This is a genomic window from Streptomyces sp. NPDC058880 (assembly GCF_042742535.1).
Classification (GTDB): Bacteria; Actinomycetota; Actinomycetes; order Streptomycetales; family Streptomycetaceae; genus Streptomyces.
Window position 1 is genome coordinate 55290 of record NZ_JBHYMC010000005.1, and the last position, 115343, is coordinate 170632.

A 115343-nucleotide genomic window follows, 5' to 3' on the forward strand; every position below is an offset into this window, starting at 1 on the left:
AGGATGAAGCCGGCGATCAGGGTGGGGATCGCGGAGAAGGCCATGGTGACGGCGATCGCCACGATCAGCTTGGTCATGATGATCGTCGGGCGCTTCACCGGCTTGGCCAGCAGGTAGACGATGGAACCGTCGTCGATCTCGGGACCGATGGCGCCGGTACCGGCGATCACCCCGATCAGCGGGACCATGGTGGCGAGCGCGAAACCCCCGAGCAGGTCAGCTGCGACCTTGTCGTCCAGCCCCGTGAAGGCGCGGACGGCGATGGAGATGACGATCAGCAGGGCGGGAAGGGCGAAGAGGATCAGCGCGCGGCGCCGACCGAGCAGGGCCCGGTAGGTGAGCCGGGCAACGGTGGGGTCGTACATGGGTGCCAGCTCCTTTCAGGCCGTGACGAGGTAGGAGAAGACCGACTCGAGGGACTCGTCCGAGGGCGAGACCGTCAGCAGCCGAATGCCGTGCTGTCGGGCCACCTGGGGCAGCAGCTCGGTGAACCGGCCGAAGTCGACGGCCTGGATGCGCAGCGCGCCCTCCTTCAGGTCGACCTCGATGCCGGCCGTGGAGGGATCGGCGATCAGGGCCGCGGCGAGGGACCGGTCGTCGGAGGAGCGGACGAGGTAGCGGTGCGGGCGGTCCGTCATCAGGCGGCGGATCTTGCGGAAGTCGCCGGAGGCTGCGTGCCGTCCGGCCACGACCACCTCGATGTGCGAAGCGAGCTGCTCGACCTCCTCCAGGATGTGGGAGGAGAACAGAACGGTGCGTCCTTCGTCGCCCATGCGCCGCAGCAGGTCCATCAGCTGCATCCGCTGACGAGGGTCCATGCCGTTGAACGGCTCGTCCAGGAGCAGCACGGACGGGTCGTGGACGAGAGCGGACGCCATCTTCACGCGCTGGCGCATGCCCTTGGAGTAGGTGGAGATCTTGCGGTCCTGCGCGTACTCCATCTCGACGGTGGCGAGCGCGCGCTGCGCCGCCGCGTCGTCGAGGCCGTGGAGCTCGGCGTTGGCCACGACGAACTCACGGCCGGTGAGGAAGTCGTACATCGCCTCGCGCTCGGGGACGACGCCCACCTGCCGGTAGATCTGTTCGTTGCGCCAGATCGGGGCGCCGTCGAGGGTGACGGTGCCCGTGGAGGGGGCGAGGAAGCCGCCCATCATGTTGATGAGCGTGGACTTGCCCGCGCCGTTGGGGCCCAGCAGTCCCGTGACGCCGGGGCCGACGCGCATGGTCACGTCGTTGACGGCGACGACGTTCCCGAACCAGCGGGAGGTGTGGTCGATGTCGATGGTGGTCACAGCCCGGCCTTCCGGTAGCGGGCCATCAGGGCGGCGTAGGAGCCGGCGATCAGGCCGAGGGCGACGAGCAGGTAGACGAAGCCGATGCCGGCCGAGGGGCCCTCACCGCCGGGGAAGGCGGAGCTGGCGCCGAGGAACGCGGTCTGCACGCCGTCGACCAGGGTGATCGGTGAGAACAGGCCCAGCCAGTCGATGGCTGCCGTGTTCCCGGTGCTGTAGGCGATGCCCTGCACCGCGGTGACCGCACCGTAGGGAATCAGGAGCACCGCGATGATCGCTGCGACACCGAAACCGCGGCGTGGGGTGAGCGCGGCCATCACCAGGCCGATCCCGGAGAAGAGCAGCGACAGCAGCAGAACCGACACGAGTCCTTGCCCGAATCCCTTGGTCTGGTCGGTGAAATCGAACTTCGCCAGCAGCGCGCCGATCCACATGATCAGCAGTGGCGTCGCGGTGAGGATGAACATGGCCGAGGCCATGGCCGCGTACTTGGCCACGACGTAGTCGACGCGCTCGATGGGCCGCGAGAAGTAGAGCGGGACCGTCTTGAAGCGCAGGTCGCGCGAGACGGACTGCGGCGCCTGGGAGGCAAGGTAGAGGCCGATGACCACCTGCGTGGTCAGGGCGTACGTCGTGTACTTGATCGGCAGGTCGGTGGAGCCGGGCACCGCGATGGCCACCGCGACGATGATCAGCGCGGGGACGCACATCACCGCGAAGAGCAGCATCGGGAGAACCTTGGACTTGGCCGACCGGCCGAGGCCGTAGGCGCCGCGCAGGGACTGCGAGAACAGCGACGTGCGGGCGTAGGCGCGGCCGAGCCGGGGTCCGTCGTAGGACCGGTAGCCGATGTTGTGGATCTGCGTCGACGTCTCAGGCGCCATCGGAACCGGCTCCCTTCTGCTGAGCGGTGTACACGGGCTGGTCGTTGTCGCGGAAGACCTCCGCGATGTGGTGGCGGCGCTGTTCCATGCGGACCAGGCCGACGCCCAGCTCGGCGACGGTGTCGCGAATGGTGTCGTAGGTCTGCTCGCCGGTGGCCTCGACGAGGAGGATGTGGCCGGCCCCGGGCAGACCCTGCTCCGCGCCGGCGTGCAGGGTCAGGCCCGCCTCGGTCAGCGCCTTGCGCAGGGCGGTGGTGCCGTCCGGGTGGAGGTCGGAGTCGGTGACCTCGACCGCGAGGGTCGTGGTGGTCTGGGTGAAGTCGCTGGTGGAGCTGGAGCGCAGCAGTGTGCCCCCGTCGACGACCACGACGTGGTCGCAGGTCCTCTCCAGCTCGCCGAGGAGGTGGGAGGTGACCAGGACGGAGATGCCGAAGTCGGTGTAGACCCGGCGGATCAGGCCGAGCATCTCGTCGCGGCCGACCGGGTCCAGGCCGTTGGTCGGCTCGTCGAGGAGGACCAGCTGGGGGTCGTGGACGAGAGCCTGGGCGAGCTTGACGCGCTGCTTCATGCCGGTGGAGTAGCCGCCGATGGGGCGGTACCGCTCCTCGTACAGTCCGACGTGGCGCAGGGTGTCGGCGGTGCGCTCGCGAGCCGCGGTCGGCGGCAGGCCGGACATGCGCGCCATGTGGACGACGAACTCGGTGGCCGAGACGTCGGGTGGCAGGCAGTCGTGCTCGGGCATGTACCCGACGCGTTCACGGATGGCGCTGCCATGCGTATTGACGTCGAGGCCGAGCACGGTGGCGCTGCCCTCGGTGGCGGGGGACAGTCCCAGCAGGATCTTGATCAGCGTGGACTTGCCGGCTCCGTTGGCGCCCACGAGCCCGGTCACGCCGGGGCCGATGTCCAGGGAGAGCCGGTCGAGGGCGGTCACTCGGGGGTACCGCTTGCTCAGGCTTTCAGTCGCGATGACAGTCACGGATCCGACGTTAGTGGCGGGGCTGTCGTAAGGCGTCAGACCTGGAGCTGGATCCCGTCTCCGCCTTCAGGCGTACACGCCCGTACGGGAGGTTGATATGGACCGGACAACTTTGTCCACAGGTCCGTGCACGCCCCTTGACGCGATCTCCGGGCATTGTCACATTCATCAGTGTCAACTTACGGGCATACGGCTACACGGATGGACGGGCTGACATGGCTGGGGACACCAGGCAACGCACCGCGCGGCACTCCGGACGGCTCTCCGCCGACCTGAGCGGGTTCAGGGAGGTGCAGTGCCTCGCCTACGAGTGCGCCGAGGCCGTCGCGGCCCAGCTGCGGCCCGGAGTGACCGAGCGCGAGGCCGCGCGCATGCAGCGCGAGTGGCTGCGCGACCGCGGGGTACGGGACTGGTTCCACCTGCCGTTCGCCTGGTTCGGGGACCGTACCGCCTTCGCCGGCTTCCGGATCCCGCTGCAGTTCTTCCCGACGAACCGGCGGCTGGAGCCGGGGATGCCGTTCATCCTCGACATGGCGCCGGTCCACAAGGGCTTCTCGGCGGACATCGGATACTCGGGCAGCCTCGGCCTCAATCCGGTGCAGGACCGGCTCATGTCCGATCTGCGGGCGCACCGGGCGCTCATCCTGGAGCAGGTGCGCGAGCGCCGCTCCCTGCGGGAGATCTACGAGGACGTCGAGCGGCTGATGAACCGGCAGGGGTACGCCAACCGCCACCGCGCCTACCCCTTCGGCGTGATCGCCCACAAGATCGACCGGGTCGAGCAGCGGCGCTGGTCGCCGACGCTGTTCGGGTTCGGCGCCCAGTCCCTCAAGGGACTGGCCGGTGACGCGCTGCACGGACACCGTGAGGGCTGGTCCCCGCTATGGAGCCCCTACCGCTTCTCCGACCATCCGCCGCAGCCCGGCCTGTGGGCGGTGGAACCACATCTGGGCTTCCGGGGCACCGGCGCGAAGTTCGAGGAGATCCTCGTGGTCACCGACTCGCGGGACCCGCAGGAGAGCGCGTTCTGGCTCGACGACGATCTGCCGCACGTGCGGCGCTGGGCCGAGGAGGAGAAGGCAGCATGAGCGGCATGAGCGGCATGAGCCGAACAGGAGCGGGGGAGCTCCCGCGTGCGCGGGAGCGCTGGGTGCGCAGCGGCGGGGTCGAACTGTGCGTAGTCGAACTCGGCGAGAAGGGCCGCCCGACCGTGCTGCTGGTGCACGGCTACCCGGACAGCAAGGAGGTCTGGACCGAGGTCGCCGAGCGGCTCGCGACCCGCTTCCACGTCGTGCTCTACGACGTACGCGGCCATGGCCGCTCCACCGCGCCGGAGCCGCTGCGCGGGGGCTTCACCCTGGAGAAGCTGACCGACGACTTCCTGGCGGTGGCGGACGCGGTCAGTCCGGACCGGCCGGTGCACCTCGTCGGCCACGACTGGGGTTCGGTGCAGGGCTGGGAGTTCGCGACGGTCGGCCGTACGGAGGGGCGGATCGCCTCCTTCACCTCGATGTCGGGTCCCTCCCTGGACCACTTCGGACACTGGATCAAGAAGCGCATGTCGCGGCCGACTCCGCGGGCGGCGGCGCAGCTCCTCGGGCAGGGCGCCAAGTCCTGGTACGTCTACCTGCTGCACACGCCCGTGCTGCCGGAGCTCGCCTGGCGCGGGCCGCTCGGCAAGAGGTGGCCCGGGATGCTGCAGCGCGTCGAGAAGGTCCCGGCCGGCTCCTACCCGACGGCCTCGTTGTCCTCGGACGCGGCGCACGGTGCCTGGCTCTACCGCGACAACGTGCGCCCGAGGCTGCGCCGGCCGCGCTCGGACGCCTACGCCCACGTACCGGTCCAGCTGATCACCCCGACCGGGGACGCGTTCCTGTCCGAGCGGCTCTACGACGGCCTGGAGCGCTGGGCACCGGACCTGCTGCGGCGGACCCTGCCCGCCAAGCACTGGATTCCGCGGACCAGGCCCGACCAACTGGCCTCCTGGATCGCGGAGTTCGTCACGGCCCGGGAGGAGCCGGCCGCGCGGGCACCCGAGCGGAGGGCTCCGGCCCGGTACGCCGACCGCTTCGGCGGCCAGTTGGTCCTGGTCACCGGAGCGGCCAGCGGCATCGGCCGGGCCACCGCCTTCGCCTTCGCCGAGGCGGGAGCACGCGTGGTGGCGGTGGACCGGGACGCGGAGGGCGCGGCACGCACGGCCGACATGGCCCGCCTCGTCGGTGCCTCCGACGCCTGGGCGGAGTGTGTGGACGTGGGCGACGAGCAGGCGATGGAGAAGCTGGCGGCGAAGGTCGCCGCCGAGTACGGAATCGTCGATGTCCTGGTCAACAACGCCGGGATCGGCCTGTCCGGGGCCTTCCTCGACACCACGGCCGAGGACTGGAAGAAGGTCCTGGACGTCAACCTGTGGGGGGTCATCCACGGGTGCCGGATCTTCGGGAAGCAGATGGCGGAGCGCGGTCAGGGCGGGCACATCGTCAACACCGCCTCGGCCGCTGCCTATCTGCCCTCCCGCACCCTGCCCGCCTACAGCACCTCGAAGGCCGCGGTGCTGATGCTGTCGGAGTGCCTGCGCGCGGAGCTCGCCCCGAAGTCCATCGGCGTCTCCGCGATCTGCCCCGGCATCGTCAACACCAACATCACCGCCACCTCGCGCTTCGCCGGGGTGGACGAGGCCGAGGAGAAGCGCCGCCAGGAACGCTCCTCGCGGCTCTACGGCCTGCGCAACTTCCCACCGGAGAAGGTCGCCGAGGCGATCCTGGGGGCCGTGGTCCGCAACGAGGCGGTCGTGCCGGTCACACCCGAGTCGAAGGGCGCCCTGTGGATGTCCCGCTTCGCCCCGCGCACCCTGCGGCGCATCGCACGGCTGGAGCCCCGGCTGTGAGCGCGGGCCGGAGAGAGCCCGGCACGGCCATACCCCGCTCCCGCCGGCGGTCGTACCATCCCTCGCAGGAGGGCTCGCTGCGCAGGGCGGTCGAGTGCCTTGCGGCTTCACCTGCCGCACGGGCCGCGGCCGGCGCGCTCCGCACGGCCGGCCGAGCCACGACGTCGTAGGGAGCCGGGTTTGTCCGATCAGGCGGTGGCCGAGTACCGGATCGAGGATCTGGCACACCACAGTGGAGCGACAGTGCGCACCATCCGCGCGTACCAGGACCGCGGTCTGCTGCCCAAGCCTGAGCGGCGGGGCCGTTCCAACGTCTACCGGGACACGCACCTGGCGCGGCTGCGCCAGATCGCCGACCTCCTGGACCGCGGCTACACCCTGGCCTCCATCAAGGAGCTGTTGGAGGCCTGGGACGCGGGGCGCGGGCTGGGGGGCGTACTGGGGCTGGTCGCCGAGGTACACGGGCCGTGGACCGACGAGGAGGCGGCCCGCATCAGCCGGGACGAGCTGAACGAACGGTTCGGCGGCTTGCCGGACGACGAGGCGGTGAGCGAGGCCTGCGAACTGGGCGTGCTGGAGCGGATCCCCGGGCGCCCGGACCAGTTCCTGGTGCCGTCCCCGCAGGAGCTGGCGGTGGCGGCCGAGCTGTACGCGGCCGGGGTGCCGCTCGCGGCGATCACCGGACACCTCCGAGAACTGCGGGGCCAGGTGGAGCACATCGCGTCGCGGTTCCTGGAGTTCACCACCGAGCACGTCTTCGCGCGCTACCTCGGGCAGGTGCCTCCCACCGACGCGGACGCCGCGGAGGCGGCGACGATGGTACGGCGGCTGCGGCCGCTGGCCCAGCAGACCGTGGATGCGGAGCTGGCCCGCGCAATGCGACTCTTCGCGACCCGGCACCTCCAGCGGCACCTAGGAGCGGCCGGGACGTCGCAGCCGACGGGACCGTCGCCGGTGGCGCTACCGGCCGGGACGGTGCGGGCGGTGCAGGAGCTGGTCGGCGCCGACCACGTGGCGGAGTTCGTGCGGGCAGCGACGGAGCGGGAGCTCCAGGCCCGCACGATGAACGATCTGGCACGCCGGGGTGGCCGGTAGCCGGGCCCGTGGCGGGGCGGAACGGACGGGGTGACCCGTGGCGTCCGAGACGGATCTGTCCACTGCTTCCACAGGTCGACAGCTTCCACAGGGCGGATCACGCGTTTGTCGTCAAAACCCACCCAAACACCTGTGGACAAGTCCACTTTTCCTGTGGGCAACCGCGACCGCGGCTCAACCGATCGCCTGGTACTCGGCCCTATCGGGGCCGACGCCTTCCGCCGGCCCGGTCCCGGGCAGCACGGCCGGCAGGACCGTCCCGCTGCCCGGCGTCGGCTCGGTCCCGCAGGCTTCGGAGTCCCCAGATGCGGCCGCGTCCTCCGCCCGGATTCCGTAGAGGAAGGCCGCCATGGCCAGGCCGAGGACCCCGCCGAGCAACTGGGCGGCGACGAAGCCGGGCAGCGATCCGGGCGATATGCCGGTGAAGGAATCACTGAAGCTGCGCCCAATGGTGCCGGCGGGGTTGGCGAAGGAGCCGGAAGAGGTGAACCAGATCGCAGCCGCGAGGTACGCGGCGACCGCGGCCGGGAGGAGCCTGGGGCGCCCGATGTGCCCCAGCCCCTGGATCACGAGGACGAGGCCGGCGGTGGCGATCACCTCGCCCACGAGGAGGTGACCTCCGTCGAGCACCTGGGTGGCGAAGGTGCCCGGGACCCGTCCGAACATGGCCTCCGCGAGAACAGCGCCGCCGATGGCTCCGACGGTCTGGGCCGCGACATAGACGAGTACCTCGCGGCCGCCGAGCCCATCACCGCCGCTGCGGCGGGCCCACCAGGAGACGAGGGTGACCACCGGGTTGAGATGGGCGCCGGACAGCGGCCCGAAAAGGGTGACGATCAGCCCGAGGCCGATGGCCGACGCGAACGAGTTGGCGATCAGGGCGACACCGGCGTCGGAGCTGAGCTCCGCGGCCTTGAGCCCGGAGCCGATCACGACCATGAGCAGGCCGGCGGTCCCGATCAGCTCGGCAGCCGCGCGGCGTGGCAGAGAGGTGTGGACTGGCATGAGGTCTCCCCCGGAGCAGAAGTAGTAATGGAAAATATATTCCGCATCTCGGAATGAGAATAGACGCCCGTCGGCCGTCCGCAGGCCCACGGCAGCCGAAAAACCCTGCCGGAGGACGTGGGGGACGGGCACGCTGGGGTTCATGGACGAAAGACGCACCGTGAAGGTGTCCAAGTACCTCTCGAAACATCTGCGACACCAGCCGGAACGGATCGGCCTGGTGCTGGACCCGCACGGCTGGGTGGAGATCGACGACCTGCTGAGCGGCGCAGCGGCGCACGGCTTCCACCTCAGCCGCGCGGAGCTCGACCACGTCGTGGCCACCAACGACAAGCGGCGGTTCGCCGTCGACGGCACCCGCATCCGAGCCAGCCAGGGGCACACCGTGACCGTGGACCTGGACCTTCCGGAGGCCGAACCGCCCGCGTACCTCTACCACGGCACCGTGGCCGCGGCACTCGACCCGATCCGCTCCGAAGGCCTGCGCCCGATGGACCGCCACCACGTGCACCTGTCCCCCGACCGGGAGACGGCGACCCGGGTCGGCGCGCGCCGCGGCCGACCCGTCGTCCTCAGCGTGGACGCCGCGGCGATGCGTGCGGCCGGGCACGTCTTCCGAGTCAGCGCCAACGGGGTGTGGCTGGTGGACGCTGTGCCTCCGCAGTTCCTGCGCCTCCCGTAGCCCTGTGGGCTGCCCTGCGCCGGCGCCGGAAATCGCGCGGAGATTGTCGGACCATCCCCCTAATGTGTCTCCCACTCCGGGATCAGTGAGGGGGGGACCTCGCGATCGCCGAACCATCCACACATGCACGCGAGGTGACGCCCCATGACGTCCACACCCACGCCGGCCCCCACATCCACACCCGTGTCCGCCGCCCACAGCTTCCAGGTCGACCTGCGTGGTCTGGTGGACCTCCTCTCCCACCACCTTTACTCCAGCCCGCGCGTCTACGTCCGCGAGCTCCTGCAGAACGCGGTGGACGCGGTCACCGCACGCCAGGCGATCGACCCGGAGGCACCGGTCCGCATCCGGCTGACGGCTTCCGGCGGCCGGGTGACCATCGAAGACAGCGGGATCGGCCTGACCGCCGCCGAGGCCCATTCGTTCCTCGCCACCATCGGCCGCAGCTCCAAGCGGGGCGGCGAGGACAGGTTCCCCGAGCAGGCCCTGGAAGCCACCCGAGGAGACTTCCTCGGCCAGTTCGGCATCGGACTGCTCGCGTGCTTCGTCGTGGCCCGCCAGATCCGCGTGGTCACCCGCTCCGCCCGCGACCCCCGAGCCGCCCCCGTGGAATGGCTGGCCGCGGACGACGGCTCCTACACGGTGCGCGAACTGCCCCACGCGGCCCGCCCCGAGCCCGGCACCACCGTCGTCCTGGAAGCCCGGCCGGGTGCGGCGGAATGGATCCTCCCAGCCAAGGTCGAGGAACTGGCCCGCGACTACGGCTCCCTGCTCCCCTACGACATCACCTTCGACGACGGTCAGGGCGGCGAGCCGCGACCCGTCACCGACCGGCCCGCCGTCTGGGAGCGCGCGTTCCCCACCCCCGCCGCCCGCCGCGTCGCCCTGGCCGGACACTGCGCCGAACTCTTCGATTTCACACCCCTCGACAGCATCGACCTCGACCTGCCGGTCGCCGGCGTGCGCGGGGTCGCGTACGTCCTGCCGGACCCGACCAGCCCCGCCCACCGGGCCGGACACCGCGTCCACCTCAAAGGCATGCTGCTGACCCATCGGGCCGACAACCTGCTGCCGGACTGGGCGTTCTTCGTCCGCGCCGTCATCGACACGGACACGCTGCGGCCGACCGCCTCCCGGGAGAACCTCTACGACGACGAGACCCTCTCCGCCGTACGGGAAGCCCTCGGCGCCCGCATCCGCGGCTGGCTCGCCGAGCTCGCGGCCGGCGACCCCGAGCGCCTGGCCTCGTTCCTCCAGGTCCACCACCTCGGTGTGAAGTCCATGGCCCGGCACGACCCCGAGCTGCTGGGACTGATGCTGCCCTGGCTGCCGTTCGAGACCAGCGCAGGTTCGATGAGCCTGCAGGAGTTCGCGGCCGCCCACACCGACATCCACTTCACACGCACCGTCGAGGAGTTCCGCCAGATCGCGCCGATCGCCGCGGCCCACGGCCTCGGCGTCATCAACGCCGGCTACACCTACGACGCGGACCTGCTCGCCCTGCTGCCCTCCGTACGGCCGGAGCTCAAGGTGACCGAACTGGACGCGGGAGCCGTCACCGAACGGCTCGACCAGGTGCCCACCGCGGACGAGCTGGCCTTGGCGCCCTTCCTCGCCACCGCGCGCACCCGCCTCGCATCCCAGCACTGCGACGTGGCGCTGCGCGCCTTCCAGCCCGTCACCGTGCCCGCGCTCTACCTCGACGACCGCCAGGCCCGCCAGGAACGCGACCGCACCGCCGCGCTGGAGAGCGCCGACTCCCTGTGGAGTGGCATCCTCGGGTCGCTGCGTGGATCCGCGCCCCGCGCGCGCCTGGTCCTCAACCACAACAACCCGCTGATCCGGCGGATCTCCGGCCTGCAGGACGAGGCGCTGACCGGCACCGCCGTCGAATCGCTGTACGGACAGGCCCTGCTGATGTCCCAGCGGCCGCTGCGCCCCGCCGACTCCGCGCTGCTCAACCGGGCCTTCCTCGGGCTCCTGGAGTGGGCGACGCACTCATCCGCGAACCCCACCGATGCCCGTGACGGCGAGGAGGACCCGAAGTGACGACGCTGACGCACGAGGAGATCGTGCGAGGACTGGCGGAGAACCGCGAGGCGCCCAACGGCGCGGCGCGCAACGCGCATGCCGAGGCGCTGGCCGGCGCGGCCGAGGCCTGCGGTAACCGCCCCCTGTTCCGCGAGGCCCTGAACAACCTGATCAACGCCTACCTCTACAGCTCCGAGTCACCGAAGATCCTTGTCCCCTTCGCGCGGCTGCTCCAGGAGTACGACAAGGACCCGGCGGCCTTCTGCGAATGGGAAACCCACTCGCTGTTCTGGCAGTTCAAGTGGGTGGCCACGGCCATCGCCGACTCGCCCGACATACCCCTGGAGTCGGCGACCGGATGGCTGGAGGAGATGGACCGCCGCTACCGGATCGCCGGATACAGCGAGCGCCCGGTACGCGACGCCGAACTGTGGCTGGCCCATGCCACGGGCGACGACGAGCGTGCGGAGCGCGCCTTCCGGAGCTGGCTGGCGGCGGAGCGGGACGACATGAGCGACTGCCAGGCCTGCGAGCTCGGGGACCAGGGCCACTACGCCATCCTGCAGGGCGACGACACCGAGGCCCTGGAGCTGTGGCGGCCGGTCCTCACGGGCGAGCTGATCTGCGCCGAGGAACCGCACCGCGTCCTCGCCAGCTCGCTCCTCCCGCTACTTCGGCTCGGCCGGACCGACGAGGCACGCTCCAACCACCTGCGCGGCTACCGCCTGGCCCGCGGCAACGACAGCCTCCTGCCGTCGGTCGGCGAACACATCGAGTTCTGCGCGCTGACCGGCAACACCTCGCGCGGCCTGGAGATCCTGGCCGAACACGCCTCTCACGTGGCGCCCCTCGCCAACCTCGACGACCGGCTGTCCTTCCACGGCGGCATCCTCGTCCTGCTGCACCGCCTGCGGGAACTGGGGCACGGAGACCTCCCGGCGGTCTCCTACGAAGGCACCCCCCGCACCGTCTCCGGGCTGTACGAGGTGTTGTACGCGGGCTGCCTCGACATCGCCGGGCAGTTCGACGCGCGCAACGGCACCACCCGGGTTTCGGAACGGTTCCTCGCGCGGGTCGTCCGGGAACCGCTGGCGGTGGACCTGCCGCTGGGTGTGCGCAGCACAGGACTGCCCCGGCCCGCCGACACCTCCGTCATGTCCGTCCCCGGCCCCGCCGCACCCGGGACGGCCGTCGCAGCGTCCATCGGGTTCGCCGAGCTGGTGGAGCGGGCCCGTGATGCCCGGGACCTGGGCCATCCGGGCGCGGACGCGCTGTGGGCGGAGGTGGCCCTACGACTGGACGCACAGCCAGGGGCGGATCCGCTGGTACGCGCCGACCTCGCGGACCAGCGGGCCCTGGCCGCCGCCCGGGGCGGGGCACCAGAGGCGGGCGAACTCCTGGCCGCCATCCGGGACGAGTACCGGGCGCTCGGCCGGGCGGAACGGGCCGCCCTCGCGGAGCTGCGGATCGCGGGCGCGGCCGCTCAGTCCGGCGCCGCACCCGACGAGGTCCGCGAACTGCTGCGGACCTCCCGGCGATCCGCCGAGGCACTGGACCACGCCGAGCCGCGGCGAGCGCGGCGGATCGCCCTCGCCGAGCTCTCCACGCTCCGTCTGGAGTCGTACCTGCGCACGGTGGAGTCCGCCGACCCGGGCGGGCACCACGACCACGATCACGGCCAAGTCCACTCCCACCATGGGGTTGAGGAGCACGGTCACGCTGAGCTCGCCGCCGACCTGACCGCCTTCATCGCCGCCCACCTAGAGACGGCGCCGGACCTGGTGGCGGAGGCCGAGGAGATGCTGGGCCGGGTAGCCCTGGCGCAGGGCGGCCCGGAACGGGCTCTGCCCCTGCTGGCGGCGAGCGCTGCCCGGGCGATCGAGGCAGGGCGCCCCTGGCAGGCGGTGGACCCGCTGGTGCTGCGGGCCGGAGTGCTGATGTCGCTCGACCACACCGAGGAGGCCGAGCAGGCGGCACGGTCGGGCCTGGAGCATGCCGCCGAGCTGACCGATGCCGAGGCGCAGGGCGTGGTACGGCTGACCCTCGCGGACATCCTCCTGCGGCGGGACGGGGACCGGGCGGCGGCGGAGGCGGCGGCACTCGCGCTCACCGCTGCCCACTGGTTCGACCGGGCCGGCCTGGGGGCGGACGGCGGGGCGCAGGCCCGACTGCTCCTGGCCAGGGCGTACGCACGCGACGAACGTACCGCCGAGGCCGCCGAGGTACTGCAGTCGGCCCTGCCGGACCTGCTGGAACACGGCGACGGGCAGACCGTGTTCGCACGCGAGTTCCTGGGCGACCTGCTGCGCCGGCTGGGCGAGCTCCGCCCGGCGGCCGAGCAGTACCTTCTGGCGGCGGAGGTGGCCAAGGACTGGGAGGACCCCCGGCCGCAGGCGAGCCTCGCCCAGTCGGCCGCCGACGCCCTGGACGACGCAGGACTGGCCGAGGAGGCGGTCGCCGCCTACGAACGGGCCCTGGAACTGCACCGCAGGACGGGCGCGGACCCTGTCGCCGAGGTGCGGGTGCTGCGCTCCCTGGCCTGGCTGGGGCTGCGCGAGGCGATCTCCGCCACAACGGTGGACCGCGCCCGGGGCCGTATGGGGGAAGCCGCGGCAGTACTGCAGCAGGCGCTCACCGCCGATCCCGGAGATTGCGTCCTGCGGTCCGAACTCGCCCAGACCTGGCACCAGCTGGCGCAGGTGCTCGACCGGTACGCCGCCACCGCCGGGGAGACCGACGGAGCCGAGGACGGCGACGACGGCGACGACGGCGACGGCGACGGCGACGGCGAGAACGCGGGTGGGCCCGGGTCCGCGTCGCCGAGCCCGGCACAGGTCGACGCACTGCGTCTGGAGCAGATCGAGCTGTGGGACCGAGCCGGCCGGACCTACGCCGAACTGGGCCCCGAGTACCTGCGGGAGCAGTTCCAGTGCTTGAACAACGCGGCCTGGACGGAACAGGAGCGCGACGACGCGGAAGCGGGTGAGGCCCGCGTCACCGCGCTGATCAACGAGGCACGCGCCCTTCCTGAGGACCAGGTGCCGGACTGGCTCCTGCCCTCCGCCGAGCGGCTGCTGGCACAGCTGAACGGCCGGGACGCATAACAGCCCCGTGTCCGGCTCCGGTCGTCGCCGCTCCGCCCGGGAACGGCGACGACCGGAGGATCAGCCATCGAGCTGCGGGAGGGCCTCGGTGGCGATCTTCTCGAAGACCGCCTCGTCCGCTGCGAAGGGGGAGTCGGGGATCGGTGCGTGCACCACCAGCTCCGTGAAGCCCAGCTCGCGGTGTCGGCCCGCGAAGTCGACGAACGCGTCCACCGACTCCAGCACGGTGTTGGCCTCGGGCGTAAAGCCGGTCAGCAGGATCTTCTCCATGGGCTCGGGGGCCCGGCCGATCTCCACGAAGGCCTTTTCGAGCCGTTCGATCTGCCCGCGCAGGGCCTCCAGCGACTGCTCGGGCGTGCCGTTCTCGAAGAGCTTCGGATCGCCCGTGGTCACCCATGCCTGCCCGTGCCGGGCGGCGAGCCGCAGACCGCGCGGACCGGTCGCGGCGACCGCGAACGGCAGCCGCGGCCCCTGCACACAACCAGGGACGTTGCGGGCCTCCTCGGCGGAATAGAAGGCGCCCTCATGGGTCACGGAACCTTCCGTCAGCAGCCGGTCCAGCAGCGGCACAAACTCGGCGAAGCGATCGGCGCGCTCACGCGGGGACCATGCCTCCTGCCCCAGGGCCGTGGCGTCGAACCCGTTGCCACCGGCGCCGATGCCCAGCGTGATCCGGCCGCCCGACACATCGTCCAAGGTGATGAGGTCCTTGGCGAGGGTCACCGGATGGCGGAAGTTCGGCGAGGTGACGAGCGTGCCCAGGCGCATCCGCTCGGTGACGGCGGCTGCTGCGGTCAGCGTGGGCACGGCACCGAACCAGGGGCCGTCGCGGAAGGTCCGCCACGACAGGTGGTCGTAGGTGTAGGCGGTGTGGAAACCGAGCTGCTCGGCCCGCAGCCACTGATCCCGGCCCCCCTCATGCCATCGACGTACCGGAAGGATCACCGTGCTCAGACGCAGACTCATGCATCGAGCCTACGGTGGTGGCGAGGTTTCACGTGAAACATCGCCCCCCGATACGTTTCACGTGAAACATCGGCCGGGCCACAGCCTGGCTCGATCATGGTCCGCCCCTCCCGCCCCATGGGCGAAGATGGAGCGGTGACCTCGGCTTCTCAGCGCCCGGACGGGCCAACCCCCATGCCTCGGCTCATCGCCACCGACCTCGACGGCACCCTGCTGCGCGATGACCAGTCCGTCTCGCCTCGTACCGTCGCGGCACTCGCAGCCGCCGAGGCGGCGGGGATCGAGGTCTTCTTCGTCACCGGCCGCCCGGCCCGGTGGATGGACGTGGTCGCCGACCATGTCCACGGCCACGGTCTCGCGATCTGCGCCAATGGCGCGGCGGTGGTCGACCTGCATGCTGGACGCGAGTTCGTACAGGTCAGGGCCCTCCCGAGGATGGCCGCGCTCTCCGTCGTGGAAGCCCTGCGCGAGGCGGCACCCGGCACGTCCTTCGCGGTCGAATTGACCGCCGGCATCAACTACGAGCCGGGATACCCGCCCTTCTTCAAGGATCCGGGCGCCCGACTCGCGACCGCTGAGGAACTGCTCCACGAGCACGCGGACGAAAGCGCCGCACCCGTCCTCAAGCTGCTGGCACACCACTCCGAGATCACCCCGGACGAGTTCCTCGCACTGGCGCGCTCCGCCGCCGGGGCATTCGCGTCGATCACCCGCTCCAGCCCCACCTCCCTCCTGGAGGTCAGCGGCCACGGCGTGTCCAAGGCGAGCACCCTGGCACTGTGCTGCGCCGAGCGGGGCATCTCCCCCTCCGAGGTCGTCGCCTTTGGGGACATGCCGAACGACGTGGAAATGCTCAGCTGGGCCGGCACCTCCTACGCGATGGGCAACGCCCACCCCGATGTGATCGCGGCCGCATCCGGCCGTACGGTCGCCAACAACGAGGACGGGGTCGCCCTCGTCATCGAGCGGATCCTGGCCGAGCGCCTCGCGCGACACCTGGGTTAGGCAACGCAGCTACTGGAGCGGGGCCTCCCACACCAGGGTGGTCCCACCGCCGTCCTCCCCAATGCCCGGCCCGTAGGAGCTCGTACCGCCGAGCGACTCCGCCCTGCGCCGCAGGTTGCGCAGACCGCTGCGGCGGCCGCTCGCGGGGATGCCCACCCCGTCATCGGCGACCTCCAGCCTGACTCCGGGCCTGCCGTCGGGCAAGGTGACGGTGCAGTCCAGGACCACCTCGATGCGGGAGGCGTCGGCGTGCCGGAAGGCATTGGACAGCGCCTCCCGCAGCGCGGCGATGAGGTTCTTGCCGACCAGCTCGCCGACGACCGTGTCGACCGCCCCGAGGAAGCGGTGCGCAGGCTTGAAGCCCAGTGGAACGGCCGCCATGTTGATCTCCCTCAGGACGCGGGTGCGCAGCCCGGACGGGGCTTCCACAGGCCCCTGCTGGAGGGCGAAGATCGCCGTACGGATCTCCTGGATCGTCACGTCCAGCTCGTCCACGGCCTTGCCCACTCCGCTGCGAACTTCGGGGACGATCGACCGGCGCTGGGCGCCCTCCAGCATCATCCCGGTGGCGAACAGCCGCTGGATGACCAGATCGTGCAGGTCGCGGGCAATCCGGTCACGGTCCTCGAAAACCGCGAGCCGCTCCCGGTCGCGTTGTGCCTCGGCCATCATCAGCGCGAGCGCCGCCTGCGAGGCGAACTGAGTGGCCAGGGTCCGCTCGGCCTCGCTGAAGGGCCGCTTGCCTCGGGCTCGGGGCGTGACCAGCGCGCCCAGCACCCGCCCGCCGCTGTGCAGGGGCAGCATCATGCAGGGGCCGTACTGGCGGGTGAGCCGGCTGATCATACGAGGATCCGCCGAGGCGTCGTCCGTGAAGACCGGCTCGCCGCGCAGCAGATGGTCGACCACGGGGCTCTCGCCCGGGAGCACGACGCCGAGCGAGGTGGCCGGGTTCTCCGCCGATACGGCGACGATCTCCATCCCGCCGTCCTCGGCCGGCAGCAGGACGATCCCGGCGTCGGAGTCCGCCAGCCGGCGGGCCTGTTCGGCCACCACCGAGAGCGCGTCGTCGGCGTCCCCGCCGGAGAGGAGGGCCGTGGTGACGGCGACCGAGCCGTCGATCCAGCGCTCGCGCTGGGTGGCAGCCTCGTACAGCCGGGCATTGCCGATGGCGATACCCGCTTCGGTGGCCAGCACCCGGACCATGTCCACGTCGTAGTCGTTGAACTCGACGCCGCCGTTCTTCTCGGCGAGGTACAGGTTGCCGAAGATCTTCCCCTGCACCCGGATCGGGACGCCGAGGAAGGTCTTCATGGGCGGATGGTGCGCCGGGAAGCCGGCCGAGCGCGGGTCCTGCGTCAGGTCGGCGAGCCGTACGGTGTCGGAGTGCGAGATCAACGCTCCGAGCAGGCCCCGCTTCCCGTCCGGACGGTGTCCGATCTTCCGGGACACCTCCGCGCTGATCCCGTGGGTGACGAAGTCCGAGAGCCCGCGGCCCTCCGTATCGACGACGCCGATCGCCGCATACCGTGCGTCCGCGAGCTCGGCCGCGGTCTCACAGATGCGGTCGAGCGTGGAGTGCAGCTCCAGGCCGGTACCGACCGACCGCATGGCCTCCAGTAGCTGCGGTACCCGCACCGTGAGCTCGGTGGACAGTCCGTGCAGGCTTCTGGTGGCCTCGGTGGCGGCGGCCAGGGGGTCCGGTGTCCCCCGTGAGGAATCCGGCAGGGGATCCGGCGGCTCCTGCGACGGCTGCGCTGACATGCCCTTGAGAGTAGTTAGTCCCCATTAGAGGGGAAAGTTGGCCAAAGTCCCGTCCATGGCCCGCTCCCTCTCCAGCATCCGGCGCAGCGGCCCCTCGACCGCGGCCAGCTCCGCGTACCCGCCGCGCTGCACCACCTCGCCGCCGTCCAGCACGAGCACCTCGTCGACCGTCTCCAGGCCGGCCAGCCGGTGCGTGATCAGCACGGTGGTGCGGCCCTCCGTCGCCGCCAGCAGGTCCGCGGTCAAGGCGTCCGCCGTGGCCAGGTCCAGGTGCTCGGCCGGCTCGTCGAGCACCAGTACGGGAAAGTCCGCAAGCAGCGCCCGGGCCAAGGCCAGGCGTTGGCGCTGGCCGCCGGAGATCCGCTCACCGTGCTCGCCGACCAGCGTGTCCAGCCCGTCCGGCAGTCCCTCCGCCCACTCCAGCAGCCGGGCCGCGGCCAGTGCCTCCCGCAGTTGCTCCTCACTCGCCGCGGTGCGGGCCAGCCGAAGGTTCTCCCGGATCGAGCTGTCGAAGAGGTGCGCGTCCTGGGCACAGAGGCCGACGAGCGCCCGTACATCGTCGCCGTCGAGGGTGCGCGCGTCGGCGCCGCCCAGGCTGTAGGAGCCCTCGGCCGGGTCCAGGAAGCGGAGCATGACCTGGGCCAGTGTGGTCTTGCCGGAGCCCGAGGGGCCGACGACCGCGATGCGGCGGCCTGCTTCCAGGGTGAGGTCCAACCCCCGCAGCGCGTCGCGCTCCTGCCCCGGGTGGCGGGCGGAGAGCCCGGCGAGCCTGACCGGGAAGGGCGAGGCGGGAGCCGCGGCAGGCTGCGCCGGCTCAGCGACGGGCACGGGAGTGTCGATGACCTCGTAGACCCGTTCGGCGCTCCGGCGCACCCGCTGGCGGTACTGGACGGCGAGGGGGAGTCCGGTCACCGCCTCGAAGGCGGCGAGGGGCGTCAGCACCGCGACGGCCATGGCCACCCCGGACAGCCGTCCGTCGTGGACCGCGGTCGCGGCGACGGCCGCGGCGGCCACCACCGTGAGCCCGCAGACCAGGGCGGACAGGCCGCCGCCCAGCCCGCCCGCGGCAGCGCCCCGCGCGGCGATGCGCGTCAGCACGCCGTCGCTCTCCCGCACCCGGCCCTTTCGGTCCGCCAGCGCCCCGGCCACGGTGAGTTCCGCGGTGCCGGTCAGTAGATCGGCCACCCGGGTGGCGAGCTCGCCGCGTGCCGGCGCGAGCCTGCGCTCAGCACGACGGGCGCACGCACCGCTGACCAACGGCACCCCGACTCCCGCAGCGAGGAGGCCGACGGCGAGCACGGCTCCCGCCTCGGGCAGCAGCCAGGTGGTGAACGCGACGGAGCCGGTTCCGACGAGTACGGCGGTGCCGACCGGCAGCAGCCAGCGCAACCAGTAGTCCTGCAGCGCGTCGGCGTCAGCGACCAGCCGGGCCAGCAGGTCCCCGCGCCGGTGTTCGCGCAGCCCGGCGGGCGCGATGCGCTCCAGCCGGCGGTACACCGACACCCTGAGGTCGGCGAGCATCCGCAGGACGGCGTCGTGCGAGACGAGCCGTTCGGCGTACCGGAAGACAGCACGGCCCATTCCGAAGGCGCGGGTCGCGGTGACGGCCACCATCAGGTAGAGGACGGGGGGCTGTTCGGAGGCCCTTGAGATCAGCCAGCCCGACACGGCCATCAGGCCGACGCTGCAGCCGACGGCCAGCGCCCCGAGCAGCAGCCCCAGTCTGAACCGGCCCTGCCATGCCCGAGCCACCGCCCGCACCCGGCGCAGCGGATCGGCTTCCCCCGCATCGGACGAGGTCCCGCCGGGCCGCACTCGCTCGGGAGCGGCCCCGAGGATCCACTCCCCGGCGTCGGGGCCAAGCCCACCGGAGGCCGGCTCCTCGCCGGCCACCGCGGGCCGTGCGGTGCGGGGGAGCGGGCTCGATCCGTCGGGGAGGGAACCGGACGTCATGCGGACCACCCGGTCCGCTACGGCGAGCAGGGCCGGCCGGTGCACGACCAGCAGTACCGTCCGCCCCTCGGAGAGCCGCCGGACCGCGTCCACGATGCCGGCCTCGGTCTCGCCGTCCAGCGCCGCCGTCGGCTCATCCAGCAGCAGCACCGGCCGGTCCGCCAGGAAAGCCCGAGCCAGCGCCAGCCGCTGCCGCTGCCCGGCGGACAGACCCGCGCCGCCCTCACCCAGCAGGGTCTCGGCACCGCGCGGCAGGGCGGAGACGAACTCCCAGGCCCCGGCGTCCTTCAGGGCGGCGGTCACCTCGCTGTCACGGGCCCCGGAGCGGGCCAGCCGTACGTTCTCGGCGACGGTCCCGGCGAAGAGGTGCGGACGTTGGGGCACCCAGGCGATCCGCTGCCGCCAGTGCTCAGGCGACAGCTCAGCCAGGTCCACCCCCGCGATCCGCACCCGTCCGGCGGTCGGCTGCACGAACCCCAGCAGCACCTGGAGCAGCGTGGACTTGCCGGCCCCGCTCGGGCCGGTGAGGGCCACGCACTCGCCCGGTCCGACGGCCAGCGAAACGGGCCGCGGCGAGTCCTCGTCACGACCCTCGTAGCGAACGGCGAGCCCGTCGATCTCGATCCGCAGGGGAGCGCCGTCCGGCAGCTCCGCCGTACCGACCCGGCCGGTGGCGGGGGTCTCCAGGACCTCGAAGATCTCCTCGGCGGCCGCCAGCCCCTCTGCGGCCGCGTGGTACTGGGCTCCTACCTGTCGCAGCGGCAGGTAGGCCTCGGGCGCCAGGATCAGGATGACCAGGCCGGTATAGAGGTCGAGTTCGCCGTGGACCAGTCGCATGCCGATCGTCACGGCCACCAGCGCGACCGACAAGGTCGCCAGCAGTTCCAGTGCGAAGGACGACAGGAAGGCAATGCGCAACGTCCGCATCGTCGCCCGCCGGTAGTCGTCGGTGATCTTGCGGATCGACTCGGCCTGAGCCTTGGCGCGGCCGAAGACCTTCAGGGTCGGAAGGCCGGCCACCACGTCGAGGAAGTGACCCGACAGCCGCGACAGGAGCCGCCACTGGCGGTCCATCCGGGTCTGGGTGGCCATGCCGATGAGGACCATGAACACCGGGATGAGGGGGAGCGTGACCACGATGATGGCCGCCGACACCCAGTCCGCGGTGATGATGCGGGCGAGCACCGCGACCGGCACCACGACCGCGAGCCCCAACTGGGGCAGATAGCGGGAGAAGTAGTCGTCGAGCGCGTCCACGCCCCGGGTGGCCAGCGACACCAGCGATCCGGTGCGCTGCCCGCCCGGGCGCCCGGGCCCGAGCTCCGCGGCCCGGTCCAGCAGCCGGCGCCTCAGCTCCGACTTGACCGCCGCACTGGCACGGTGCGCGGCCAGCTCCGTGAGCCATGCGATCAGAGCGCGACCCAGCGCCACCGCCGCGAGGAGCAGGAGCGGCACCCTGAGTGCCGCGCCGTCGAGGCCCCGTTCGAAGGCTCCGACCACGATCTCGGCGATGAGCATCGCCTGACCGACGACCAGCCCCGCCCCGGCCAGCCCCAGGGCCACCACCGCCCCCAGGAAGAGGCGGGTGGAACGGGCGTACCGGAGCAGGCGCGGGTCGATCGGTTTCACGTGAAACATCCTCCGGGGGAGGGCCGGTCGGGCCGGCGGGTCAGGTGGCGCGAGGACGCGGACGCGTCCACCGGCCTGCGCTCAGTGCGCGTCGGCGATGTGCTGCGTCCCGATCCGCTTGCGGAACACCCAGTACGTCCAGCCCTGGTAGAGCAGCACGAGCGGGGTGGCCACGGCGGCACACCAGGTCATGATCTTCAGCGTGTACGGGCTGGACGATGCGTTGGCGACCGTAAGGCTCCAGGCCGGATCGAGCGAGGAGGGCATCACGTTCGGGAAGAGCGTCAGGAAGAGCATCGCGACGGCGGCCGCGATGGTGATCCCGGACAAGGCGAACGACCAGCCCTCGCGGCCCGCCAGGTTGGAGCCGAGCGCGCCGAGCAGGGCAAGCACCGCCACGGCCATCGCGATCAGGCTCTTCACGTCGCCGAGCGAGACCTGCGTCCAGAGGAGGAAGGCCAGAGCCAGCACGGCGGTGACGAGACCCAGCACGGTCGCCGTCCTGCGCGCCCGGTCCCGGATGTCGCCGACGGTCTTGAGCGAGGCGAAGACCGCGCCGTGGAAGGTGAACAGCGTGAGGGTCACCAGACCGCCGAGGAGCGAGTAGACGTTGAGCAGGTCGAGGAAGCTGCCGACGTACTCCTTGTTCTCGTCGATCTTCACTCCCCGCACGATGTTGGCGAAGGCCACACCCCACAGGAAGGCGGGAATCAGCGACGTCCAGAAGATCGCGTGTTCCCAGTTGGTCTGCCAGCGCTCTTCGGGGCGCTTGTGCCGGTACTCGAAGGCCACACCGCGGATGATCAGACAGACCAGGATGAGCAGCAGAGGTAGGTAGAAGCCGGAGAAGAGGGTGGCGTACCAGTCGGGAAAGGCGGCGAAGGTCGCGCCGCCCGCCGTGAGCAGCCACACTTCGTTGCCGTCCCACACCGGGCCGATCGTGTTGATCAGGACCCGCTTCTCCGTACGGTCGCGGGCGAGCAGCTTGGTCAGTACGCCGATACCGAAGTCGAAGCCCTCCAGGAAGAAGTAGCCGATCCACAGAACGGCGATCAGCACGAACCAGACGTCGTGGAGCTCCATGGTGCGTTCTCCTCAGCCTCAGTACGAGAAGGCCATCGGCCGGTCGGGGTTCTTGTCGTCCCCGCCGATCTTGGCGGGCGGGTTGAGGTCGGCCTCAGTGAGCTCGGGCGGGCCGAGCTTGACGTACTTGACCAGGAGCCTGACCTCGATCACGGCCAGCACCGCATAGAGCAGGGTGAAGCCGATCATCGAGGTGAGCACCTCGGCCTGGGAGACGTGCGGCGAGACCGCGTCGCGGGTGCGCAGGACTCCGTAGACCACCCACGGCTGGCGGCCCATCTCGGTGAAGATCCAGCCCCAGGAGCTGGCGATGAGCGGGAAGCCCGTGGTCCACAGGGCGACGATCCAGTAGAGGTTGCCGATTCTGGGGCTCAGCGCCTTCTTGAAGAGCACCAGGTTCGGAACCTCGTCCTCCCCGGTGCGCAGACCGGGCGGCAGCAGGAACTTCTTGCGGGTCAGCCAGAGTCCCAGCACACCCACGCCGAGCGAGGCCATACCGAAGCCGATCATCCAGCGGAAGCCCCAGTAGGCGACCGGGATGTTGGGCCGGTAGTCGCCGGGCCCGAACTTCTCCTGCTCGGCCTTGTTGACGTCGTTGATGCCCGGGACGAACGAGGTGAAGTCGTCGTTGGCCAGGAAGGACAGCAGGCCCGGGATCTCGATGGCCACCTTGTTGTGGCCCTTTTCGACGTCGCCGTAGGCGAAGACGGAGAAGGGCGCGGGCGCCTCACCGTCCCAGAGGGCCTCGGCGGCGGCCATCTTCATGGGCTGCTGCTTGAACATGACCTTGCCGAGCAGGTCACCGCTGATCGCGGTGCCCAGGCCGGCGATGATCAGGACGACGAGTCCCAGACGCAGCGAGCTGCGCATCACGGGGATGTGCTTCTTGCGCGCTAGGTGGTAGGCGGAGATGCCGGCCATGAACGCGCCGCCGACGAGGAAGGCGGCCGTGATGGTGTGGAAGAACTGGGTGAGCGCGGTGTTCTGGGTGAGCACCAGCCAGAAATCGGTGAGCTCCGCCCGACCTCGTTCCTCGTTGATCCGGAAGCCGACCGGGTGCTGCATCCAGGAGTTCGCCGCCAGGATGAAGTAGGCGGACAGGACGGTGCCGATGGACACCATCCAGATGCAGGCCAGGTGGATCTTCTTGGGCAGCTTGTCCCAGCCGAAGATCCACAGTCCGATGAAGGTGGACTCGAAGAAGAAGGCGATCAACGCCTCGAAGGCGAGGGGGGCACCGAAGATGTCACCCACGAACCGCGAGTAGTCGGACCAGTTCATACCGAACTGGAACTCCTGGACGATGCCGGTGACGACACCCATCGCGATATTGATCAAGAAGAGCTTTCCCCAGAACTTGGCGGCTCTGAGGTACTTCTCCTTCTCGGTGCGCACCCAAGCGGTCTGCAGGCCGGCCGTGAGCGCGGCGAGCGAGATCGTCAAGGGCACGAAGAGGAAGTGATAGACGGTGGTGATGCCGAACTGCCATCGCGCCAGGGTTTCTGGCGCCAGAGCCAGGTCCACGTCCTCGTCTCCTTCGCATCGCCGTGGTCACAGGGGAAGCCCGCCTCCCAAGCACGCCCATTCCGGGAGGAAGCAGACACGCTTGTGAACGCGTTCACATTCACAAGCATTATGACGCACACCTTTCGGCCAGCTTCACCTGGGGTACCCCTCTAGCCAATCCATTCAACAGATTGTTGAATTCGGCTCATGCAGATTCGAATCTCCTGGCCTGCCGGCCAGCTCACCGCAACCCTCGACGAGACCCCGACCGGCAAGGCGCTCGCCGAGGCTCTCCCGATCTCCGCCTCCGCGCATACGTGGGGCGAGGAGGTCTACTTCGACACAGGCGTCTCCGTGGCTCTGGAAGACGACGCCCAGCAGGTCGTCGAGCCCGGCACCGTCGCGTTCTGGACCGAGGGCGACGCCCTGGCGCTGCCTTACGGTCCGACGCCCATCTCACGCGGAGGCGAGAGTCGCCTGGCGAGTCCGTGCAACGTGCTCGGCTCGTTCGACGGCGACCCCCGCCTGCTGTCCACCGTTCGCGATGGCGATCCCATCCGCGTGGAACTCGCCTGAGAAGAGCCCAGTGCTCCCCGGGCCTAGAGCTCCTTGAAGAACTCCCCCGCCGTGTGCAGGAAGAGGTCGTTCGCCTCGGGCTCGCCGATCGTGACCCGCAGGCCCTCGCCCGCGAAGGGCCGGACCACCACACCGGCCTTCTCGCAGGCGGCCGCGAAGTCCGCGGTCCGCTCACCGAGGCGCAGCCACACGAAGTTCGCCTGCGTGTCCGGCACGGTCCAGCCCTGCGCCAGCAGCGTCTCGTGGACCCGCGCCCGCTCGCCCACCAGTGCCCCGACCCGGCCCATCAACTCGTCCTCGGCGCGCAGCGAGGCCACCGCCGCGTCCTGGGCGAGCTGGCTGACCCCGAAGGGCACCGCCGTCTTGCGCAGCGCCGCCGCCACCCGCTCGTGCGCGACCGCGAAGCCGACCCGCAGGCCGGCGAGGCCGTATGCCTTGGAGAACGTACGCAGGACCGCGACATTGGGGCGGTCGCGGTACAGCTCGATGCCGTCCGGGACGTCGGCGTCGCGCACGAACTCGCGGTACGCCTCGTCCAGGACCACCAGGACGTCCGAGGGCACCCGGTCCAGGAACCGCTCCAGCTCGGCCCGGCGCACTGCGGTGCCCGTGGGGTTGTTCGGATTGCAAACGAAGATCAGCCGGGTCCGCTCGGTGATCGCCGCGGCCATGGCGTCCAGGTCGTGCACGTCGCCCTCGGTGAGGGGCACCTGCACCGAGGTCGCGCCCGAGATCTGCGTGATGATCGGGTACGCCTCGAAGGAGCGCCAGGCGTACATGACCTCGTCACCCGGGCCCGCCGTGGACTGGATCAGCGACTGGGCCACGCCCACCGAGCCGGTGCCCGTGGCCACGTGCTCGACCGGCACGCCGAACCGCTCGGCGATCTCGTTCAGCAGGCCGGTGCATGCCATGTCCGGGTACCGGTTGAAGGCCCCGGCCGCCGTGACGGCGCTCTCCAGCACCCCCGGCAGCGGCGGGTACGGGTTCTCGTTGGAGGACAGCTTGTACGCGACGGGCCCGCCCGCGGCAGCCGGCTTGCCGGGCTTGTATGTCGGAATGCCGTCCAGCTCGGCGCGCAGCTTCGGGCTGTTCTCGCTCACCGCAGGTCCTCCTCGACCGTCCCGTACGACGTCGCCGTCGACTCAATACTGCTCACCTTATGAGGATTCCGCCCTTCCGAGAATGGGGGCGCCTGGAATGAGGGGGAGCGCACGCATATATGCGTGCGCCGGTGGCCTGCGCCGTGGCGCGCATCCCTCGTGCAGGTGAGTTGCGATCGGGCCGCAACCGCATCGGTTTGGCATGCTCGGACCCGCCGACAGGCTCCACCATCAACCCACGCCATGAAATGCCTTTATTTCCAAGGTCATTGAGGGTGTCTAACCATGCAGAAACGTGCCTGTCAACGCGTGCATATGCACCCGGCCCGCGCCCCCCGCCGAGCCCTACTATCGGCTCGCCATGACAGCAGCAGGGAAGCACCAGGTGAGCCGGACCGAGACCACCCGGCGGGCCGCCGGCCGACAGGGCCGGGCCGGCATCAGGGACGTGGCCGCCGCGGCCGGCGTCTCCATCACGACCGTCTCCGACGCGCTCAATGGCAAGGGACGGCTGCCCGACGCCACCCGTCGCCACGTTCGCGAGGTCGCCGACCGGCTGGGCTACCGCCCGTCGGCCGCAGCCCGCACCCTCCGTACCGGCAAGTCCGGCCTCATCGGCCTGACCGTGACGACCTACGGGGATGAACCTTTCACCTTCACCGAGTTCGCCTACTTCGCCGAGATGGCCAGGGCCGCCACCTCGGCGGCGCTCGCCCGCGGCTACGCCCTCGTCATCCTGCCCGCCACCTCGCGCCACGATGTCTGGTCCAACGTCGCCCTCGACGGCACCGTCGTCATCGACCCCTCCGACCACGATCCCGTCGTCTCCGAGCTGGTCCGCCAGGGCCTCCCCGTGGTCTCCGACGGCCGGCCCGCCGGATCCCTGCCCGTCACCGCCTGGGTCGACAACGACCACGAGGCCGCCGTGCTCGGCCTCCTCGACCACCTCGCCGCCGCCGGCGCCCGCCGGATCGGCCTGCTGACCGGCACCACCACCGACACCTACACCCGCCTGTCCACCACCGCGTACCTCAATTGGTGCGAGCGCGTCGGCCAGGACCCGGTCTACGAGTCCTACCCCGCCCACGACCCGTGCGCGGGCGCCGTCGCCGCCGACCGGCTGCTCGCCCGCCCGGACCGCCCCGACGCGGTCTACGGGCTCTTCGACCCCAACGGCACCGACCTGCTCGCCGCCGCCCGCCGCTACGGCCTGCGCGTCCCCGAGGACCTGCTGCTCGTCTGCTGCAGCGAGTCCACTGTGTACGCCAACACCGAACCGCCCATCACCACCCTGTCCCTCAAGCCGCGCCGCATCGGCACCGCCGTCGTCCAGCTGCTCATCGACGCGATCGAGGGCGTGGACACCGGACGTCCGGTCGAACAGGTGGTCCCGACCGAGCTGATCATCCGTACCTCGTCGCAGCGCAGGCAGCCCCGAAGGACCGTCAGCCCGCCCCGATCTCCGGCCCAGGACTGACCGGCAGACCGTCCGGTCGGCCTGATCGGCGGTCGGTCCAGGATTTCAGCAACGGCAATATCGGGCAAAAACGGTAGGAACGATACGCTCCGCAAAGGATTCACCACCCCTGGTGCGTCACACAGCGCGAGCCGCATTCCTATGATGGGCGCACGACATCACGGACCCTCCTCCCAGGAGGTCAGGAGGGTCCGCAGGTGTACGGCAGCGCGACGGTGGTGGAGGGGTCGATGACTCAGGGGGCCGGTCAGGGACCCGCGATGCGGACGGAGACGCTGCGGGACTTCCGGGTGCCAGTCACCGAACCCGCCGCCCCGTACGCCGTATCCACCGGTCTGCCGAACGAGGCTCCCGTGTACGGCGAGTACCCCGCGTACTACGAGGACGGCGCACGATCCTCCGTGCCCCCGCAGCCCGGCCACCCGCCGCAGCCGCCCACACCCCCGGCGCCCCCGGTCCGGCACCACGAGCCGCACCACGACCCGCGCCGCGAGGAGCCCCCGCACGGGGACCCGCAGGGCCACGCGCACGCGGATGCCGAACCGGTGCACGCGACGGGCCGGGGCCCCGACGAGGACGACCTCGAGGGCTACACCCCGACCTACCGGGACCTCCCCGTCATCGGCCGCGGCACGCTCGGCGGCCCCGGCGACACCGTCCAGGTCCAGTACGTCCCGCAGGACACCGCCGGCCCCGGCCCGCTGTACGTCGTGGGCGACGTACACGGCTACCTCGACGAACTCGTCGCCGAGCTGCACGCCCAGGGGCTGATCGACGCGGAGGGCAGCTGGTCCGCGGGCAACGCACGGCTCTGGTTCCTCGGCGACTTCACCGACCGCGGCCCGGACGGCATCGGCGTCATCGACCTCGTGATGCGGCTGTCCGCCGAGGCGGCCGCCGCCGGCGGCTACTGCAAGGCCCTGATGGGCAATCACGAGCTGCTGCTCATCGGCGCCAAGCGGTTCGGCGACACCCCCGTCGTGTCCGGCGCCGGCACCGCCACCTTCCAGGCCGCCTGGCTGCTCAACGGCGGCCAGCGCAGCGACATGGAGCGCCTGCAGGACGTGCACATCCAGTGGATGTCGCGGCTGGACGCGGCCGTGCTGGAGGAGGACCACCTGCTGCTGCACTCCGACACCACGGCCTACCTGGACTACGGCGACTCCATCGAGGACGTCAACGACACCATCCACGAGCTCCTCAACCGGGGCGACGTGGACATCACCTGGGACCTCTTCCGGAAGTTCACCAAGCGCTTCGCCTTCCGCGACGAGGAGACCGGCCCCCAGGCCGTCCGCGAACTGCTCGACACCTACGGCGGCAGCCGGGTGGTGCACGGCCACAGCCCCATCCCCTACCTGCTCGGCGAAGTGGGCACCGAGGACGGCGACGACACCCGGGGACCCGAGGCCGTGGACGGCCCGCACGTGTACGCGGACGGGCTCGCCATCGCGATGGACGGCGGGGTGACGATGGCGGGCAAGCTGCTCGTCGTACGGTTTCCGCTGAGCGACTGAGAGCTTACGCAGAGGGGTATTTCCGGAAAGCCCCTGTCACGGCGTGGTGTGGGCGCTCTACCATCGCACTATCCGTAGCAGGCTCTCCTCCGTTTCGGCCGGCACCCGGGTCTACGCGGGGAAACCGGCTTCTACGGAGCATCGGGGGATGCACATGACCAGCGCTCCGCACCTGCTGACCGAAGACCGACCGGAGTTCGACCGGCTCATCGACGAGGCACTGCGCGCCGCCGGCGAACGGCCCGAGCTCGCCGCACTCGGCGAGCGGCTGAACGCCGAACAGCTGCGCACCATGGCCCAGGGCGCCAGCGCCCTGCTGGCGGCCGCGGCAGCCGCCGAGTACGTCCACTACGTGAAGGTCCGCGAGGAACGCCGCGACGAGGCGCTCTCCGCGCCCGGCGCGGCGGGGGACGAGAACGACGACCGGAGCAGCGGCGGCGCGGGCGTCAGCGCCGTGGTCGCGGTCCTCGCACCGGTCCTGGCGGGCACCGCGATGCTGATCTTCCTGCTCGTCGGCTACATCCTGAAGATGATCGAGCCCGAACCGGCCTTCGCCCGGACCATGCTGACGGCCGGCTGGCTCTTCGGGGCGCTCACCGCGGTGGCCCTGCTCTGCGCCGTGATCGGGCTGCTGGTCACAGCCGTCCGCAACAGTGCCACCGAGGTGCCGGCGGACGAGACCGAGGCGATACCCGACGAGGTGGCGCGGGCCCGTGAGGCATGGCGGCACGCCCTGCTGGAGCGCGGCATCATTCCGTTCCTGCGGGACGCGCTGGCCGATCCGAGTGCGGTCCCGGGCTTCCCGACCCCCCGCACGCCGGGGGCCGGGCGCATCCCCAGCCTGGGGTACACCCGGCCCGACTTCTCCAGTCCGGGACCCTCGTCGCGGGAGTCCCCGCCCGGCTACACACCGCCGGACTTCACCAGCCCGGACTTCGGGGGCCCCGAGCACCGGCCGGAGTAGGCACTCCGGCCGGCCCGGCGGCCTACTTCAGCGTCTTCGGCAGGTGGTTGGGGTCCATCGGGCGCACCGGCTCGGCGATGGCGCGCACCGGCGTCGGCCCGTCGCCCGGCATGGGCTGCGGGTCCGCCGCGGTCCACTCCCCGTCGCACGTGAGCGTGTCGGGGGTGCCCGGGACCACGTCGCAGAACGTGTCCCAGATCGTGCCCGTCTCGGTGATCACCTCGATCTCCAGCCGGTTGGCCTGGTGGGAGATGGAGACCCCGCAGGCGTTATCCGGGTAGTTGCCCTCCTCGTTGGTGGTGAGGTCGTACCAGATCCAGGGGCCCACCGTGACGCCCTGGACCTCGCGGACACCCGCGTACGTGATGCCGTCGGGAGTGAGGGCCGCCTTGAACTCGCGGTCGTTGTTGTCCCGGACGGCATCGACGTCCACGCAGGCGCCGGCACCGGTCGCGCCCGTGGCGCCCGTGGCGCCGGTGGCGCCGGTGGCGCCGGTCGCACCCGTGGCACCCGTGGCACCCGGCGCGCCGTCGGCTCCGTCCTCTCCCGGATCGCCCTTCGGCCCCTGTGGGCCGCGCGGACCCGTGGGCCCCGTGGGACCGGTCGGGCCCCGCTGCCCGTCGCACTTGTCGCCGCCGCCGCGCGGGCCGGCCTGGGTGTCCACCGTCCTCGGATCGTGGTTCCGGCTCTTCTGCGTCGTGCAGTCTCCCCCGCCGGTCGGAGTCGCCGGCCGGACCGTAGCGGCCGACTGCACACTCTGTGCGGTGGCGAACGCAGGGCTGGCGATGCCCACCACCACCAGGGCGAGCGACGCCAGCGTGCCTCCCTTCACCACGGCACTTCGCCGGGCCACCGGGCCGAGGGGTGACCTGGTCCTGTTCACGGGGCTCATATAAGCCGCTCCTTCTGGAAACCGAGTCGAACGATGTGCGATCGGCCCGGATGGGCCGCCTCGCCCATAGTGGGTAAATCGGACCGGGCGCGCCGATCGCCTCGCTCTGCAGTCATCTCATCGGACCAGCGACAGAGCCCCAATGGCGGCGCGCACCGTGGCTTCCTTGCACCCCCCCTGCCCCGGTCCCTACCGTCGCCTCACGGTCGTCTTCACCACCACCGTGGACGGGATCCTTGAAAGCAAAAGTCTGTCTGAACATGATCGTGAAGAACGAGGCCGCGGTGATCAGGCGCTGTCTCGAATCCGTGCGCCCATTGATCGACACCTGGGTGATCGTCGACACCGGTTCGACGGACGGAACCCAGGAGATCATCCGTGAATTCCTCGCCGACCTCCCGGGCACCCTGTACGAACGGCCCTGGAAGGGATTCGACGGCAGCCGCAGCGAGGCGATCGACCTGGCCCGCTCCCACGCGGACTACCTGCTCTTCGTGGACGCGGACGACGTGATCGAGGTGGATCCCGGATTCCAGATGCCTGAGCTCACTTCCGATTCGTACGGCATCGCGGTGCACCACCAGCCCGTCATCCACTGGCGCCCCGCTCTGGTCACCACCCGGCTGCCCTGGACATACGTCGGTGTCCTGCACGAGTACCTCGACTGCGCGGACCCGTTCACCCGCGGAGTCCTGGAGGGCTTCCACATCCGCGTCATCGGCGGCGGAGCCCGGCAGGGCGAGGGGGGCGACCGGGAGAAGTACCTCCGCGACGCCGGAATCCTGGAGAAGGGCCTCCTGGAGGAACCGGAAAACGCCCGCTACGCCTTCTACCTCGCCCAGAGCTGGCGCGACGCGGGCGAGCCGGAGAAGTCCCTCGCCGCATACGACCGACGGGCGGCCATGGGCGGCTTCGCCGAGGAGGCGTTCTGCGCACGGCTCTACGCGGCACGGCTCGCGGCAGGTCTCCGGCGCCCGCCGGCCGAGGTGACGGACCGCTACCTCCGCGCCCACGAGAGCCGGCCCGGCCGGGCCGAGGCGCTCGGCGACCTGGCCCGCCTGTGCCGTCTGGACGGCCGCTTCGAGCTGGCGTACCTGTTCGCCCGTCAGGCGGCGCGGATCCCGCGCCCCGAGGACATCCTGTTCGTCGAGTTCGACTGGTACGAGTGGCGTGCACTCGACGAGCTCGCGGTCGCCGCCTACTGGGTCGGCGCGTACGAGGAGTCGCTGGAGTGCTGCGAACGCCTCCTGCGGGAGGACGGGCTCCCGGAGAGCCAGCGGGAACGGGTGCTCGAGAACCGCGCGTTCGCCCTGGCCAAGCTGGGTCCGGAGTACCGGGCGGCGGCCTGACGGCGCGGACCCGCGACTCCCCCCATGGGTCGCGGGTCCGCGCCGCATCCGGTACCTGACGGCCGGTCTCAGTCGGCCAGCGGGAGGTAGACGCGGTTGCCCGAGGCCGCGAACTCGGCGGACTTCTCCGCCATGCCGGCCTGGATCTCCTCCGCCTTCAGGTCCCCGCCGTGCTCGCGGCGGATGTCCTGCGAGATCTTCATCGAGCAGAACTTCGGACCGCACATGGAGCAGAAGTGCGCGGTCTTGGCCGGTTCGGCGGGAAGGGTCTCGTCGTGGAACTCACGCGCCGTGTCCGGGTCCAGGGCCAGGTTGAACTGGTCCTCCCAGCGGAACTCGAACCGCGCGTCGGACAGGGCGTCGTCCCACTCCTGGGCACCCGGGTGTCCCTTGGCGAGGTCGGCGGCGTGCGCCGAGATCTTGTACGTGATCACGCCGGTCTTGACGTCGTCCCGGTTGGGCAGGCCCAGGTGCTCCTTGGGCGTGACGTAGCAGAGCATCGCCGTACCCCACCAGGCGATCATCGCGGCGCCGATGCCCGAGGTGATGTGGTCGTACGCGGGCGCCACGTCCGTGGTGAGCGGGCCGAGCGTGTAGAAGGGCGCCTCCTCGCAGATCTCCTGCTGGAGGTCGATGTTCTCCTTGATCTTGTGCATCGGGACATGGCCCGGACCCTCGATCATCGTCTGCACGTTGTGGCGCTTGGCGATGGTGTTGAGCTCGCCCAGCGTCTTGAGCTCCGCGAACTGCGCCGCGTCGTTGGCGTCCGCGATGGACCCCGGGCGCAGGCCGTCACCCAGCGAGTACGTGACGTCGTACGTCGCCAGGATCTCGCAGAGCTCCTCGAAGTTCGTGTAGAGGAAGTTCTCCTTGTGGTGCGCGAGGCACCATGCGGCCATGATCGAGCCGCCGCGCGAGACGATGCCGGTCTTGCGGCGGGCGGTCAGCGGCACGTACGGGAGCAGCACGCCGGCGTGGACCGTCATGTAGTCGACGCCCTGCTCGGCCTGCTCGATGACCGTGTCCTTATAGATCTCCCAGGTCAGCTCCTCGGCACGGCCGTCGACCTTCTCGAGTGCCTGGTAGAGCGGCACGGTGCCGATCGGCACGGGGGAGTTGCGCAGGACCCACTCGCGGGTGGTGTGGATGTTGCGGCCCGTCGAGAGGTCCATGACCGTGTCGGCGCCCCAGCGGGTCGCCCAGGTCATCTTCTCCACCTCCTCCTCGATCGAGGAGGTGACGGCGGAGTTGCCGATGTTGGCGTTGACCTTCACCAGGAACTTCTTGCCGATGATCATCGGCTCGATCTCCGGGTGGTTCACGTTCGCGGGGAGCACCGCGCGACCTGCCGCGATCTCCTCACGGACGACCTCGGCGGAGACGTTCTCGCGGATCGCGACGTACTCCATCTCCGGGGTGACCTCGCCCCGGCGGGCGTACGCGAGCTGCGTGACGGCGGCCCCGTCGCGGCCCCGGCGGGGCTGGCGGGGGCGGCCCGGGAAGACCGCGTCGAGGTTCTTGAGGCCGCCGCGCGGCGAGGTGTGCTTGATGCCGTCGTCTTCGGGGCGGACCGGGCGTCCGGCGTACTCCTCGGTGTCGCCGCGGCCGATGATCCAGTTCTCGCGCAGCGGCGCGAGGCCCCGTCGCACATCGGTCTCGATCTGCGGGTCGGTGTACGGACCGGACGTGTCGTAGAGCGTCACGTCCTTGCCGTTGGTGAGGTGGACCTGGCGGACCGGCACCCGGATGTCGGGGCGGGAGCCCGCCACGTAGCCCTTGTGCCAGCCCGGCTTGCGCTCGGTCGAGCCGTCGGCGTCCTGGCTGACGGCAGGCGTGCGTGCGTCCTGAATGGTCATGAGACCTGATCTCCCTACGCCGGCATTACCCGGTAACAGGTTCGGCGGTCGACGCAGCCTCTTCCCCTACGCATCCGTGCCCGCGTACGGTGATCAGCGCCCTCTCAGCCCGGTGCTCCGAGCTCCCGCGTTGTGCAAAGTAGCCCCCACGCTAGCGTCATCCATGGCGTGCTGAACAGTGGGCCCCCCTCATCTCTTGCGATGATCTGCTGGTGACGTCCTCGCCGCAGCCCCCCACCGAGCCCACCGAGACCGGCAGCCACTCCGGCCACGCGCACGCCGGACACGGGCACTCCTCCGGCCATTCCCACAGCCACGGTCACGGACCGGCCGCCCCCGTCTCGAAGCACCTGCGCAAGGTCATCGCGGCGGTGCTGATCCCCTTTGCCGTCGCCGTGTTCGCCGGTCTGGCGGTCCTCTGGCCGGGCGGCGCCCCGGACCACGAGCGGACCGGGGTGGGCTTCGACCGGCAGACCCAGCAGGCCAAGGTCGTCTCACTGGAACGCGTCGACTGCGCGTCCGTGAACGCCGGGCAGGTGCCGCCGACCGGCGAGGTGTCGACCCCGACGGGGCGCGAGGCCCGGGCCGCGCAGACCGGAGAGTGCAAGAAGGCCACCGTCGAGGTCGGGAGCGGCCCGGACCGGGGACGCACCTTCGTGGAGATCGTCCAGCCGGGCGCACCACGGCAGCTCGCGGATGGCCAGGAGGTGGTGGTCGCGTACGCCCCCGACGCGCCGCGCGACCTCCAGTACTCGGTGATCGACGTGAACCGCAAGCTTCCGCTGGCGGCACTGGCCGGCATCTTCGCGCTCTCGGTCGTCCTCGTCGGCCGGATGCGCGGGCTCTTCGCGCTGATCGCACTCGTCGTCAGCTTCGGCGTGCTGACGCTCTTCATCCTCCCCGCCATCCTCCAGGGATCGAACCCGCTGGTGGTCGCGGTGGTCGGGGCGAGCGCCATCATGCTGATCGCGCTCTACATGTGCCACGGCCTGACCGCACGCACCTCCGTGGCGGTCCTGGGGACGCTCGTGTCGTTGCTGCTGATCGGCCTGCTGGGTTCGGTGTTCATCGACTGGGCGTTCCTCAGCGGGAACACCGACGACAACACCGGTCTGATCCACGGTCTGTACCCGGACATCGACATGAGCGGTCTGCTGCTCGCCGGGATCATCATCGGATCGCTGGGCGTCCTCGACGACGTGACGGTCACCCAGACCTCGGCGGTCTGGGAACTGCACCAGGCCGACCCGTCGATGGGCCCCCGGGCCCTGTATCGGGCCGCCATCCGGATCGGCCGCGACCACATCGCGTCGGTGGTCAACACCCTGGTACTGGCCTACGCGGGCGCCGCGCTCCCCTTGCTCCTGCTGTTCTCGATCGCCAACAGCAGCATGGGAGCGGTGGCGAACAGCGAACTGGTCGCGGTGGAGATCGTACGGACCCTCGTCGGCTCGATCGGTCTCGTGGCCTCGGTGCCCGTGACGACGGCACTCGCGGCGCTGGTCGTGTCAGCCGACCGGCCGGAATCCCCGGACGCCGCACCGGGCTCGGGGCCGGCACGCGGCGGCCGGGGCCGGCGGCGCAAGCGCTGAACGGTGGTTCGGCCCGAGGGATGAGCGGGCCGGGACCGCGCTTCGGCCCGAAGGGTGAGCGGGCAAGGACCACTCATCGGCGCGCGGGAGCGAGCGGACCCGGACTGCGGTTCAGCCCGCGTTCTGCTCGTTCTGCTCGTTCTGCCGCGACTCGGCCAGGATTCTGCCGAGTGCCTCGTCCAGGTGTTCCTCGAAGTCGCCCGTGTTCCGTTCCTGTCCGAGCGGCACGAGCCGGTCGGTGCGGTCGAGGAACGCGACGAGCGGTGCCGCGCTGGCCCGGAACAGGGCACGGTCGCCGCCGACCTGAAGCCGGATGTGGACGTCGGACAGCTCCTCGGGGCAGGTGGGGGCGATATGCACATCGCCGTCACCACACGGCTTGTTGATGCCGTCGAGGAGCAGCTCCCGGCCGAACGCCCAGGTCACGGGCGCGTCTCCGGGAAGGTGGAAGGTCAGGCGGACTGCGTAGGGATCACGGGCGTCGTACCGGAGTTCCACCGGGATCCGGAACGAGAGCTCCTCGGAAACGAGGAAACTCATCATGACCTCTGCCTGTACCGACTCGCGCATTGCCTACCCCGCTGTAGTGGAAGTGGCCAGGAATGACCCCCCAGGACCCTCTTGACAAGAGTGGTGGAAGCGCGAGCAGATCACAAGGAGTGAGTTTTCAGATACTGATAGAGAACGAGAGGGTGCTCAACAGCGCGCCTACTTCACTCCGTAGTCGATCGACTACATACAGCAATCGATCTTCCTGGTGCAGGGGCAAGGAAATGGCCATCGTCGCGGCCGTATCGCCGGCCGTGATGGGGATCGCGGCACAGACTGTGCCCAGGGCATATTCTTGACGCTCGATTACAGGCTGCATTCGCCCGAGGGCCCCGATCCGGTTCTCCAAGGCATGCAGATCGCGCACGGTATAAGGAGTGATGGCCTCTACCGGATGGCGGTCGTAATAGTCCCTGCGCGCACTCTCGTCGAGCTGGCCGAGCAGGCACTGCCCGATGGCGTGCGCGAATCCGGTGGCGCGGAAGTCGGCCCACTCCTCGCACGCCGGACGGCCCGGGGTGTCCGAGACCCCCACCACCTCGATTTCACCCTCGCGGTAGACCGCGAAGTAGACGGGCGCCCCCACCGCGTCGCGGAAGTGAGCGAGCGAGTCGAGGATCATGGTGCGACGTTTCTGCTGGAGTCCGCCGCCGGCCAGTCGCCCTGCCGCCGCGCCCAGTACGAAGACTCCGCTCTCCCTGCGCAGATAGCCCTCGTGCGTCAGAGTGCGCAGCAGGTGGTAGGCGGTGGGAAGCGGAAGCCCGGCCTCACGCGCCAGTTGCTTCGCCGGGGCTCCCTCGCGGTGGGATCCCGCCGCTTCGAGCAGCCTCAGCGCCCTCTGTACCGAACCGATCAGTGTCGGCACACCCGCATTGTGGACCGGAGACAAGCTCACCCCCAGGCGTGGCGGCGGGCCTTCAGAGGTGGACCGCCCCGCGGGGGCCGCCCCCGCTGATGCCGGGTCCTGGGGCAGCGCTCGGCAGGTAGTCGGCGTCACCACAGGTCAGGCGGTGCCACGGGCTCCAAGTGCCCAGGGAACGGCACAGTTCGCGACTCTATCCACCCTTTCCAGGGCTCTGGGTGGTTTGGGGTGTCCGGTTCCCTCAGGCGGGTTAACGAGGGAACCGCCCCGGCCCGTCACCTACCACTCGCCGGAGGAGGACTTCGAACGGCCTCCGCCGAGCTTCTTCACCACGAAGATCAGACCGCCGACGAGGCCGACGAAGAGCAGCAGCTTGAAGGCGAACGAGATCAGCGCGCCCAGGACGCTGGTGATGACACCACCGAAGACAAACACCGCCAGCAGCGGAACGGCCACCCACTTCACCCACCAGGGCGTGCCTGCAAATATCTCCCGGATCCCACTCATGTCCTCGACCTCTTCCTGGTTGCTGGTCGTCCCGTCTGCGACGTGCTGCTGTCGATGCTAGGAGCCCGCGGGATCCGATCGGGGCCCGCGAGCCCCCGGAGTCCCCTGATCCTCCCCTTAGGGGGATCAGGGGCCCGACCCTCACCCGGGAGTGGGCTCAGCCCTCCGGCGGCGAGAACACCACCATCACCTTCAGGTCCTCGGTGATGTGGTGGAACTTGTGCGGTACGCCCGCCGGGACGTAGACGACGCTGCCGCGCGCCACGGTGGTGGTCTCTTCGCCGACCGTGATCGAGGCCCTCCCGCTCACCACGAAGTACACCTCGTCCTGACCGTGCGGCTGCTGCGGATCGGTCTGGCCGGCGTCGAGCGCGTACAGCCCGACCGACATGTTCCGCTCGCGCAGGAACTGCAGATAGGCGCCGTCGTTGGCGGACCGTTCCGCTTCGAGCTCGTCAAGCCGGAAGGCTTTCATCGTCGTTGTGCCCCTTGTACTCGATCGTTCCCTCGCATCCGCTGCTCTGCGGATGTCCCACCGGGATCTTCTCTGCCACGATCAGACACATGACGAATTTCGTAGTCAAGACGCTCGCCAACGCGGCAGCCCTGGCCGTGGCCATCTGGCTGGTCGCCGGCATCACCCTGGACGACGGCAGCACGCTGGGCCGCCGGACGCTGACCCTGATCCTGGTCGCCCTGCTCTTCGGCCTGGTCAACCTCATCGTCAAGCCCGTGGTGAAGCTGCTGTCACTGCCGCTGTTCATCCTCACGCTCGGCCTGTTCACCTTGGTCGTGAACGCGCTGATGCTGCTGCTGACCTCGTGGCTGGCCGATCAGTTCGACCTCAGCTTCCACGTGGACAACTTCTGGTCGGCGCTCATCGGCGGCCTGATCATCTCCATCGTCTCCTGGGCCGCGAACCTGGTCCTTCCCGACAACGACTGAGCGGGCTGCGCATGTACTGCGTCTGCTTCGTCTGCACGGGCAACATATGCCGCTCCCCCATGGCCGAGTCCGTCTTCCGCGCCCATGTGGAACGGGCCGGACTCGATGCCCTCGTCGAAGTGGACAGCGGCGGGACCGGCGGCTGGCACGAGGGCGACGGCGCCGACCCGCGCGCCGTCTCCGTCCTGGAGGCCGCCGGCTACGCCCACGACCACCGGGCCCGCCAGTTCCATCCCTCCTGGTTCTCCCGGCTGGACCTCGTCGTCGCGCTCGACTCCGGGCACCTGCGGGACCTGAGGGCGCTCGCACCCACGCCTCGGGACGCCGCCAAGGTCCAGCTGCTGCGCTCCTACGATCCGGCCGCCCCGGCCGGGGTGCACGACGTACCGGACCCCTACTACGGGCCGCTCGACGGGTTCGAGGAGTGCCTGGCACTGGTCGAGGCTGCGAGCCCCGGTCTGCTGGACGCCGTACGCCGGGTCATGAAGGAGCACACCACGTGAACGAATACGCCCACCGAGGCCCGGGCGGGCCGATCGGCGACGGCACCCGTGCCGTGCGCGCCGGCCTGCCCGAGGCCGTCAAGAACGAACCACCCCTGCCGGGGCCGGTCTTCGCCGCCCACTTCCACCTCCCGGGCGACGTCGAAGGCCCGTATGCCTACGGCCGCGACACCAATCCGACCTGGACCCTGCTGGAACGGGCGATCGGGGAGCTGGAAGCCCCCGGCCAGGAGGTGCACACCGTCGTCTTCGCCTCCGGCATGGCAGCGGTCTCCGCCGTCCTCCTCTCGCAGACGCGAACGGGCGACGTGGTCGTCCTGCCCGACGACGGCTACCAGGCACTGCCCCTGCTGCGTGAGCAGCTGGAGGCGTACGGGATCCACGTGCGCACCGCACCCACCGGAGCAGACGCCCAGCTCAGCGCCCTCGACGGGGCCCGGATGCTGTGGATCGAGACGCCGTCCAACCCAGGGCTCGACGTGTGCGACGTACGGCGCCTCGCACGGGCCGCGCACGCCGGCGGAACCCTGGTCGCCGTGGACAACACCCTCGCCACTCCGCTCGGGCAGCGGCCCCTGGAGCTCGGGGCGGACTTCTCCGTGGCGAGCGGCACCAAGGGCCTCACCGGCCACGGCGACCTGCTGCTCGGGTACGTCGTGTGCCGCGACCGGGAACTCGCGGCCCGTGTCCGGGGATGGCGCAAGATCGTCGGTGCGATCCCCGGCCCCATGGAGGCCTGGCTCGCCCATCGCTCACTGGCCACGATCCAGCTGCGCGCGCAGCGCCAGTGGGCCAACGCACTGGCCCTCGCGGAGGCGCTGGTCGACCGCCGGGACGTGAGCGGGGTGCGCTACCCGGGGCTGACCACGGACCCCTCCCACACGACGGCCGCCCGCCAGATGCGGGGATTCGGCTCGGTGGTCTCCTTCACCCTGCCCGACCGGGCACACGCGGAGCGGTTCATGTCCGCGCTACGCCTGGTCGAGGACGCCACGAGTTTCGGCGGCGTGCGGTCCACCGCCGAGCGGCGCGGACGGTGGGGCGGCGATGCGGTGCCCGAGGGCTTCATCCGCTTCTCCGCGGGGGCCGAGGACACCGAGGACCTGGTCGCGGATGTGCTGCGTGCACTCGACCACGCCCTCGATCCGGCCGGTCACGACCGCTGATCACAGTCTCTGCCCAGGACGTGAAAGGCGGTCCGAGCCTCCCCCCTAGTGGCTCGGACCGCCCCGGGTTCCGCTAGCGAAGAACCACGCGACAAGGCTAGTTGACTGTGCGTCAGAGTCCAATCACGGTAGCGACAGGGGCCTATCTGCATATTTATAGTTGTAGGCCCCTCCGAGAGGTGTCGCGATGGATCTGGCCCTGCTGCGCACCTTCGTCACCGTGCACCGGGCGGGCTCGTTCACACGCGCCGCCGCTCTCCTCGGGCTGTCCCAGCCCGCTGTGACCTCGCAGATCCGCACCCTGGAGCGCCAGTTGGGCCGGCCGCTCTTCCACCGTCGGGCCCGCGGGGTCACCCCCACGGCCGTCGGGGACGAACTCGCCCACAAGGCCGCCCCGCACCTCGACGCCCTGCTCCGAATCACCGAGGCCGAGCGGGAGGACGCGGGCGCGATCCGGTCCCTCCACGTCGCCGGTCCGCCCGAGTTCCTGTCCCTGCGGGTGCTACCCGCCCTCGCGCCCCTCGTCGGCCAGGGCCACACTCTGCGCGCCACCCTGCAGAGCGATGCCGAAACCGTCCTCGACGGACTCGCCGCCGGCCACCACGACCTCGTCGTCACCACCGCCCACCCTCGCGGCGGGCCCTTCACCTCCACCGCCCTCTGCGACGAGGAGCACGTCCTGGTCGGCGCGCCCTACTGGGCCGCCCTCGTCGACACGGACCGGCTACGATACGACGGTCCCGCGGCCCTGGAAGGCATCCCTCTCGTCGAGGTGCACGAGACTCTGCCGCTCGTCACCCGGTACTGGAGCGCCGTCTTCGACACCCTGCCGGACGCCAGGTCGCTCTCCGCGACCGTGGTCGCACCCGACCTGCGCGCCGTACTGGAATGCATCCTCGCGGGCGCGGGGCTCGCCGTGCTGCCCCGCTACCTGTGCCAGGAGGCCCTCGACAGCGGCCGGATCACGGCCGTGGCGGAGCCTGCCGTACCCCCGCTGCGCACGTGGTTCCTCGTCCTGCGAACGGGAAGCCCCGCCCTGGCCCACCTGGCGCGGGCCCGCGCTCGGCTGCTGGACGCCGCCGCACACTGGTGAGCCCCCGGTTTCCGCCCGCGGCGCGTTTCAGAAGCGGAGCGGTGGGCCACTCTTCTCCCATGACCGAACGTCCCGTGGTCAAACGCACCGCTCGCGCGATCCTGCTCGACGGTGACGACCTGATCCTCATCAAGCGCACCAAGCCCGGCGTCGACCCGTACTGGGTCACCCCCGGCGGGGGAGTGGAATCATCGGACGCCTCCGTCGTCGACGCCCTCCACCGGGAGGTCCACGAAGAACTCGGCGCGAAGATCACCGATGTCGTGCCCTGCTTCGTCGACACCGTCGAGCACATCACCGGCGGCGGGGTGACCGGCGTGAAGGTGCAGCACTTCTTCGTCTGCCGTCTCGAATCGATGGACCCGAGCCTCCGGCACGGACCCGAAGTCGACGAACCCGCGGGCGAGTACGAGATCGTCCGTGTGCCCTTCAGCCGGGTGGGCATCGCCGCGGTCCATCTGGTCCCCCTGTCCCTGCGGCACTACCTGGACGGCAACATCGAAGGCGTACGCGCCATGCACGCACCCGACCTGGGCTGAGGCCCGTCCGGGGCCGGCCGGCTGGCGCCCCTCCCCGAGCGGCCGTGGCCGGCGGTCACCCGGCGATGCCCGCCAGTTCCTCGACGGCGTCGTGCCGGATCCGCTCGCCGGGAATGCCGATGCGCAGGAGCTCGTCGACCCCGCTGCGGATCATCGCGGGCGGGCCCGAGACGAACGCGTCGTACGAGCTCCACGGCCCGTTCTCGCCCACGGCCTGCGGCAGCTGTCCGGCCAGCCCGTCTCCGACCACCGGCCGGACCGACAGCCACGGGTGCGAGCGCTGCAGCCCCAACAGCGTGTCCTTGTCGTACAGGCCGCTGTCGCTGCGCGCCCCGAAGAACACCTCCACCGGCCGCCGCTCGCCGTGTACGGCCACATCCTCGATCAGTGCCTTGATCGGCGCGATGCCGGTGCCCCCGCCCAGGCAGAGCATCCCGTTGTCCGTGGTGTGGTCCACCACCATCGACCCGGCCGGCGGTCCCAGGCGCAGGACGTCCCCGGGGCGTGCGTGGCGCACCAGCGCGTTGGAGACCCAGCCCGCGGGGACGGCCTTGACGTGGAAGGAGAGCAGCCCGTCGGCCCGGGGGGCCGAGGCGAAGGAGTAGTGGCGCCACACACGCGGCCACCAAGGGGTCTCCAGGCTCGCGTACTGGCCGGCCAGGAAGGCGTAGGGCTGGTCGGGGCGGACGGTCAGCACGGCGATGTCCGGGGTGCGCAGTTCGTGCGAGACCACCTCCGCGTGCCACCACGCGGGGGCCTTGGCCTCGTCCTCCGCCGCGGCATCGATCATGATCTGGGAGATGGCCGTGTACGCCCGCACCCAGGCGGCCTCGGTCTCGGGCCCCCAGCTCAACGTCGCGAACCGGGCGAGCGCCCCGACGAGGGCTTCGCCGACCGCGGGGTAGTGACCGGGCATGGTGCCGTACTTGCGGTGCCCGGTGCCGAGTCGGCAGAGGTAGGGAGCGAGCACCTCAGGATGGTCGATGTGCTCGGCGGCGGTCAGCAGCGCCTTCAGCAACCGGTCGCGCTGCGTGTCCATGGCCGCCGGGAACATGCCCCGCACTTCCGGGTGCCCGGTGAAGACCAGGGCGTAGAAGTACGAGGTCACTTTGTCGGCGACCGGGGCGATCTCCGCAAGGGTCCGGCGGATGAGTACGGCATCCGGTGAGGGCTCGGCCGCACCGTCCTCGGACGGTATCCGGGCCGCTTCGCGTCTGGCCGATCTGGTGGGCGGAGCGTCCATGCGGTGCCTCGCTTCGAGCATCTCGGTCGGATTGCACACGCCACGGTCATGAATCCGTGGTTCCCGGTTTCACAGCGTGCCAGCCGACTCGGAGGCCTGCGGGGAAACGCAGAAAATCCGCGATTCGAACCCACTTTCCTCCTAAGATGCGTCAACTCCCGGGCGTGCCAAAGCCACCAGCTGGTATACCTCCCGCAGATCCCGCCCTTCATAGACATGGGTCGCACGAGCGGCCAGATGCGGCCGCGCGTTGACCGCCACCGAAACGGACACCGCCTCGAAGAGGTGGATGTCGGTCCCGGAGTCCCCGTACGCCACGCAGTCGCCCCGCGTCACGCCGAACTGCGCGCACAGCCGGTCGGCCACCATGACCTTGCCTTCGGGCGTCAGAATCCCGGCCTCCTCCACGGGCCGGGTGAACGGCACTTCCGGGAAGACCGACCCATGGGCGGCATCCGCGCCCCACTCCAGCAGAAGTTCCACGAAGAACGACGGCGAAAGGGAGACCACCGCGCAGTACTCTCCGCGCTGCCGGATCTCCTGCCAGACATCCCGGATCCCGGCGAGCCAGGGAGCCCCGTCGAACGCCGCCCTGACGTGCTCCGGCGTCAGCTCGGCCCACAGCGCGTGCACGGCAACCGAGAACTGGTGGGGCCCGATCTCGCGCGCGGAGAAGGCCCGCTCCAGCATGGCGATCTCGGCACTCACACCCAGCTGACGGGAGATCTCCACGGGAGCCGCCGAGCCGTACATCAGCGTTCCATCGAGGTCGAAGAGGTGCAGGCGCGTCATAGGCATCGAGGCTAGTGGGTTCGTTTCACGTGAAACACCGCGTTTCACGTGAAACGTCGCCCGGTGCAGGATTCCCGGTCGTCAGGTTTCACGTGAAACATCGTCCCCAAATCCTCTGGACGACTCCCAGCTCATGATCCAGTCTGGCCCGGTGACACCACCACACATCACCGATCTGCCGATCCGGGCGCTGCACGTGGACGATCTCCACCGTTGCGCCGACCTGTCCGAAGATCGTGGCTGGCTCCGCGAAGACCACAAGTGGGGACTGCTTCTGGCGGCAGGCAACGGCTACGGCGTCGACGCCCCAGACGGCCAGGGCCTCGCCGCCGCCTGCGTCGTCACCCGGTACGGCAGTCTCGCCTCAGGCCCCGGACTCGCTGCCATCGGCATGGTTCTCGTGGCCGACCGCTACGCCCGTCAAGGCCTGGGGCGCGCCTTGATGACCCATGTCTGCAACAACGTGCTCAAGGGCGTTCCCCTCACCCTCCACGCCACCCCCTATGGACGCCCGCTGTACGAGGAGCTGGGATTCAAAACCACAGGCCGCGCCGAGATGCTGGTGGGGACCTTCCGGGAGGAAGAAAGCTCTGACACACAGAGCACCACTCGGATCCGGCGAGCGGTCGCGGAAGACCTCGCGCACATCCTGCGCCTGGACGCCGAGGTCTTCGGCGCCGACCGCACACACATGATCACGCGGCTCCCGGCCTTCGCCGACCAACTGCTCGTCGCCGAGGACTCCCGCGCGGAGGGCGCACTCACGGGATACGCCGCGGCCTGGCCCAACATGCACACCCATGTCATCGGCCCGCTGATCGCCCGAGACACCGACACCGCCAAGTCCTTGGTCGCCGGGCTTGCCAGAGGCACGGACCGCCCGCTGCGCACCGATGTCGACGTGCGGCACGAGGAGCTCCTCGCCTGGCTCAAGGAACGCGGCCTGGAATCCGTCGCCTTCAACGCCGTCATGGCCCGGAACCTCGCCGACCTCCCCGGCGACTGGACCCGCCGTTGGGCACCGCTGACCGTGGCCGCGGGCTGAGAAAGGACCCCCTATCGTGACCGACACCCCCGAACCGGCGATCCGGCCCGCCACCGAAGCCGATCTGCCCGCCATCGTCGCCATGCTGGCCGATGACCCGCTCGGCGCCACCCGCGAGTCCCCGGAGGACCTCACCCCCTACCGGACGGCCCTGAAGCGCCTTTCCGACGACCCCAACCAGCACGTGGTCGTCGCCGTACGGGACGACCGCGTCGTGGGCACCCTCCAGCTGACGGTCGTGCCCGGCCTCTCACGCAAGGGAGCCACCCGCGCCATCATCGAAGGCGTCCGCGTCCACGCGGACGAGCGCGGCAGTGGACTGGGCACGCGGTTCATCGAGTGGGCGATCGAGAAGTCCCGTGCCGAGCAGTGCACGCTCGTACAGCTCACGTCGGACGCGACCCGGACCGACGCCCACCGCTTCTACGAACGGCTCGGGTTCACCGCCTCGCACCTCGGGTTCAAGCTCCAGCTCTGAAGGCCGCGCCGTAGGCCGGGCCCACAGGTCGACGGTCCGGCCTACGAACGGGAGGATGAGTCCTCGTCTCCCGCCTGGCCGTCTGGGTGGGCGAGGCCCGGGTCACCCCGCGCTTGCGAACTCCACTGGAACGTGAATTCGTCGCCTGAGGCAGGTCACCGCGCTGTCAGCCGACGCCGCGCCAACCCTGCGGGTCGACCCCGCCGGGCACCGGGGCGGCGGGGTCGTAGGGCTCCCTCGTGAACACGAAGGAGGCCAGATCGAGGTGGCTGACCGAGCCGTCCTCGCGGCGCACCGCCCGCAGCGTCTCGCCTGCGTAGTACCCGGACAAGCCGGTCCAGGTGCCGTCTGGCTCGGACCGGAACAGGGCCGTACGGCCCGTCACCCCGACCGGCCCCAGTTCCAGCGAACCGTCCGCAATCAACCGCACCACGTGTGCCGCGGTTCCCCAGTACCAGGGGCCGCACAACTCGAGGGGCACCTGATCGGCTTCCCGGAAGGGCCGCCACGGCCGCGGGAACGGGGGCTCGGCATCCGCCACGATCCCGACGAGATCGGCGGCGACGGCCGCGGCCGGCAGCCCCGACGTGCAGTTGGCCAGCACCACCGCCGCCACGTCGTCTGCCTCGCTCAGCCACAGCCCCGCGACGAACCCGGGCAGCGAGCCGCTGTGTCCCACGAGCCTGCGCGCGCCCTGGGCCATCAACTGCATCCCGAGCCCGTAGCCGAGATCGGCGAACCCGGGCTCGGGGGGCGCCGCCGGCCGGCGCATCTCCTGTACGGACTCCGCGCCGAGCACCCGCTCGTCACCGTGCAGCAGGAAGCCGGCGAATCGCGCGAGATCCCGCGTCGTGGACCATAGCTGACCCGCCGCGGCCATCAGCCCCAGGTCCTCAAGCGGTTCCGGCATCATCACGTCGGCCCACGGGTGCACGGCCCAGCCGCCCGCGTGCGGGGCCTGAGGCAGTCCGCTCGTACGATCCAGGCCGAGGGGCTCCAGCACCTCGGCCCGCAGCACCTCTTCCCAGGGCCTGCCCCGCAGCGCCTCCACCAGCGAACCCAGCAGGGTGTAACCGGGGTTGGAGTAGTGGTGCCTGCTGCCCGGGGTGAGCTTGAAGGGCTCCTCACCCAGCACGTCGGCGAGTTCGGGCCGCAGCGCGCCGGGGGTCCGCTCCCACCACTCGCCGGGGGTCTCCGCGGCCAGCCCGCCGGTGTGGGCCAGCAGCTGGGCGATGGTCACCCGGCCGACGGAGGTCCCCGGGAGGTGCTTCTCCAGCGGGTCCTCGAGCCTGAGCAGCCCTTCGTCCCGAAGGCGCATGACGAGAACGGCCGTGAAGGTCTTGCTGATCGACCCGATCCGGTACTGGACGTTCCCGTCCGGGCCGTGCCCCGCGACGGAGGTCCGGGAGCCCTCCCAGACCACCTCCCCACCACGCAGTACGGCCGCCACGACGGACGGTGCTCGCCCCGCGCTCTGGGCGACGGCGATCCGGTGCCTCAGCGCACGCCGGGTGGCGGGGAGCAGTTCACAGTCCTCGGCAAGCTCATCCATGATCGGATGCTACGTGTTGGCCATGTCCACGAAGCGCGAATAGTGGCCCTGGAAGGCCACCGTGATCGTCGCGGTGGGGCCGTTACGGTGCTTGGCCACGATCAGGTCGGCCTCACCGGCGCGAGGGGACTCCTTCTCGTAGGCGTCTTCGCGATGCAGCAGGATCACCATGTCGGCGTCCTGCTCGATGGAACCCGACTCACGCAGGTCGGAGACCATCGGCTTCTTGTCGGTCCGCTGCTCCGGACCACGGTTCAGCTGGGAGAGCGCGATCACCGGGACCTCAAGCTCCTTCGCCAGCAGCTTCAGGTTTCGGGACATGTCCGAGACCTCCTGCTGACGGCTCTCGGGACGGCGCGAGCCGCCCGACTGCATCAGCTGGAGGTAGTCGATGACCACGAGTGAGAGATCGTTGCGCTGCTTGAGCCGACGGCACTTGGCCCGGATCTCCATCATCGACAGGTTGGGGGAGTCGTCGATGTACAGGGGGGCGGCCGAGACGTCCGGCATCCGGCGGGCCAGCCGGGTCCAGTCATCGTCCGTCATCGTGCCCGAACGCATGTGGTGCAGCGCGACTCTGGCCTCCGCCGACAGGAGGCGCATGGCGATCTCGTTGCGCCCCATTTCGAGCGAGAAGATCACGCTGGGCAGGTTGCTCTTGATGGAGCAGGCCCGGGCAAAGTCCAGCGCGAGGGTGGACTTGCCCATGGCCGGACGTGCGGCGATGACGATCATCTGGCCGGGGTGCAGGCCGTTGGTCAGGGAGTCCAGGTCGGTGAAACCGGTGGGCACCCCCGACATCTGGCCGCTGCGCGAGCCGATGGCCTCGATCTCGTCGAGCGCGCCCTCCATGATGTCGCCGAGCGGCAGGTAGTCCTCGGAGGTCCGCTGCTCGGTGACTGCGTAGATCTCGGCCTGGGCACTGTTGACAATCTCATCGACATCACCGTCGGCCGCGTAGCCCATCTGCGTGATCTTCGTCCCGGCGGCAACGAGGCGGCGCAGGACGGCCCGCTCGTGGACGATTTCCGCGTAGTACTCGGCGTTCGCCGCCGTCGGCACGGACTGGACCAGCGTGTGCAGGTAGGAGGCCCCGCCCACCTTGCTGATCTCGCCCCGCCGGGTGAGCTCGGCGCCCACAGTGATCGGGTCGGCCGGCTCTCCCTTGGCGTACAGGTCGAGGATGGCCTGGTAGATCGTCTCGTGCGAGGGCCGGTAGAAGTCGTGGCCCTTGAGGACCTCGACGACATCGGCGATGGCGTCCTTGGAGAGGAGCATGCCGCCGAGCACCGACTGCTCGGCGTCGAGGTCCTGCGGAGGGACACGCTCGAAGCCACCGCCGCCACCGTCCCAGGAGCCGCCTTCGCGGCCCCTGTCGTGCTGCTCGTCGCCGCGGCCCCGGCCCTCGCTGTTGCGGCGCGGGCGGGCGGGCAGACGGTCACTCGGACCGCTGTCGGCCCAGGGGTCGTCCATGGGCTCGGGCATGCTCACCGGGCCGCCTCCTCCCGTCCGCAACGCGGACCTCGCCGTGCAACTCTTTCTACGACACGGCTCTGACATTTGGGGCACCCGAATCGGCTGTCGGCGAGTCGGGCAACGCACCACGGTAGGGCCGGGAGCGGCGTCAGCCAATCTTGTTATCCACAGGCCCTGTGGATGAGATGTGGATGACGGCTCCAATGCTGTGGGTAACTCCCCCCAAGCTGTGCACGGACCGGGGGACGACGCTGTGGACAAAATCACCCGGGCCACCCGGATACCCAGCCTGACCTGCGATTTCACCGTCCACCGACAGGGTGGGGGAAAAATCTTCGGCGGGGTTTCCAGAACACCTCGGACGAGGCGGGAAGAACGCCCAAGCCAACTCCCAGGTAAGGAGCAACTGGCGGTTGCATCCGTTACCTGTGGAAGATTAGATTGGGCGCATGACACAGGCCCTCGCAGCACCCACGGCGGGGCCGAGACGGCACGACCGCGAGATCCTCGCACTGGCCGTTCCCGCCTTCGGCGCCCTCGTGGCCGAGCCCCTCTTCGTGATGGCCGACAGCGCCATCGTGGGGCACCTCGGCACATCCCAGCTGGCCGGCCTCGGCATCGCCGCCGCATTGCTCACCACAGCCGTGAGCGTATTCGTCTTCCTCGCCTACGCGACCACCGCGGCCGTCTCCCGCCGCGTCGGTGCCGGAGATCTGTCGGCGGCCATCCGGCAGGGCATGGACGGCATCTGGCTGGCCCTTCTGCTCGGCATCACCGTCATCGCCGTGATGCTGCCGGCCGCACCCTCGCTGATCTCCCTCCTCGGAGCCTCGGACGGAGTCGCCCCGCACGCGATCACGTATCTGCGGATCTCCGCCCTCGGAATCCCGGCCATGCTCGTGGTGCTGGCCGCCACCGGGGTCATCCGAGGCCTCCAGGACACCCGCACACCGCTCTACGTCGCCGTCGGGGGCTTCGCCCTCAACGCGGGCCTGAACGCCGCACTGGTCTACGGCGCGGGGCTCGGTATCGCCGGCTCCGCCTGGGGCACCGTCCTGGCTCAGTGCGGCATGGCGGCTGCCTATCTTTTCGTGGTCGTCCGCGGGGCCCGCCGACACGGTGCATCCCTGCGGCCCGACGCCTCCGGCATCCGTGCCTGTGCGCGGGCCGGGACCCCGCTCCTGGTGCGCACCCTGTCCCTGCGCGCCATCCTCATGATCGCGACCGCCGTGGCCGCTCGGCTCGGCGACGCCGACGTCGCGGCGCACCAGATCCTGCTCTCCCTGTGGAGCCTGCTCGCTTTCGCCCTGGACGCCATTGCGATCGCCGGACAGGCGATCATCGGCCGCTACCTGGGCTCGGGTGACACGGACGGCGCGAAGGCCGTCTGCCGCCGGATGGTCCAGTGGGGTATCGCTACGGGCATCGTGCTCGGCCTGCTGGTGGTCCTGGCCCGGCCCGTGTTCATCCCCCTGTTCACCAGCGACCCGGCCGTGGAGCAGGCCCTACTGCCCGCCCTGGTGGTCGTAGCCCTCTCCCAGCCCGTGTCCGGCATCGTCTTCGTGCTGGACGGGGTCCTGATGGGCGCGGGCGACGGAGGTTACCTGGCCCGGGCCATGATGGTGACGCTGGCCGTGTTCGCCCCGGTCGCACTGCTGGTCCCGGTCCTGGGGGGCAGCCTGACGGCACTGTGGTGGGCCATGACCCTGATGATGCTGGTCCGGATGGTCACCCTTCAGCTGCGTGCCCGCTCTGGACGATGGGCGATCGCGGGTGCCACCCGATAGCTGTTTCACGTGGAACAGCGCTGGGCGTGAGGGAGCGCGGCGCCGGTTGGCATGTTTCACGTGAAACATGCCTGCCAGCGCGCCCCGAGAACCTCCGGGAACGGTGATGGGCCGCACCCCGATCGGGGTGCGGCCCATCACGTGCAGCCCTTAGGCGGCGACGACCTCGATGCCCACGTTCGCGGCCACGTCGGCGTGCAGACGCACGGAGACCTGGTACGAACCGAGGGTCTTGATCGGGGAGCCCAGCTCAACGCGGCGCTTGTCGACCTTCGGGCCACCGGAAGCCTCGATCGCCGTGGCGATGTCGGCCGGGGTCACGGAGCCGAAGAGACGACCGGCGTCACCCGCGCGGGTGGCCAGACGGACCTTCACACCCTCGAGCTTGGCCTTGACCTCGTTGGCCTGCTCGATGGTCGCGATCTCGTGGATCTTGCGGGCGCGGCGGATCTGCGCCACGTCCTTCTCGCCACCCTTGGTCCAGCGGATCGCGAAACCACGCGGGACCAGGTAGTTGCGAGCGTAACCGTCCTTGACGTCGACGACATCGCCGGCGGCACCGAGGCCAGAGACCTCGTGGGTCAGGATGATCTTCATTAGTCGGTCACCCTTTCCTTATCGCGCGGTGGACGTGTAGGGCAGCAGCGCCATCTCACGGCTGTTCTTGACGGCCGTGGCGACGTCACGCTGGTGCTGCGTGCAGTTGCCGGTGACGCGGCGGGCACGGATCTTGCCGCGGTCGGAAATGAACTTCCGCAGCATGTTCGTGTCCTTGTAGTCCACGTACGCGGTCTTGTCCTTGCAGAACGCGCAGACCTTCTTCTTAGGCTTGCGCACAGGCGGCTTCGCCATTGTGTCTCTCCTGTGTGATCAAGAAGTTTGGATGGAGCTGCCCTAGAAGGGCGGCTCGTCCGAGTAGCCACCGCCGGAGCCGCCGGAGCTTCCGCCCCAGCCGCCCCCGCCGCCGCCCTGCTGCTGGCCACCGGCCGGCGCGCTGGAGGCCCACGGGTCGTCGGAGGGAGCTCCGCCGCCCTGCTGGCCGCCGCTGGGGGCTCCGCCCCAGCCGCCGCCACCCTGCTGCTGACCGCCGCCGCCGTATCCACCCTGGCCACCGCGACCGGTGGTCTTGGCGACCTTGGCCGTGGCGTTCTTCAGGCTGGGGCCGACTTCCTCGACGTCCAGCTCGTAGACCGTGCGCTTGACACCCTCACGGTCCTCGTACGACCGCTGCTTCAGCCGACCCTGCACGATGACGCGCATGCCTCGCTGAAGGGACTCGGCGACGTTCTCCGCCGCCTGCCGCCATACCGAGCAGGTCAGGAACAGGCTCTCGCCGTCCTTCCACTCATTGGTCTGACGGTCGAAGGTGCGGGGGGTGGACGCGACACGGAACTTCGCGACCGCCGCACCCGAGGGGGTGAAGCGCAGCTCGGGGTCGTCGACGAGATTGCCGACGACCGTGATGACGGTCTCGCCTGCCATGGATGAACCTCTCGGCGGGGATTGCTGCTGGGCTGCTGTGCTACTCGTTCCCGGTTACCGCTGAACCGAAGTTCAGTGGGTCTCGGGGCGAAGGACCTTGGTCCGGAGAACCGACTCGTTCAGGTTCATCTGTCGGTCAAGCTCCTTGACGACCGCAGGCTCGGCCTGGAGGTCGATGACCGAGTAGATGCCCTCGGGCTTCTTCTTGATCTCGTAAGCGAGACGACGACGGCCCCAGGTGTCGACCTTCTCGACCTTTCCGTTGCCCTCACGGACGACGGAGAGGAAGTTCTCGATCAGCGGGGAGACAGCGCGCTCCTCGAGATCGGGGTCGAGGATGACCATCACTTCGTAGTGACGCATGTGGAACCCACCTCCTTTGGACTCAGCGGCCACGGTCGTTCCGTGGCAGGAGGGTCGTGATGCGTGAGCACGGCATCCACAGAGCAGACACCGCGCAGCTGTACAGACTACCTGCTCGCGTCCTTCCGGTTGAAATCCGGCAGGAGAGGTCCACAATCTGTATCCATCGGGTGTGCTCGGTGCTATGTCCTCGGCGCCCTGCCGGAGGCAGCCCGCAGCACCGCCAGCTTCAGCCAGGAGGTGCCTTCCGATGGCACAGGCAATGCGGCCCCCTCAGATCTCCCTGCTCTCGACCGACGGAAAGCCCCATCCCCTGCAGGACGCCCTGATGGCGGTCACCCTCACCCTCGGCGCCGTGGCGTTCGTCACGGCCTTCTTCCACAACCTGCACCTGATCAGTTCGTGGGCCGGACTGATCGGCATCCTGACCGGCGCGTACGGACAGTTCGTCTCCGTCACGACACGCGAGCGCTTCGCGCTGATCATCGGCCTTGGCGCGTCTGCCATCGGCTTCTACCTCGGTATGTTCCACGGTGGCCTCTTCGGGGGCTGACAGGGCCGACCGGGGCACCTCCTCGGCAGGGCGCCGGCGGCACACCGGCCCGGGCCTGCGGCCCGTCCCCCAGAAGGGTGGCGCCCCTGTCGCAGTAGGCTTCGCGCCATAGCCAGCGAAGCCGCCGAGGAGACGCCCCGCATGAGCCTGTCCCTGAGGACCATCAGCCGAGAGCAGCATCTGGGTTACCTCCAGAGCCTGCCCTCGGCGAGCCACTGCCAGGTCCCGGCGTGGGCCGACGTGAAGAACGAGTGGCGTTCCGAGAACCTCGGTTGGTTCAACGAGTCCGAGGAACTCGTCGGAGCGGCACTCGTGCTGTACCGCCAGCTGCCCAAGGTGAAGCGCTACCTCGCGTACCTCCCCGAGGGGCCGGTCATCAACTGGTACGCCCCGAACCTGGAGGAGTGGCTCCAGCCGATGCTGGCCCACCTCAAGCAGCAGGGCGCCTTCACCGTGAAGATGGGCCCGCCCGTCGTCATCCGGCGCTGGAACGCGGCCGCCATCAAGGCGGGCATCCAGGACCCGAACGTGAAGCGGCTGCGCGATGTGGAGGCCTCGGTCATCGAGCCGCGCGCCTTCGAGGTATCCGACAAGCTGCGCCGCATGGGCTGGCAGCAGGCCGAGGACGGCGGCGCCGGCTTCGGCGACGTCCAGCCGCGCTACGTCTTCCAGGTGCCGCTGGCCAACCGCTCGCTGGACGACGTCCTCAAGGGCTTCAACCAGCTGTGGCGCCGCAACATCAAGAAGGCGGAGAAGGCCGGCGTCGAGGTCGTCCAGGGCGGCTACGAGGACCTGCCGACCTGGCAGCACCTGTACGAGATCACGGCCGAGCGCGACAAGTTCCGCCCGCGCCCCCTCAGCTACTTCCAGCGTCAGTGGACGGCCCTCAACTCCGAGGACCCCAACCGGATGCGCCTGTACATCGCCACGCACGAGGGCGAGCCGCTGGCCGCGGCCACGATGCTCACCGTCGGCCAGCACGTCTGGTACTCCTACGGCGCGTCCGCCAACCACAAGCGTGAGGTCCGGCCCTCGAACGCGATGCAGTGGCGGATGCTGCGCGACGCGTACGCACTCGGTGCGAGCGTCTACGACCTGCGCGGAATCTCTGACACGCTGGACGAGAACGACCACCTGTTCGGTTTGATCCAGTTCAAGGTCGGTACCGGCGGCGAAGCCGTGGAGTACGTCGGCGAGTGGGACTTCCCGCTGAACAAGGTGCTGCACAAGGCGCTCGACATCTACATGTCGCGTCGCTGACGACCCCCAGATCCACCCGCTTTCCCCACACAGTCCCGCTGCACCAGGCAGCTGCACAGGAGAGGTCCCGGACGGGCATGGCGCTCACGCTCTACGTCGACACCGCGCGCTGGCGTGCGCACCAGAAGCAGGTCCAGGACCAGTTCCCCGGGTTGGTCCCGGTCTGCAAGGGCAACGGCTACGGCTTCGGCCACGAGCGGCTGTGCGAAGAGGCGACCCGGATGGGTGCCGACCTCCTCGCGGTCGGCACCACGTACGAGGCGGCCAGCATCAAGGACTGGTTCGGCGGCGACCTACTCGTCCTCACCCCGTTCCGCCGGGGCGAGGAGCCGGTACCCCTGCCGGACCGCGTCATCCGCTCGGTGTCCTCGCTGGAAGGCGTCCGCAGCCTGGTTGGCGCCCGTGTGGTCATCGAGTGCATGAGCTCGATGCGCCGCCACGGAATCTCCGAACAGGACCTCGGCCAGCTGCACAGCGCCATCGAGGACGTGCGCCTCGAGGGCTTCGCCCTGCACCTGCCGCTGGACCGCCCGGACGGCTCGGACGCCGTGGAGGAGGTCATCGGCTGGATGGACCGGCTGCGCGCGGCCCGACTGCCGCTGCACACCATGTTCGTGAGCCACCTGCGGGCCGAGGAGCTGGCACGGCTCCAGCAGCAGTTCCCGCAGACCCGCTTCCGGGCCCGGATCGGCACCCGGCTGTGGCTGGGCGACCACGAGGCCACCGAGTACCGCGGCTCGGTGCTCGACGTCACGCGCGTGGCCAAGGGGGACCGGTTCGGCTACCGCCAGCAGAAGGCGGCCTCCGACGGCTGGCTGGTCGTGGTGGCCGGCGGTACCTCGCACGGTGTGGGCCTGGAAGCCCCGAAGGCGCTGCACGGTGTGATGCCGCGCGCCAAGGGCGTCGCCCGGGCGGGCCTTGCCACGGTCAACCGGAACCTTTCGCCGTTCGTGTGGGCGGGCAAGCAGCGCTGGTTCGCCGAGCCGCCGCACATGCAGGTGTCGATCCTGTTCGTGCCCGCCGACGCGACCGAGCCGAAGGTCGGGGACGAGCTGGTGGCGCACCTGCGCCACACCACCACGCAGTTCGACCGGATGCTCGACGCCTGAGCCGTCCCGTTCAGTCCCGGGGGCCGGTCCCCCAGTCGACCCGCTGTCCCTCCGAGGGCGCCGCGTAGCGCGGCGCCTTCGCTGCGTCCGACAGCACGAACACGTCCGGCGCCCCGTCCAGGACGCCCCCGGAGGGGTCGTCCGAGCCGTCCCGGCGTACGACGTCGTGCTCAGGGAGCAGGATGTCGCGGACGACGACGGCGCACAGGTACAGCGTGGCCAGCAGGTGGGCGGCGATCGCCAGCTGGTAGCCCTCCACGGGCAGGCCCTGGTGCTTGTCCCCGCTGTTGATGTAGGCGAGGTAGAACCAGATCCCGAGGAAGTAGGCGACCTCGCCGGCCTGCCAGATCAGGAAGTCCCGCCAGCGCGGCCGGGCCAGCGCGGCGAGCGGGATGAGCCACAGCACGTACTGCGGCGAGTAGACCTTGTTGCAGAGGATGAACGCGGCGACGACGAGGAAGGCCAGCTGGGCGAAGCGGGGGCGGCGGGGGGCGGTCAGCGTGAGCAGGCCGATGGCCCCGCACAGCAGGAGCGTCAGCCCGGTGGCATACGTGTTGGCGTCGTGCAAGGGGTTGCCCGAGCGCTGGGAGATCAGCAGCCAGACGGAGCCGAAGTCGATGGGCCGCTCCTGGCTGAAGGTGTAGAACTTCGTCCAGCCCTCCCAGGCGAAGAGCATGACGGGAACGTTCACCACGAGCCAGGCTCCGGCCGCCGCGGCAGTGGCCGCGCCGAATGAACGCCACTTGCCGGCCCGCCAGCAGAGCACGAACAGGACGCCGAGCAGCAGGACGGGGTACAGCTTGGCGGCGGTGGCCAGGCCGATGAGGGCTCCGAAGAGGACCGTCCGGCCGCGGGACCACATGAGCATCCCGGCCGCGGTCAGGGCGATGGCCAGCAGGTCCCAGTTGATCGTCGCCGTCAGGGCGAAAGCGGGCGCGAGGGCGAAGAGCAGGGCGTCCCAGGGCCGGCGGCGGTGGGTACGGGCGACGCAGACGGCGATGACCGCCGCACAGGCCATCAGCATGCCCGCGTTGGCCATCCAGTACATCTGCTCGCGGTGCTGCATGGAACCGCTGCCGGGAGTCAGCCAGGAGGCGATCTCCATGAAGAGCCCCGTGAGGACCGGGTACTCCAGGTACTCCATGTCGCCGGGGAGCCGGTCGAAGTACGGAGTCAGATTGTCGGCGAAGCCGCGGACCGCGTACAGATGCGGGATGTCGGAATAGCAGGCGTGGGTGTACTGCGAGGACGCCCCGCGGAACCAGGCCCACTCGTAGCAGGGCAGCTTCTGCACCATGCCGAGCGCGAACATGCCGATGGCGACGAGGGCCACGACGCGCACCGGTCCGAGCCAGTGGCCGCCGAGGCGGGCGTGGCGGCCGAGCGGGCCGCCGATCAGCTCACTGCCGGCTGCGGCGACCTCGTCCTGCTGCGTGGGCAGTACGGGGCGGTCCTCGTGCACCTGGGTCATGGGGGTCATCCTGCCGTACCGGGCGGGGGACGCGGGAAGGCCGCCGCACAGTGGGTGCGACGGCCTTCCTCGGCTTCACCGGAGGGTGGTGCCCGCCGATCACTGCGTGGCGGTACCGGTGGTCGATCCGGTGAGGCCGCCCGGGCGTCCCGGTCTGGCACTGGGCGAGGGGGACGGTGATCCGCTGGGCCCGCCGATGATGCCCGTACTGCTTCCGGTGGTGGTGCCGTCGTTGGTGCCGCCGCGCGTGGTGTCCGGGTCGCAGTACAGCTCCCACGGCTTGCACGGCCGGCCACCGCCCTTGGAAGGCGTCGGGGAGGGCGGCGGAGTGCTCGGCGGGACCGAGGACGGGGAGGAGGACGGCGTCACGGGTGCCTCAGGGGTGGGGGAGGGGGCGCCGGCCGAATCGGCCGTGACGCCGATGTCCTCGGCCTCCGGGAACCGCTTGACCGGGGTGCCCTTGAGGGCCTCCCCCATGTACTCGGTCCAGATCTCGGCCGGGATGTCGCCACCGTGGAGGGAGGGGATGTCACCCACGCCCTTCATGGAGATCAGGTTCTTCTCCGCCGAGTTGGGGTCGGTGCGGAAGAGGACCACGGAGGTGGAGAGCTCCGGGGTGTACCCGACGAACCAGGCCGACTTGTTCTCGTCCGTGGTACCGGTCTTGCCCGCCGCGGGCCTGCCCAGCTTCTTGGCCTTCTTGCCGGTGCCGTTCTCGACGACGTTCTGCAGCACCTTGGTGATGTTGTCCGCGACCGCGTGGTCCATGGCCCGCTGGTCCTTGGGGGCCTCGAAGCCGGACAGCTTCTCGCCGTTCTTCTCGACCGCGATCACGGAATACGGCTCGCGGTGCGTGCCGGAGGCGGCGAAGGTCGCATAGGAGTCGGCCATGCGGATGGCACTGGGGGTGGAGGTGCCCAGGGCGAAGGAGGCGTCGTTGTTGGGGTTGATCGACTCCTCCAGGATGCCCGTGGACTTCGCCACGGTCTTGACCTTGTCGTGGCCGACGTCGAAGACGAGCTGGGCGAACGGAACGTTGATGGACTTCTCCATCGCCTCGTTGAGGGTCACGTACCCGAAGGGGGTCGGGCTCTCGTTCTTCTGCTTGAAGGGCTTGCCCGAGGCGTCGCGCAGCGGCTTGCCCTCACGGTTGTTGATGACGGTGAGGTCGTTCGCCTGGTACTTGCTGTCGGCCGAGATGCCCTTGCCGTTGGAGTTCTGGGTGCCGTACTCCATGGCCGCCGCCAGCACGTACGGCTTCCAGGTCGAGCCGACCGGGACACCGCTGGTGTTGGCGTTGTTGGCGAAGTACTTCTGGTCCCAGCCCGGGCCGCCGTACAGGGCCACGAGCGCGCCGGTCTTCACGTCCACGGAGGCCGCGCCGAACTGTACGAAGGTGTCGGTGTCGGGGCGCTTCTTCTCGTCGATCAGCCCGGCGCGGATGTCCTCCACCGCCTTGGCCATGGCGTCCACCTTGGGCTTCTCGAAGGTGGTCTTGATCCGGTAGCCGCCGAGGGCCATCTGCTCGACGGTGATGCCCTTGGTCTTCATCACGTACGCCTTGGCCGTGTCGACCAGGTAGCCGATCTGGCCGGTCATGCCGCGGGCCTGCTCCGACTCGACGCGCTCGGGGAACTGCGTGTACTTAGCCCGCTCGGCCGGGTCCATGCGGCCCACCTCGACCTCGCGGTCCAGCACCCAGGCCCAGCGCTTCCTGGCGCGGTCCTCGTTGAGGGCGGGAGTGGCCGCGGCACCGATGCCGCCGTCCGGGTTGTAGAGGTTGGGGCCCTTGAGCATGGCGGCCAGGAAGGCGCACTCGGAGGGGTTCAGGTCCTGGCTGTCCTTGCCGAAGTAGGCGCGGGCCGCAGCCTGGATGCCGTAGGCGTCACGGCCGTAGTAGGCGGTGTTGAGGTATCCCGCGAGGACCGTGTCCTTCTCTTCGGAGACACCCAGCCTGATCGCGATGAAGAGCTCGGTGACCTTCCGCTTGAGCGTCTGCTCGGAGTCCAGGTAGGTGTTCTTCACGTACTGCTGGGTAATCGTCGAGCCGCCCTGGGTGGAGCCGCCCGTGCCCATGTTCCACACGGCGCGGGCGATACCCATCGGGTCCACGCCCTTGTCGGACTCGAAGGACTCGTTCTCCGCCGCGATCACGGCGTCCCTCATCGACCGGGGGATGCTCGAGATGGGGACGATCTGCCGGTTCATCGAACCGCCCGTGGCCACCATCTGGCTGCCGTCGGCCCAGTAGAAGACGTTGTTCTGCGCTTCGGCCGCCTTGTTCGGGTCCGGCGTGCTCACCATGGCGATGCCGATGCCGGCTCCGGCGATGATCACCGCGAAGAAGCCCAGGGCGGTTCCGGACACCAGCTTCCAGGAAGGGACGAAGCGCTTCCAGCCGTCCCGGTCGGACCGCGGGTAGTTGATCAGCCGCCTGTCCTGGCGGCCGGCGCCGCGCGCGCTGCCTGCTCCGCCTCTGCCACGGCCCGAAGACCCTCTCTGCGCGGCCCGGCGGGCGTCGGCGCGACTGCCCCGGGCGGGCTGCTGTGCGTACGGACCGCTGTGTGACGCGGTGGGGACGTCACGTCCGGCACCCCTGCCGGGGTGCTGCTGGGCGGCGCGGCGGGCAGAAGCCCGCCCCCCGCCCTGCGGTTGCGGCGGTTTGCGGCGGTGCTCGCTCATCGAACGACTACTCCTCGGGCAGGCGAGTGGCCTGGAAGCGGCAGATGAATTCCGGTTCCCCCCGGTGTCATGGCGCACAGACTACGCAGGCTCAAAACCCACCCAGTGCCGAAGTTCACCCCAAATCAGGCAACCTGCCCGGCGCGAATCGGTGATGTGATGCCGGTCACCATGTCTCCCCTTGTCGATGGACCCGGCCCGTTCTATCGTCTGGATGTATCGAGTCGATACATCAGCTCGACATAAAGACTCAGGGGTGGAGGAGAGGCAGGCGGATGAGCAGACGCTCCGGCATCCTCGAGTTCGCCGTCCTCGGACTGCTCCGCGAATCCCCCATGCACGGCTATGAGCTGCGCAAGCGGCTCAACACCTCGCTGGGAGTGTTCAGGGCCTTCAGCTACGGGACGCTCTACCCCTGCCTCAAGACGCTCGTCGCCAACGGCTGGTTGATCGAAGAACCGGGCAACGCCCCGGAAGACGCTCTCGCCGCTTCACTCGCAGGGCGCCGCGCCAAGATCGTCTACCGGTTGACGGCCGCGGGTAAGGAGCGCTTCGAGGAGCTCCTCTCCCACACGGGCCCCGAAACCTGGGAGGACGAGTCCTTCGCCGCCCGCTTCGCCTTCTTCGGCCAGACCGAACGAGACGTGCGCATGCGAGTGCTGGAGGGCCGCCGCAGCCGGCTGGAGGAGCGCCTGGAGAAGATGCGCGCCTCCCTCGCCCGGACGCGGGAGCGCCTCGACGACTACACGCTTGAGCTGCAGCGGCACGGCATGGAGTCCGTGGAGCGCGAAGTGCGCTGGCTGAACGAGCTCATCGAGAGTGAGCGGGCGGGACGCGATCGGAGACGATCAGGTCCGTCCGACGAAACCGAAAAATGAGGACTGCAGCTTGCAGACCTCGTCCGAGAACAAACAGGGAGCAACCGGAATGGGTTCGGTTCGCGTAGCCATCGTCGGCGTGGGCAACTGCGCCGCCTCGCTGGTGCAGGGCGTCGAGTACTACAAGGACGCCGACCCGGCGTCCAAGGTCCCCGGGCTGATGCACGTCCAGTTCGGCGACTACCACGTGCGTGACATCGAGTTCGTCGCCGCGTTCGACGTCGACGCGAAGAAGGTCGGCCTCGACCTCTCGGACGCCATCGGCGCCAGCGAGAACAACACCATCAAGATCTGCGACGTCCCGAACGCCGGTGTGACCGTTCAGCGCGGCCACACCTACGACGGTCTGGGCAAGTACTACCGCCAGACGATCGAGGAGTCCGCTGAGGCCCCGGTCGACATCGTCCAGGTCCTCAAGGACCGCGAGGTCGACGTCCTGATCTGCTACCTGCCGGTCGGTTCCGAGGACGCGGCGAAGTTCTACGCGCAGTGCGCCATCGACGCCAAGGTCGCCTTCGTCAACGCCCTCCCGGTCTTCATCGCCGGCACCAAGGAGTGGGCCGACAAGTTCACCGCGGCCGGTGTCCCGATCGTCGGCGACGACATCAAGTCGCAGGTCGGCGCCACCATCACGCACCGCGTGATGGCGAAGCTCTTCGAAGACCGCGGTGTCCGTCTCGAGCGCACCATGCAGCTCAACGTCGGCGGCAACATGGACTTCAAGAACATGCTCGAGCGCGAGCGCCTCGAGTCGAAGAAGATCTCGAAGACGCAGGCCGTCACCTCGCAGATCCCCGACCGCGAGCTGGGCGACAAGAACGTCCACATCGGCCCGTCCGACTACGTCGCGTGGCTCGACGACCGCAAGTGGGCCTACGTCCGCCTCGAGGGCCGTGCCTTCGGCGACGTCCCGCTGAACCTCGAGTACAAGCTTGAGGTGTGGGACTCCCCGAACTCCGCCGGTGTCATCATCGACGCCCTGCGCGCCGCGAAGATCGCCAAGGACCGGGGTATCGGCGGTCCGATCCTGTCGGCGTCCAGCTACTTCATGAAGTCCCCGCCGGTCCAGTACTTCGACGATGAGGCCCTGGCCAACGTCGAGAAGTTCATCAAGGGCGAGGTCGAGCGCTAGTCGAACCCCCGCACGTCCTGTCGACACCTGGACTTCGGCTGTTCTTCCGCGGAGGGTCCCCGGGCAATGTGCCCGGGGACCCTCCGCGTGTGTGACCCTTTCCCTCATGCCTGTCGTACGTGATCTGCGCGTACTCCTGCGCCTGAGGGACTTCCGCAACCTGCTCGCCGTACGGCTGCTCTCCCAGGCGGCGGACGGCGTGTACCAGGTCGCGCTCGCCACCTATGTCGTCTTCTCCCCCGAGAAACAGACCTCCCCGGCAGCCGTCGCCTCCGCAATGGCGGTGCTGCTGCTGCCCTACTCGGTGATCGGCCCCTTCGCCGGAGTGCTGCTCGACCGCTGGCGCCGACGCCAGGTCTTCCTCTACGGCAATCTGCTGCGGGCCTTCCTCGCCTGCATCACCGCGGTGCTGATCGTCGCGCACGTACCCGATTGGCTGTTCTACGCCTCGGCGCTGTCCGTGACGGCGGTCAACCGCTTCGTACTGGCCGGGGTGGCTGCCTCGCTGCCCCGCGTCGTCGGAGCCGGTCAGCTGGTCACCGCGAATGCGCTCTCCCCCACCGCGGGGACGCTCGCGGCGGTGGCCGGCGGAGGGCTGGCCTTCCTCGTCCGGCTGCTCGCGTCCGGCTCCAACGCCCTCGTCGTGCTACTCGGAGCGGGTCTCTACCTGTGTGCGGCCCTCGTCTCCCTGCGCCTGGCCGTCGGACTGCTTGGCCCCGAACACTCCGCAGGGCAGGCACACCCCTCAGTGGCCCAGGGCATCGCCCTCACCGTGCGGGGCATGGCCGAAGGCCTCCGGCACCTCGCCGCCCGGAGGCCGGCGGCCCAGGCGCTCACCGCGATGACCATGATGAGGTTCTGCTACGGAGCACTGTTCGTCATGCTGCTGATGCTCTGCCGCTACGCCTGGTCGGACAACGAAGCCGAGGGGCTGACTCTCCTGGGCATCGCAGTCGGCGCGTCCGGAGCCGGATTCTTCGCGGCCGCGGTGGCGACTCCGTGGATGGTGGGGCGACTGGGCACCCTCGGCTGGATCACCGCCTGCGCGGCGGGCTCCGCCGTGCTGGTGCCGGCCCTCGGCCTGTTCTTCGCCCCGGGTCCGATGCTGGTCGCCGCGTTCGTCCTGGGCCTGGCCACCCAAGGCACCAAGATCTCCACCGACACCGAAGTGCAGTCCCGTGTGGACGACGACTACCGCGGCCGGGTGTTCTCCGTCTACGACGTGCTCTTCAACGTCGCGTTCGTCGGTGCGGCGGCCGTGGCCGCACTCATGCTGCCCGCCGACGGCCGGTCCGTAGTGCTGCTCGTCTGCGTGTCCGTGCTCTACGCGCTGACCGCGGTGCTCCTCAGCCGTCACAGCCGATGTTTCACGTGAAACATCGCCCATGACGGCACCCCCGGTGTCGATGTTTCACGTGAAACATCGACACCGGCGCCCGAGGATCAGTCCTGGGCCGCCCACCACTCCTTGAGCGCGGCCACGGCGGCATCGTGCCCCATCGGCCCATTCTCCAGCCGCATCTCCAACAGGAAGGCATAGGCCTTGCCGATCACCGGTCCGGGGCCCACGTCCAGCACGCGCATGATCTCGTTGCCGTCCAGGTCGGGACGGATCGCGTCCAGCTCCTCCTGCTCCTGGAGCTGTGCGATGCGCCGTTCCAGCCCGTCGTAGGTGCGGGAGAGCGCGTTCGCCTTGCGCTTGTTGCGCGTGGTGCAGTCGGACCGGGTCAGCTTGTGCAGGCGGTCCAGCAGCGGCCCGGCGTCACGGACGTAGCGCCGCACCGCGGAGTCGGTCCATTCGCCGTCCCCGTAGCCGTGGAAACGCAGGTGCAGCTCGACCAGCCGGGACACGTCCTTGACCATGTCGTTGGAGTACTTCAGCGCGGTCAGCCGCTTCTTGGTCATCTTGGCGCCCACCACCTCGTGGTGGTGGAAGGAGACCCGGCCGTCCTTCTCGAAGCGGCGGGTACGGGGCTTGCCGATGTCGTGCAGCAGGGCAGCGAGCCGCAGTACGAGGTCCGGGCCGTCCTGTTCCAGCGCGATCGCCTGCTCCAGCACGATCAGCGAGTGGTCGTAGACGTCCTTGTGCCGGTGGTGCTCATCGCTTTCCAGCCGCAGCGCGGGCAGCTCGGGCAACACACGGTCGGCCAGCCCCGTGTCCACGAGCAGTCCCAGGCCGCGGCGCGGGTTGGCGGACAGGATCAGCTTGTTCAGCTCGCCCTGGACCCGCTCCGCGGAAACGATCTCGATCCGGTCGGACATGGCCTTCATCGCCGCCACGACCTCGGGTGCGACCTCGAAGTCCAGCTGCGCCGAGAACCGCGCCGCCCGCAGCATGCGCAGGGGATCGTCGGAGAAAGAGTCCTCGGGGGTGCCGGGGGTCCGCAGCACTCCGGCGGCCAGGTCCTCCAGGCCGCCGTGCGGGTCGATGAACTCCTGCTCCGGCAGAGCCAGGGCCATCGCGTTCACCGTGAAGTCACGGCGCACGAGGTCCTCGTCGATTGAGTCACCGTAGGAGACCTCCGGCTTGCGCGACGTACGGTCGTAGGCCTCCGAGCGGTACGTCGTCACCTCGATCTGGAAGTTCCGCACGGCATCGCCGACGCGCGCGTTCTTCTGGGCCCCGACGGTGCCGAAGGCGATGCCCACGTCCCAGACCGCGTCCGCCCACGGCCGGACGATCTTGAGAACGTCCTCGGGTCGGGCGTCGGTGGTGAAGTCGAGATCGTTGCCGAGACGCCCCAGCAGCGCGTCGCGGACGGACCCGCCGACCAGGGCCAGGCGGAAGCCCGCCTCCTGGAACCGGCGGCCGAGCTCGTCGGCGACAGGAGCGACCTGCAGCAGTTCACTGACCGCGCGGCGCTGCACCTGACTCAGGGCACTGGGGTTGTCTTCGTTGGCGTTCGGCACAACTGAAAAGGGTACGTGCCCGGTCCACCGGTAACCGCCCCGTTTATCGGCGACCCCGGTATGCGGCCGCCGCCGGGCTGTACCGATCATGTGGAGCAAGGGGCGGCACTCGCACACAGCGCACCTCGTTACCATTCGTGGACGCACGAAAGACGACCACTGACACTTCTAGGGACGGGCTAGCGCGTGGCCGAGGCGGCAGACATCCAAGGGGTCTCACCCGCCCCTGTCCGGCGCCGATGGCTGCGGCGCGCGATCGTCCTGCTCGCCGGGACCCCCGTGCTGGCCGCTCTCGTCTACGCCCCCGCCCCGCAAGCGGAGGCCGTGCAGGCCTCCTCCGTCGACGTCCAGCTGGTCTCGATGGCACCCAGCGCCCCGGTGAAGGGCGACACCCTCACCATCGAGGGCACCGTGGTCAACACCGGGTCCGAAACGATCACGGACGCCCATGTCGGCCTGCGGGTGGGCCCCGCACTCACGGACCGCTCGTCCATCGACGAGACCGCGGACCGCAACGGCTTCCGGGCTGGCACGGATCCCGGCGAGATCGACTCGGCCTACGCAGTGAAGATCGCCTCCTTGCCGTCGAAAGTCACCCAGAACTTCACCCTCACCGTCCCGGTGAACAAGCTCGAGCTCGACAAGGACGGCGTCTACCAGCTCGGTGTGTCCCTGTCCGGCGTGACCGAGAGCCGGCCGTCCGAGCAGGTGCTGGGCATCAAGCGGACCTTCCTGCCCTGGCAGCCCGAGGCCGCCTCCAAGCGTTCACAGCTCACCTACGTCTGGCCCCTGATCTCCGCCACCCGTGTCACGGCCGAGACCGGATCCGACGAGCTCCAGACACCGGTCTTCCTCGACGATTCCCTCTACGAGGAGCTCAAGCCGGGAGGCCGCCTGGAACAGATGGTCACGCTCGGCAGGGACCTCCCGGTCACCTGGGTCATCGATCCCGACCTGCTCTACACGGTCGACGCGATGACCAAGGGCTACCGGGTCAGGGGCCCGAACGGAAAGTCCGTCCAGGGCAAGAACAAGGCCGTGGCCGAGCAGTGGCTGAGCTCACTGGAAGCGGCCGTGCAGGGCAAGAAGGTCGTCGCGCTGCCCTTCGCGGACCCCGACCTGGCTTCCCTCGCACACCGCGGCAAGGACGTCTCGGGCACTCTGGGACAGCTACACCCGGCCACCGACAAGGCAAAGGACGCGGTGCAGACCGTCCTGCACGTCCCGGCGTCCACCGACTTCTCCTGGCCCGTGAACGGCGCCATCGACCCCTCGATCGTGAACGTGGCCACATCGGCCGGCGCCCACAACGTCCTGGCCCGCAGCGACAGCCTGGTGGAGAGCGGTGCCCTCGGCTACACGCCGTCGGCGGCCCGGCCCATCGGAGCAGGTACCACCGCCGTCGTGGCGGATGCCGAACTGTCCACCGCCTTCGAGGGCGACATGCTGAACGCCGGCAGCTCCACCCTCGCCGTGCAGCGGTTCCTGGCCCACAGCCTGGCCCTGAACCTGCAGAAGACCGACGAGCAGCGCAGCTTCGTCGTGGCCCCGCAGCGAATGCCCACCGTCAGCCAGGCCCGGTCGATGGCCGCCGCCCTGCGCGGCCTCCAGGGGGGCCGCTGGACGCAGCCGGCCGACCTCGAGGCGGCGGCTACCGCCAAGCCCGACCCCGGGGCCGCCACCCAGGTGCCGGGCGCCGGCCAGTATCCGGAAGACCTGCGCAAGCAGGAGCTGCCGGTATCGGCCTTCGAGAAGATCCGCACGACGCAGAACACCCTCGACCACTTCAAAGTGATCCTCGCAGCGCCCGACCGCGTGGAGATCCCCTTCGGCAACACCATCAACCGGGAGATGTCGACCTCCTGGCGAGGACGTCCCGACGAAGCCCGCCTCTACCGGGACCAGGTGCAGGACTACCTGATCGGTCTCACCGAGAAGGTCAAGGTCATCCCCAAGTCCGACGCCACCCTGTCCGGACACAGCGCCACCATCCCGGTCAGCGTGCAGAACAGCCTGGTGCAGGACGTGCACGACCTGGTGCTGCGGGTGAAGTCCGCCAACCCGTCCCGCCTGATGTTCGGCGACAGCGGCCAGGCGGAGCAGCAGGTCACCGTCCAGGGCGACCACACCCAGACGGTGAAGTTCCCCGCCAACGCCACCGCGAGCGGGCCCGTCGAGGTCACGGCACAGCTCTTCACCAAGGACGGCATCCCCTACGGCAAGGAACGCCGGTTCACCGTGGAGGCCACCGAGATCACTCCCACCGTGATGCTCGTGATCGCCGGCGGCGTGCTCCTGCTGGTCCTGGCAGGCATCAAGATGTACGCCAGCCGCAAGCGTGTGGCAGCCCGTGCCGCCGCGGAGGAGAGCACGCAGCCGAGTGACGAGTCCCCGGACACCGAACCGCAAAGCACCGAGGGGTCCGGCACGAGTGAGACAGTGGACCGTTGAGCGATGCCGTGGCCGGTCGGCCTGGGGACGATGAGGTGGGGTTTCGATGAACGCGCCGTACGACGGTGACCGCGCGCAGGGCACTGGCGGGCCCGCGCCCTCCCAGGGCACTGCCCCGGGCACCCCGGTGCCCGGGCAGGTTCCCGTGCCTGCGCCCGCGCCGGACCGCGACCCGTATGTCCAGGGTGCCTACGACTACGACCCGTACCGGTCCCAGGACCTGTCCGCCCAGGACCCGGTCGACGAGGTTCTCTACGACCGTGCCGCGCACCCGCCGCCGGCGCCCGGCACCTTCCAGGAGCCCGGTCCGCTCTACGCGGCCCCGAGCGCGCCCATGTACTCCCCCGATCCTCGCGTCTGGGCCCAGACCCCGCCGCCGGAACCGGACGGCCCGTCCCGGCACCTTCCGTACGGCGATCGCGCCTCCACCACCGAGTTCGTGGGGGTGGACTCGCTCGTCACACGTGCCTCGGAGGAACAGCCCGAGCCGGACGCCTTCGCGCACCTCTACCGGGACCAGGAGGCGGCGCCCCGCATCCCCGCCGAGGACGCCCCCGTCGCCGCTCCGGCCCCGAGCAAGCCGGCCGGACGTGCCGCGAGCCTGCTCAAGTCCAGCGCGCTCATGGCCGCGGGCACGATCGTCTCCCGCATCACCGGCTTCTTGAGAACCCTGGTGATCGCCGCGGCGATCGGCGTCGGCACCTTCAACGACACGTACCAGATCGCCAACACGCTGCCCACGATGATCTACGTGCTCGTCGGCGGCGGCGCCCTCAACGCCGTCTTCATCCCGCAGCTGGTCCGCGCGATGAAGAACGACGCCGACGGGGGACAGGCCTATGCCAACCGGCTGCTGACCCTGGTCGTGGTGTTGCTGGCCGGCATCACCACCATCTGCGTCCTGGCGGCGCCGGTGTTCATCACGATGATGTCGCCGAAGATCGCCTCCGACCCGCAGCAGATGGACGTCGCCGTCGCGTTCGCGCGCTACTGCCTGCCCACCATGTTCTTCATGGGCGTTCATGTGGTGCTCGGTCAGATCCTCAACGCCCGGGGACGTTTCGGCGCGATGATGTGGACTCCGGTCCTCAACAACATCGTGGTCATCGCCACCTTCGGCGCCTTCATCTGGGCCTTCGGCGGCTTCACCACCTCCGGCGTCAACGCCACGACCGTCACCCCGGAAGGCGTCCGCCTGCTGGGGCTCGGCACCCTGCTCGGCCTGACCGTCCAGGCCCTGGCAATGCTCCCGTACCTGCGTGACGCAGGCTTCACACCGCGCCTGCGCTTCGACTGGAAGGGCCACGGCCTCGGCAAGGCCGCCCGCCTGGCCAAGTGGACGTTCTTCTTCGTCCTGGCCAACCAGGTCGGCCTGGTCATCGTCACCCAGCTCGCCACCTGGGCCGGTTCGGTCGCCGAGAAGCAGGGTCACCCCGGTACCGGTATCACCGCCTACAACTACGCGCTGCTGCTGTGGCAGATGCCTCAGGCGATCATCACCGTCTCCGTCATGACGGCCGTCCTGCCCCGCATTTCCCGCTCCGCCCACGACGGCGACGCCGCCGCGGTCCGCGACGACATCTCCTACGGACTGCGCACCTCGGCCGTCGCGATCGTGCCCTGTGCCTTCGCGTTCCTCGCGCTCGGCGTCCCGATGGCGACCCTGCTCTACGCGGGCTCCGGATCCGGTGCCCAGAACATCGGCTACGTCCTGATGGCCTTCGGCCTCGGCCTGATCCCGTACTCCGTCCAGTACGTCGTCCTGCGCGGGTTCTACGCCTACGAAGACACCCGGACGCCCTTCTACAACACCGTCATCGTCGCCGCCGTGAACGCGGCCGGATCGGCGGTCTCCTTCTTCGTCCTCCCCGCCCGCTGGGCGGTCGTCGGCATGGCGGCCTCCTACGGTCTCGGCTACGCCGTGGGCGTGGGCGTGGCCTGGCGCCGCCTGCGCACCAGGCTCGGCGGGGACCTCGACGGCGCCCACGTGATGCGCACCTACGCCCGACTCACCGGAGCCTGCGTCCCGGCCGCCGCCGTGGCCGGAGCGGCAGCCTACGCGGTCACCCAGTGGCTGGGCAGCGGAGTGTTCGGTTCCGCCACGTCCCTGGTCGTCGGCGGTATCGCCCTGGCTGCCGTGTTCCTCATCGCGGCCAAGCGGATGCGGATCGAAGAGCTCAACGCGATGGTCGGGATGGTCCGCGGGCGTTTGGGGCGCTGATGCGCACAACCGTCGCCCCCTTTCGTGTGTCGTGCATAGCGTCGGACTGTGGGCACAATTGGCATGGCTTCGCAGACTGGCCTACAGCGCGCAACGGATGGGGAGGCAGGAACGACGGTGGCGGAACGTAGCACGGCTGCCGTCGACGTGGCCGACAACGACGGCGACGAGCCGTCTGCCGCTCAGGCGGCGAAGGCCACGTCCGACGGGGTGGACACCCAGAACGGACGAGCCGCGGACGGACCCATGCCCGACAAGGACGGCGAACGCACGAACACGGCCTCCACGGCCGCACCCGAACTCCACAGCGGTCACAAGCTCGCCAGACGCTACCGGCTGGAAGAGTGCGTCACCCGTGTGGACGGATTCAGCAGTTGGCGCGCGATGGACGAGAAGCTGCGCCGGGCCGTGGGCGTCCATCTGATGCCGGCCGACCACTCACGGGCGCGCGCCGTACTGGCCGCCGCCCGCTCGTCCGCCCTCCTCGGCGACCCGCGCTTCGTCCAGGTCCTCGATGCCGTCGAGGAGAACGACCTCGTCTACGTCGTCCACGAGTGGCTGCCCGACGCCACCGAGCTCACCGCCCTGCTCGCCGTGGGCCCGCTGGAGCCGCACGAGGCCTACCAACTGGTCAGCCAGGTCTCCCAGGCGATGGCAGCCGCGCACCGCGAGGGCCTCGCCCACCTTCGCCTCACGCCGAGCGCGATACTGCGCACGTCCACGGGCCAATGGCGCATCCGAGGCCTGGCCGTGAACGCCGCGCTGCGCGGCATCACCAGCGAGACCCCGCAGCGGGCCGACACCGAAGCCATCGGCGCCCTGTTGTACGCGGCCCTCACCCAGCGCTGGCCCTACGAGAGCGATGCGTACGGTCTCACCGGTCTGCCCAAGGGCGTCGGTCTCATCGCCCCCGACCAGGTCCGCGCGGGCGTCCACCGGGGCCTGGGCGAGCTCGCCATGCGTGCGCTCGCCAACGACGGGGCCACTGCCTCCCGCCAGGAGCCGGCCTGCACCACCCCGGAAGAGCTGTCCAAGGCCGTGGCCGCGATGCCCCGTATCCGGCCGCCGGAGCCGGCCTTCACGGCCCCGCCGGAGTACCAGCACACCACCTACCAGCAGGGCAGCTACGGCCGCACCACGCCGTCCGGCGTGACCACCGTCCAGCGCACCGTCGTGCCCCCGCCGGCGCCGTTGCAGAGCCGCACCGGCCGCGCGCTCAAGTGGGGCGTCGCCGCCCTGCTCATCGCCGCCCTCGGCCTGGGCAGCTGGCAACTGGCGGACACCCTCCTGGAACGCGGCACCCAGAAGGGCAACAGCGGCACGAGCAACAACAACACCAAGCCCGGCACGGACGACAGCGGGGAGAAGAAGGAGCCGACCCAGATCGCGATCACGGGTGCCCAGGAATACGCCCCCGACGGCAAACCGCAGAACCCCGAGGACGTCTCAAAGACGTACGACGAGGACGCCTCCAGCTACTGGCGCACCAAGAGCTATTTCGACGGTCCCGAAGTGAAGATCAAGGACGGCCTCGGCATCGTCTACGACCTCGGGTCCGAGCAGGAGGTCAGCGCAGCCTCGATAGCGCTGAAGCACGGCGGCTCGCACACCACCCTCACGCTGTACGCGACCGATTCCAAGTCCCCCAAGGGCTCCGTCGACTCCATGGTGAAGATCGCCGGAATTACCACCTCGGACACCAATCTCCAGCTGGCCGCCGAGAAACCGGTCAAGACGCGGTACGTGCTTGTGTGGATCACCGCCATGCCGCAGGCACCGGCCGACATGTTCAGCGACGCCGGTTACAAGCAGGCCATCACGGACGTGAAGTTCTCGGGCTGACCGCACAACCGGGAGGGGCTCACCGTTGGACGACACGACACCCGGCGCGTGCAGCGACCAGGAGCTTCTGGCGCTGCACGTGGGTGGTGATCCCGATGCCTTCGGGGAGCTCGTGCGGCGGCACCGGGACCGGTTGTGGGCCGTGGCGCTGCGGACGCTCGGGGACCGGGAGGAGGCCGCGGACGCCGTGCAGGACGCCCTGGTCTCGGCCTACCGGTCCGCGCACACCTTCCGGGGGGAGTCGGCCGTCACCACCTGGCTGCACCGGATCACCGTCAACGCGTGCCTCGACCGTGCCCGCAAGGCCGCCTCGCGCAGGACCGCGCCGCTGAACGACACGGAGCGCCTGGAGAGCCTTCTGGAGCCCCACGAGTCCGCCGAGGCACCTGCCGAGCGCCAGGACCTCCACCGCCAGCTCCTGGCCGCTCTGAGTACCCTCCCGGACGAGCAGCGGGCCGTGCTGGTCCTCGTCGACATGCAGGGATACCCCGTCGCCGAGGCCGCCGATGTCCTCGACGTACCCATCGGCACGGTGAAGAGCCGGTGCGCACGCGGGAGGGCAAAGCTCCTGCCGCTCCTCACTCATCTGCGCGCGAATGCCGGGGATAACACCGGCGCCGAGCGGGGAAGGAACCGGACGCCGGGCACGCCCGTCCCACCGGCGACGGCACAACCCCGGCAACCAGACACAGACGCTGTGAAGGGCGGAGGTGGACGACCGTGAGCCCTGCGACGGGCACGCCCGGCACGACCGGAACGATCCGGCACCCGGACGTCTCGGAGATCTCCGACCTGACCGAAGGGCTCCTCTCCCCGTCCCGTACCGGGGAAATCCGCCGTCACCTGGAAGGCTGCGCCCTGTGCGCCGATGTCCGCTCCTCCCTGGAGGAGATCCGCGGGCTCCTCGGCACCCTGCCCGGTCCTGCCCGCATGCCGGCGGACATCGCCGGGCGGATCGACGCGGCCCTCGCCGCCGAGGCCCTGCTCGACGCGACCCAGCCGCGGGACCAGGCCGGTCCGTCCCCCCGCCCCCGCGCTGCGGACCGCGCCGTCTCCCGTGCAGCAGCGCCCTCCGGTCACCCGACCGGCCCAACCGGTCCGGGGCGTCGCCGCGCCCGTCGCCGGATCGCCGTCCTCGGCGGTCTGGCCGGCGCCGCCGCGTGTGCTCTCGGCCTCTTCCTCTTCGTCGACTTCTCCGGTGCCCCGCACCCGCACACCGCGGCCTCGGACTCCGCCGCCCACCCACCCGTCGGCGAGGCCGCCGGCGGGACCTTCACCGCGCAGGGCCTGCAGGACAGCGTTCAGCGGCTCATCGCGCCCGGAGCGGCCGCCAAGAGTGACCCCGGCGAGCGGAACACCCCCTTCGGGCTGGACGACACCGCCGGCGCTTCCGGAGTCGCTCCCGAGGGCAAGCGGGTGGCGCCCGCGGTCGCCTCCTGCGTTCAGGACGCCACGGGCCGATCGGACGCCCCACTCGCCGCGGAGCGCGGCAGCTACCAGGGCGCCCCGGTCCATCTGCTCGTCCTGCCCCACTCCGGCGACGACTCGCGCGTGGACGCCTACCTCGTCGACACCACGTGCGAGAGCACGGGCTCCGCCGCTCCCGGAAAGGTCCTCCTGAAGAACACCTATCCGCGAAGCTGACCCGTTCAGGTCCGCACTGCGACAGGTGGGGAATGCAGGCGCCGTAGGATCCGTTGGGTGGGGTGAGAGTCCGCACCGGCCCCCGGTAGGCAGCACGCAGTCCGCAGAGACGAGGAAGAAACCCGTGAGCGACGTTCGAAACGTGATCATCATCGGCTCCGGGCCGGCCGGTTACACCGCCGCCCTGTACACCGCACGCGCTTCGCTCAAGCCCCTGGTCTTCGAGGGCGCCGTCACCGCCGGTGGCGCGCTGATGAACACCACCGAGGTGGAGAACTTCCCCGGTTTCCAGGACGGCATCATGGGCCCGGACCTGATGGACAACATGCGGGGCCAGGCCGAGCGCTTCGGCGCCGAGTTGGTTCCGGACGACATCGTGGCCGTGGACCTCACCGGCGAGATCAAGACCGTCACCGACACGGCCGGCACCGTGCACCGTGCGAAGGCCGTCATCGTCACCACGGGTTCGCAGCACCGCAAGCTCGGTCTGCCCAACGAGGACGCCCTCTCGGGCCGCGGCGTCTCCTGGTGCGCCACCTGTGACGGGTTCTTCTTCAAGGACCACGACATCGCCGTCGTCGGCGGCGGTGACACCGCGATCGAGGAGGCCACCTTCCTCTCCCGGTTCGCCAAGTCCGTCACGATCGTCCACCGGCGCGACAGCCTGCGCGCCTCCAAGGCCATGCAGGACCGCGCCTTCGCCGACCCGAAGATCAAGTTCGCCTGGGACAGCGAGGTCTCCGAGATCCGCGGTGAGCAGAAGCTCTCCGGCCTCACCCTGCGCAACACCAAGACCGGTGAGACCTCCGAGCTGCCCGTGACCGGCCTGTTCATCGCCGTCGGCCACGACCCGCGCACCGAGCTCTTCAAGGACCAGCTGGACCTTGACGACGAGGGCTACCTCAAGGTCGACGCCCCGTCCACCCGCACCAGCGTCACCGGCGTGTTCGGCGCCGGCGACGTCGTGGACCACACCTACCGTCAGGCCATCACCGCCGCGGGCACCGGCTGCTCCGCCGCCCTCGACGCCGAGCGCTTCCTCGCCGCCCTCGCGGACGCCGAGAAGGCTCACGCAGCGGTCTGACCGGTCCCACCCCGCACCAGCCCCACACACCCCACCCCGCAGGAAGAACAAGGAGGCCGCTGTGGCCGGCACCCTCAAGAACGTGACCGACGCCGACTTCGACGCCGAGGTCCTCAGGAGCGACAAGCCCGTACTTGTCGACTTCTGGGCCGCCTGGTGCGGACCGTGCCGCCAGATCGCCCCGTCTCTGGAGGCCATCGCCGCCGAATACGGCGACCAGATCGAAATCGTCAAGCTCAACATCGACGAGAACCCGGCCACCGCGGCCAAGTACGGCGTCATGTCCATCCCGACGCTCAACGTCTACAAGGGCGGCGAGGTCGCCAAGACCATCGTCGGCGCCAAGCCGAAGGCCGCCATCCTGCGTGATCTCGCTGACTTCGTCGAGGTCAAGACCGTCTGACGACGGCCGATGTTTCACGTGAAACGGGCCCACCCCCCTCGTAGGGGTTGGGCCCGTTTCCGTGTTTGCCATCAGAGCGGCCGTAGGGCCGGCTCCTTGCGCGCGCCGCCCAACAACCGGTCCAGAGCCAGCTCGACGTCTTCCTTCCAGGACAAGGTAGACCGCAATTCCAGCCGCAACCGGGGATGAGCCGGATGGGGGCGTACGGTCTTGAAGCCAACGGCCAGGAGATGGTCCGCCGGAAGCAGGCAGGCCGGGCCCTCCCACCGCGCGTCCCCGAACGCCTCGATCGCCCGGAACCCCCTGCGCAGCAGGTCCTTGGCCACTGTCTGAACCATGACCCGGCCCAGTCCCTGTCCCTGATATCCCGGCATGATCCACGCGGTGATCAGTTGGACGGCGTCCGGCGAGACCGGACTCGTCGGGAAAGCGGTGGACCGGGGGACGTACGCCGGTGGTGCATACAGCACGAACCCCACCGGAACGTCGTCCACGTAGACCACACGGCCGCAGGATCCCCACTCCAGCAGGACAGCCGAGATCCAGGCCTCCTTCTCCGTCGCCGCGGTGCCCGTCTTGACGGCGGCCTCACCGCTGACCGGATCCAGTTCCCAGAAGACGCAGGACCGGCAACGACGCGGCAGGTCTTGGAGGTTGTCCAGCGTGAGCGGTACCAGCCGACGACCCATGACGGCATCGTATCCACTGGTCCCTCGTTCTTCGACAGCAAGACGAAGGGGCGGGTCACGCCGGTTCGCACCGGCACGATCCGCCCCTCGGCCTGCCCGGGATCACTCTCCAGGCAGGCCCTGGTCCAGCACCCGGCCCTCGCCCGGTGCCAAGGTCCCCAGAATCCGCTCCAGATCCTCCATCGAAGCGAACTCGACCGTGATCTTGCCCTTCTTCTGGCCCAGGTCCACCTTCACCCGCGTCTCGAAGCGATCCGACAGCCGCGTCGCCAGCTCACTGAGCGCCGGAGACACCCGGGTTCCCGCACGCGGGCCTTTCGGCTTCACCGCGCTCGAAGGCTCCGAACCCATCAGCGTCACGATCTCCTCGACCGCACGTACCGACAGCCCCTCGGCCACGATCCGGTGCGCCAGCCGGTCCTGCTCCGCAGAATCCTCCACTGAGAGCAGCGCTCGCGCGTGCCCCGCCGAGAGCACACCGGCAGCCACCCGGCGCTGCACCGGCGGCGACAGCTTCAGCAGTCGCAGGGTGTTCGACACCTGAGGGCGGGAACGGCCGATCCGATCGGCCAGCTGGTCGTGCGTGCAATTGAAGTCCTGGAGCAGCTGGTCGTAGGCCGCGGCCTCTTCCAGCGGGTTGAGCTGGGCCCGGTGAAGGTTCTCCAGCAGGGCGTCCAGCAGCAGCTTCTCGTCGTCCGTCGCACGAATGATCGCCGGAATGGCCTCCAGTCCGGCTTCCCGGCAGGCACGCCAGCGCCGCTCACCCATGATCAGCTCGTACCGGCCAGGTGCAGACTGGCGCACCACGACCGGCTGGAGCAGACCCACCTCCTGGATGGAGGTCACCAGCTCGGCGAGCGCGTCTTCGTCGAACACCTCACGCGGCTGCCGCGGGTTCGGGGTGATCGTGTCCATCGGAAGCTCAGCGAACGTCGCTCCCGCCACCTCATTGGCCTCGGCCGCCGGCTCCGCAGCAGGCTCGTCCACCGGGAGAACCGCGAGCGATGTTTCACGTGAAACATCGGCCTGCGACAGAGCCGCAAGCTTCGCCGCCGCGATCCCGCGCTCGGAGGCCAGCTCCGGCACCGCCGTCGGTGACGCGGAGCCGGCTCCACTCGCCGGCAACGCCTTCTCCTGCGGAGCCTGCGGGATCAGCGCGGCGAGCCCCCGTCCCAGACCTCTACGTCGCTCACTCACTGGATCCCCTCCGCCATACTCTGCGTGCTGTTCATACCCGCGCCCAGATGGGCGTGCTGGGACTCGTACTGCATTCCGACCCCCCGATACGCGATCTCTCGCGCCGCCTCCAAGTAGGAGAGGGAACCACTGGAACCCGGGTCATACGTGAGCACCGTCTGCCCGTAGCTGGGTGCCTCGGAGATGCGCACCGACCGGGGGATGCTCGTCCGGAGCACTTCCTTGCCGAAGTGGCTGCGCACCTCGTCCGCCACCTGCGACGCGAGCCGGGTCCTGCCGTCGTACATCGTCAGCAGGATCGTCGACACATGGAGGGCCGGGTTGAGGTGGGCCCGCACCAGATCGACGTTGCGCAGCAGCTGGCCCAGGCCCTCCAGCGCGTAGTACTCGCACTGGATCGGGATGAGGACTTCAGCGCCGGCCACCAGGGCGTTCACCGTCAGCAGGCCGAGCGAGGGCGGGCAGTCGATCAGGATGTAGTCGAGGGGCTGGTCGTACGCCTGGATCGCCCGCTGGAGCCGGCTCTCCCTCGCCACCAGCGACACCAGCTCAATCTCCGCACCCGCCAGATCGATCGTGGCCGGAGCGCAGAAGAGCCCCTCCACGTCGACCACCGGTTGGACGACCTCCAGCAGGGGCCGGCTATCCACGAGGACGTGGTAGATGGACGGAACGTCGGCGTGGTGATCGATGCCCAGAGCGGTGGATGCGTTCCCCTGCGGGTCGAGGTCGACCACGAGGACCCGGGCCCCGTTCAGAGCCAGCGAGGCCGCCAGGTTCACGGTCGTCGTGGTCTTGCCCACGCCGCCCTTCTGGTTGGCGACCACGATGACGCGGGTCTGCTCCGGGCGCGGCATGGCCGCACCGGAACGTCCCATCGCCTCTACCGCCAGCTGGGCGGATCGGCCGACAGGCGTCTCGTTGTCCACGAGAGGTGGGGGTGATGTTTCACGTGAAACATCCTCACCCACGCGTTCAGAGCGGGGACCGGGGACCGGGTCGGCCATCGGCCCCGCGAGGTTGGCGTCGGACCGCACGGTGTCACTCTCCTCGACATCAGGCTCGCGATGAGCAGAGCCTGCCATGTCACCGGGGTCGCGAACCAGCGGGGCCCGTACTCCTGTGGATGAATCCACCGATGTGGACAACTCCGTCCCCCTTCCCTCCTTGCGCTGGAGGGGGGACGCAGCCGCACGACCGCGGCTGATGATTCCGTGCAGCAGAGAGCGACGTTTCACGTGAAACACGATGCCCGGACGGAGTCTTCAGGCCTCTACGACACTCCGAAATGCATACCTACAGGGCCCAACACGGACGAAATCTCCGTGCGGGCCCCACACAACCAGCGAATCAACGACGCCGGCGAGACCTGCCGACCCTGGCAGCCTTAGCCCGCTTGGCCGCGAACCTCACCCCACCGGGGCTTTCTCCGACCTCGACCCGGACCACCGTCGACAGCGGATCCACCAGGCCCTCGCCCACCTGCAGCACCGAGGTCTTCACCACACCGAGCTTGGTCAGCGCCGTCTTCGCCGACACCAGCTCCTCCTCGGCGGTGTCGCCCTTGAGGGCCAGCATCTCGCCGTACGGACGCAGCAGGGGCACGCCCCAGCCGGCCAGCCGGTCCAACGGAGCCACTGCACGCGCCGTCACCACGTGCACCGGCTGGAGCTTGCCGAGGACCTCCTCGGCCCGTCCGCGCATGACCGTGACGTGGTCGAGGCCCAGCAGTTCCACGGCCTCCTGGAGGAAGGTCGTCCGCCGCAGCAGCGGCTCAAGCAATGTGATCTTGAGATCCCGTCGCACCAGCGCGAGCGGGATACCGGGCAGACCCGCACCCGAGCCCACGTCGCACACGGTGACGCCCTGGGGCACCACCTCCGACAGCACTGCGCAGTTCAGCAGGTGCCGCTCCCACAGCCGCGGCACCTCACGCGGCCCGATCAGGCCGCGCTTGACTCCCGCGTCCGCGAGCAGCTCGGCATACCGCACAGCTTCCGGGAAAAACTCACCGAACACCGCGCGCGCCTCCTCGGGCGCCTCGGGAAGCTCAGCTGCCTCCGTCACGGGACCGTCCTTCCGTACCTCGTGGTTCTGAGGACCACGTATTCAAGATGCCGTGTCGTTCACATGCCAGGCTGACAAACATCGGCCCCGCCTGCGACACAGACGGGGCCGAGCATTCATGCCGGCGATCAGGCCGGGAGCACAACGACGAAGCGCTGCGGCTCCTCGCCCTCGGACTCGCTCCGCAGACCGGCGGCCGCCACGGCGTCGTGGACGACCTTCCGCTCGAACGGGGTCATCGGAGCCAGCTTCAGCGGCTCGCCGGACGCCTTCACATCAGCTGCCGCCTTCGCGCCCAGAGCCGCCAGCTCCTCACGCTTCTTCGCGCGGAACCCGGCGATGTCGAGCATCAGCCGGCTGCGGTCCCCGGTCTCCCGGTGGACGGCCAGGCGGGTCAGCTCCTGCAGGGCTTCCAGGACCTCACCGTCGCGGCCCACGAGCTTCTGCAGGTCGCGGCTGGCGGAGTCACTGACGATCGACACCGCAGCACGGTCCGCCTCGACGTCCATGTCGATGTCGCCGTCCAGGTCTGCGATGTCCAGCAGACCCTCAAGGTAATCGGCCGCGATCTCACCCTCCTGCTCGAGGCGGGTCAGGGTGTCGCCACTCTCAGCGGCGGCGGTGGTGGTGCCTTCCGTCACGGGAGGGACTCCTTCTTACTTCTTGGAAGAGGGCTTGCTGGGCGTCTGGCGCTGCGATTTCGTCTGCCGCTTCGGCTGCTGCCTCTTCGCAGCACCACCGCTCGCGGCATCCGAATCGGCCGTGGCCTCGGAACTCTTGATCACCGAGCCGTCAGCCTGCGCGGCCAGGCCCTGCTTCGACAGCGCCGTGATGAACTTCCGCTCGTTGTCGTTGCGGTCCGGGCCCTTGGCCACGATGTCGGCGACGATCTTCTTCTTGCCCCGGCCCTTGACCTCACCGTGCGAGCTGGCGTGCTTGAGCAGCCGCGTCAGGTACTGGTCCTGCGCCTTGCTGCCCGGCGTCGGGTTCTGGTTGATCACGTACATCTGCTGACCCATGGTCCAGACGTTCGTGGTGAGCCAGTAGACGAGGACACCGACGGGGAAGTTGATACCCATGACCGCGAAGATCACCGGGAAGATGTACATCAGCATCTTCTGCTGCTGCATGAACGGCGTCTTGACCGACAGGTCGACGTTCTTCTGCATCAGCTGACGCTGGGTGTAGAACTGCGACAGCGACATCATGACGATCATGACCGCGGTCACGATCCGGACGTCCGTCAGCGAGGCGCCGAGGGCGGCGACCTTCTCGGAGCTGTCCATGAACTTGGCGGCGATCGGCGCACCGAAGATCTTGGCCTCACGGGCACTGTCGACGAGCTGCTGGTTGAGGACACCGATGGTCTTGCCGTCGGCGATGTTCGCCAGCACGTGGTAGAGCGCGAAGAAGAACGGCGACTGCGCCAGGATGGGAAGGCACGAGGAGAGCGGGTTGGTACCCGTCTCCTTGTACAGCTTCATCATCTCTTCGGACTGACGCTGCTTGTCGTTCTTGTAGCGCTCCTGGATCGCCTTCATCTTCGGCTGGAGCGCCTGCATGCCACGCGTCGCCTTGATCTGCTTCACGAAGAGCGGGATCAGGCAGATACGGATCAAGACCACCAGGGACACGATGGACAGGCCCCAGGCCCATCCACTGTCCGGCCCGAAGACCGCCCCGTACAACGAGTGGAACTGGACGATGATCCAGGAAACGGGTGTGGTGATAAAGCTGAACAGACCGGCGATCGTGTCCACTAATCAGGCTCCTTGAGCATTGCGAGATCTACGCAACGCACTGCGCAGCTGCTCGTGCCAACGCGGGCGTTTACGGGGTGGGACATGGTCCACGCCACCCGGGGACCACGGATTGCACCGCAGGATCCGCCAGGCGGTCAGGGCTGTCCCCTTCACCGCACCATGCCGGTCGATGGCCGTGTACCCGTAGTGCGAACACGACGGGTAGTAGCGGCACACCGGCCCGAGCAGCGGACTGATCGTCCACTGGTACAGCTTGATCAAAGCGAGCAGCGGGTACTTCATCGAGCCACGCCTCCCAGGAGCCGCGCCAGAGCGGCATCCAGGTCCCGGGCCAGTTCGTCGGGGCCGGCATCACCCGCTCCGGGCAAGGCTCGTACCACCACCAGGCTACCGGCGGGCAGCTGAGACAGCCGCTCGCGCACCAGATGGCGAAGGCGGCGCTTCACCCGGTTCCGCGTGACGGCATTGCCGACGGCCTTGCTGACGACGAAACCCGCACGCGACGAGGGATCGATCTCCCCCGACTCGTGCGGGTCCGTTGCACCGCTTGTACGTAGGTGGACGACGAGGAGTGGGCGACCGGCCCGACGTCCTCGGCGTACCGCGCTCGCGAATTCCTCGCGCCGCCTCAGCCGATTCTCGGGAGACAGCACGACGTCACGACCTGAGCGTTGTTACGCGGACAGGGCGGCGCGGCCCTTGGAACGGCGGTTCGCCAGGATCGCGCGGCCGGCGCGGGTACGCATCCGCAGGCGGAAGCCGTGGGTCTTGGCGCGACGGCGGTTGTTCGGCTGGAAGGTGCGCTTGCTCACTCGGGGGCTCCAGAGAATGAATCGTTGTGGCGGGACATCGCCTGGCTGTCACCGTGCGCCCACGAGGAAACTCGCGTGTTCGCCCGAGTGGCACCGCTAATTGATCACTATCAGTGACCTTCGCCCATCGGTAGGCAGGCGGCAGCAGCCATCGACAACTCGACCTCGTTACGGTACGCGCGGCTACGCCATCCGGTCAAACCGAGCCTGCCCCACCCTCCACTGTGCACAGGCTGTGGACAACGACTTGAACCGCGGCCTCTGGCCTGACTACCGTTGCCTGACCCCGGATTTTTTGTCCCGACCGTCCCAAAGAACCACACATTCGTGGGACCCCTGTGAGAGAGCGTGCTCTGTGGCTGACGTACCTGCCGATCTTGCCGCAGTGTGGCCAAGGGTGCTCGAGAAGCTCCTCGGTGAGGGACAGCCGGGCATCGAGCCCAAGGACAAGCAGTGGGTCGAGCGGTGTCAGCCCCTGGCACTCGTCGCCGACACCGCCCTGCTCGCCGTCCCCAACGAATGGGGCAAGCGCGTCCTCGAAGGCCGCCTCGCCCCGCTGATCAGCGATGCGCTCAGCCGGGAGTGCGGCCGCCCCATCCGGATCGCCATCACCGTGGACGACTCCGCCGGCGAGCCCGCCCCCGCCGCTCCTCCCGCCCAGCAGCCCGGCGGCTACGAACCGTACGGCGGCCAGCGTCCGGGCGGCGGCGGTCCCCCGGACGACCAGCTCCCCGCGGCCCGCCCGGCCTATCCGGACTACCAGCAGCCACGCCCCGAGCCCGGCGCGTGGCCCCGCGGCGGGCAGCAGGACGACTACGGCTGGCAGCAGCCGCGGCTGGGCGGCTTCCCCGAACGCGACCCCTACGCTTCCCCGCAGCCGGGCTACCTCCAGCAGGCCGAGTCCTCGGGCTACGACCAGCAGAAGTACGACCCGCCCTCCTATGACAAGGGCTCCTACGAACAGCAGCAGTACGAGCAGTCGCCGTACGAGCAGCAGTCGCACCAGCCCCATCAATCCCATCAATACGAGCAGCAGTCGTACGAGCAGCCCGCACCGCGCCCGGCCCCCGGCCGGCCCGCACCGCCCCCGGTCCCGTCCGGCGGCTCCACGTCGGGCCCGCTGGAGCCGACCGCCCGACTGAACCCCAAGTACCTCTTCGACACGTTCGTCATCGGTGCGTCCAACCGCTTCGCGCACGCCGCCGCGGTGGCGGTCGCCGAGGCGCCGGCGAAGGCGTACAACCCGCTCTTCGTCTACGGGGAGTCGGGCCTCGGCAAGACGCACCTGCTGCACGCCATCGGGCACTACGCCAGGAGCCTCTACCCGGGCACCCGCGTGCGGTACGTGAGCTCCGAGGAGTTCACCAACGAGTTCATCAACTCGATCCGCGACGGCAAGGGCGACGCGTTCCGCAAGCGCTACCGCGAGATGGACATCCTGCTCGTCGACGACATCCAGTTCCTCGCGAGCAAGGAGTCGACGCAGGAGGAGTTCTTCCACACCTTCAACACGCTCCACAACGCGAACAAGCAGATCGTCCTCTCCTCCGACCGGCCGCCCAAGCAGCTCGTCACCCTGGAGGACCGGCTGCGCAACCGCTTCGAGTGGGGCCTGATCACAGATGTCCAGCCCCCCGAGCTGGAGACCCGCATCGCGATCCTGCGCAAGAAGGCGGTCCAGGAACAGCTCAACGCCCCTCCGGAGGTGCTGGAGTTCATCGCCTCCCGGATCTCGCGCAACATCCGGGAGCTGGAGGGAGCGCTGATCCGGGTCACGGCCTTCGCGAGCCTCAACCGGCAGCCGGTCGACCTGGGCCTCACCGAGGACGTTCTGAAGAACCTGATCCCCGGCGGCGAGGACAGCGCACCGGAGATCACCGCCAGCGACATCATGGCGGCCACCGCGGACTACTTCGGCCTGACCGTGGACGACCTGTGCGGCTCCTCGCGCAGCCGGGTGCTGGTCACCGCGCGGCAGATCGCCATGTACCTGTGCCGTGAGCTCACCGACCTGTCGCTGCCCAAGATCGGGGCGCAGTTCGGCGGCCGCGACCACACCACGGTCATGCACGCGGACCGCAAGATCCGCGCTCTGATGGCCGAGCGGCGCTCCATTTACAACCAGGTCACGGAGCTCACCAACCGCATCAAGAACGGCTGAGCGCGAGCCCCTGGTCGGCTGGACAGGTCCCGCCTCAACCCTCCTTCAAACACATTCAGAGGGCGCTCCCGGTCCACAACGGGGGCGCCCTTCTTCGTGCGTGCGCCCCTGACCTGTTCGAATACGCCCCCTGGGGAGCAACTCATCCACAGATTCGGCGACTTTCTTCCGTCCACACCCTGGGGACTGTCCGCGTCACCCACAATCTGTCCACAGGGGTGCCGGGTGAGGATCCATCAGACCAGGTCAGGACCCTGTGGATTTGTGCGCAACCGCCATCCACACCCTGTGGACAACCATCTCGTCCACACCCCCGCCCCCGCCGTTGTCCACCGCCACCCCACAGGTTCCCTCATGCTGTGCACAGGTTTCCCGGACTTCTCCACACCCTTGTCCACTGTTCGGCAACCCGCCACCCCCTCTCACCGCCCGGAGTGAAAGCCGTCACACGGATGTAGACGTTTGGGCTGTGGAGTAACGGGGGAAAGCTGGGGACACACCTGTGGAGTAGTCGGGGCCACCTGGGGACAGCCTGTGCAGAACTTTTCGTTCTCCACAGGGACACCGTGTTGTCCACCGGTGCCACCCACAGGGCCGGTGGATAAAAAACGCCCTCTGACCTGCAGCAACAGGGTTATCCACCGTTTCCACAGGCCCTACTACTACCCCCATGGAGAGTGAGGCCGGTTTCGGTTTTCAAGCAGGACCTGTGCACAACTCGCCGGTCGTCCGTCCCGGCACCTCGCTCCCGACTTGACCTCCGGCCGCAGCGAGTGTCGGCGCCGTACGTCAGACTGGTCCCCGGCGTCGGTCGAGGCATCGACGAGCCGACGACGAAGGCCGGCAGACGAGCGAGCAACAGCAGGAGGCGGTTCCGGTGAAGATCCGGGTGGAGCGCGACGTACTCGCGGAGGCGGTGGCCTGGGCGGCCCGCAGCCTCCCGGCCCGGCCGCCGGTGCCCGTCCTCGCGGGCCTGCTGCTCAAGGCCGAGGACGGCACCCTGAGCCTCTCCGGCTTCGACTACGAGGTTTCGGCCCGGGTCTCGGTCGAGGCGGACGTCGAGGAGGACGGCACCGTCCTGGTGTCCGGCCGGCTGCTCGCCGACATCTGCCGCGCCCTCCCCAACCGGCCGGTGGAGATTTCCACAGACGGTGTGCGGGCGACCGTGGTCTGCGGCTCCTCGCGATTCACACTCCACACCCTTCCTGTGGAGGAGTACCCGGCGCTGCCGCAGATGCCGACCGCGACCGGCACCGTGTCCGGCGAGGTCTTCGCCGCCGCTGCCAAGCAGGTGGCCACCGCCGCGGGTCGCGACGACACGCTGCCCGTGCTGACCGGTGTGCGCATCGAGATCGAGGGCGACCGCGTCACCCTGGCCTCCACCGACCGCTACCGCTTCGCGGTCCGCGAGTTCCTGTGGAAGCCGGAGAACCCGGAGGCGTCGGCGGTGGCCCTGGTGCCCGCCAAGACGCTCCAAGAGATCGCCAACTCGCTGACCAGCGGTGACACCGTGACCCTGGCCCTTTCCGGCTCCGGTGCGGGCGAGGGCCTGATCGGTTTCGAGGGCGCCGGCCGCCGTACCACCACCCGGCTGCTCGAGGGCGACCTGCCCAAGTACCGGACGCTCTTCCCGACCGAGTTCAACTCCGTCGCCGTGATCGAGACCGCCCCCTTCGTCGAGGCCGTCAAGCGTGTGGCCCTGGTGGCCGAGCGCAACACCCCGGTCCGCCTGAGCTTCGAGCAGGGCGTCCTGATCCTGGAGGCCGGCTCCTCCGACGACGCACAGGCTGTGGAAAGGGTCGACGCCCAGCTGGACGGCGACGACATCTCGATCGCCTTCAACCCGACCTTCCTGCTGGACGGCCTCAGCGCGATCGCCTCGCCGGTGGCCCAGCTCAGCTTCACCACGTCGACCAAGCCGGCACTGCTCAGCGGCCGCCCCGCGGTCGACGCCGAGGCGGACGAGGCCTACAAGTACCTGATCATGCCGGTGCGGCTGTCCGGCTGACGCACCACCCTTCGACGCCGGGCCCGGGTCCCGCACGCTGCTGCGGTCCGGGCCCGGCGCCGTCCACGGGCCGGTGAGGGCACCGTGGGAAACCAGGAAACCCGGAAAGCCGGACCGGTCGCCATGGAGCGCCCGCGGGGCCGGCCGACGCGGCCCGGCGTAGGCTCGGATCCGGTGGGCGACCCCTGCGCGTCCTGCGAGGACACGGCCGGGGCAGCCCCGGCAAAGACGGCCACAACGCTTAAGGAACCACCTGATGGAGCTTGGTCTCGTCGGTCTCGGCAAGATGGGCGGCAACATGCGCGAGCGCATCCGCCGCGCAGGCCACACCGTCATCGGATACGACCGCAACCCGGACCTCGCGGATGTCCACAGCCTCCGGGAACTCGTGGACAGCCTGCAGGCCCCCCGCGTCGTGTGGGTCATGGTCCCCGCCGGCGCGGCGACGCAGTCCACCATCGACGAGCTGGGCGAGCTGCTCTCGATCGGCGACGTCGTCGTCGACGGCGGCAACTCCCGCTGGACGGACGACGAGAAGCACGCCGAGGAGCTGGCGGCCAAGGGCATCGGCTTCGTCGACTGCGGTGTCTCCGGCGGCGTGTGGGGGCTGGAGAACGGCTACGCGCTGATGTACGGCGGCGCCAAGGACCACGTCGCACGCGTCCAGCCGGTCTTCGACGCCCTCAAGCCCGAGGGCGACTTCGGCGCGGTGCACGCCGGCAAGGTCGGTGCGGGCCACTTCGCGAAGATGGTTCACAACGGCATCGAGTACGCCATGATGCAGGCCTACGCCGAGGGCTGGGAGCTCCTGGAGAAGGTGGACTCGGTCACCGACGTCCGCGAGGTCTTCCGCTCCTGGCAGGAGGGCACGGTCATCCGTTCCTGGCTGCTGGACCTGGCCGTGAACGCCCTCGACGAGGACGAGCACCTGGAGCGGCTGAAGGGCTTCGCGCAGGACTCCGGTGAGGGACGCTGGACGGTGGAGGCGGCGATCGACAACGCCGTGCCGCTGCCCGCGATCACCGCGTCGCTGTTCGCCCGGTTCGCCTCGCGCCAGGAGGACTCCCCGCAGATGAAGATGATCGCCGCCCTGCGCAACCAGTTCGGCGGGCACGCGGTCGAGAAGGCCTAGCCGCCCGCGGCCGGGCAGCAGCACAGCACCACGAAGAGCAGTAGGGAAGCCGGGGGAGGTCGGCGCCGTATGCATGTTTCGCATCTCTCATTGGCCGACTTCCGCTCGTACGCCCGGGCCGAGGTTCCCCTCGACCCGGGCGTCACCGCTTTCGTGGGCCCCAACGGCCAGGGCAAGACCAACCTCGTCGAGGCGGTCGGCTACCTCGCGACTTTGGGCAGCCACCGCGTCTCCTCGGACGCGCCCCTCGTCCGCATGGGCGCGGACCGGGCGGTCGTCCGCGCGGCCGTCACCCAGGGCGAGCGCCAGCAGCTGGTCGAGCTGGAGCTGAACCCCGGCCGCGCCAACCGGGCCCGCATCAACCGGTCCTCCCAGGTCAGGCCGCGGGACGTGCTGGGGATCGTGCGGACGGTGCTGTTCGCGCCGGAGGACCTGGCCCTGGTCAAGGGCGACCCGGGCGAGCGGCGGAGGTTCCTGGACGAGCTGGTCACCGCGCGCTCCCCGCGGATGGCCGGGGTCCGCTCCGACTACGAGCGCGTCCTCAAGCAGCGCAACACCCTGCTGAAGTCCGCGGCGATGGCCCGCCGGCACGGCGGCCGCCAGGGGGCATCCTCCGGACGGGGTTCGGGGGCGGACCTGTCCACGCTCGACGTGTGGGACCAGCACCTCGCGCGCGCCGGCGCCGAGCTGCTCGCGCAGCGCCTGGAGCTGGTCGGGACGCTGCTGCCGCTGGCGGACAAGGCCTACGAGCAGCTCGCACCCGGCGGCGGCCCGCTGGGGCTGGCGTACAAGTGCTCGGCCGGCGAGCCGGTGGACGGCGGCGCGGCACGCACCCGCGAGGCCCTCTACGAGGTGCTGCTGGCCGCGCTCGGCGAGGCGCGCAAGCAGGAGATCGAGCGCGGGGTGACCCTGGTCGGCCCGCACCGCGACGACGTGGTTCTGCGGCTGGGGGAGCTGCCCGCCAAGGGCTACGCCAGCCACGGCGAGTCCTGGTCGTACGCGCTGGCGCTGCGGCTGGCCTCCTACGAGCTGCTGCGCTCCGAGGGCAGTGAGCCGGTGCTGATCCTGGACGACGTCTTCGCGGAACTGGACGCCCGCCGCCGGGAGCGGCTGGCGGAGCTGGTGGCGCCGGGCGAGCAGGTGCTCGTGACGGCGGCCGTGGACGACGACGTCCCGGGGGTGCTGGTGGGGGCACGGTTCGGGGTGTCCGGCGGCGAGGTGACCCGGTTGTGAACGAGCAAGGCAAGGACCCGCAGCAGCGGCGCAGGGCTCCGGAGGCCTCCGGGGTGGATCTGGCCCGCCAGGCCCTCGCCGCGGCGCGGGAGCAGGCGCGGGCCCGGGGCAACGCGGCGATCGGCCGCAAGCACCAGCAGCCCGGGCTGAGGTCGGGCGCCCGTGCGGACGGCCGCGACCCGATGCCGCTGATGGCCGCGCTGGACCGGCTGCGCACCGAGCGCGGCTGGGAGATGCCGATGGCGGTGGCGGGCGTGATGGAGCGCTGGCCGGAGATCGTCGGCCCCGAGATCGCGGCGCACTGTGAACCACAGCGGTACGAGAACCGTGAGCTGGTCGTGAGGTGCGACTCCTCGGCGTGGGCGGCGCAGCTGAAGCTGTTGGCCCCGCAGCTGGTGGCGCGGCTGAACGCGGATCTGGGGCAGGGCACGGTCCGCCTGATCAAGGTGCAGGGCCCGGGTGGACGTCCGAAGGGGTACGGGCCCTGGCGGGCTCCCGGGAGCACCGGACCGGGCGACACCTACGGGTGAGTAGCGTCCACGGGCGGCCTTCGCGGCCGCCTCGGCGGGTGGCGTCCCTCACGGTAGCCGGAGGTTGACAGCCCGAAGCGCTGGAGGCCCGCGTGAGCCACTTAGAGCCCCTGCCCGGATGTGGGGAGTCGGAGAGTGGAGGTTCAGGGCGGCACATGCGGACTCAGGTACCGGCAAACCCCCATTCATGTCCGTGGTGCCGGTAGACTGGAGCAAATCCCGCCCGTTCGCGGGATTACGCAGACAACGCAGATCGACGCGGCCGCTCCCGCCGGCGCACTTGCTGGTCCGGAGTACGGGCTGCGCTGTGCCAGAAAGGGCGCTTCGTGGCCGATTCCGGCGACTCCAACGAGAAGAATTACGACGCCAATGCGATCCAGGTCCTCGAGGGCCTGGACGCGGTCCGCAAGCGGCCGGGTATGTACATCGGCTCGACGGGTGAGCGTGGTCTTCACCACCTCGTCTACGAGGTCGTCGACAACTCGGTCGACGAGGCGCTGGCCGGGCACGCGGACACCATCGACGTGACGATCCTCGCCGACGGTGGGGTGCGCGTCGTCGACAACGGGCGCGGCATCCCGGTCGGCATCGTTCCGTCCGAGGGCAAGCCGGCCGTCGAGGTCGTCCTGACCGTGCTGCACGCGGGCGGCAAGTTCGGTGGCGGCGGCTACGCCGTCTCCGGCGGTCTGCACGGTGTCGGTGTTTCCGTCGTGAACGCCCTGTCGACCAAGGTCGCGGTCGAGGTCAAGACGGACGGGCACCGCTGGACCCAGGACTACAAGCTGGGCGTGCCGACGGCCCCGCTGGCCAAGAACGAGGAGACGGACAGGACCGGCACCTCGGTCACCTTCTGGGCCGACGGCGACATCTTCGAGACGACCGAGTACTCCTTCGAGACGCTGTCGCGGCGCTTCCAGGAGATGGCCTTCCTCAACAAGGGCCTGACCCTGACGCTGACGGACGAGCGCGAGTCGGCGAAGGCCACGGCGGGCGCGGACGACCCGGACGCGGACACGGCCGAGCCCCAGGCGCGCACGGTGAAGTACTACTACGAGGGCGGCATCGTCGACTTCGTGAAGTACCTGAACTCGCGCAAGGGCGAGCTGATCCACCCGACCGTCATCGACGTCGAGGCCGAGGACAAGGAGCGCATGCTCTCGGTCGAGATCGCGATGCAGTGGAACTCGCAGTACACCGAGGGCGTCTACTCCTTCGCGAACACGATCCACACGCACGAGGGCGGCACCCACGAGGAGGGCTTCCGCGCGGCGCTGACCGGTCTGGTCAACCGCTACGCGCGGGACAAGAAGCTGCTCCGCGAGAAGGACGACAACCTCGCCGGCGAGGACATCCGCGAGGGTCTGACGGCGATCATCTCGGTCAAGCTGGGCGAGCCGCAGTTCGAGGGTCAGACGAAGACCAAGCTGGGCAACACGGAGGCCAAGACCTTCGTGCAGAAGGTGGTCCACGAGCACCTGAACGACTGGTTCGACCGGAACCCGGTCGAGGCCGCGGACATCGTCCGCAAGGCGATCCAGGCGGCCACGGCGCGCGTCGCGGCCCGCAAGGCCCGCGACCTGACGCGCCGCAAGGGCCTGCTGGAGAGCGCCTCGCTGCCGGGCAAGCTGTCCGACTGCCAGTCGAACGACCCGACCAAGTGCGAGATCTTCATCGTCGAGGGCGACTCCGCCGGCGGCTCGGCCAAGTCCGGCCGCAACCCGATGTACCAGGCCATCCTGCCTATCCGCGGCAAGATCCTGAACGTCGAGAAGGCGCGCATCGACAAGATCCTCCAGAACACCGAGGTCCAGGCGCTGATCAGCGCCTTCGGCACCGGCGTCCACGAGGACTTCGACATCGAGAAGCTCCGCTATCACAAGATCATCTTGATGGCGGACGCCGACGTCGACGGCCAGCACATCAACACCCTGCTGCTGACCTTCCTCTTCCGCTTCATGCGCCCGCTGGTCGAGGCCGGCCACGTGTACCTGTCGCGTCCGCCGCTCTACAAGATCAAGTGGGGCCGTGACGACTTCGAGTACGCGTACTCGGACCGCGAGCGCGACGCCCTCGTGGAACTCGGCAAGCAGAACGGCAAGCGGATCAAGGAAGACTCGATCCAGCGCTTCAAGGGTCTGGGCGAGATGAACGCCGAGGAACTGCGCGTCACCACCATGGACGTGGACCACCGCGTGCTCGGCCAGGTCACCCTCGACGACGCGGCGCAGGCCGACGATCTGTTCTCGGTGCTGATGGGTGAGGACGTCGAGGCCCGGCGCTCGTTCATCCAGCGCAACGCCAAGGACGTCCGCTTCCTCGACATCTGAGTCGGCCCGACGCTGACCGCCGCCTGAAAGGATTTCTGACCAGCAATGGCCGACGAGACCACCCCCACCGCAGAGAATCCCGCGGACGAGGAGCCGCAGCTGCGCATCGAGCCCGTCGGGCTCGAGACGGAGATGCAGCGCTCCTACCTCGACTACGCGATGTCCGTCATCGTCTCGCGTGCGCTGCCCGACGTACGGGACGGCCTCAAGCCCGTCCACCGTCGTGTGCTGTACGCGATGTACGACGGCGGCTACCGGCCCGAGAAGGGCTTCTACAAGTGCGCCCGCGTCGTCGGCGACGTCATGGGCACCTACCACCCGCACGGTGACAGTTCCATCTACGACGCCCTGGTCCGCCTGGCCCAGCCGTGGTCGATGCGCATGCCGCTGGTGGACTCCAACGGCAACTTCGGCTCGCCGGGCAACGACCCGGCGGCCGCCATGCGCTACACCGAGTGCAAGCTCATGCCGCTGGCCATGGAGATGCTCCGGGACATCGACGAGGAGACCGTCGACTTCCAGGACAACTACGACGGCCGCAACCAGGAGCCGACCGTCCTCCCGGCCCGCTTCCCGAACCTGCTGGTCAACGGCAGCGCCGGCATCGCGGTCGGAATGGCCACCAACATCCCGCCGCACAACCTGCGCGAGGTCGCGGCCGGTGCCCAGTGGGCGCTGGAGCACCCGAACGCCTCGCACGAGGAGCTCCAGGACGCGCTCATCGAGCGGATCAAGGGCCCCGACTTCCCGACCGGCGCGCTCGTCGTGGGCCGCAAGGGCATCGAGGAGGCCTACCGGACCGGCCGCGGCTCCATCACGATGCGCGCGGTGGTCGAGGTCGAGGAGATCCAGAACCGCCAGTGCCTGGTGGTCACGGAGCTCCCGTACCAGACCAACCCCGACAACCTCGCGCAGAAGATCGCCGACCTGGTCAAGGACGGCAAGATCGGCGGCATCGCCGACGTCCGCGACGAGACCTCCTCGCGCACGGGCCAGCGCCTGGTGATCGTGCTCAAGCGCGACGCCGTCGCCAAGGTCGTGCTGAACAACCTCTACAAGCACACCGATCTGCAGACGAACTTCGGCGCGAACATGCTGGCGCTGGTGGACGGTGTGCCGCGCACGCTGTCGATCGACGCCTTCATCCGCCACTGGGTGACGCACCAGATCGAGGTCATCGTCCGGCGCACGCGTTTCCGCCTGCGCAAGGCGGAGGAGCGCGCCCACATCCTGCGCGGCCTGCTCAAGGCGCTGGACGCGATCGACGAGGTCATCGCGCTGATCCGGCGCAGCAACACGGTCGAGATCGCGCGCGAGGGCCTGATGGGCCTGCTGGAGATCGACGAGATCCAGGCGAACGCGATCCTGGAGATGCAGCTGCGCCGCCTCGCCGCGCTGGAGCGGCAGAAGATCGTCGCCGAGCACGACGAGCTGCAGGCCCGGATCAACGAGTACAACGCGATCCTGGCCTCCGAGGACCGCCAGCGCTCCATCGTGAGCGAGGAACTGGCGGCGCTCGTCGAGAAGTTCGGCGACGACCGGCGCTCCAAGCTGGTCCCCTTCGACGGTGACATGTCCATCGAGGACCTGATCGCCGAAGAGGACATCGTCGTCACCATCACGCACGGCGGCTACGTCAAGCGCACCAAGACCGAGGACTACCGCTCGCAGAAGCGCGGCGGCAAGGGCGTGCGCGGTACGAAGCTGAAGCAGGACGACCTGGTCGACCACTTCTTCGTCTCCACCACCCACCACTGGCTGCTGTTCTTCACGAACAAGGGCCGGGTCTACCGGTCCAAGGCGTACGAGCTGCCGGACGCCGGCCGCGACGCGCGCGGGCAGCACGTGGCGAACCTGCTGGCCTTCCAGCCGGACGAGAAGATCGCGCAGATCCTCGCGATCCGCGACTACGAGGCGGCGCCCTACCTGATCCTGGCCACCAAGGGCGGCCTGGTGAAGAAGACGGCCCTCAAGGACTACGACTCGCCCCGCTCGGGTGGCGTCATCGCCATCAACCTCCGCGAGACGGGTGCCGACGGCGCAGACGGCACCGCCGACGAGCTGATCGGTGCCGAGCTGGTGTCCTCCGAGGACGACCTGCTGCTGATCAGCAAGAAGGCGCAGTCCATCCGCTTCACCGCGACCGACGACGCGCTGCGTCCGATGGGCCGCGCGACCTCGGGCGTGAAGGGCATGAGCTTCCGGGAAGGCGACGAACTGCTCTCCATGAGCGTGGTCCGGCCCGGTACGTTCGTCTTCACCGCGACCGACGGCGGCTACGCCAAGCGGACGGCGGTCGACGAGTACCGCGTCCAGGGCCGTGGCGGTCTGGGCATCAAGGCAGCGAAGATCGTGGAGGACCGCGGGTCGCTCGTCGGGGCGCTCGTGGTGGACGAATCGGACGAGATTCTCGCCATCACGCTCAGCGGTGGTGTGATTCGTACGCGCGTCAATGAAGTCAGGGAGACCGGCCGTGACACCATGGGCGTCCAGCTGATCAACCTGGGCAAGCGCGATGCCGTGGTCGGTATCGCCCGCAACGCCGAGGCCGGTCAGGAAGCTGACGAGGTCGAGGTCGACGAGAACGAGACCGAGGGGGCCGACGCACCGGCCGCCGAGGCCGCCGAGGGCACGCAGCCTTCGGCCGGGGAGCACGAGGAGTAAGTCGTGAGTGGAGCCACGGGCGCCGGACCGGCCAGAACTGGAGCGAACGGTGCCCGTGGCCCCGCCGCGGACTCCCAGGGGGGAACCGTGACGGACACCCGAGGACCGCAGGCGCCGGACGAGGCCGAGGCCAAGCCCGCCGCCGGGGCGGAGCAGGACGGGCCTGCGCAGCCGTATCAGCCGCCGCAGGCCTACTCGGCGCCCGCGGGCCCCGGCGCGCCGCGCGCCGGCGGCGCGGCCGCCACCCAGCGCAAGCCGCGTACGCAGGTCCGTACGGCCCCCAGGACGCGCAAGGCGCGGCTGCGGGTGGCCAAGGCGGACCCGTGGTCGGTGATGAAGGTCAGCTTCCTGCTGTCGATCGCGCTGGGCATCTGCACGGTCGTGGCGGCGGCGGTGCTGTGGATGGTCATGGACGCGATGGGCGTCTTCTCGACCGTCGGCGGCACGATCAGCGAGGCGACCGGCTCGAACGAGGGCAACGGCTTCGACCTGCAGGCGTTCATGTCGCTGCCGCGCGTGCTGATCTTCACGTCGGTGATCGCGGTGATCGACGTGGTGCTGGCGACGGCGCTGGCGACGCTGGGCGCGTTCATCTACAACCTGTCGGCGGGATTCGTCGGCGGCGTCGAGCTGACCCTCGCCGAGGACGAGTAGGCCTTCCGGGGAAGCGCCGGTGACGGGTCGGATGACCTGCGCAGACGCCCGCCGGTAACCGATTTTGGCCTGACCGGGTCTGTGCGCTAATCTTCAGGAGTCAGCGCGCAGCGCGGAGGGGCTATAGCTCAGTTGGTTAGAGCGCATCCCTGATAAGGATGAGGCCACAGGTTCAAATCCTGTTAGCCCCACAGTGTTGAAGACCCCCAGGCCAAAGGCCTGGGGGTCTTCTTCGTTGGGCCAGTTGGTGAGCCGCCAGGTCACCGATCGGTATCGGTCGGTGTGTATTGTTGGGCGCCAGAAGTCCCCTACGTCAACGAAAGACGAGGTCGCGCGGTGAAGAAGCTGCTCCTGGTCGCACTGGCCGCCATCGGCGGGCTCCTCGTGTACCGCCAGATCCAGGCGGACCGCGCCGAGCAGGACCTGTGGACGGAGGCAACCGACTCCGTGCCCTCTGGTTCCGGTGTGTGAGACCGAAGGCCGAGTTCATGAAGCCCCGGCTGCCGCTGCGGCCGGGGCTTTGTGCTGCTCTGTGACGAAATCTTACGTTCTGCAAAGATTTGGCTTGCGGTAGCAAAAACGGGGTGGGTGTGATGGGTCGGGTACGGACGACAGTGTGGGCGGCGGCCCTCGGCACGGCGCTGGCCGGTGTTCCCGCCGCCGCGTACGCCGGGGAGAGCGCGCCCCAGCCGCCGCCCACCTACCGTGCCGCCGACGGCGCCAGGACGATCGAGGGCACGCCCTCCACGGCGGACGCCCCGCTCATCGAGGCCGGAAACACCTACGAGGACACCATCGGGCCCGGGGACCGCCTCTACCGGCTCGTCCTGGAGCAGGACGGCTCCGACGCCTACGTCTCCGCCGTGCTCCGACCCCCGGCGGGCGCCAAGGTCTCCGGCAGCGACGGCGTCGCGGTGGAACTCATGACCACCGCCGGGCGCTCCTGCCCGGCGAGCATGGGGCGGGCGACCTTCGGCTACGACGCCGTGCCCCTCGCCGCCGCGGGGGTCCGCCGGGGCTCCGAGGACGGCGACTGCGCGCCCGCCGGCGTCTACTACGCGAAGGTCACCCGGACTTCGGCCAAGGGATCCGACCAGAGCCCCTGGCCGATCGAACTCAAGGTCCAGCGCGAACCGGGCCGCGGGCCCGGCGCCCCCACCACCGCGCCCAGCGGCTGGCCCACGGGAGCCCCGTCGCTGCCCGGCACCGAGGCGGTCGGTCGGGCCGGCGGTACCAGCTTCAACGACGCGCGCGCCCTGGGCGCCGGCGTGTGGCGCGACGAGATGCGACCCGGGCAAACCCGCTGGTACCGCGTCCCCTTGGACTGGGGGCAGCGGCTCGGCCTGGGGGCGGAGCTCTCCGCCGCGAAGAAGACGAAGGACTACACCTCCGCGTCGGGCGGACTGAGCGTCAGGCTCTACAGCCCGTTCCGGGGCCCGGTCTCGGGCAAGGACGTGTCCTACGACGGCGTGCAGGCCGGGCTCACCCTGGAGAAGACCGCTCCGGTCGACTACGGAAACCGCTTCTCCGGCGACCGCGGGGTGCGGCCCGTGAGCGTCGCAGGCTGGTACTACGTCGCTGTGACGATGGGCGCGAAGGTCGCCGATTTCACCGAGGACGCGGTACCGGTCCCGCTGACGCTGCGGCTGGAGGTCACCGGTACCGCGGCCAAGGGGCCCGCGTACAAGGAGGATCCGGCGTCGGGCGGATTCGCGGTCGGGGCCGATGACCGGACGGCGGCACGGGAGGGGCTCACCGCCCCGGAGGCCGCCGAGGCTGCCGGGACCCGCTCGTTGATGCGCGTCGTGGCGGGCGCAGGCTTCGGTACCGGGGCCCTGCTGCTGGCGGTGCTGGGCGGCTGGGTCCTGCTCGGCCGGCGGGACCGCGGCGCGGGCCCGTCCCTTCCGGGTCGGGCCGGCTGAACCCGCGTCGTCCGGTGCCGCGTCGTCCGGTGCAGTGGGGTCCTGCGGGGCCGTAGGGGCGGGGGCGCGCGCCGTCCCCGGAGGCGCCCGGCGGGCAGGGACTACATCTGCGTGAGGGCCCAGACGCCGACCGCGAAGCACACCAGCGCCGCGGCGAGCAGCGACGCCACCGCCTTCGGCGGAGGCGGGGCGATACCACCGCGCCTGCCGGCCGGCGCGCCGGCCGGGGAGGCCGGGGCCACCGTGGTGGGTGCCCCCGAGGTCCCCGGCGCGGTCGGCGGGGGCAGGTGGAAGCTGCCCGTCTCCGAAGGGCCGTAGGCGGGCGGCCCGTATGCGGGCGGAGGGACCGGGGCCGCGGCCTGCCGAGGGACCGGGTGCGCCGTGGCGGAAGCGCCGCGGGGGTCGGTACGGGTGGGCTCCGCCGCCCAGGTGGCGGCCGAGCCGCCCGGCGCCGCGGTGGGCGGCTGAGGGCCCGCGCCGGAAGCCGCTCCGGAAGCGGACGGCGCGGAGGCCGTGGACGGAGCGGACGGAGCGGAAGCGGGCTCCGAGCGGGCCGTGCCCGTCGGGCCGTCGGGGCCGAATCCGGTTGGGAGCGGACCGAGTTGGTCGAACACCTCCACCGGTTCCTCGCCGGGGGCGGGCGCGGGCAGGAGTTCAACGGCCCCGGCAAGGGCCTTGCGCGCCCCTGTGGCCGTCCGGAAGCGGTTCTGGGGGTCGGGTTGCAGGAGGTTCGCGACGACCTCCCAGAGCGGGCCGGGGACGCCCTGCGGGGCGTCCGGGGTCCCGTGCGCGCGGAAGTGGTCCACCAGGGCCTGGGAGTCGGGCTTGCTGCCCTTGAGGAGGTACAGCGCGACCAGCCCGACGGCGAAGAGGTCCGCGGCGAAGTCGGGCTCGGCGCCCATGAGTTGCTCGGGCGCGAAATAGCCCGGCGTGCCGACCACGTAGTCGGTCTCGGTCAGCCGGGGCTCGCCCTTGCGCATGGAGATGCCGAAGTCGGACAGCCGCAGGTGCGGCCGCCCGCTGCCGGTCGCCTCCATCAGGATGTTGGCCGGTTTGATGTCCCGGTGCACGACGCCTTCCGCGTGCACCGCCGCCAGGCCCGACAGGAGCTGGTCGAGCAGCGTGCACACGAAGCGGGGCGGGAGGGGACCGTAGTCCCCGATCACATGGCCGAGGGAGCCGCCGCCGACCAGGTCCATGGTGAAGAGGACCTTGTCGTCGTCGGCCGCCCAGCTGGCCGGTGCCAGTACGTGCGGGTGGTCGATCCGCAGCGCCTGCTCCCGTACGAACCGCAGGAGCGTGTGGGCGTCGCTCTGCAGAAGCACCTTCGCCGCGACGTACCGGCGACGGCGGTGGTCCCAGGCCCGCCACACGGCACCCGCGCCGCCGCGCCCGATCGGATCGATCAGCTCGTACCGGCCGGCGAAGACCTCACCCATCGCTGCGCCCGTCCCCCGTCACGCCTTGTCCCCCGTCACCTGTCGTCCGCCCCCGTGCGCGTCAGTTCTGGTGTGCCTCGTAGTGCGCGACCGCGTCCGCGGTGCGGCCGGCTCCGTACACCCGGAGGAACTCTGCCAGTTCCGGGTGGCTGGGGGCGAGGCTGTTGGCCGCGTCGATGATGTCGCCGGCCGCGGAGACCGAGCGCAGCAGCGACTGGATCTCGCGGACCACACGCTTGACGGTGGGCGCGCCGGACCCGGTGGTGGTCTGGCCGCTGCTGCTGAGGACGGATCCCCCCTGGGTCTTCTTGATCTCGTCCATGCGGTCGGCCGCCTCGGCGGCGCTGACGCTGCCGTCGGCCACCTGTCCGGCCAGATCCTGGAGGGCCTGGACGCGCTGGACCACCGCTGGGTTGCCGATCTTGGCGCGCTGGCCGCTCATCAGTTGGGAGAGCATGGGCGCCGACAGGCCGAGTACGGCAGCCAGGCGGGCCTGGTTCAGGCCGAGGTCGTCTATGAGCCTGCGGAAGAGCGCTCCCAGCGGCTCTCCGTACCAGCTGCGCTGGAGCTCTCTGGCTCTGGCCGTGGCCTCTTGCTGTACTGCGTCCACTCTTACTACTCCCCTTCGCTGGTGCGAACCTCGCGAGCATCTTACGGAGAGTGGTCGTGAGGCGGGAGTCCCTATCATTTTGCGAGATGAGGGGGTAAACCCGGTACTCTGTTCTGCGGAACGACCGCATCCCTCGCACGGGACAGGTGCGTCCAGTTCCACGGGGCCTTAGCTCAGTTGGTAGAGCGCTGCCTTTGCAAGGCAGATGTCAGGAGTTCGAATCTCCTAGGCTCCACACCACATGCCCCCCGACCTGCGGAAACGCAGGTCGGGGGGCATTTTGCGCGCCCTCGGGGCGACCATCTGTATGGTATATGCATCTATATGCCTGGGGGTGTGTGCAGGGCGCCCGTCCCCAAGTCGACGGGGGGCGGCGACGGTTTGGCCGCGGGCTCACGGGCCCGCCGGGCCGGCCGTCAGGCCGTGCGCTCGGCGGATCCGCCGCGCAGCAGGGCGGCGACCACGGCGCAGAGGGCGACGCAGACCACGGCGAGGCCCCAGAGCACGGTGTGGAAGGCGGAGTCGTAGGACTGGGCCAGGAAGCGGCCGAACGCCTCGGTGTCCACGGCGCCGGACATCTCGGTGGCGCGGGCGGGGCCGTCGAAGACGGTCGAGACGATCACCCACCACTTCCGGATCCTGCGCGAGGCCGGACTGGTGCGGCAGGTGGACCGCGGCAACAGCCGGGCCGCCACCCTGCGCCGGGAGGACCTGGAGGAGCGCTTCCCCGGCCTGCTGGCGCTGATCCGCACCAACCTCTGACCGGCGCGCGGGGCCCCGTACGACGAGAGACCCCTTCCGGCCCGTGGGAGGGGGGCCGGAAGGGGTCTTCGCCGTGCCGTGCGGGGATCAGCGGTCGCGCAGTTCCAGGGTGCAGCACTTCACGCTGCCGCCGGCCTTGAGGAGTTCGGACAGCTCGACGCCGATCGGCTCGAAGCCCCGCGCCCTCAGCTTCGCGTGCAGGCCGGTGGCCGCGGCGGGAAGGAGCACGTTGCGGCCGTCGGAGAAGGCGTTGAGGCCGAAGACGGCCGCGTCCTCGGCGGAGGCCAGGATCGCGTCGGGGAACATCGTGCGCAGCACGGCCTGGCTGCCCTGGGAGAAGGCCGCCGGGTAGTACATCACCTCGTCGTCCGACAGCACGGACAGCGCCGTGTCGAGGTGGTAGTAGTCCGGGTTGACCAGGGTCAGCGAGGTGACGGGCAGCCCGAAGAACTCCTGGGCCTCCGCGTGCGAGCGCGGGTCGGTGCGGAAGCCCGTACCGGCCAGCAGGCGCCGGCCGACGGTGAGGATGTCGCCCTCGCCCTCGTTGACGTACTCCGGCCACAGCGTGTCCGTGTAGCCGCGGCCCTCCAGCCACCGCAGGTACGCCGGACCCTCCGCCGTGCGCTCCGCGTGGCGGAAGCGGGCGCCGTAGACCTTGCCGTCCACGACGGTGGCGCCGTTGGCCGCGAACACCATGTCGGGCATGCCCTCCAGCGGCTCTATCTCCTCCACCATGTGGCCGAGTTCGAGGTACAGGTCGCGCAGGCCCTCCCACTGGCTCACGGCCAGCGCGTTGTCCGTGGCGTGCTGCGGGTTCATCCACGGGTTGATCGAGTACGTGACGTCGTAGTGCCGGGGCCGGCACATCAGCAGGCGGCGGCGCGTGGCGACACGGGCGGTGGACCCGGAAAGGTGCGGGGCGCCGGCGGGGGTGATGGCCTCGGTGAGCGGCACGGAGGGCTCCTTCTCATGGGGTGGTGATGGAAGCCCGGCGGCCGAGGGATGGTCGGCCGGCCGGATACGTCTGAAGCGGCTGATCGCTCCGTCCCATGGAAAAACGCCTCCGCATTGACCGGAAGGCTCGGAGGACACCGGCCAATCAACGCCCCTCACCAGGTCCGCACCCGAGTTGATTGTCCGTGCCCGTGATGTGTTCCGGGCAATCGCACGGCGCCGTGGAATGAGGTCATCAACCGGTTTCGCAAGGCGGGGAACGGAGCCGCACAACGGCCCGAGGCCTCCTGCCTGACCGTACCAACCTGTCCACCTGTTCCATCTGGAGGTACTTCCATGGCGCATCGCAACGTCGAACTGCTCGCAGTCGGTGCAGGTCCGGCGAACCTGGCGCTGGCGATCGCCGTCGAGGAGCTCGCTCCCGAGCTGGCCGGCGACACCCTGCTCATCGAGCGCGAGCGCGACATCGTGTGGCAGCGCGGCATGCTCCTGCCCGATGCCCTCAGCCAGGTCTCCTTCCTCAAGGACCTGGTCACCCTGCGCAATCCGACCAGTCGTTTCTCCTTCGTCAACTTCCTCCACGCGCAGGAGCGCCTGGACGCCTTCGTCAATCTCGCCAGCTTCGTGCCCTATCGCAGTGAGATATCCGAGTACCTGCAATGGGTGGCGGACGAACTCGACACGGTGAAGGTCGAATACGGCCGTGAATGCACGTCCGTCGAGCCGGTCACCGGAACGGACGGGGAGGTTTCCGGCTGGGTGGTGACGCTGGCCGACGGCGACACCATCAGCTGCCGCTACCTGGTCATCGGCGCGGGCCGCGACGCCCACGTCCCCGAGGTGTTCGCCGGCCTGCCGGCCGACCGGGTCATCCACAGCACGCAGTACAGCCAGCGGATCGGCGAGGTGCGCAAGGACCTGCCGCACCGGGTCGCCGTCGTCGGCGGTGCGCAGAGCGCGGCCGAGCTGTTCGGCGCAGCCCTGCGGGACCTGCCCGAGTGCAAGCCCACGATGATCATGCGCTCCATCGGCCTGAACGGGTACGAGAGCAGCAAGTTCACCAACGAGCTGTACTACTCGTCCTTCATCGACGAGTTCTACGAGTCCTCGCCCGAGGCCCGTCAGCAACTGCTCGCCGAGATGTACCGCTCCAACTACGGCGGCCTGGCCCCGGCCACCCTCGACGGCCTCTACCGGCAGTTCTACCAGGACCGCCGCAGCGGCGAGGAGCGCCTGGGCATGCAGCCGATGACCGACGTGGCCGCCGCGCGGATGGACGGCGAGGAGGTCGTCCTGACCCTCGTCGACCGCAAGTCGGGCACCGAGCGGGAGATGCGCACCGACCTGGTGCTGCTGGGCACCGGCTTCGTCCGCGCGATGCCGTGGGCGGTCAAGGCCCTCGCCGCGGCGATCGGGCTCGACGAGATCAACGTCAGCCGCAACTACCGGCTCGACCTCGGCCGCCCGGCGACCGCCGCCGTCTACCTGCAGGGCGTCAACGAGGCCACCCACGGCATCGCCGACTCGCTGCTCAGCGTGCTCGCGGGACGCTCCGCCGAGATCACCCAGGACATCCTCGCCCACCGCCGTTCCCGGTCGGCGGAGTTCACGGCCGAGGCGCGGGAGCTCGCCCTCGCCGGCGCGGTCTGAGCACCGCACGCCCCCACGAGCCACACCGCATGACGAGGAGAGACCGAACCACATGCTCACCAAGCAACTCGACCGCGAAGCACTGACGCACGAGAACGGTCTGGACGCCCAGCGCCTGCTGCCCTGGCCCGAACTCAACGCCCCCTTCGAAGGCTCCTGGTGCGTGATCCGCCCCGGAACCGCCTCGACGGCCCACGCCCACCACGAGTACGAGATCTTCATCGCCGTCGCCGGCTCCGCCGTCCTGGAGTCGGAGGGCGTCCGCAAGCCCTTCGTGAAGGGGGACATCGTCCACTTCACCCCCGGCACCGCACACCGGGTGATCAACGAGTCGGACGCGGACTTCGAAATGTATTCGGTCTGGTGGGACCTCGACATGACACAGCGGTTCGCAGCACGCCACGAAGGAGCCCCGGCATGACACCCCGTACGGTCATCATCGCGCCCCCACCGACCCCCAACGGGGACCTGCACACCGGGCACCTGGCGGGCCCGTACATCGCCGGCGATGTGTACGCGCGCTACCTGCGCGCGTCCGGCCGTCCGGTGGTCTTCACCAGCGGCACCGACGACAGCCAGACCTACGTGGTCTCCAGCGCCGCGCGCGCCGGTCTGACCCCGGAGGAGCTGGCGCTGCGCTCGGCGACGCAGATCCGCGCCACCCTGGAGGCGGCCGGGATCTCCGTGGACGGCTTCGCGCCCTTCGACAAGGGCTACCGACAGACCGTCGTCGACTTCGTCACCGACCTCCACACCGACGGTGCGTTCCGGCTGAAGACGGTGCGGCTGCCCTACGTCGAGGCGACGGGCGAGTACCTCATGGAGGGCCTCGTCGCCGGCGACTGCCCGGTCTGCCTGGTGGAGAGCCGCGGCGGACTCTGCGAGTCCTGCGGCCATCCCAACAACTTCGACGAGCTGCTGCGCCCGCGCTCCACCGTCGACCCGGACGCCGTCGTCACGCACCGCGAGGCGCAGATCCTGGTGCTGCCGATGGAGGAGTACCGCGACCGGCTCGCCGACTACTACGTCCGCCACCGCGACATGCTGCGCCCGCACACCGCGCAGCTCATCCGGGAGGCCCTGGACCGGCCCCTGCCGGACTTCCCGATCACCTACCCGACCGGCTGGGGCATCCCGGCCCCCTTCACCGAGACCCCGGACCAGGTCCTCAACGCCTGGGCCGAGGGCATGGCCGCCTCGATGTACTGCACCTGGTGGGCCGCCGAGCAGCTCGGTGAGCACGCCGACCGCTACGACGAGCACTGGCTCGCCGAGCACGGCATCGAGCTCGTCTACTTCCTCGGATTCGACAACGTCTACTTCTGGGGGATGACGCACCTCGCGCTGCTGATGGCGCACGGCGACCGGTACGTCGAGCCGCACGCGATCATCTCCAACGAGTTCTACGAGCTGGAGAACCAGAAGTTCTCCACGAGCAAGGGCCACGTGGTGTGGGCCGCCGACCTGGTGGCCGAGGTACCGCGGGACCTGGTCCGCTTCTACCTGGCGCTGACCGCTCCGGAGCACTCCCGCACGAACTTCAGCCGCGAGGCGCTGGAACAGCTGTCGGCCGACCGCCTGGTCGAGCCGTGGAACCGGCTCGCAGGCCGCCTGGAGGAAATGCTGGCCGGAACACCGGCCGACGCGGTGCTGCCGCTGTCCGAGACCGGCGCCGAGCACGCCGCCATCGTCGTCGAGCGCTTCCGTTCCCACTACGAGCTGGAGAGCTTCAGCCTCCACCGGGCCGCCGACCTCCTGGTCGTCCACCTGGACCGGCTGCTGAAGCAGGCCGACCGCGTCGCGGTGGACGTACCCACCGACCTGGGCGACCTGGTGCTGGCCGTCCGGACCCTCATCGCGTGCGCCGCCCCGCTGCTCGTCGACCTCGCGGCCCGTGCCGAGCAGGCCGGCGCCGATCTGACCCTCCCGGCCGGCACGACCGCGGCCACCACCGTCGCGCCCCTGCGACTCCCCCTCCTGTCCACCGTCGTGGGGGCCTTCGAGCCCCTGCCCGTGCCGGTCGACGTCCGAGCCTGACCTCCCGAGGAGCACCCGTGTCCACGATCGCCCCGCCCCGACCCAATCGGGCAGAACGACTGCTCATCCCCGCGACGTTCATCACCAACCTGGGCAACGGCATCCAGCTCACCGCCGCTTCCTACCTGGTGTTCACCGAAGCCAACACCATGCTCGCGGTGAGCTGGCTGATGATCGCCGTCACCATTCCGCAGGTGGCGCTGTCCCTGTTCTTCGGCAAGCTCGCCGACCGCTTCGACCGCCGCACCCTGGCGATGATCTCGGACCTGGCCAGCGCGGCCGCCGCGATCGGCCTGCCCGTCTGGCTGGCCCTCGGCGGGAACCCCTCGACGGTCAGCTACGTCGCCAGCTTCATCCTGTCGATCTCCGCGGCCCTCTTCTTCCCGGCCAGCAACGCGCTGATCAAGGAGCGCATCCCGGAGTCCCGGCTCGCCCAGTTCAACGGCAACTCCGAGATCGCCATCCAGGCCGGCACGCTCGCTTCCGCGGCCCTCGGCGGCTGGGTGATCGTCTGGGTCGGCACCACGTCGCTCTTCTACTTCAACGCGATCACCTTCCTGGTCTCGGCCGCCCTGCTGTTCTTCATCGGCCGCCGTCCGGCGGGCGAGGCCACCCGTGCCACCGAGGCCGCCGCCAAGGCCGCCGCCGCGACGGTCGCCGCCTCCGCCACCCGCCCGCCGCTGGCCCGTCTGGCGCTGCTCTACATCATCGGCAACATCGTCATCATCGTCGGCAACAGCATCATGCTGGTCCTGGTCATCGACGGCTTCAAGTCCAACGCCGGCTACCTCGGCATCGTCGACGCCCTGTTCGGCATCGGTGCGCTCTTCGCGGCCTGGGCCTTCAAGAAGATCAGCTCCAGGGCCACCGTGCTGAAGACGGCCCTGATCGGCTACCTCGCCTTCGCGGTGCTGCTGTCGCTGGAGTCCCTGCACCTCTACGCGATGATGGCCGTCATCCCCTTCGCCGCCATCGCCTTCTGCGTGGCGCGCATCTCCGCCCGCACCGCCCTCATGAGCGCGGCCCCCGAGGAGAAGACGGGCTTCGTCTTCGGCGCCACCAACGCCTTCGGCCTCGCGGCCGGCACCGCCGCCGTCGTCCTGATCTCCCTGCTCGTCGACTCCACCAACGTCAAGAACGGCTTCTACGCCCTCTCCGTCCTGGTCGTCGTCATCGCCTCGCTCACCATCCTGTCGCTGCGCAAGCACGACCGTGAGGTCGCCGCCGCTGAGGCCGCCGCCAAGGCCGCCGAGGCCGCCGAAGAGTCCGAGCCCGTCGCGGCCGCCGAGGCCGCCGAGCCCGTCACGGCCGGGGCCGAGGCCCGCGAGTCCGTCCCGGCCAGGGTCTGAGAGGAGGACCGGACATGAAGCTGCTCGCCATCGAGGCCAGCCAGAACGCCACCTACTACGTCTCCCGCTACCAGCAGATTGAGGAACGCGGCGCCCAGGTCTTCGTACTGAACGGCATCGGAACCGAGGACTTCTGGGACGCGGACCGCTACCGGATCGCCGGATCCAAGCACATCGAGGACATCGTCACGGCCGCCAAGGCCTGGCACGCGGAGGAGGACTTCGAGGGGGTCCTGACCTTCTCCGAGTCCGGGGTCGTCACGGTGGCGGTCGTCGCCGAGGCGCTCGGACTGCCGAGCATCGGCTTCGAGGCCGCCCGCACCAGCCGCAACAAGCTGCTCATGCGCCAGGCGCACGAGCGCGGCAGCGCGGCGCATCCCGGGTTCCGCTACGCCCCCGACGTCGAGGCGGCCCTGGCCGCCGGCGAGGAGCTCGGCTACCCGCTGATCCTCAAGCCGACCCTCGGCGCCGCCAGCAACTTCGTCTTCAAGGTCGACGACCCCGAGGAGATGCGCGCCCGCTTCGCGGACGCCACCTCGGGCATCGAGACCATGACCTGGGCGCTGATGGAGGCCGACGGCCTGGACCTCGGTCCGCACGGGATCATCGTCGAGGGCTACCTCGACGGGCACGAGCACCTCATCGAGGCGCTGGCCTGGGACGAGGAGGTGTACCTCGGCTCCATCGTGGACCGGATCACCGTCGAGAGCGGAACCTTCGACGACGACGTCCACCACGCGCCGAGTTCGCTGACCCCGGAGCAGGTCGCCGCCGTCCACGAGGTGGTCCGGGACGCGGCCCACGCGCAGGGACTGCGCCGGTCGGTGCTCCACGCCGAGGTGCGCTTCCACCAGGGCAGGCCCTTCATCCTGGAGATCGCGATCCGCCCCGGAGGCGGCGGGCTCGACCACATGGCCCGCATCAGCGCCGGCCACGACCCCATCCAATGCGTGTCGGACGTGGCCCGCGGCATCCGGCCCGACGTCTCCCACTACGCGCCGACCGAGGTGCACACCGCCGCGATGTGCCTGATCAGCGGCGCCGGCACGGTCGAGTCGATCGACGTGCCGAGCGAGGTGGCCGAGGACCCGGCGCTGTTCTTCCTCAAGATCACCGCCACCCCGGGCAGCGTCATCAAGCGGCCGCCCGCGGGCAACAACATCCTCGGCTTCATCGGGGCCACCGGCACCTCCTTGACCGAGGCGCTGACCGCCGCACACGTCGCGGCCGGCCGCATCCGTACCGAGATGAGGCCCGAGCATGGCTGAGACCGTCCGGCGCACCGCCACCAGGCGCCACTACCTGATGTGCCGGCCCACCCACTTCGAGGTGAGCTACGCGATCAACCCGTGGATGAACCCGGACAAGCCGATGGACGCGGCTCTGGCTCTGGCCCAGTGGGAGCGGGTCCGGGACCTGTTCCTCGGCCTGGGCCACGAGGTCTCGTACATCGACCCGGTGCCCGGCCTGCCGGACATGGTGTTCTCGGCCAACGGCGCCACCGTGGTCGACGGGAAGGTCCTGATCGCGAAGTTCCGCCACCAGGAACGGGCGGCCGAGGCCGACGCCTACCGGGCCTGGTTCGAGGAACACGGCTACACCGACATCAAGGTCCCGGACCGCGTCAACGAGGGCGAGGGCGACTTCGCCCCGGCCGGCCGGCGGATCCTGGCCGGCGCGGGATTCCGCAGCGACCCCGGCGCGTTCGAGGAGCTCCGCGCGTTCTTCGGCCTGCCCGTGGTCGGCCTGGCCCTGACCGACCCCCGCTTCTACCACCTGGACACCGCGCTGTGCGTCCTCGACGACGACCTGGTGATGTACTACCCCGCCGCCTTCTCCGACGAGAGCCGGGCCGTGCTGCGGGAGCTGTACCCGGACGCGATCCTCGCGACCCGGGAGGATGCCGAGGCCTTCGGCCTCAACGCGGTGAGCGACGGACTGAACGTGGTCCTGACGGAGACCGCGACCGGCCTGATCGATGAGCTGAGGGCCCGCGGATTCGAGCCCCACGGCGTGGACATGTCGGAGCTGCTGAAGGCCGGCGGCGCGGTCAAGTGCTGCAGTCAGGAGATACGGGCCACGTGATCGACTACGACGGCAGGAGTTTCCGCAACACCGGATACCCGAAGGACGAGGACGCCCCCGTCGGCCACTACCGCCAGGAAGGGGACCTGCTCTGGGCCGACTTCGACGGGGGGCCCGTCCGCCGCGGTTCGCTCAACGGGCGCGTGGAGCCCGACGGCAACCTCGAATTCGCCTACACGATGGTCCTCGCGAGCGGTGAAGTGATCGCGGGCAGGTGCTGGAGCACCCCCGAGTTCCTCGACGACGGACGGATCCGGCTCAACGAGCGCTGGGAGCGCTACGGGGCCCACTCGGACAGCGGTGAATCCGCATTGGAGGAAGTACGGACATGACCCCGCCCACGACCCCGCTCCGCGGGGGGAGCGTGACCTGGGCCTGCACCAGCGGATTCAGCCCGGTCTTCATCTTCCCCTTCACCCCCGGCGAGTACTACGGGGTGGCCAACCTGCACGAGTTCCAGACACTGATGTACCGCCCGCTCTACTGGTACGGCTCCGGCGGCCAGCCGACGGTCGACTACGAGCGCAGCCTCGCCGAGCCCCCGGTGTGGAGCGAGGACGGCCGCACGGCGACCATCACCGTCAAGCCCTACCGGTGGTCGAACGGCGAGACCGTCAACGCCGACAACGTGATGCTGTGGATGCACCTGCTGGAGGCTGAGAAGGACAGCTTCGGCGGATACACGCCGGGCTTCTTCCCGGACAACCTGACCGGCTACCAGAAGGTCGCCGAGGACAAGGTGAGCTTCACCTTCGACCGCGCCTACTCGCACAACTGGGTCCTGATGAACCAGTTCAGCACCATCACCCCGCTGCCCAGGGCGTGGGACCGCACCGGCGACGACCGGCCGGCCGACGCCACCCACGACCCGTCCCAGGCCTCGGCGGTCTACGCCTACCTGAGGGCCTGCAACGACGAGCGCAAGAGCTGGGACACCAGCCCCGTCTGGGGTGTGGTCAACGGCCCCTGGAAGCTGACGCGTTACACCATCGACGGGGTGTCGGGCGAAGCGGTCCTGACGCCCAACGAGAGCTACAGCGGCCCCAACAAGCCCTACCTGGACGAGTTCCGGCTGATTCCCACCGGCTCGGACACCGAGCAGTACGAGATGCTGCGCCGCGGACCCGAGGCGGTCGACGGCGTACAGGTCGGATTCCTGCCCTTCGACGAGGTCACGGAGCCGGCCGAGGACCTGCTGGCCGGCGGGCCGAACCCGCTCGGCGAGCACTACGACCTCGTCCCCCAGCTCACCTACAAAATCCATTACTTCCCGATCAACTTCAACAACCCCACCGTTGCCGGAAAAATCTTCAAGCAGCTCTACTTCCGCCAGGCACTGCAGTCCTGCCTCGACTCCCGGGGCGCCATCCGCGACGTCTACAAGGGCTACGGCTACCCGACCACCGGGCCCATCCCGGCGCTGCCCGACAGCCCGCTGCTCTCCCCCGCCGCGCACGACGACCCGTACCCCTTCGACGTCGAGGCGGCCCGGACCTTCCTGACCGGGAACGGGTGGGACATCAGTTCCACGCCGGGCGTCTGCGTCCGTGAGGGCACCGGCCCCGGTGAGGCGGGCGAAGGCATCCCGGCCGGCACTCCGCTGCGGTTCTCGATGCGCTACGCCGCGGGGCACGAGACCCTCACCGAGGTCATGCGAAAGTTCGCCGCCGACGCCGCACGGGCCGGCATCGAGATCGTGCTGACCGAGGTCGAGGCGAGCGTCCTGGTCCTGGAGGACACCACCTGCACCCCCGGTCCCGACAGCCCGTGCCTGTGGGAGTTCAGCGACTGGAACGGCGGCTGGGGCTACGGCCCGGGCTTCTACCCCACCGGTGAGGCCCTCTACTCCAGCGGATCCTCCGTCAACTTCGGCAGCTACAGCGACCCGAAGGCGGACGAGCTGATCGCCCGGACCGTGGTCAGCGACGACCTGGAGGACCTGTACGCCTACCAGGACTACATCGCACAGCAGGTTCCGGTGATCTGGATGCCCAACTTCCCCTTCCGCCTGCTGGAGGTCGCCAAGGGCCTCCAGGGCGTCGCCCCGATCAACCCCTTCGGACTGATCAACCCCGAGGACTGGCACTACGCCGGCACGGCCGCGGAAGAGGCGGAGGCCCACTGATGTACCGGACGCTGCTCGACCTGCTCGACCTGCACCAGGCCCGCTACCGCCTGATCGACCACCCGGCCGAGGGCCGCACGGACCTCGCCAGCGTGCTGCGCGGGCACCCGCTGGAGCAGGCCGCCAAGTGCATCATCGTCCGCGTCAGCATCACCAAGCGGGTCGGCAAGTACGTGCTCGCGGTGGTCCCCGGAGACCGCCAGGTCGACCTGGCCGCGGTCGCCGCGCTGTTCGGCGGAGGCCGCACCGCCTTCGCCACCCCGGAGATCGCCGAACGGCTGGCCGGCAGCGTCTGCGGCACCGTGATGCCGCTCAGTTTCCACCCCGACCTCCACCTCGTCGTGGACGAGGGCCTGGCACTCACCGAAGAGATCTACTTCAACGCGGCCCGCCTGGACCGCTCCGTGGCCCTGTCCACCTCCGACTACCTCGCCATCGCCAAGCCCGTGCTGGCCGCGATCGCGACGGCCGGGGACCGGGTCCTGACCAACTCCGCGAGGTGACGAACATGACCGATGACGCCCACACGACCGATGACGGCGTGGTGATCCTGGTCGGCAGCGGACAGCGCGCCTACCGCGAGTACCTGCTCGCGGGCGCGGCCCGCCGGCGCCCGATCTGGATCCTGGACGCGGCCGAACCGACCTGGCAGCGCGACCACGTACTGGGCTCCACCACCGTGGAGCTGCTCGACCCGCAACGCCTCGTGCCCGACACGGAAGGCCTGATCAAGGCTGCCGAAGCGGTCGCCGCCGAGCACCGCGTGGTCGGCGTGTTCAGCTACGACGAGACGCTCGTCGTGACCACGGCCCTCATAGCCGAGCGGCTCGGCCTGCCCGGACTGACCTTCCGGGGGGCGGACAACTGCCGCAACAAGCACAACACCCGGCAGCTGCTGACCGCCGCCGGGCTGCCCCAGCCGCACTTCGCCTACGTGACGGGAGCGGACGAGGCGCTCGCGACGGCCGACGCCTTCGGCTACCCGGTCGTCCTGAAGCCCCGCGGCATGGGCGCCAGCATCGGCGTCATCAAGGTCGACGGCCCCGAGGGGGTCCGTGCCGCCTTCGAGGTCGCGGACGCCGCCAGCCGCGGCGGGAACAGCGACTACGAGGGCGGGGCGCTGGTCGAGGAGTGCGTCATGGGCCCCGAGATCAGCATCGACGGCACGGTCTTCGACGGCGCCTGGAGCCCGCTCTTCCTCGCCCGCAAAGAAGTCGGCCTCGCGCCCTACTTCGAGGAGACCGGGCACACCGTCAGCGCCACCGACCCGCTGCTCGCCGACCAGGAGCTGCTGCGCGTGCTGCGGGCCGCACACCGGGAGCTGGGCATCGGCTACGGGATCACACACACGGAGGTGAAGCTCACCACCCGAGGTCCGGTGATCATCGAAGTGAACGCCCGCCTCGGCGGCGACCTGATCCCCTACCTGGGCAGCCTGGCCACCGGCGTCGAGCCGGGCGAACTGGCCGCGGAGATCGCCTCGGGCACCCTGCCGGAACGGGAGCCGACGCTGTCCCGCACGGTCGGCATCCGCTTCCTCTACCCGCCACGGAACGGCACGGTCCGGTCGATCGACGCACCCGCCGTCACGGACGTGCCGGGGCTGCTGGAGGTCAACGTGATGGTGCCCGCCGGCACGGAGCTGCTGCTGCCGCCGGACGGCTACCTCAGCCGCTACGCCAACCTGATCTGCGCCGGCGACGACTTCCTGAGCTGCGAGGAGTCCCTCGCCAAGGCCGAGGCGCTGACCACCATCGTCCTCGACAGCTGACGCGTCGGGAACCGGACACCAAGAAAGGAGGAGGGTGATGTCGGCGAGGGTAACGGTAGTGGGCGCGGGCGTGATCGCGCTGCTGACGGCGGTCGAGTGCGTGCTCGACGGACACCGGGTCACGATCGTCGACCAGGGGCCCATCCCGCACAGCCGGGCCACCTCTTTCGACCAGCACCGGATCCTGCGAGCCCTGCATCCCGCGGACCCGCAGACCACCGGCGCCGCCCTGCGGGCACACCGGCGGTGGATCGAGCTGGAAGAGCTCCTCGTGACGCGCTTCTACGAGCAGGTCGGTGCACTCACCGTCGTGCCGCCGGCGGCGGCCGCGGACGGGGCAGCCATGATCGTCAGGGCCGGGGGGAGGGCGACGGAGCTGACCTCGGCCGGCCTCGCCGACCGCTACCCGCACCTGCACCTGGACGGCGGCCTCGGCGGGGTGCTGGAGACCGAGGCGGGCGTTCTGCTGGCCGAACGGGTCCTCGCGGCATGCGTCGGCTGGCTGAAGTGGCAGCGCGGCATCGAGCTGATCGAACACCGGCCCGTGACCGCCGTCGACGCCGATAGCGGCACGGTACGGCTGGTGGACGGGCAGGTGCTGCACGGCGACGCGGTCCTCATGGCGGTCGGCCCCTGGTCGCGGGACCTGCTGCCGGCGGGCATGTCCGAACAGCTCACGCTCTACCGGCAGTCCCTCCTGTATTGCAGGGTGCCGCGGCGGCAGGCGGCCGCCTGGGCCGCCACCCCGGCCGTGCCCGCCCTCGGTACGAGGGGCGGAGCCTGGCTGATCCCCCCGGTGGCGGGCACGGCCCTCAAGCTCACCTCGGCCACCGCCTGCCGGGCGGTGGACGCGATCACCGACTACGCCACCGACCCGTACTGGCAGCGCAAGCTGGAGAAGGAGTTCGGGGACGTCCTCCCCGGCTTCGGGCCGGCCTGGGTCGCCACCGCCAAGGACGCCTACTACTCGGCGTTCGCGCCCACCGGCGGCCCGTTGGTCGTCGCCCTCGGCAGCGCGGGATACGCGTACGCGGCCTGCGGCGGGACGTCCTTCAAGTTCGCGCCGCTCATCGCAAGGTCGCTCGCCGACCGGCTGGGCGGCCGCAGCCCCGCACCGATCGGTGTCGGCGCGCTCGACGGGCCGCTGGACGTCCACGCCCCGCAGCTCGCGGGCCTGTGAGCGGGGGGCCGGCGTGACACCGAAGGAGCGGGCCGCGGTCACGGTGGACGACGTGCGTCGGCTGGCGCTCGCCCTGCCGCGCACCCAGGAGCATCTCGTCCGGGACCGGGTGAAGTTCCGGATCGGCAGGATCGTCTATCTCGCGCTCTCCCGGGACGAGAGCGAACTGGGCTTCGCCTTCCCCAAGGAGGAGCGGGCGGCGCTCGTCGCCGCCGAACCCGCGAAGTTCTTCCTGCCCAGGGAGTCGGATCTGCGCTTCCACTGGGCGCAGGCCCACCTCGCCGCCCTGGACCGCGAGGAGCTGACGGAACTGGTCACCGAGGCCTGGCGGATGGTGGTGCCGGCGAGGGTGGCCCGCGAACACCTCGACCGCCCCCCGGCGGGGACCGCGGCGGGAGACCCGGCGGGCCCGGCCCCGGTCCCGTCACCGCCCACGCTGGCCCGGCTGCATGCCGCGGCGGAGGTGTTCAACGGATTCGCCGGCGTGGACCGCAGCTGGCTGGCACTGCGCGAGGAGACCGGCGCCCTCGACCTCTCCGCCGCCGCGCACCGCACCGCCCTGCACCGCTGGCTCAACTCCTGGGGATGCCGCATCCGTTACCCGCGCGAGGGCGAGCCCGACGCCTTCGGGGCGGGACTCGCGGCCTGGTGGGAGCGCCACCGGGGGATGCCGGACGCGCCGCTGGCGGCGCTCGGCCCCCGCGAGATCTCCCGGCTCGCGAAGGCCTACGCGGAGCTGGCGGCCGTACCGGTCGGCCGCCGCAGCCTCGGCCCGACCGCCGCCTCCAAGGCGCTGTACGCGCTGCGCCCCGCCTCGGTCATGCCCTGGGACGCGGCCATCGCGGAGCGACTCCACGGCGCCCGGGACGGCGACGCCTTCGCCCGCCACCTGCGGACCGGCGGTGCCTGGGCGCGCGCAGTGCTCGCCGAGGCCGGAGGGTTGCCCGAGGCTTCCGTCTGCGCCGATCTGGGCAGGCCGCACGTGTCCCTGGCCAAGATCCTCGACGAGTACCTGTACGTGACGATCACCCACGGCGCGCGGACGCCGCCCCCGGCGGGAGCCGCCGGCTGAGAACGGCGCGGTCCCGCGGACCGGGCGGCCAGGCCCGCGGCGCGGCCTGCGGCGCGGACCGCGGGCGCCGGCCTACCGCGCCGCCCGTGCGGGCACCTGCGCCGCCGACCGCGGCGCCCCGGCCGGGGACTCGTCCGTCGGGTCCGGCTGGGTCAGCGCGAAGGCCCGGGCCATGGGCGTGAGCCCGTACTCCCCGGGCACGTCGGAGTGGTCCAGCAGGCCCGCGTCCAGGAGGCGTTCGAGGAGGTCCTCGACCGGCTGCGCGGAGCGCTCCACCAGGACGGCGAGCGCGTCCGCGGACTCGTACACGACGTTGTCCACCGAGGGCGGTCCGTCCGACCCGGCGAACTGCCTCAGCACCAGGCGGGCCCACGGGGTCAGCTGGCGGTAGGCGCTGTCCAGGCGGGTGACGAGGGCGTCGTCGCCCACCTGCAGCCGGCCCAGGAACCGGCCCGGTTCCCCGGGCCCCTCGCCGACCAGGTCGGACACCGCGTCCTGGAGCATCCACTCCGGACGGGCCGCCAGCCGGCGCGCGGCCAGGTTCAGGGCCAGCGGCAGGTCTCCGCAGGCCTCGGCCAGCCGCAGGCAGGAGCGCGGATCGGTGCCGACCCGGTCCGCGCCCAGCGACTGGGCGAGCAGGTGCATGGACTCGTCGCGGTCCAGGACGGGCATCCGCAGCCGGCACACCCCGTCGAGGCCGAGCAGCCGGGAGCGGCTGGTGATCACGACGCGGCTCTCGGGCGCGGCGGTCAGGAGCTCGCGCACCTGGCGTTCGTGCTGCACGTTGTCGAGCAGCACGAGGATCCTGCGGCGGTCGAGCACAGACCGGTACAAGCCCATTCTCTGCCCAGGGTCGTTCGGGATCCGGTCGGCCGGGATACCGAGCGCTTCGAGGAAACCGCCCGCGATACCCGCGGCGTCCTTGCGGCCGTCCGCGGCGGGGTCGAGGTTCGCGTAGAGCTGTCCGTCGGGCAGGGCCGTCGCCAGTTCGTGGGCCAGCCGCAGGGCGAAGGCGGACTTGCCCGCACCGACCTGACCGCTGATTAGCAGGGGGACCGCGGCCGGCTGGCCGCCGTGCGCGGGCGCGGTCAGCGACCTGGCCTGCTGGATCAGCTCGACGCGTCCCACCAGGGCGCGGGGCGCCATCGGCAGCTGGGCCGGCGGGGGCAGTACGGCTCGTACGTCGGCGGCGCGCAGTTCGTTCTCCTGGTGCTGCTGTACGGCCTTGGCCGCGGGGCGGGGGTTGCCGTCCTCGGGCACGGGGCGGGCCGCCTCGTGCCACCGGCGTTCCCAGGTGGCGCGGTCACCGCCGCAGGCCTCGGCGAAGGCGAGGGCCACCTGGAGGGTGGGGAGCCGGTATCCGGCGGCCGCGTCGGAGAGCACCGACGCGGAGAACCGGGCCCGCATGGCCATGTCGCGGTAGCCGGGGCTGCCCGCCGCGGCACGCAGACTGCGCAACTCCCGGGCGAACGCGGTGACCGGTCCGGCATCGGGGGCCAGCGGTCGCTCCAGTCTTCCCACACCCGTCTCCTTTGGCACTCGCTCTGTCCGCGGCCCGTCGAGGCCGGCCCGTGAACTGTCCGTGCCGTGCTTCCTGATCTGCTACCGGATGCTTACCGCCAGCGAGGAGTAACCCCTATGATCCGGTTGACATGGCCTGGCCAGGGGTCTGTTGAGGGGGGTGGATGTCCCATGCCTGGGGCGGATGCGGAGTCAGGTGAGAGACCAACGGACGGGGCAGGGGGGACTCTGCTGCGGTTCAACGTGCTCGGATCCCTTGAGGGGTGGTTCGGACAGGCACGGCTGAGGCTGGGGGGAGCGATTCAGGAACGCGTCCTCTGCATGCTGCTGCTGGAATCCGGCCGGGTGGTGCCGGTCGCCCGGCTCGTCGAGGCGACGTGGGAGCAGGACCCGCCGGTGACCGCCGCGCACCAGGTGCGCAAGGCCGTCGCGGACCTGCGCAGGCGCATACCGGCCGGCACCGAGGTGATCGCGACCGACGGGCCCGGCTACCGGGCGGTGGTGACGGACGACCAGGTTGACCTCCTGGAGTTCGACGCGCTGACCGGGAAGGCCGGCCAGGCCCTGCGGGAGGGTCGCCGCCCGGCGGCCGCCGAGGCGCTGCGGAGCGCCCTCGCGCTGTGGCGGGGCTCGGTCCTGTCCGGTATGGGCGGCCGGGTGATCGAAGCCGCGGCGACCGCGCTGGAAGAGCGCAGGCTGGCCGCGGCGGACCAGTTCTTCGACCTCAGCCTCGCCCTGGGGGAGTCCGGCGATCTCATCTCCGGCCTCCGCGCGCTGATCACGCAGCACCCGCTGCGGGAGACGCTCCGCGGGCAGCTGATGCTGGCCCTCTACCGGTCGGGGCGGCAGGCGGAGGCGCTCAAGGAGTACGGGGAGGTCCGCGAGCTGCTCGTGGACGAGCTCGGGATCGATCCGGGCCCGCGGCTGGCCAGGTTGTACGAGGCGATCCTGCGGGACAGCCCCGAACTGGCCGCTCCGGAACGCCCGGCAGCCGAGCCCGCGGCACCAGCCGGCGCGGTGCCCGAACCGGATGTTCCCGCACCGGCGGCGGCACCGGAACCGGCCTTCCCGGTCCCGGTACCCGCCGTCGGGCCGCCGGCCCCGGCGGAGCGGGTTCCCGGACAGCCGCAGGCGCCACCGCACGCCGCGGCCACCTCCGGGGACGCCCCGTGCACGCTGCCCTACGACCTGCCGGACTTCACGGGCCGCACCCGCGAACTGGCCGAGCTGTTCGACTACGCCCGGGGCAGCGGCCGGGGCGGCGACCGGTACGCCCGCGTCGTCGCCGTCGACGGCATGGGCGGCATGGGCAAGACCACCCTCGCGGTGCGGGCCGCCCACCAGCTGGCCGACCGGTACCCCGACGGGCAGCTCCACATCGACCTGCACGGATTCACTCCCGGCGGCAAGCCGGTGTCGGCCGCCGCCGCCCTCGACAGCCTCCTGCGCACCCTGGGCACCCCGGGCGACCGCATCCCGGAGGACCTGGAGGGGCGCAGCGCACTGTGGCGGACGAAGCTGGACGGGCGGCGGATGCTGCTGCTGCTCGACAACGCCGTCGACGCCGCGCAGATCCGGCCGCTCCTGCCGGTCTCGCCCGGCAGCCTGACGCTGATCACGAGCCGCGGCCGGCTCCTCGACCTCGACGGCGTCGAGTGGGTGTCCATCGGGATGATGGAGCCCGAGGACAGCACCAGCCTGATGACCGAGACGCTCGGCGAGGCCAGGGTGGCGGCCGAGCCCGAGGCGTCCGCCGAACTGGCCCGGCTCTGCGGCCACCTGCCGCTCGCCCTGCGCATCGCGACGGCCCGGCTGCGCAACAGGCCGCGCTGGACGGTGCGGTACCTGGTCGAGCGGCTGCGCGACGAGACGCGCCGGATGGACGAGCTGAGCTCGGGCGAGCGCAGCGTGGCGGCAACCCTGCGCCTGTCCTACCTGGCCATGGACGAGGAGTACCGGACCGCGTTCCGCATCCTCAGCCTGTACCCGTGCGCGGGCACCGACGTCTACTCGGCGGCCGCGCTCCTGGGGACGTCGGTCCGTGACGCCGAGGACGCGCTGGAGTTCCTGCTCGACGTCCACCTGGTGCGTCAGCCCGACATCGGTCTCTACACCTTCCACGATCTGGTGCGCAGTTTCGCCCAGAGCCTGCGGGGTCCGGCGACGGCGGACGACGACGCGGCGGCGGTCGAGCGGCTGCTCAGCTACTACATGACGGCCTCGGACGCGGCCTGCGAGGTGCTGTTCCCGGGCCGTGAGCGCAGGCCGAGCGGCATCGCGCCGTACGAGGGTGAACGGCCCGTCTTCAGGGATGCCGAGCAGGCCCTGAACTGGTTCGTCCGCGAGCAGGCGGGACTGCTCGCGGCGGTGGCCCTCGCCGAGCGGTCCGGTCACGACCGGTACGCGGCCTGCCTGAGCCGAA

Annotated in this window: 99 protein-coding genes, 2 tRNA genes, 1 pseudogene and 1 riboswitch (2 of these 103 cut by a window edge); of the genes and pseudogenes, 60 read left to right on the forward strand and 42 right to left on the reverse strand. The window is 70.1% G+C overall.

Going from position 1 to position 115343, the window contains the following annotated elements:
• The 4 genes in view from ACFW2G_RS04860 to ACFW2G_RS04875 are tightly spaced (at most 15 nt apart) and all read right to left on the reverse strand, a layout consistent with a single transcriptional unit that may run on beyond the window.
• Positions 1 to 365: the 5' portion of an ABC transporter permease gene (locus ACFW2G_RS04860; RefSeq protein ID WP_037920269.1), read on the reverse strand. It extends 355 nt beyond the left edge of the window; the window shows 365 of its 720 coding nt (coding positions 1-365); it begins with the start codon at positions 363 to 365; its stop codon lies beyond the left edge, outside the window.
• Positions 366 to 380: 15 nt separating this feature from the next.
• The gene (locus ACFW2G_RS04865; protein ID WP_037920272.1) at positions 381 to 1292 is read right to left on the reverse strand and encodes an ABC transporter ATP-binding protein; all 912 of its coding nucleotides are present in this window, start codon (positions 1290 to 1292) and stop codon (positions 381 to 383) included.
• A complete protein-coding gene (locus tag ACFW2G_RS04870; protein ID WP_037920274.1) occupies positions 1289 to 2176 on the reverse strand; it encodes an ABC transporter permease subunit in 888 nt (295 codons plus the stop codon). The genes ACFW2G_RS04865 and ACFW2G_RS04870 overlap by 4 nt, the downstream gene beginning before the upstream one ends.
• The gene (locus ACFW2G_RS04875; protein WP_078556253.1) at positions 2166 to 3155 is read right to left on the reverse strand and encodes an ABC transporter ATP-binding protein; all 990 of its coding nucleotides are present in this window, start codon (positions 3153 to 3155) and stop codon (positions 2166 to 2168) included. Before ACFW2G_RS04875 ends, ACFW2G_RS04870 begins: the two co-directional genes overlap by 11 nt.
• Before the next feature lie 215 nt (positions 3156 to 3370).
• Here ACFW2G_RS04875 and ACFW2G_RS04880 point away from each other — a divergent pair, with 215 nt between their 5' ends.
• The 3 genes from ACFW2G_RS04880 (at position 3371) to ACFW2G_RS04890 (ending at position 7134) form a co-directional block, all read left to right on the forward strand.
• Positions 3371 to 4243, forward strand: coding sequence for a M24 family metallopeptidase (locus ACFW2G_RS04880; protein WP_384580976.1), 873 nt, complete (start codon positions 3371 to 3373; stop codon positions 4241 to 4243).
• A 5-nt stretch (positions 4244 to 4248) separates the two neighbouring features.
• Positions 4249 to 6039: an SDR family oxidoreductase gene (locus tag ACFW2G_RS04885; protein ID WP_384581026.1), complete on the forward strand. Its 1791-nt coding sequence runs from the start codon at positions 4249 to 4251 to the stop codon at positions 6037 to 6039.
• A 180-nt stretch (positions 6040 to 6219) separates the two neighbouring features.
• Positions 6220 to 7134 carry a MerR family transcriptional regulator gene (locus ACFW2G_RS04890; protein WP_037920280.1) on the forward strand — a complete coding sequence of 305 codons (915 nt, stop codon included), beginning with the start codon at positions 6220 to 6222 and terminating at the stop codon, positions 7132 to 7134.
• A gap of 174 nt (positions 7135 to 7308) precedes the next feature.
• Here the strand turns inward: ACFW2G_RS04890 and ACFW2G_RS04895 are convergent, their stop codons facing one another.
• Positions 7309 to 8139, reverse strand: a complete 831-nt coding sequence (locus ACFW2G_RS04895; protein WP_384580978.1) for an aquaporin — start codon at positions 8137 to 8139, stop codon at positions 7309 to 7311.
• A 142-nt stretch (positions 8140 to 8281) separates the two neighbouring features.
• Between ACFW2G_RS04895 and ACFW2G_RS04900 the strand changes: the two genes are divergently transcribed.
• The 3 genes from ACFW2G_RS04900 (at position 8282) to ACFW2G_RS04910 (ending at position 13956) form a co-directional block, all read left to right on the forward strand.
• Positions 8282 to 8821, forward strand: a complete 540-nt coding sequence (locus ACFW2G_RS04900; protein WP_384445826.1) for an RNA 2'-phosphotransferase — start codon at positions 8282 to 8284, stop codon at positions 8819 to 8821.
• Positions 8822 to 8965: 144 nt separating this feature from the next.
• Positions 8966 to 10870, forward strand: a complete 1905-nt coding sequence (locus ACFW2G_RS04905; RefSeq protein WP_384580981.1) for an HSP90 family protein — start codon at positions 8966 to 8968, stop codon at positions 10868 to 10870.
• Positions 10867 to 13956, forward strand: a complete 3090-nt coding sequence (locus ACFW2G_RS04910) for a tetratricopeptide repeat protein (RefSeq protein ID WP_384580983.1) — start codon at positions 10867 to 10869, stop codon at positions 13954 to 13956. The genes ACFW2G_RS04905 and ACFW2G_RS04910 overlap by 4 nt, the downstream gene beginning before the upstream one ends.
• Positions 13957 to 14016: 60 nt before the next feature.
• On the opposite strand, the gene ACFW2G_RS04915 is transcribed toward ACFW2G_RS04910, so the two are convergent.
• Positions 14017 to 14922 (reverse strand): LLM class flavin-dependent oxidoreductase, encoded by a 906-nt coding sequence (locus ACFW2G_RS04915; RefSeq protein WP_384445832.1) that lies wholly within the window; start codon positions 14920 to 14922, stop codon positions 14017 to 14019.
• A gap of 117 nt (positions 14923 to 15039) precedes the next feature.
• On the opposite strand from ACFW2G_RS04915, the gene ACFW2G_RS04920 reads away from it, so the two are divergent.
• Complete coding sequence (locus ACFW2G_RS04920) at positions 15040 to 15927, forward strand: Cof-type HAD-IIB family hydrolase (protein ID WP_384445834.1); 888 nt, start codon at positions 15040 to 15042, stop codon at positions 15925 to 15927.
• Positions 15928 to 15936: 9 nt separating this feature from the next.
• Here ACFW2G_RS04920 and ACFW2G_RS04925 read toward each other — a convergent pair whose 3' ends face one another.
• The 4 genes from ACFW2G_RS04925 to ACFW2G_RS04940 form a co-directional block, all read right to left on the reverse strand.
• Positions 15937 to 17688 carry a GAF domain-containing protein gene (locus tag ACFW2G_RS04925; protein WP_384580985.1) on the reverse strand — a complete coding sequence of 584 codons (1752 nt, stop codon included), beginning with the start codon at positions 17686 to 17688 and terminating at the stop codon, positions 15937 to 15939.
• Positions 17689 to 17712: 24 nt separating this feature from the next.
• The gene (cydD, locus tag ACFW2G_RS04930) at positions 17713 to 21270 is read right to left on the reverse strand and encodes a thiol reductant ABC exporter subunit CydD (RefSeq protein ID WP_384580987.1); all 3558 of its coding nucleotides are present in this window, start codon (positions 21268 to 21270) and stop codon (positions 17713 to 17715) included.
• A gap of 81 nt (positions 21271 to 21351) precedes the next feature.
• Entirely contained in the window at positions 21352 to 22353 is a 1002-nt protein-coding gene (cydB, locus tag ACFW2G_RS04935; protein WP_384445840.1) for a cytochrome d ubiquinol oxidase subunit II, read from the reverse strand.
• A gap of 18 nt (positions 22354 to 22371) precedes the next feature.
• Positions 22372 to 23877: a cytochrome ubiquinol oxidase subunit I gene (locus ACFW2G_RS04940; protein WP_384580990.1), complete on the reverse strand. Its 1506-nt coding sequence runs from the start codon at positions 23875 to 23877 to the stop codon at positions 22372 to 22374.
• A gap of 189 nt (positions 23878 to 24066) precedes the next feature.
• Between ACFW2G_RS04940 and ACFW2G_RS04945 the strand changes: the two genes are divergently transcribed.
• Entirely contained in the window at positions 24067 to 24435 is a 369-nt protein-coding gene (locus tag ACFW2G_RS04945) for a cyclophilin-like fold protein (protein WP_037920302.1), read from the forward strand.
• 23 nt (positions 24436 to 24458) lie between these two features.
• Here ACFW2G_RS04945 and hisC read toward each other — a convergent pair whose 3' ends face one another.
• Positions 24459 to 25538: a histidinol-phosphate transaminase gene (hisC, locus tag ACFW2G_RS04950; protein ID WP_037920303.1), complete on the reverse strand. Its 1080-nt coding sequence runs from the start codon at positions 25536 to 25538 to the stop codon at positions 24459 to 24461.
• A 361-nt stretch (positions 25539 to 25899) separates the two neighbouring features.
• Here hisC and ACFW2G_RS04955 point away from each other — a divergent pair, with 361 nt between their 5' ends.
• From ACFW2G_RS04955 to ACFW2G_RS04965, 3 genes are all read left to right on the forward strand, one after another.
• On the forward strand, positions 25900 to 27015 hold the full coding sequence (locus ACFW2G_RS04955; RefSeq protein WP_037920304.1) for a LacI family DNA-binding transcriptional regulator: 1116 nt from the start codon (positions 25900 to 25902) through the stop codon (positions 27013 to 27015).
• A 230-nt stretch (positions 27016 to 27245) separates the two neighbouring features.
• The gene (locus tag ACFW2G_RS04960; protein WP_384445844.1) at positions 27246 to 28532 is read left to right on the forward strand and encodes a metallophosphoesterase; all 1287 of its coding nucleotides are present in this window, start codon (positions 27246 to 27248) and stop codon (positions 28530 to 28532) included.
• Between the two features lie 148 nt (positions 28533 to 28680).
• A complete protein-coding gene (locus ACFW2G_RS04965; RefSeq protein WP_384580992.1) occupies positions 28681 to 29496 on the forward strand; it encodes a hypothetical protein in 816 nt (271 codons plus the stop codon).
• A gap of 22 nt (positions 29497 to 29518) precedes the next feature.
• On the opposite strand, the gene ACFW2G_RS04970 is transcribed toward ACFW2G_RS04965, so the two are convergent.
• Complete coding sequence (locus ACFW2G_RS04970; RefSeq protein ID WP_384445848.1) at positions 29519 to 30388, reverse strand: hypothetical protein; 870 nt, start codon at positions 30386 to 30388, stop codon at positions 29519 to 29521.
• A gap of 260 nt (positions 30389 to 30648) precedes the next feature.
• Here ACFW2G_RS04970 and ACFW2G_RS04975 point away from each other — a divergent pair, with 260 nt between their 5' ends.
• Positions 30649 to 31737 (forward strand): glycosyltransferase, encoded by a 1089-nt coding sequence (locus ACFW2G_RS04975; protein ID WP_384445850.1) that lies wholly within the window; start codon positions 30649 to 30651, stop codon positions 31735 to 31737.
• 68 nt (positions 31738 to 31805) lie between these two features.
• Here the strand turns inward: ACFW2G_RS04975 and thiC are convergent, their stop codons facing one another.
• Complete coding sequence (thiC, locus tag ACFW2G_RS04980; protein ID WP_384449016.1) at positions 31806 to 33593, reverse strand: phosphomethylpyrimidine synthase ThiC; 1788 nt, start codon at positions 33591 to 33593, stop codon at positions 31806 to 31808.
• A riboswitch (TPP riboswitch) is annotated at positions 33588 to 33732 on the reverse strand. (Overlaps the previous gene by 6 nt.)
• 73 nt (positions 33733 to 33805) lie before the next feature.
• Here thiC and ACFW2G_RS04985 point away from each other — a divergent pair.
• On the forward strand, positions 33806 to 35185 hold the full coding sequence (locus ACFW2G_RS04985; protein ID WP_078556258.1) for a YibE/F family protein: 1380 nt from the start codon (positions 33806 to 33808) through the stop codon (positions 35183 to 35185).
• 111 nt (positions 35186 to 35296) lie between these two features.
• Here the strand turns inward: ACFW2G_RS04985 and ACFW2G_RS04990 are convergent, their stop codons facing one another.
• The 4 genes from ACFW2G_RS04990 to ACFW2G_RS05005 form a co-directional block, all read right to left on the reverse strand.
• Positions 35297 to 35755: an SsgA family sporulation/cell division regulator gene (locus ACFW2G_RS04990; protein ID WP_037920324.1), complete on the reverse strand. Its 459-nt coding sequence runs from the start codon at positions 35753 to 35755 to the stop codon at positions 35297 to 35299.
• 97 nt (positions 35756 to 35852) lie between these two features.
• A complete protein-coding gene (locus ACFW2G_RS04995; protein WP_037921326.1) occupies positions 35853 to 36590 on the reverse strand; it encodes a helix-turn-helix domain-containing protein in 738 nt (245 codons plus the stop codon).
• 285 nt (positions 36591 to 36875) lie between these two features.
• Positions 36876 to 37103 (reverse strand): DUF5326 family protein, encoded by a 228-nt coding sequence (locus tag ACFW2G_RS05000; RefSeq protein ID WP_037920326.1) that lies wholly within the window; start codon positions 37101 to 37103, stop codon positions 36876 to 36878.
• Positions 37104 to 37260: 157 nt separating this feature from the next.
• Positions 37261 to 37578, reverse strand: coding sequence for a cupin domain-containing protein (locus ACFW2G_RS05005; RefSeq protein WP_384449020.1), 318 nt, complete (start codon positions 37576 to 37578; stop codon positions 37261 to 37263).
• Between the two features lie 89 nt (positions 37579 to 37667).
• Between ACFW2G_RS05005 and ACFW2G_RS05010 the strand changes: the two genes are divergently transcribed.
• The 5 genes from ACFW2G_RS05010 (at position 37668) to ACFW2G_RS05030 (ending at position 41349) form a co-directional block, all read left to right on the forward strand.
• On the forward strand, positions 37668 to 38048 hold the full coding sequence (locus ACFW2G_RS05010; protein WP_037920330.1) for a phage holin family protein: 381 nt from the start codon (positions 37668 to 37670) through the stop codon (positions 38046 to 38048).
• An 11-nt stretch (positions 38049 to 38059) separates the two neighbouring features.
• Positions 38060 to 38551 (forward strand): low molecular weight protein-tyrosine-phosphatase, encoded by a 492-nt coding sequence (locus tag ACFW2G_RS05015; protein WP_384580994.1) that lies wholly within the window; start codon positions 38060 to 38062, stop codon positions 38549 to 38551.
• Positions 38548 to 39717 carry a cystathionine gamma-lyase gene (locus ACFW2G_RS05020; RefSeq protein WP_384449027.1) on the forward strand — a complete coding sequence of 390 codons (1170 nt, stop codon included), beginning with the start codon at positions 38548 to 38550 and terminating at the stop codon, positions 39715 to 39717. Before ACFW2G_RS05015 ends, ACFW2G_RS05020 begins: the two co-directional genes overlap by 4 nt.
• A 187-nt stretch (positions 39718 to 39904) precedes the next feature.
• Positions 39905 to 40810, forward strand: coding sequence for a LysR family transcriptional regulator (locus ACFW2G_RS05025; protein ID WP_384580996.1), 906 nt, complete (start codon positions 39905 to 39907; stop codon positions 40808 to 40810).
• A gap of 59 nt (positions 40811 to 40869) precedes the next feature.
• Positions 40870 to 41349, forward strand: a complete 480-nt coding sequence (locus ACFW2G_RS05030; protein WP_037920344.1) for an NUDIX domain-containing protein — start codon at positions 40870 to 40872, stop codon at positions 41347 to 41349.
• 55 nt (positions 41350 to 41404) lie between these two features.
• Here ACFW2G_RS05030 and ACFW2G_RS05035 read toward each other — a convergent pair whose 3' ends face one another.
• Positions 41405 to 42613, reverse strand: a complete 1209-nt coding sequence (locus ACFW2G_RS05035; RefSeq protein ID WP_078556398.1) for a globin domain-containing protein — start codon at positions 42611 to 42613, stop codon at positions 41405 to 41407.
• 120 nt (positions 42614 to 42733) lie between these two features.
• Positions 42734 to 43384 (reverse strand): HAD family phosphatase, encoded by a 651-nt coding sequence (locus tag ACFW2G_RS05040; protein ID WP_037920345.1) that lies wholly within the window; start codon positions 43382 to 43384, stop codon positions 42734 to 42736.
• A 151-nt stretch (positions 43385 to 43535) separates the two neighbouring features.
• Here ACFW2G_RS05040 and ACFW2G_RS05045 point away from each other — a divergent pair, with 151 nt between their 5' ends.
• Both ACFW2G_RS05045 and ACFW2G_RS05050 read left to right on the forward strand, forming a co-directional pair.
• On the forward strand, positions 43536 to 44429 hold the full coding sequence (locus ACFW2G_RS05045) for a GNAT family N-acetyltransferase (protein WP_384580998.1): 894 nt from the start codon (positions 43536 to 43538) through the stop codon (positions 44427 to 44429).
• A 16-nt stretch (positions 44430 to 44445) separates the two neighbouring features.
• Positions 44446 to 44907: a GNAT family N-acetyltransferase gene (locus ACFW2G_RS05050; RefSeq protein WP_037920350.1), complete on the forward strand. Its 462-nt coding sequence runs from the start codon at positions 44446 to 44448 to the stop codon at positions 44905 to 44907.
• Between the two features lie 166 nt (positions 44908 to 45073).
• On the opposite strand, the gene ACFW2G_RS05055 is transcribed toward ACFW2G_RS05050, so the two are convergent.
• Complete coding sequence (locus ACFW2G_RS05055; RefSeq protein ID WP_384449043.1) at positions 45074 to 46459, reverse strand: serine hydrolase domain-containing protein; 1386 nt, start codon at positions 46457 to 46459, stop codon at positions 45074 to 45076.
• A gap of 9 nt (positions 46460 to 46468) precedes the next feature.
• On the reverse strand, positions 46469 to 47932 hold the full coding sequence (gene dnaB, locus ACFW2G_RS05060; RefSeq protein ID WP_031156067.1) for a replicative DNA helicase: 1464 nt from the start codon (positions 47930 to 47932) through the stop codon (positions 46469 to 46471).
• A gap of 452 nt (positions 47933 to 48384) precedes the next feature.
• Here dnaB and ACFW2G_RS05065 point away from each other — a divergent pair, with 452 nt between their 5' ends.
• Positions 48385 to 49722, forward strand: a complete 1338-nt coding sequence (locus ACFW2G_RS05065; RefSeq protein WP_037920355.1) for an MATE family efflux transporter — start codon at positions 48385 to 48387, stop codon at positions 49720 to 49722.
• A 150-nt stretch (positions 49723 to 49872) separates the two neighbouring features.
• Here the strand turns inward: ACFW2G_RS05065 and rplI are convergent, their stop codons facing one another.
• The 4 genes from rplI to rpsF form a co-directional block, all read right to left on the reverse strand.
• The gene (gene rplI / locus ACFW2G_RS05070; protein WP_031156063.1) at positions 49873 to 50319 is read right to left on the reverse strand and encodes a 50S ribosomal protein L9; all 447 of its coding nucleotides are present in this window, start codon (positions 50317 to 50319) and stop codon (positions 49873 to 49875) included.
• 18 nt (positions 50320 to 50337) lie between these two features.
• A complete protein-coding gene (gene rpsR / locus ACFW2G_RS05075) occupies positions 50338 to 50574 on the reverse strand; it encodes a 30S ribosomal protein S18 (RefSeq protein ID WP_005315025.1) in 237 nt (78 codons plus the stop codon).
• 42 nt (positions 50575 to 50616) lie between these two features.
• Positions 50617 to 51204 (reverse strand): single-stranded DNA-binding protein, encoded by a 588-nt coding sequence (locus ACFW2G_RS05080; protein WP_037920357.1) that lies wholly within the window; start codon positions 51202 to 51204, stop codon positions 50617 to 50619.
• Between the two features lie 72 nt (positions 51205 to 51276).
• The gene (gene rpsF, locus ACFW2G_RS05085; RefSeq protein ID WP_004950685.1) at positions 51277 to 51567 is read right to left on the reverse strand and encodes a 30S ribosomal protein S6; all 291 of its coding nucleotides are present in this window, start codon (positions 51565 to 51567) and stop codon (positions 51277 to 51279) included.
• Between the two features lie 250 nt (positions 51568 to 51817).
• Here rpsF and ACFW2G_RS05090 point away from each other — a divergent pair, with 250 nt between their 5' ends.
• The 3 genes from ACFW2G_RS05090 to ACFW2G_RS05100 all read left to right on the forward strand — a co-directional run bounded on the left by ACFW2G_RS05090 (position 51818) and on the right by ACFW2G_RS05100 (position 54489).
• Positions 51818 to 52120, forward strand: a complete 303-nt coding sequence (locus ACFW2G_RS05090; RefSeq protein WP_202200733.1) for a hypothetical protein — start codon at positions 51818 to 51820, stop codon at positions 52118 to 52120.
• 141 nt (positions 52121 to 52261) lie between these two features.
• Positions 52262 to 53380 carry a peptidoglycan bridge formation glycyltransferase FemA/FemB family protein gene (locus ACFW2G_RS05095; protein ID WP_037920360.1) on the forward strand — a complete coding sequence of 373 codons (1119 nt, stop codon included), beginning with the start codon at positions 52262 to 52264 and terminating at the stop codon, positions 53378 to 53380.
• A gap of 77 nt (positions 53381 to 53457) precedes the next feature.
• Positions 53458 to 54489 carry an alanine racemase gene (locus tag ACFW2G_RS05100; protein WP_037920364.1) on the forward strand — a complete coding sequence of 344 codons (1032 nt, stop codon included), beginning with the start codon at positions 53458 to 53460 and terminating at the stop codon, positions 54487 to 54489.
• A 10-nt stretch (positions 54490 to 54499) separates the two neighbouring features.
• On the opposite strand, the gene ACFW2G_RS05105 is transcribed toward ACFW2G_RS05100, so the two are convergent.
• Together ACFW2G_RS05105 and ACFW2G_RS05110 are read right to left on the reverse strand one after the other, a co-directional pair.
• Positions 54500 to 55960: a glycosyltransferase family 87 protein gene (locus ACFW2G_RS05105; RefSeq protein WP_384581001.1), complete on the reverse strand. Its 1461-nt coding sequence runs from the start codon at positions 55958 to 55960 to the stop codon at positions 54500 to 54502.
• Positions 55961 to 56059: 99 nt separating this feature from the next.
• Positions 56060 to 58642, reverse strand: coding sequence for a transglycosylase domain-containing protein (locus ACFW2G_RS05110; RefSeq protein ID WP_384449057.1), 2583 nt, complete (start codon positions 58640 to 58642; stop codon positions 56060 to 56062).
• Between the two features lie 275 nt (positions 58643 to 58917).
• Between ACFW2G_RS05110 and ACFW2G_RS05115 the strand changes: the two genes are divergently transcribed.
• From ACFW2G_RS05115 to ACFW2G_RS05125, 3 genes are all read left to right on the forward strand, one after another.
• On the forward strand, positions 58918 to 59520 hold the full coding sequence (locus ACFW2G_RS05115; RefSeq protein ID WP_030839336.1) for a PadR family transcriptional regulator: 603 nt from the start codon (positions 58918 to 58920) through the stop codon (positions 59518 to 59520).
• Between the two features lie 49 nt (positions 59521 to 59569).
• A complete protein-coding gene (locus ACFW2G_RS05120; protein ID WP_037920370.1) occupies positions 59570 to 60652 on the forward strand; it encodes an inositol-3-phosphate synthase in 1083 nt (360 codons plus the stop codon).
• Between the two features lie 106 nt (positions 60653 to 60758).
• Positions 60759 to 62027, forward strand: a complete 1269-nt coding sequence (locus tag ACFW2G_RS05125) for an MFS transporter (RefSeq protein ID WP_384581003.1) — start codon at positions 60759 to 60761, stop codon at positions 62025 to 62027.
• A gap of 68 nt (positions 62028 to 62095) precedes the next feature.
• Here the strand turns inward: ACFW2G_RS05125 and ACFW2G_RS05130 are convergent, their stop codons facing one another.
• Positions 62096 to 63562 carry a CCA tRNA nucleotidyltransferase gene (locus ACFW2G_RS05130; protein WP_384449065.1) on the reverse strand — a complete coding sequence of 489 codons (1467 nt, stop codon included), beginning with the start codon at positions 63560 to 63562 and terminating at the stop codon, positions 62096 to 62098.
• 186 nt (positions 63563 to 63748) lie between these two features.
• Between ACFW2G_RS05130 and ACFW2G_RS05135 the strand changes: the two genes are divergently transcribed.
• From ACFW2G_RS05135 to trxA, 7 genes are all read left to right on the forward strand, one after another.
• A complete protein-coding gene (locus ACFW2G_RS05135) occupies positions 63749 to 66013 on the forward strand; it encodes a DUF6049 family protein (RefSeq protein WP_384449068.1) in 2265 nt (754 codons plus the stop codon).
• Between the two features lie 46 nt (positions 66014 to 66059).
• Complete coding sequence (gene murJ, locus ACFW2G_RS05140) at positions 66060 to 68234, forward strand: murein biosynthesis integral membrane protein MurJ (RefSeq protein ID WP_384581005.1); 2175 nt, start codon at positions 66060 to 66062, stop codon at positions 68232 to 68234.
• A gap of 117 nt (positions 68235 to 68351) precedes the next feature.
• The gene (locus tag ACFW2G_RS05145) at positions 68352 to 70076 is read left to right on the forward strand and encodes a protein kinase family protein (protein WP_384449074.1); all 1725 of its coding nucleotides are present in this window, start codon (positions 68352 to 68354) and stop codon (positions 70074 to 70076) included.
• Between the two features lie 25 nt (positions 70077 to 70101).
• Complete coding sequence (sigM, locus tag ACFW2G_RS05150) at positions 70102 to 70800, forward strand: RNA polymerase sigma factor SigM (protein WP_384581007.1); 699 nt, start codon at positions 70102 to 70104, stop codon at positions 70798 to 70800.
• Positions 70797 to 71720, forward strand: a complete 924-nt coding sequence (locus ACFW2G_RS05155; protein ID WP_384581009.1) for a hypothetical protein — start codon at positions 70797 to 70799, stop codon at positions 71718 to 71720. Before sigM ends, ACFW2G_RS05155 begins: the two co-directional genes overlap by 4 nt.
• 124 nt (positions 71721 to 71844) lie before the next feature.
• Complete coding sequence (gene trxB, locus ACFW2G_RS05160; RefSeq protein WP_037920381.1) at positions 71845 to 72804, forward strand: thioredoxin-disulfide reductase; 960 nt, start codon at positions 71845 to 71847, stop codon at positions 72802 to 72804.
• Between the two features lie 61 nt (positions 72805 to 72865).
• On the forward strand, positions 72866 to 73207 hold the full coding sequence (gene trxA, locus ACFW2G_RS05165) for a thioredoxin (RefSeq protein WP_037920382.1): 342 nt from the start codon (positions 72866 to 72868) through the stop codon (positions 73205 to 73207).
• Between the two features lie 71 nt (positions 73208 to 73278).
• On the opposite strand, the gene ACFW2G_RS05170 is transcribed toward trxA, so the two are convergent.
• From ACFW2G_RS05170 to rpmH, 9 genes are all read right to left on the reverse strand, one after another.
• Positions 73279 to 73896 carry a GNAT family N-acetyltransferase gene (locus ACFW2G_RS05170; RefSeq protein ID WP_384449082.1) on the reverse strand — a complete coding sequence of 206 codons (618 nt, stop codon included), beginning with the start codon at positions 73894 to 73896 and terminating at the stop codon, positions 73279 to 73281.
• A 102-nt stretch (positions 73897 to 73998) separates the two neighbouring features.
• Positions 73999 to 75093 (reverse strand): ParB/RepB/Spo0J family partition protein, encoded by a 1095-nt coding sequence (locus tag ACFW2G_RS05175; RefSeq protein ID WP_078556264.1) that lies wholly within the window; start codon positions 75091 to 75093, stop codon positions 73999 to 74001.
• Positions 75090 to 76178, reverse strand: coding sequence for a ParA family protein (locus ACFW2G_RS05180; protein ID WP_078556266.1), 1089 nt, complete (start codon positions 76176 to 76178; stop codon positions 75090 to 75092). The genes ACFW2G_RS05175 and ACFW2G_RS05180 overlap by 4 nt, the downstream gene beginning before the upstream one ends.
• Positions 76179 to 76443: 265 nt before the next feature.
• Complete coding sequence (gene rsmG / locus ACFW2G_RS05185) at positions 76444 to 77160, reverse strand: 16S rRNA (guanine(527)-N(7))-methyltransferase RsmG (protein ID WP_384449089.1); 717 nt, start codon at positions 77158 to 77160, stop codon at positions 76444 to 76446.
• Between the two features lie 128 nt (positions 77161 to 77288).
• On the reverse strand, positions 77289 to 77801 hold the full coding sequence (locus tag ACFW2G_RS05190; protein ID WP_030025736.1) for a R3H domain-containing nucleic acid-binding protein: 513 nt from the start codon (positions 77799 to 77801) through the stop codon (positions 77289 to 77291).
• Between the two features lie 15 nt (positions 77802 to 77816).
• Positions 77817 to 78920 (reverse strand): membrane protein insertase YidC, encoded by a 1104-nt coding sequence (gene yidC, locus ACFW2G_RS05195; protein ID WP_037920393.1) that lies wholly within the window; start codon positions 78918 to 78920, stop codon positions 77817 to 77819.
• Positions 78921 to 78923: 3 nt separating this feature from the next.
• On the reverse strand, positions 78924 to 79205 hold the full coding sequence (yidD, locus tag ACFW2G_RS05200) for a membrane protein insertion efficiency factor YidD (protein ID WP_076043740.1): 282 nt from the start codon (positions 79203 to 79205) through the stop codon (positions 78924 to 78926).
• Complete coding sequence (rnpA, locus tag ACFW2G_RS05205; protein WP_384449094.1) at positions 79202 to 79576, reverse strand: ribonuclease P protein component; 375 nt, start codon at positions 79574 to 79576, stop codon at positions 79202 to 79204. The genes yidD and rnpA overlap by 4 nt, the downstream gene beginning before the upstream one ends.
• Positions 79577 to 79597: 21 nt before the next feature.
• A complete protein-coding gene (gene rpmH, locus ACFW2G_RS05210) occupies positions 79598 to 79735 on the reverse strand; it encodes a 50S ribosomal protein L34 (protein WP_018547628.1) in 138 nt (45 codons plus the stop codon).
• A gap of 397 nt (positions 79736 to 80132) precedes the next feature.
• Between rpmH and dnaA the strand changes: the two genes are divergently transcribed.
• The 11 genes from dnaA to ACFW2G_RS05265 all read left to right on the forward strand — a co-directional run bounded on the left by dnaA (position 80133) and on the right by ACFW2G_RS05265 (position 94366).
• The gene (gene dnaA, locus ACFW2G_RS05215) at positions 80133 to 81896 is read left to right on the forward strand and encodes a chromosomal replication initiator protein DnaA (protein WP_384449098.1); all 1764 of its coding nucleotides are present in this window, start codon (positions 80133 to 80135) and stop codon (positions 81894 to 81896) included.
• 877 nt (positions 81897 to 82773) lie between these two features.
• Complete coding sequence (gene dnaN, locus ACFW2G_RS05220; protein ID WP_384449101.1) at positions 82774 to 83904, forward strand: DNA polymerase III subunit beta; 1131 nt, start codon at positions 82774 to 82776, stop codon at positions 83902 to 83904.
• Positions 83905 to 84160: 256 nt separating this feature from the next.
• Entirely contained in the window at positions 84161 to 85036 is an 876-nt protein-coding gene (gene gnd, locus ACFW2G_RS05225; protein ID WP_037920403.1) for a phosphogluconate dehydrogenase (NAD(+)-dependent, decarboxylating), read from the forward strand.
• Positions 85037 to 85105: 69 nt separating this feature from the next.
• Positions 85106 to 86269 carry a DNA replication/repair protein RecF gene (gene recF, locus ACFW2G_RS05230; RefSeq protein ID WP_037920404.1) on the forward strand — a complete coding sequence of 388 codons (1164 nt, stop codon included), beginning with the start codon at positions 85106 to 85108 and terminating at the stop codon, positions 86267 to 86269.
• The gene (locus ACFW2G_RS05235; RefSeq protein ID WP_384449105.1) at positions 86266 to 86799 is read left to right on the forward strand and encodes a DUF721 domain-containing protein; all 534 of its coding nucleotides are present in this window, start codon (positions 86266 to 86268) and stop codon (positions 86797 to 86799) included. The genes recF and ACFW2G_RS05235 overlap by 4 nt, the downstream gene beginning before the upstream one ends.
• 305 nt (positions 86800 to 87104) lie before the next feature.
• Complete coding sequence (gene gyrB, locus ACFW2G_RS05240; protein ID WP_037920407.1) at positions 87105 to 89126, forward strand: DNA topoisomerase (ATP-hydrolyzing) subunit B; 2022 nt, start codon at positions 87105 to 87107, stop codon at positions 89124 to 89126.
• Positions 89127 to 89171: 45 nt separating this feature from the next.
• Positions 89172 to 91790, forward strand: a complete 2619-nt coding sequence (gene gyrA / locus ACFW2G_RS05245; protein WP_037920409.1) for a DNA gyrase subunit A — start codon at positions 89172 to 89174, stop codon at positions 91788 to 91790.
• A gap of 3 nt (positions 91791 to 91793) precedes the next feature.
• Entirely contained in the window at positions 91794 to 92444 is a 651-nt protein-coding gene (locus ACFW2G_RS05250) for a DUF3566 domain-containing protein (protein ID WP_078556272.1), read from the forward strand.
• Between the two features lie 117 nt (positions 92445 to 92561).
• Positions 92562 to 92635 (forward strand) — tRNA-Ile (locus tag ACFW2G_RS05255).
• 145 nt (positions 92636 to 92780) lie between these two features.
• Positions 92781 to 92915 (forward strand): DLW-39 family protein, encoded by a 135-nt coding sequence (locus tag ACFW2G_RS05260; protein WP_208809277.1) that lies wholly within the window; start codon positions 92781 to 92783, stop codon positions 92913 to 92915.
• Between the two features lie 122 nt (positions 92916 to 93037).
• Complete coding sequence (locus ACFW2G_RS05265; RefSeq protein WP_384449111.1) at positions 93038 to 94366, forward strand: hypothetical protein; 1329 nt, start codon at positions 93038 to 93040, stop codon at positions 94364 to 94366.
• Positions 94367 to 94467: 101 nt separating this feature from the next.
• On the opposite strand, the gene ACFW2G_RS05270 is transcribed toward ACFW2G_RS05265, so the two are convergent.
• Both ACFW2G_RS05270 and ACFW2G_RS05275 read right to left on the reverse strand, forming a co-directional pair.
• On the reverse strand, positions 94468 to 95805 hold the full coding sequence (locus ACFW2G_RS05270) for a serine/threonine-protein kinase (protein ID WP_384449114.1): 1338 nt from the start codon (positions 95803 to 95805) through the stop codon (positions 94468 to 94470).
• Positions 95806 to 95866: 61 nt separating this feature from the next.
• Positions 95867 to 96415, reverse strand: a complete 549-nt coding sequence (locus ACFW2G_RS05275) for a transcriptional regulator (RefSeq protein ID WP_031156000.1) — start codon at positions 96413 to 96415, stop codon at positions 95867 to 95869.
• A gap of 162 nt (positions 96416 to 96577) precedes the next feature.
• Between ACFW2G_RS05275 and ACFW2G_RS05280 the strand changes: the two genes are divergently transcribed.
• A tRNA-Ala gene (locus ACFW2G_RS05280) sits at positions 96578 to 96650 on the forward strand.
• Positions 96651 to 96831: 181 nt separating this feature from the next.
• Here ACFW2G_RS05280 and ACFW2G_RS05285 read toward each other — a convergent pair.
• Positions 96832 to 96981, reverse strand: coding sequence for a hypothetical protein (locus tag ACFW2G_RS05285; RefSeq protein WP_384581011.1), 150 nt, complete (start codon positions 96979 to 96981; stop codon positions 96832 to 96834).
• 49 nt (positions 96982 to 97030) lie between these two features.
• On the opposite strand from ACFW2G_RS05285, the pseudogene ACFW2G_RS05290 reads away from it, so the two are divergent.
• Positions 97031 to 97177: pseudogene (locus ACFW2G_RS05290) on the forward strand (transcriptional regulator); the annotation flags it as partial.
• 87 nt (positions 97178 to 97264) lie between these two features.
• Here the strand turns inward: ACFW2G_RS05290 and ddaH (ACFW2G_RS05295) are convergent.
• Positions 97265 to 98131 (reverse strand): dimethylargininase, encoded by an 867-nt coding sequence (ddaH, locus tag ACFW2G_RS05295; RefSeq protein ID WP_384581013.1) that lies wholly within the window; start codon positions 98129 to 98131, stop codon positions 97265 to 97267.
• Positions 98132 to 98467: 336 nt separating this feature from the next.
• Here ddaH (ACFW2G_RS05295) and ACFW2G_RS05300 point away from each other — a divergent pair, with 336 nt between their 5' ends.
• The 12 genes from ACFW2G_RS05300 to ACFW2G_RS05355 are packed head-to-tail and all read left to right on the forward strand — an operon-like array spanning position 98468 to position 111400.
• On the forward strand, positions 98468 to 99781 hold the full coding sequence (locus ACFW2G_RS05300) for a lysine N(6)-hydroxylase/L-ornithine N(5)-oxygenase family protein (RefSeq protein WP_384581015.1): 1314 nt from the start codon (positions 98468 to 98470) through the stop codon (positions 99779 to 99781).
• A 52-nt stretch (positions 99782 to 99833) separates the two neighbouring features.
• A complete protein-coding gene (locus ACFW2G_RS05305) occupies positions 99834 to 100202 on the forward strand; it encodes a cupin domain-containing protein (RefSeq protein ID WP_037920456.1) in 369 nt (122 codons plus the stop codon).
• Positions 100199 to 101818, forward strand: a complete 1620-nt coding sequence (locus tag ACFW2G_RS05310) for a class I tRNA ligase family protein (protein ID WP_384449122.1) — start codon at positions 100199 to 100201, stop codon at positions 101816 to 101818. The genes ACFW2G_RS05305 and ACFW2G_RS05310 overlap by 4 nt, the downstream gene beginning before the upstream one ends.
• 17 nt (positions 101819 to 101835) lie before the next feature.
• Complete coding sequence (locus ACFW2G_RS05315) at positions 101836 to 103167, forward strand: MFS transporter (RefSeq protein WP_384449125.1); 1332 nt, start codon at positions 101836 to 101838, stop codon at positions 103165 to 103167.
• 14 nt (positions 103168 to 103181) lie between these two features.
• A complete protein-coding gene (locus ACFW2G_RS05320; RefSeq protein ID WP_384449128.1) occupies positions 103182 to 104435 on the forward strand; it encodes an ATP-grasp domain-containing protein in 1254 nt (417 codons plus the stop codon).
• Positions 104428 to 105252 carry a dimethylargininase gene (gene ddaH, locus ACFW2G_RS05325; protein WP_037920466.1) on the forward strand — a complete coding sequence of 275 codons (825 nt, stop codon included), beginning with the start codon at positions 104428 to 104430 and terminating at the stop codon, positions 105250 to 105252. Before ACFW2G_RS05320 ends, ddaH (ACFW2G_RS05325) begins: the two co-directional genes overlap by 8 nt.
• Complete coding sequence (locus tag ACFW2G_RS05330; RefSeq protein ID WP_037920467.1) at positions 105249 to 105584, forward strand: hypothetical protein; 336 nt, start codon at positions 105249 to 105251, stop codon at positions 105582 to 105584. Before ddaH (ACFW2G_RS05325) ends, ACFW2G_RS05330 begins: the two co-directional genes overlap by 4 nt.
• Positions 105581 to 107377, forward strand: a complete 1797-nt coding sequence (locus tag ACFW2G_RS05335) for an ABC transporter substrate-binding protein (RefSeq protein ID WP_384581017.1) — start codon at positions 105581 to 105583, stop codon at positions 107375 to 107377. Before ACFW2G_RS05330 ends, ACFW2G_RS05335 begins: the two co-directional genes overlap by 4 nt.
• The gene (locus tag ACFW2G_RS05340) at positions 107377 to 107880 is read left to right on the forward strand and encodes a YbaK/EbsC family protein (RefSeq protein ID WP_037920470.1); all 504 of its coding nucleotides are present in this window, start codon (positions 107377 to 107379) and stop codon (positions 107878 to 107880) included. Before ACFW2G_RS05335 ends, ACFW2G_RS05340 begins: the two co-directional genes overlap by 1 nt.
• Before the next feature lie 5 nt (positions 107881 to 107885).
• A complete protein-coding gene (locus ACFW2G_RS05345; RefSeq protein WP_384581019.1) occupies positions 107886 to 109148 on the forward strand; it encodes an ATP-grasp domain-containing protein in 1263 nt (420 codons plus the stop codon).
• A 37-nt stretch (positions 109149 to 109185) separates the two neighbouring features.
• Positions 109186 to 110328: an NAD(P)/FAD-dependent oxidoreductase gene (locus ACFW2G_RS05350; protein ID WP_384449136.1), complete on the forward strand. Its 1143-nt coding sequence runs from the start codon at positions 109186 to 109188 to the stop codon at positions 110326 to 110328.
• A 13-nt stretch (positions 110329 to 110341) separates the two neighbouring features.
• Entirely contained in the window at positions 110342 to 111400 is a 1059-nt protein-coding gene (locus ACFW2G_RS05355) for an MmcQ/YjbR family DNA-binding protein (RefSeq protein ID WP_384449139.1), read from the forward strand.
• A gap of 72 nt (positions 111401 to 111472) precedes the next feature.
• On the opposite strand, the gene ACFW2G_RS05360 is transcribed toward ACFW2G_RS05355, so the two are convergent.
• Positions 111473 to 112921: an NB-ARC domain-containing protein gene (locus tag ACFW2G_RS05360; RefSeq protein WP_384581021.1), complete on the reverse strand. Its 1449-nt coding sequence runs from the start codon at positions 112919 to 112921 to the stop codon at positions 111473 to 111475.
• A 321-nt stretch (positions 112922 to 113242) separates the two neighbouring features.
• Here ACFW2G_RS05360 and ACFW2G_RS05365 point away from each other — a divergent pair, with 321 nt between their 5' ends.
• A protein-coding gene (locus ACFW2G_RS05365) for a BTAD domain-containing putative transcriptional regulator (protein ID WP_384581023.1) crosses the window boundary here: on the forward strand, positions 113243 to 115343 show its 5' portion. It continues 947 nt past the right edge of the window; the window shows 2101 of its 3048 coding nt (coding positions 1-2101); it begins with the start codon at positions 113243 to 113245; its stop codon lies beyond the right edge, outside the window.

What these genes read in the sequence shown, in the direction of transcription:
- gnd (WP_037920403.1), top strand. Translation starts at nt 84,161, where the DNA reads ATGGAGCTTGGTCTCGTCGGTCTCGGCAAGATGGGCGGCAACATGCGC.
- ACFW2G_RS05065 (WP_037920355.1), top strand. Translation starts at nt 48,385, where the DNA reads ATGACACAGGCCCTCGCAGCACCCACGGCGGGGCCGAGACGGCACGAC.
- ACFW2G_RS04925 (WP_384580985.1), bottom strand. Translation starts at nt 17,688, where the DNA reads ATGTCAGCGCAGCCGTCGCAGGAGCCGCCGGATCCCCTGCCGGATTCC.
- ACFW2G_RS04975 (WP_384445850.1), top strand. Translation starts at nt 30,649, where the DNA reads ATGATCGTGAAGAACGAGGCCGCGGTGATCAGGCGCTGTCTCGAATCC.
- ACFW2G_RS05335 (WP_384581017.1), top strand. Translation starts at nt 105,581, where the DNA reads ATGACCCCGCCCACGACCCCGCTCCGCGGGGGGAGCGTGACCTGGGCC.
- ACFW2G_RS04905 (WP_384580981.1), top strand. Translation starts at nt 8,966, where the DNA reads ATGACGTCCACACCCACGCCGGCCCCCACATCCACACCCGTGTCCGCC.
- ACFW2G_RS05345 (WP_384581019.1), top strand. Translation starts at nt 107,886, where the DNA reads ATGACCGATGACGCCCACACGACCGATGACGGCGTGGTGATCCTGGTC.
- ACFW2G_RS05105 (WP_384581001.1), bottom strand. Translation starts at nt 55,960, where the DNA reads ATGACCCAGGTGCACGAGGACCGCCCCGTACTGCCCACGCAGCAGGAC.
- ACFW2G_RS05170 (WP_384449082.1), bottom strand. Translation starts at nt 73,896, where the DNA reads ATGGGTCGTCGGCTGGTACCGCTCACGCTGGACAACCTCCAAGACCTG.
- ACFW2G_RS05010 (WP_037920330.1), top strand. Translation starts at nt 37,668, where the DNA reads ATGACGAATTTCGTAGTCAAGACGCTCGCCAACGCGGCAGCCCTGGCC.
- murJ (WP_384581005.1), top strand. Translation starts at nt 66,060, where the DNA reads ATGAACGCGCCGTACGACGGTGACCGCGCGCAGGGCACTGGCGGGCCC.
- ACFW2G_RS04970 (WP_384445848.1), bottom strand. Translation starts at nt 30,388, where the DNA reads ATGAGCCCCGTGAACAGGACCAGGTCACCCCTCGGCCCGGTGGCCCGG.
- ACFW2G_RS05000 (WP_037920326.1), bottom strand. Translation starts at nt 37,103, where the DNA reads ATGAGTGGGATCCGGGAGATATTTGCAGGCACGCCCTGGTGGGTGAAG.
- ddaH (WP_037920466.1), top strand. Translation starts at nt 104,428, where the DNA reads ATGGCTGAGACCGTCCGGCGCACCGCCACCAGGCGCCACTACCTGATG.
- ACFW2G_RS05035 (WP_078556398.1), bottom strand. Translation starts at nt 42,613, where the DNA reads ATGCTCGAAGCGAGGCACCGCATGGACGCTCCGCCCACCAGATCGGCC.
- ACFW2G_RS04900 (WP_384445826.1), top strand. Translation starts at nt 8,282, where the DNA reads ATGGACGAAAGACGCACCGTGAAGGTGTCCAAGTACCTCTCGAAACAT.
- ACFW2G_RS05300 (WP_384581015.1), top strand. Translation starts at nt 98,468, where the DNA reads ATGGCGCATCGCAACGTCGAACTGCTCGCAGTCGGTGCAGGTCCGGCG.
- ACFW2G_RS05305 (WP_037920456.1), top strand. Translation starts at nt 99,834, where the DNA reads ATGCTCACCAAGCAACTCGACCGCGAAGCACTGACGCACGAGAACGGT.
- ACFW2G_RS04960 (WP_384445844.1), top strand. Translation starts at nt 27,246, where the DNA reads ATGACTCAGGGGGCCGGTCAGGGACCCGCGATGCGGACGGAGACGCTG.
- dnaB (WP_031156067.1), bottom strand. Translation starts at nt 47,932, where the DNA reads ATGGACGACCCCTGGGCCGACAGCGGTCCGAGTGACCGTCTGCCCGCC.
- ACFW2G_RS05125 (WP_384581003.1), top strand. Translation starts at nt 60,759, where the DNA reads ATGCCTGTCGTACGTGATCTGCGCGTACTCCTGCGCCTGAGGGACTTC.
- ACFW2G_RS05180 (WP_078556266.1), bottom strand. Translation starts at nt 76,178, where the DNA reads ATGGCAGGCTCTGCTCATCGCGAGCCTGATGTCGAGGAGAGTGACACC.
- thiC (WP_384449016.1), bottom strand. Translation starts at nt 33,593, where the DNA reads ATGACCATTCAGGACGCACGCACGCCTGCCGTCAGCCAGGACGCCGAC.
- ACFW2G_RS05055 (WP_384449043.1), bottom strand. Translation starts at nt 46,459, where the DNA reads ATGGATGAGCTTGCCGAGGACTGTGAACTGCTCCCCGCCACCCGGCGT.
- ACFW2G_RS05090 (WP_202200733.1), top strand. Translation starts at nt 51,818, where the DNA reads ATGGCACAGGCAATGCGGCCCCCTCAGATCTCCCTGCTCTCGACCGAC.
- ACFW2G_RS05115 (WP_030839336.1), top strand. Translation starts at nt 58,918, where the DNA reads ATGAGCAGACGCTCCGGCATCCTCGAGTTCGCCGTCCTCGGACTGCTC.
- ACFW2G_RS04955 (WP_037920304.1), top strand. Translation starts at nt 25,900, where the DNA reads ATGACAGCAGCAGGGAAGCACCAGGTGAGCCGGACCGAGACCACCCGG.
- ACFW2G_RS05120 (WP_037920370.1), top strand. Translation starts at nt 59,570, where the DNA reads ATGGGTTCGGTTCGCGTAGCCATCGTCGGCGTGGGCAACTGCGCCGCC.
- ACFW2G_RS05350 (WP_384449136.1), top strand. Translation starts at nt 109,186, where the DNA reads ATGTCGGCGAGGGTAACGGTAGTGGGCGCGGGCGTGATCGCGCTGCTG.
- ACFW2G_RS05110 (WP_384449057.1), bottom strand. Translation starts at nt 58,642, where the DNA reads ATGAGCGAGCACCGCCGCAAACCGCCGCAACCGCAGGGCGGGGGGCGG.
- ACFW2G_RS04920 (WP_384445834.1), top strand. Translation starts at nt 15,040, where the DNA reads ATGGGCGAAGATGGAGCGGTGACCTCGGCTTCTCAGCGCCCGGACGGG.
- rpsF (WP_004950685.1), bottom strand. Translation starts at nt 51,567, where the DNA reads ATGCGTCACTACGAAGTGATGGTCATCCTCGACCCCGATCTCGAGGAG.
- ACFW2G_RS05340 (WP_037920470.1), top strand. Translation starts at nt 107,377, where the DNA reads ATGTACCGGACGCTGCTCGACCTGCTCGACCTGCACCAGGCCCGCTAC.
- ACFW2G_RS04880 (WP_384580976.1), top strand. Translation starts at nt 3,371, where the DNA reads ATGGCTGGGGACACCAGGCAACGCACCGCGCGGCACTCCGGACGGCTC.
- yidD (WP_076043740.1), bottom strand. Translation starts at nt 79,205, where the DNA reads ATGAAGTACCCGCTGCTCGCTTTGATCAAGCTGTACCAGTGGACGATC.
- ACFW2G_RS04945 (WP_037920302.1), top strand. Translation starts at nt 24,067, where the DNA reads ATGCAGATTCGAATCTCCTGGCCTGCCGGCCAGCTCACCGCAACCCTC.
- ACFW2G_RS05310 (WP_384449122.1), top strand. Translation starts at nt 100,199, where the DNA reads ATGACACCCCGTACGGTCATCATCGCGCCCCCACCGACCCCCAACGGG.
- ACFW2G_RS05320 (WP_384449128.1), top strand. Translation starts at nt 103,182, where the DNA reads ATGAAGCTGCTCGCCATCGAGGCCAGCCAGAACGCCACCTACTACGTC.
- gyrA (WP_037920409.1), top strand. Translation starts at nt 89,172, where the DNA reads ATGGCCGACGAGACCACCCCCACCGCAGAGAATCCCGCGGACGAGGAG.
- ACFW2G_RS04990 (WP_037920324.1), bottom strand. Translation starts at nt 35,755, where the DNA reads ATGCGCGAGTCGGTACAGGCAGAGGTCATGATGAGTTTCCTCGTTTCC.
- ACFW2G_RS05095 (WP_037920360.1), top strand. Translation starts at nt 52,262, where the DNA reads ATGAGCCTGTCCCTGAGGACCATCAGCCGAGAGCAGCATCTGGGTTAC.
- ACFW2G_RS05015 (WP_384580994.1), top strand. Translation starts at nt 38,060, where the DNA reads ATGTACTGCGTCTGCTTCGTCTGCACGGGCAACATATGCCGCTCCCCC.
- recF (WP_037920404.1), top strand. Translation starts at nt 85,106, where the DNA reads ATGCATGTTTCGCATCTCTCATTGGCCGACTTCCGCTCGTACGCCCGG.
- ACFW2G_RS05080 (WP_037920357.1), bottom strand. Translation starts at nt 51,204, where the DNA reads ATGGCAGGCGAGACCGTCATCACGGTCGTCGGCAATCTCGTCGACGAC.
- ACFW2G_RS05025 (WP_384580996.1), top strand. Translation starts at nt 39,905, where the DNA reads ATGGATCTGGCCCTGCTGCGCACCTTCGTCACCGTGCACCGGGCGGGC.
- ACFW2G_RS05040 (WP_037920345.1), bottom strand. Translation starts at nt 43,384, where the DNA reads ATGACGCGCCTGCACCTCTTCGACCTCGATGGAACGCTGATGTACGGC.
- ACFW2G_RS04885 (WP_384581026.1), top strand. Translation starts at nt 4,249, where the DNA reads ATGAGCGGCATGAGCCGAACAGGAGCGGGGGAGCTCCCGCGTGCGCGG.
- ACFW2G_RS05030 (WP_037920344.1), top strand. Translation starts at nt 40,870, where the DNA reads ATGACCGAACGTCCCGTGGTCAAACGCACCGCTCGCGCGATCCTGCTC.
- ACFW2G_RS05270 (WP_384449114.1), bottom strand. Translation starts at nt 95,805, where the DNA reads ATGGGTGAGGTCTTCGCCGGCCGGTACGAGCTGATCGATCCGATCGGG.
- rpsR (WP_005315025.1), bottom strand. Translation starts at nt 50,574, where the DNA reads ATGGCGAAGCCGCCTGTGCGCAAGCCTAAGAAGAAGGTCTGCGCGTTC.
- ACFW2G_RS04895 (WP_384580978.1), bottom strand. Translation starts at nt 8,139, where the DNA reads ATGCCAGTCCACACCTCTCTGCCACGCCGCGCGGCTGCCGAGCTGATC.
- ACFW2G_RS04965 (WP_384580992.1), top strand. Translation starts at nt 28,681, where the DNA reads ATGCACATGACCAGCGCTCCGCACCTGCTGACCGAAGACCGACCGGAG.
- ACFW2G_RS04870 (WP_037920274.1), bottom strand. Translation starts at nt 2,176, where the DNA reads ATGGCGCCTGAGACGTCGACGCAGATCCACAACATCGGCTACCGGTCC.
- ACFW2G_RS04915 (WP_384445832.1), bottom strand. Translation starts at nt 14,922, where the DNA reads ATGAGTCTGCGTCTGAGCACGGTGATCCTTCCGGTACGTCGATGGCAT.
- ACFW2G_RS05100 (WP_037920364.1), top strand. Translation starts at nt 53,458, where the DNA reads ATGGCGCTCACGCTCTACGTCGACACCGCGCGCTGGCGTGCGCACCAG.
- cydB (WP_384445840.1), bottom strand. Translation starts at nt 22,353, where the DNA reads ATGGAGCTCCACGACGTCTGGTTCGTGCTGATCGCCGTTCTGTGGATC.
- ACFW2G_RS05265 (WP_384449111.1), top strand. Translation starts at nt 93,038, where the DNA reads ATGGGTCGGGTACGGACGACAGTGTGGGCGGCGGCCCTCGGCACGGCG.
- ACFW2G_RS05005 (WP_384449020.1), bottom strand. Translation starts at nt 37,578, where the DNA reads ATGAAAGCCTTCCGGCTTGACGAGCTCGAAGCGGAACGGTCCGCCAAC.
- rplI (WP_031156063.1), bottom strand. Translation starts at nt 50,319, where the DNA reads ATGAAGATCATCCTGACCCACGAGGTCTCTGGCCTCGGTGCCGCCGGC.